This window comes from Caldisericum insulae (assembly GCF_047785965.1).
GTDB classification, from domain to species: Bacteria; Caldisericota; Caldisericia; order Caldisericales; family Caldisericaceae; genus Caldisericum; species Caldisericum exile_A.
Map to the genome: position 1 here is coordinate 1 of NZ_JBLOBF010000005.1, position 113,404 is coordinate 113,404.

At 35.1% G+C, this 113,404-nt stretch carries 107 protein-coding genes, 1 pseudogene, 1 CRISPR repeat array and 1 riboswitch; of the genes and pseudogenes, 81 read left to right on the forward strand and 27 right to left on the reverse strand.

The genetic code is table 11. The features are described 5' to 3' along the window. Window positions 1-1,220 precede the first annotated feature (1,220 nt). On the forward strand, window positions 1,221-2,762 hold the full coding sequence (locus ACMV0E_RS04380; protein WP_416085156.1) for an MBL fold metallo-hydrolase RNA specificity domain-containing protein: 1,542 nt from the start codon (window positions 1,221-1,223) through the stop codon (window positions 2,760-2,762). Here ACMV0E_RS04380 and ACMV0E_RS04385 read toward each other — a convergent pair. The 7 genes from ACMV0E_RS04385 to ACMV0E_RS04415 form a co-directional block, all read right to left on the reverse strand. After that, a complete protein-coding gene (locus ACMV0E_RS04385; protein WP_416085157.1) occupies window positions 2,759-3,658 on the reverse strand; it encodes a polysaccharide deacetylase family protein in 900 nt (299 codons plus the stop codon). The two genes, ACMV0E_RS04380 and ACMV0E_RS04385, sit on opposite strands and share 4 nt — an antisense overlap. Window position 3,659: 1 nt before the next feature. After that, window positions 3,660-5,978 (reverse strand): plasma-membrane proton-efflux P-type ATPase, encoded by a 2,319-nt coding sequence (locus tag ACMV0E_RS04390; RefSeq protein WP_416085158.1) that lies wholly within the window; start codon window positions 5,976-5,978, stop codon window positions 3,660-3,662. Beyond that, entirely contained in the window at window positions 5,941-7,242 is a 1,302-nt protein-coding gene (locus ACMV0E_RS04395) for a sensor histidine kinase (RefSeq protein ID WP_416085159.1), read from the reverse strand. The genes ACMV0E_RS04390 and ACMV0E_RS04395 overlap by 38 nt, the downstream gene beginning before the upstream one ends. Continuing rightward, window positions 7,229-7,897, reverse strand: a complete 669-nt coding sequence (locus ACMV0E_RS04400) for a response regulator transcription factor (protein ID WP_416085160.1) — start codon at window positions 7,895-7,897, stop codon at window positions 7,229-7,231. The genes ACMV0E_RS04395 and ACMV0E_RS04400 overlap by 14 nt, the downstream gene beginning before the upstream one ends. Window positions 7,898-7,905: 8 nt before the next feature. Then, complete coding sequence (locus ACMV0E_RS04405; RefSeq protein WP_416085161.1) at window positions 7,906-8,370, reverse strand: COG2426 family protein; 465 nt, start codon at window positions 8,368-8,370, stop codon at window positions 7,906-7,908. Next, complete coding sequence (locus ACMV0E_RS04410; protein WP_416085162.1) at window positions 8,357-8,923, reverse strand: undecaprenyl-diphosphatase; 567 nt, start codon at window positions 8,921-8,923, stop codon at window positions 8,357-8,359. The genes ACMV0E_RS04405 and ACMV0E_RS04410 overlap by 14 nt, the downstream gene beginning before the upstream one ends. Before the next feature lie 79 nt (window positions 8,924-9,002). Next, complete coding sequence (locus ACMV0E_RS04415; RefSeq protein ID WP_416085163.1) at window positions 9,003-9,575, reverse strand: PepSY domain-containing protein; 573 nt, start codon at window positions 9,573-9,575, stop codon at window positions 9,003-9,005. Between the two features lie 453 nt (window positions 9,576-10,028). Between ACMV0E_RS04415 and ACMV0E_RS04420 the strand changes: the two genes are divergently transcribed. From ACMV0E_RS04420 to ACMV0E_RS04465, 10 genes are all read left to right on the forward strand, one after another. Continuing rightward, window positions 10,029-11,255 carry a glycosyltransferase family 2 protein gene (locus ACMV0E_RS04420; RefSeq protein ID WP_416085164.1) on the forward strand — a complete coding sequence of 409 codons (1,227 nt, stop codon included), beginning with the start codon at window positions 10,029-10,031 and terminating at the stop codon, window positions 11,253-11,255. Window positions 11,256-11,282: 27 nt separating this feature from the next. Then, a riboswitch (TPP riboswitch) is annotated at window positions 11,283-11,389 on the forward strand. 37 nt (window positions 11,390-11,426) lie between these two features. Then, window positions 11,427-12,302, forward strand: a complete 876-nt coding sequence (locus ACMV0E_RS04425; RefSeq protein WP_416085165.1) for an ABC transporter permease — start codon at window positions 11,427-11,429, stop codon at window positions 12,300-12,302. Further along, the gene (locus tag ACMV0E_RS04430; RefSeq protein ID WP_416085166.1) at window positions 12,299-13,297 is read left to right on the forward strand and encodes an ABC transporter substrate-binding protein; all 999 of its coding nucleotides are present in this window, start codon (window positions 12,299-12,301) and stop codon (window positions 13,295-13,297) included. Before ACMV0E_RS04425 ends, ACMV0E_RS04430 begins: the two co-directional genes overlap by 4 nt. Then, window positions 13,285-14,010, forward strand: coding sequence for an ABC transporter ATP-binding protein (locus ACMV0E_RS04435; RefSeq protein WP_416085167.1), 726 nt, complete (start codon window positions 13,285-13,287; stop codon window positions 14,008-14,010). Before ACMV0E_RS04430 ends, ACMV0E_RS04435 begins: the two co-directional genes overlap by 13 nt. A 70-nt stretch (window positions 14,011-14,080) precedes the next feature. Continuing rightward, a complete protein-coding gene (locus ACMV0E_RS04440) occupies window positions 14,081-17,665 on the forward strand; it encodes a stalk domain-containing protein (protein WP_416085168.1) in 3,585 nt (1,194 codons plus the stop codon). Between the two features lie 203 nt (window positions 17,666-17,868). Beyond that, a complete protein-coding gene (locus ACMV0E_RS04445; RefSeq protein WP_416085169.1) occupies window positions 17,869-19,119 on the forward strand; it encodes a PIG-L deacetylase family protein in 1,251 nt (416 codons plus the stop codon). 26 nt (window positions 19,120-19,145) lie between these two features. Next, entirely contained in the window at window positions 19,146-19,457 is a 312-nt protein-coding gene (locus ACMV0E_RS04450; protein WP_416085170.1) for a large conductance mechanosensitive channel protein MscL, read from the forward strand. A gap of 100 nt (window positions 19,458-19,557) precedes the next feature. After that, the gene (locus ACMV0E_RS04455) at window positions 19,558-20,628 is read left to right on the forward strand and encodes a TlpA family protein disulfide reductase (RefSeq protein ID WP_416085171.1); all 1,071 of its coding nucleotides are present in this window, start codon (window positions 19,558-19,560) and stop codon (window positions 20,626-20,628) included. 9 nt (window positions 20,629-20,637) lie between these two features. Further along, window positions 20,638-22,662 carry a copper amine oxidase N-terminal domain-containing protein gene (locus ACMV0E_RS04460; RefSeq protein WP_416085172.1) on the forward strand — a complete coding sequence of 675 codons (2,025 nt, stop codon included), beginning with the start codon at window positions 20,638-20,640 and terminating at the stop codon, window positions 22,660-22,662. A gap of 13 nt (window positions 22,663-22,675) precedes the next feature. Further along, window positions 22,676-23,851, forward strand: a complete 1,176-nt coding sequence (locus ACMV0E_RS04465; protein ID WP_416085173.1) for a cytochrome c biogenesis CcdA family protein — start codon at window positions 22,676-22,678, stop codon at window positions 23,849-23,851. On the opposite strand, the gene ACMV0E_RS04470 is transcribed toward ACMV0E_RS04465, so the two are convergent. Then, window positions 23,848-24,630 carry a radical SAM protein gene (locus ACMV0E_RS04470; protein WP_416085174.1) on the reverse strand — a complete coding sequence of 261 codons (783 nt, stop codon included), beginning with the start codon at window positions 24,628-24,630 and terminating at the stop codon, window positions 23,848-23,850. The genes ACMV0E_RS04465 and ACMV0E_RS04470 overlap by 4 nt on opposite strands. A gap of 208 nt (window positions 24,631-24,838) precedes the next feature. Here ACMV0E_RS04470 and ACMV0E_RS04475 point away from each other — a divergent pair, with 208 nt between their 5' ends. The 3 genes from ACMV0E_RS04475 to ACMV0E_RS04485 are packed head-to-tail and all read left to right on the forward strand — an operon-like array spanning window position 24,839 to window position 27,232. Continuing rightward, window positions 24,839-26,173: an MFS transporter gene (locus tag ACMV0E_RS04475; protein WP_416085175.1), complete on the forward strand. Its 1,335-nt coding sequence runs from the start codon at window positions 24,839-24,841 to the stop codon at window positions 26,171-26,173. Continuing rightward, window positions 26,170-26,724 carry a chromate transporter gene (locus tag ACMV0E_RS04480; protein WP_416085176.1) on the forward strand — a complete coding sequence of 185 codons (555 nt, stop codon included), beginning with the start codon at window positions 26,170-26,172 and terminating at the stop codon, window positions 26,722-26,724. Before ACMV0E_RS04475 ends, ACMV0E_RS04480 begins: the two co-directional genes overlap by 4 nt. After that, window positions 26,708-27,232, forward strand: a complete 525-nt coding sequence (locus tag ACMV0E_RS04485; protein ID WP_416085177.1) for a chromate transporter — start codon at window positions 26,708-26,710, stop codon at window positions 27,230-27,232. The genes ACMV0E_RS04480 and ACMV0E_RS04485 overlap by 17 nt, the downstream gene beginning before the upstream one ends. Before the next feature lie 300 nt (window positions 27,233-27,532). On the opposite strand, the gene ACMV0E_RS04490 is transcribed toward ACMV0E_RS04485, so the two are convergent. Together ACMV0E_RS04490 and ACMV0E_RS04495 are read right to left on the reverse strand one after the other, a co-directional pair. Beyond that, complete coding sequence (locus ACMV0E_RS04490) at window positions 27,533-28,234, reverse strand: lipoate--protein ligase family protein (protein WP_416085178.1); 702 nt, start codon at window positions 28,232-28,234, stop codon at window positions 27,533-27,535. Further along, a complete protein-coding gene (locus tag ACMV0E_RS04495; RefSeq protein WP_416085179.1) occupies window positions 28,206-29,198 on the reverse strand; it encodes a diacylglycerol kinase family protein in 993 nt (330 codons plus the stop codon). Before ACMV0E_RS04495 ends, ACMV0E_RS04490 begins: the two co-directional genes overlap by 29 nt. A gap of 63 nt (window positions 29,199-29,261) precedes the next feature. On the opposite strand from ACMV0E_RS04495, the gene ACMV0E_RS04500 reads away from it, so the two are divergent. The 19 genes from ACMV0E_RS04500 to ACMV0E_RS04590 all read left to right on the forward strand — a co-directional run bounded on the left by ACMV0E_RS04500 (window position 29,262) and on the right by ACMV0E_RS04590 (window position 47,283). Further along, a complete protein-coding gene (locus tag ACMV0E_RS04500) occupies window positions 29,262-31,064 on the forward strand; it encodes a sigma 54-interacting transcriptional regulator (protein WP_416085180.1) in 1,803 nt (600 codons plus the stop codon). Between the two features lie 365 nt (window positions 31,065-31,429). Beyond that, entirely contained in the window at window positions 31,430-32,410 is a 981-nt protein-coding gene (locus ACMV0E_RS04505; RefSeq protein ID WP_416085181.1) for a thiamine pyrophosphate-dependent dehydrogenase E1 component subunit alpha, read from the forward strand. 12 nt (window positions 32,411-32,422) lie between these two features. Continuing rightward, the gene (locus tag ACMV0E_RS04510) at window positions 32,423-33,391 is read left to right on the forward strand and encodes an alpha-ketoacid dehydrogenase subunit beta (protein WP_416085182.1); all 969 of its coding nucleotides are present in this window, start codon (window positions 32,423-32,425) and stop codon (window positions 33,389-33,391) included. Continuing rightward, complete coding sequence (locus ACMV0E_RS04515) at window positions 33,391-34,548, forward strand: dihydrolipoamide acetyltransferase family protein (protein ID WP_416085183.1); 1,158 nt, start codon at window positions 33,391-33,393, stop codon at window positions 34,546-34,548. The genes ACMV0E_RS04510 and ACMV0E_RS04515 overlap by 1 nt, the downstream gene beginning before the upstream one ends. A gap of 15 nt (window positions 34,549-34,563) precedes the next feature. After that, window positions 34,564-36,027 (forward strand): DctP family TRAP transporter solute-binding subunit, encoded by a 1,464-nt coding sequence (locus ACMV0E_RS04520; protein WP_416085184.1) that lies wholly within the window; start codon window positions 34,564-34,566, stop codon window positions 36,025-36,027. A gap of 47 nt (window positions 36,028-36,074) precedes the next feature. Next, window positions 36,075-36,548: a TRAP transporter small permease gene (locus ACMV0E_RS04525; protein ID WP_416085185.1), complete on the forward strand. Its 474-nt coding sequence runs from the start codon at window positions 36,075-36,077 to the stop codon at window positions 36,546-36,548. After that, window positions 36,545-37,837: a TRAP transporter large permease gene (locus ACMV0E_RS04530; protein WP_416085186.1), complete on the forward strand. Its 1,293-nt coding sequence runs from the start codon at window positions 36,545-36,547 to the stop codon at window positions 37,835-37,837. Before ACMV0E_RS04525 ends, ACMV0E_RS04530 begins: the two co-directional genes overlap by 4 nt. 144 nt (window positions 37,838-37,981) lie before the next feature. Further along, a complete protein-coding gene (gene fabZ, locus ACMV0E_RS04535; protein WP_416085187.1) occupies window positions 37,982-38,440 on the forward strand; it encodes a 3-hydroxyacyl-ACP dehydratase FabZ in 459 nt (152 codons plus the stop codon). Next, entirely contained in the window at window positions 38,437-39,417 is a 981-nt protein-coding gene (locus ACMV0E_RS04540; protein WP_416085188.1) for a beta-ketoacyl-ACP synthase III, read from the forward strand. The genes fabZ and ACMV0E_RS04540 overlap by 4 nt, the downstream gene beginning before the upstream one ends. 3 nt (window positions 39,418-39,420) lie before the next feature. Continuing rightward, the gene (gene fabD / locus ACMV0E_RS04545) at window positions 39,421-40,320 is read left to right on the forward strand and encodes an ACP S-malonyltransferase (protein WP_416085189.1); all 900 of its coding nucleotides are present in this window, start codon (window positions 39,421-39,423) and stop codon (window positions 40,318-40,320) included. A gap of 1 nt (window position 40,321) precedes the next feature. Continuing rightward, window positions 40,322-41,068 (forward strand): 3-oxoacyl-[acyl-carrier-protein] reductase, encoded by a 747-nt coding sequence (fabG, locus tag ACMV0E_RS04550; RefSeq protein ID WP_416085261.1) that lies wholly within the window; start codon window positions 40,322-40,324, stop codon window positions 41,066-41,068. A 25-nt stretch (window positions 41,069-41,093) separates the two neighbouring features. Next, the gene (gene acpP, locus ACMV0E_RS04555; protein ID WP_416085190.1) at window positions 41,094-41,336 is read left to right on the forward strand and encodes an acyl carrier protein; all 243 of its coding nucleotides are present in this window, start codon (window positions 41,094-41,096) and stop codon (window positions 41,334-41,336) included. Between the two features lies 1 nt (window position 41,337). Then, window positions 41,338-42,582, forward strand: coding sequence for a beta-ketoacyl-ACP synthase II (fabF, locus tag ACMV0E_RS04560; protein WP_416085191.1), 1,245 nt, complete (start codon window positions 41,338-41,340; stop codon window positions 42,580-42,582). A gap of 102 nt (window positions 42,583-42,684) precedes the next feature. Next, window positions 42,685-42,813, forward strand: a complete 129-nt coding sequence (locus tag ACMV0E_RS04565) for a hypothetical protein (protein ID WP_416085192.1) — start codon at window positions 42,685-42,687, stop codon at window positions 42,811-42,813. A 35-nt stretch (window positions 42,814-42,848) separates the two neighbouring features. Beyond that, window positions 42,849-44,369: a 2-oxoacid:acceptor oxidoreductase family protein gene (locus ACMV0E_RS04570; protein WP_416085193.1), complete on the forward strand. Its 1,521-nt coding sequence runs from the start codon at window positions 42,849-42,851 to the stop codon at window positions 44,367-44,369. Next, a complete protein-coding gene (locus tag ACMV0E_RS04575; RefSeq protein ID WP_416085194.1) occupies window positions 44,366-45,214 on the forward strand; it encodes a thiamine pyrophosphate-dependent enzyme in 849 nt (282 codons plus the stop codon). Before ACMV0E_RS04570 ends, ACMV0E_RS04575 begins: the two co-directional genes overlap by 4 nt. Before the next feature lie 155 nt (window positions 45,215-45,369). Continuing rightward, the gene (locus ACMV0E_RS04580) at window positions 45,370-46,089 is read left to right on the forward strand and encodes a DUF2202 domain-containing protein (RefSeq protein WP_416085195.1); all 720 of its coding nucleotides are present in this window, start codon (window positions 45,370-45,372) and stop codon (window positions 46,087-46,089) included. Continuing rightward, entirely contained in the window at window positions 46,089-46,340 is a 252-nt protein-coding gene (locus tag ACMV0E_RS04585) for a DUF4405 domain-containing protein (protein ID WP_416085196.1), read from the forward strand. The genes ACMV0E_RS04580 and ACMV0E_RS04585 overlap by 1 nt, the downstream gene beginning before the upstream one ends. Window positions 46,341-46,554: 214 nt before the next feature. Continuing rightward, window positions 46,555-47,283, forward strand: coding sequence for an SIMPL domain-containing protein (locus ACMV0E_RS04590; RefSeq protein ID WP_416085197.1), 729 nt, complete (start codon window positions 46,555-46,557; stop codon window positions 47,281-47,283). A 29-nt stretch (window positions 47,284-47,312) separates the two neighbouring features. On the opposite strand, the gene ACMV0E_RS04595 is transcribed toward ACMV0E_RS04590, so the two are convergent. Together ACMV0E_RS04595 and nrdD are read right to left on the reverse strand one after the other, a co-directional pair. Continuing rightward, window positions 47,313-47,846, reverse strand: coding sequence for a DUF4388 domain-containing protein (locus ACMV0E_RS04595; protein ID WP_416085198.1), 534 nt, complete (start codon window positions 47,844-47,846; stop codon window positions 47,313-47,315). A 9-nt stretch (window positions 47,847-47,855) separates the two neighbouring features. Then, window positions 47,856-48,053, reverse strand: a complete 198-nt coding sequence (gene nrdD / locus ACMV0E_RS04600; RefSeq protein ID WP_416085199.1) for an anaerobic ribonucleoside-triphosphate reductase — start codon at window positions 48,051-48,053, stop codon at window positions 47,856-47,858. 135 nt (window positions 48,054-48,188) lie between these two features. On the opposite strand from nrdD, the gene ACMV0E_RS04605 reads away from it, so the two are divergent. Beyond that, window positions 48,189-50,273 (forward strand): 5'-nucleotidase C-terminal domain-containing protein, encoded by a 2,085-nt coding sequence (locus ACMV0E_RS04605; RefSeq protein ID WP_416085200.1) that lies wholly within the window; start codon window positions 48,189-48,191, stop codon window positions 50,271-50,273. 66 nt (window positions 50,274-50,339) lie between these two features. On the opposite strand, the gene thyX is transcribed toward ACMV0E_RS04605, so the two are convergent. After that, window positions 50,340-50,966, reverse strand: coding sequence for an FAD-dependent thymidylate synthase (gene thyX, locus ACMV0E_RS04610; RefSeq protein WP_416085201.1), 627 nt, complete (start codon window positions 50,964-50,966; stop codon window positions 50,340-50,342). A gap of 59 nt (window positions 50,967-51,025) precedes the next feature. Further along, on the reverse strand, window positions 51,026-53,089 hold the full coding sequence (locus ACMV0E_RS04615; RefSeq protein ID WP_416085202.1) for a ribonucleoside triphosphate reductase: 2,064 nt from the start codon (window positions 53,087-53,089) through the stop codon (window positions 51,026-51,028). A 304-nt stretch (window positions 53,090-53,393) separates the two neighbouring features. Between ACMV0E_RS04615 and ACMV0E_RS04620 the strand changes: the two genes are divergently transcribed. The 6 genes from ACMV0E_RS04620 to ACMV0E_RS04645 all read left to right on the forward strand — a co-directional run bounded on the left by ACMV0E_RS04620 (window position 53,394) and on the right by ACMV0E_RS04645 (window position 58,448). Beyond that, a complete protein-coding gene (locus ACMV0E_RS04620; protein ID WP_416085262.1) occupies window positions 53,394-53,669 on the forward strand; it encodes an HU family DNA-binding protein in 276 nt (91 codons plus the stop codon). 182 nt (window positions 53,670-53,851) lie between these two features. Beyond that, window positions 53,852-54,988, forward strand: coding sequence for an ABC transporter substrate-binding protein (locus ACMV0E_RS04625; RefSeq protein ID WP_416085203.1), 1,137 nt, complete (start codon window positions 53,852-53,854; stop codon window positions 54,986-54,988). A gap of 55 nt (window positions 54,989-55,043) precedes the next feature. Continuing rightward, complete coding sequence (locus tag ACMV0E_RS04630; RefSeq protein WP_416085204.1) at window positions 55,044-55,952, forward strand: branched-chain amino acid ABC transporter permease; 909 nt, start codon at window positions 55,044-55,046, stop codon at window positions 55,950-55,952. Between the two features lies 1 nt (window position 55,953). Then, window positions 55,954-56,994: a branched-chain amino acid ABC transporter permease gene (locus ACMV0E_RS04635; RefSeq protein ID WP_416085205.1), complete on the forward strand. Its 1,041-nt coding sequence runs from the start codon at window positions 55,954-55,956 to the stop codon at window positions 56,992-56,994. Then, window positions 56,975-57,757, forward strand: coding sequence for an ABC transporter ATP-binding protein (locus tag ACMV0E_RS04640; RefSeq protein ID WP_416085206.1), 783 nt, complete (start codon window positions 56,975-56,977; stop codon window positions 57,755-57,757). The genes ACMV0E_RS04635 and ACMV0E_RS04640 overlap by 20 nt, the downstream gene beginning before the upstream one ends. Then, entirely contained in the window at window positions 57,744-58,448 is a 705-nt protein-coding gene (locus ACMV0E_RS04645) for an ABC transporter ATP-binding protein (protein ID WP_416085207.1), read from the forward strand. The genes ACMV0E_RS04640 and ACMV0E_RS04645 overlap by 14 nt, the downstream gene beginning before the upstream one ends. Before the next feature lie 45 nt (window positions 58,449-58,493). On the opposite strand, the gene ACMV0E_RS04650 is transcribed toward ACMV0E_RS04645, so the two are convergent. Further along, the gene (locus ACMV0E_RS04650) at window positions 58,494-58,946 is read right to left on the reverse strand and encodes a GatB/YqeY domain-containing protein (protein ID WP_416085208.1); all 453 of its coding nucleotides are present in this window, start codon (window positions 58,944-58,946) and stop codon (window positions 58,494-58,496) included. Between the two features lie 210 nt (window positions 58,947-59,156). Here ACMV0E_RS04650 and buk (ACMV0E_RS04655) point away from each other — a divergent pair, with 210 nt between their 5' ends. The 23 genes from buk (ACMV0E_RS04655) to ACMV0E_RS04765 all read left to right on the forward strand — a co-directional run bounded on the left by buk (ACMV0E_RS04655) (window position 59,157) and on the right by ACMV0E_RS04765 (window position 83,483). Beyond that, window positions 59,157-60,227, forward strand: coding sequence for a butyrate kinase (gene buk / locus ACMV0E_RS04655; RefSeq protein ID WP_416085209.1), 1,071 nt, complete (start codon window positions 59,157-59,159; stop codon window positions 60,225-60,227). Continuing rightward, complete coding sequence (locus tag ACMV0E_RS04660; RefSeq protein WP_416085210.1) at window positions 60,214-60,900, forward strand: nucleotide-binding protein; 687 nt, start codon at window positions 60,214-60,216, stop codon at window positions 60,898-60,900. The genes buk (ACMV0E_RS04655) and ACMV0E_RS04660 overlap by 14 nt, the downstream gene beginning before the upstream one ends. Before the next feature lie 13 nt (window positions 60,901-60,913). Next, the gene (locus ACMV0E_RS04665; protein ID WP_416085211.1) at window positions 60,914-61,141 is read left to right on the forward strand and encodes an ATP-binding protein; all 228 of its coding nucleotides are present in this window, start codon (window positions 60,914-60,916) and stop codon (window positions 61,139-61,141) included. 11 nt (window positions 61,142-61,152) lie between these two features. Beyond that, the gene (locus ACMV0E_RS04670; RefSeq protein WP_416085212.1) at window positions 61,153-62,214 is read left to right on the forward strand and encodes a 3-methyl-2-oxobutanoate dehydrogenase subunit VorB; all 1,062 of its coding nucleotides are present in this window, start codon (window positions 61,153-61,155) and stop codon (window positions 62,212-62,214) included. Further along, the gene (locus tag ACMV0E_RS04675; protein WP_416085213.1) at window positions 62,214-62,960 is read left to right on the forward strand and encodes a thiamine pyrophosphate-dependent enzyme; all 747 of its coding nucleotides are present in this window, start codon (window positions 62,214-62,216) and stop codon (window positions 62,958-62,960) included. The genes ACMV0E_RS04670 and ACMV0E_RS04675 overlap by 1 nt, the downstream gene beginning before the upstream one ends. A gap of 1 nt (window position 62,961) precedes the next feature. After that, window positions 62,962-63,513, forward strand: coding sequence for a 2-oxoacid:ferredoxin oxidoreductase subunit gamma family protein (locus tag ACMV0E_RS04680; RefSeq protein ID WP_416085214.1), 552 nt, complete (start codon window positions 62,962-62,964; stop codon window positions 63,511-63,513). A gap of 1 nt (window position 63,514) precedes the next feature. Continuing rightward, window positions 63,515-63,865 carry a cupin domain-containing protein gene (locus ACMV0E_RS04685; protein ID WP_416085215.1) on the forward strand — a complete coding sequence of 117 codons (351 nt, stop codon included), beginning with the start codon at window positions 63,515-63,517 and terminating at the stop codon, window positions 63,863-63,865. A gap of 1 nt (window position 63,866) precedes the next feature. Beyond that, complete coding sequence (locus ACMV0E_RS04690; RefSeq protein WP_416085216.1) at window positions 63,867-64,601, forward strand: SDR family NAD(P)-dependent oxidoreductase; 735 nt, start codon at window positions 63,867-63,869, stop codon at window positions 64,599-64,601. After that, window positions 64,598-65,758 (forward strand): metallophosphoesterase family protein, encoded by a 1,161-nt coding sequence (locus ACMV0E_RS04695; protein ID WP_416085217.1) that lies wholly within the window; start codon window positions 64,598-64,600, stop codon window positions 65,756-65,758. The genes ACMV0E_RS04690 and ACMV0E_RS04695 overlap by 4 nt, the downstream gene beginning before the upstream one ends. After that, a complete protein-coding gene (locus ACMV0E_RS04700) occupies window positions 65,751-68,633 on the forward strand; it encodes a stalk domain-containing protein (protein WP_416085218.1) in 2,883 nt (960 codons plus the stop codon). Before ACMV0E_RS04695 ends, ACMV0E_RS04700 begins: the two co-directional genes overlap by 8 nt. Window positions 68,634-68,642: 9 nt before the next feature. Continuing rightward, entirely contained in the window at window positions 68,643-69,620 is a 978-nt protein-coding gene (locus ACMV0E_RS04705) for a DUF8806 domain-containing protein (RefSeq protein ID WP_416085219.1), read from the forward strand. 1,408 nt (window positions 69,621-71,028) lie between these two features. Continuing rightward, the gene (locus ACMV0E_RS04710; RefSeq protein WP_416085220.1) at window positions 71,029-72,291 is read left to right on the forward strand and encodes an FAD-dependent oxidoreductase; all 1,263 of its coding nucleotides are present in this window, start codon (window positions 71,029-71,031) and stop codon (window positions 72,289-72,291) included. Continuing rightward, entirely contained in the window at window positions 72,284-73,519 is a 1,236-nt protein-coding gene (gene preA, locus ACMV0E_RS04715; RefSeq protein ID WP_416085221.1) for an NAD-dependent dihydropyrimidine dehydrogenase subunit PreA, read from the forward strand. Before ACMV0E_RS04710 ends, preA begins: the two co-directional genes overlap by 8 nt. 4 nt (window positions 73,520-73,523) lie before the next feature. Beyond that, entirely contained in the window at window positions 73,524-73,997 is a 474-nt protein-coding gene (locus ACMV0E_RS04720) for a (2Fe-2S)-binding protein (RefSeq protein WP_416085222.1), read from the forward strand. Beyond that, window positions 73,990-74,595: a nucleotidyltransferase family protein gene (locus tag ACMV0E_RS04725; RefSeq protein WP_416085223.1), complete on the forward strand. Its 606-nt coding sequence runs from the start codon at window positions 73,990-73,992 to the stop codon at window positions 74,593-74,595. Before ACMV0E_RS04720 ends, ACMV0E_RS04725 begins: the two co-directional genes overlap by 8 nt. Next, on the forward strand, window positions 74,588-75,412 hold the full coding sequence (locus tag ACMV0E_RS04730) for an XdhC family protein (RefSeq protein ID WP_416085224.1): 825 nt from the start codon (window positions 74,588-74,590) through the stop codon (window positions 75,410-75,412). Before ACMV0E_RS04725 ends, ACMV0E_RS04730 begins: the two co-directional genes overlap by 8 nt. Then, entirely contained in the window at window positions 75,399-76,274 is an 876-nt protein-coding gene (locus ACMV0E_RS04735) for an FAD binding domain-containing protein (RefSeq protein WP_416085225.1), read from the forward strand. Before ACMV0E_RS04730 ends, ACMV0E_RS04735 begins: the two co-directional genes overlap by 14 nt. A gap of 3 nt (window positions 76,275-76,277) precedes the next feature. Next, the gene (locus tag ACMV0E_RS04740; protein ID WP_416085226.1) at window positions 76,278-78,566 is read left to right on the forward strand and encodes a xanthine dehydrogenase family protein molybdopterin-binding subunit; all 2,289 of its coding nucleotides are present in this window, start codon (window positions 76,278-76,280) and stop codon (window positions 78,564-78,566) included. Further along, window positions 78,550-79,914: an 8-oxoguanine deaminase gene (locus ACMV0E_RS04745; RefSeq protein ID WP_416085227.1), complete on the forward strand. Its 1,365-nt coding sequence runs from the start codon at window positions 78,550-78,552 to the stop codon at window positions 79,912-79,914. Before ACMV0E_RS04740 ends, ACMV0E_RS04745 begins: the two co-directional genes overlap by 17 nt. Window positions 79,915-80,670: 756 nt before the next feature. After that, complete coding sequence (locus ACMV0E_RS04750; RefSeq protein WP_416085228.1) at window positions 80,671-81,171, forward strand: hypothetical protein; 501 nt, start codon at window positions 80,671-80,673, stop codon at window positions 81,169-81,171. A 76-nt stretch (window positions 81,172-81,247) separates the two neighbouring features. Further along, entirely contained in the window at window positions 81,248-82,312 is a 1,065-nt protein-coding gene (gene buk, locus ACMV0E_RS04755) for a butyrate kinase (protein WP_416085229.1), read from the forward strand. A gap of 188 nt (window positions 82,313-82,500) precedes the next feature. Then, window positions 82,501-82,986 (forward strand): hypothetical protein, encoded by a 486-nt coding sequence (locus tag ACMV0E_RS04760; RefSeq protein ID WP_416085230.1) that lies wholly within the window; start codon window positions 82,501-82,503, stop codon window positions 82,984-82,986. 335 nt (window positions 82,987-83,321) lie between these two features. Further along, window positions 83,322-83,483 carry a hypothetical protein gene (locus ACMV0E_RS04765; RefSeq protein ID WP_416085231.1) on the forward strand — a complete coding sequence of 54 codons (162 nt, stop codon included), beginning with the start codon at window positions 83,322-83,324 and terminating at the stop codon, window positions 83,481-83,483. A 359-nt stretch (window positions 83,484-83,842) separates the two neighbouring features. On the opposite strand, the gene ACMV0E_RS04770 is transcribed toward ACMV0E_RS04765, so the two are convergent. The 8 genes from ACMV0E_RS04770 to ACMV0E_RS04805 all read right to left on the reverse strand — a co-directional run bounded on the left by ACMV0E_RS04770 (window position 83,843) and on the right by ACMV0E_RS04805 (window position 90,935). Next, entirely contained in the window at window positions 83,843-84,586 is a 744-nt protein-coding gene (locus tag ACMV0E_RS04770) for an ABC transporter permease (RefSeq protein WP_416085232.1), read from the reverse strand. Further along, complete coding sequence (locus ACMV0E_RS04775) at window positions 84,583-85,500, reverse strand: ABC transporter ATP-binding protein (RefSeq protein ID WP_416085233.1); 918 nt, start codon at window positions 85,498-85,500, stop codon at window positions 84,583-84,585. Before ACMV0E_RS04775 ends, ACMV0E_RS04770 begins: the two co-directional genes overlap by 4 nt. 68 nt (window positions 85,501-85,568) lie before the next feature. Further along, window positions 85,569-85,730, reverse strand: a complete 162-nt coding sequence (locus ACMV0E_RS04780; RefSeq protein ID WP_416085234.1) for a hypothetical protein — start codon at window positions 85,728-85,730, stop codon at window positions 85,569-85,571. A 32-nt stretch (window positions 85,731-85,762) separates the two neighbouring features. Beyond that, entirely contained in the window at window positions 85,763-85,999 is a 237-nt protein-coding gene (locus ACMV0E_RS04785) for a hypothetical protein (protein ID WP_416085235.1), read from the reverse strand. Next, window positions 85,974-87,065, reverse strand: a complete 1,092-nt coding sequence (locus ACMV0E_RS04790; RefSeq protein ID WP_416085236.1) for a hypothetical protein — start codon at window positions 87,063-87,065, stop codon at window positions 85,974-85,976. The genes ACMV0E_RS04785 and ACMV0E_RS04790 overlap by 26 nt, the downstream gene beginning before the upstream one ends. Before the next feature lie 346 nt (window positions 87,066-87,411). Beyond that, window positions 87,412-87,675: a hypothetical protein gene (locus ACMV0E_RS04795; RefSeq protein ID WP_416085237.1), complete on the reverse strand. Its 264-nt coding sequence runs from the start codon at window positions 87,673-87,675 to the stop codon at window positions 87,412-87,414. Next, window positions 87,657-89,849 carry a VPS10 domain-containing protein gene (locus ACMV0E_RS04800; RefSeq protein ID WP_416085238.1) on the reverse strand — a complete coding sequence of 731 codons (2,193 nt, stop codon included), beginning with the start codon at window positions 89,847-89,849 and terminating at the stop codon, window positions 87,657-87,659. The genes ACMV0E_RS04795 and ACMV0E_RS04800 overlap by 19 nt, the downstream gene beginning before the upstream one ends. A gap of 882 nt (window positions 89,850-90,731) precedes the next feature. After that, window positions 90,732-90,935: a hypothetical protein gene (locus tag ACMV0E_RS04805; protein WP_416085239.1), complete on the reverse strand. Its 204-nt coding sequence runs from the start codon at window positions 90,933-90,935 to the stop codon at window positions 90,732-90,734. A 634-nt stretch (window positions 90,936-91,569) separates the two neighbouring features. On the opposite strand from ACMV0E_RS04805, the gene ACMV0E_RS04810 reads away from it, so the two are divergent. The 16 genes and pseudogenes from ACMV0E_RS04810 (at window position 91,570) to cas1 (ACMV0E_RS04885) (ending at window position 105,876) form a co-directional block, all read left to right on the forward strand. Beyond that, window positions 91,570-91,701 (forward strand): hypothetical protein, encoded by a 132-nt coding sequence (locus ACMV0E_RS04810; protein WP_416085240.1) that lies wholly within the window; start codon window positions 91,570-91,572, stop codon window positions 91,699-91,701. 5 nt (window positions 91,702-91,706) lie between these two features. Further along, a pseudogene (locus tag ACMV0E_RS04815) lies at window positions 91,707-91,952 on the forward strand (alpha/beta fold hydrolase); the annotation flags it as partial. 482 nt (window positions 91,953-92,434) lie between these two features. Beyond that, entirely contained in the window at window positions 92,435-93,427 is a 993-nt protein-coding gene (locus ACMV0E_RS04820) for a hypothetical protein (protein ID WP_416085241.1), read from the forward strand. Between the two features lie 945 nt (window positions 93,428-94,372). Further along, on the forward strand, window positions 94,373-94,735 hold the full coding sequence (locus ACMV0E_RS04825; protein WP_416085242.1) for a lipocalin-like domain-containing protein: 363 nt from the start codon (window positions 94,373-94,375) through the stop codon (window positions 94,733-94,735). 20 nt (window positions 94,736-94,755) lie between these two features. Then, the gene (locus tag ACMV0E_RS04830; protein ID WP_416085243.1) at window positions 94,756-95,211 is read left to right on the forward strand and encodes a redoxin domain-containing protein; all 456 of its coding nucleotides are present in this window, start codon (window positions 94,756-94,758) and stop codon (window positions 95,209-95,211) included. Between the two features lie 4 nt (window positions 95,212-95,215). Continuing rightward, window positions 95,216-95,773, forward strand: a complete 558-nt coding sequence (locus tag ACMV0E_RS04835; RefSeq protein ID WP_416085244.1) for a nitroreductase family protein — start codon at window positions 95,216-95,218, stop codon at window positions 95,771-95,773. Next, window positions 95,770-96,339, forward strand: coding sequence for a cysteine hydrolase family protein (locus ACMV0E_RS04840; protein WP_416085245.1), 570 nt, complete (start codon window positions 95,770-95,772; stop codon window positions 96,337-96,339). The genes ACMV0E_RS04835 and ACMV0E_RS04840 overlap by 4 nt, the downstream gene beginning before the upstream one ends. Window positions 96,340-96,345: 6 nt before the next feature. Continuing rightward, window positions 96,346-97,260 carry a PP-loop family protein gene (locus ACMV0E_RS04845; protein WP_416085246.1) on the forward strand — a complete coding sequence of 305 codons (915 nt, stop codon included), beginning with the start codon at window positions 96,346-96,348 and terminating at the stop codon, window positions 97,258-97,260. Then, window positions 97,253-98,047 carry a tRNA (adenine-N1)-methyltransferase gene (locus ACMV0E_RS04850; protein ID WP_416085247.1) on the forward strand — a complete coding sequence of 265 codons (795 nt, stop codon included), beginning with the start codon at window positions 97,253-97,255 and terminating at the stop codon, window positions 98,045-98,047. Before ACMV0E_RS04845 ends, ACMV0E_RS04850 begins: the two co-directional genes overlap by 8 nt. A gap of 57 nt (window positions 98,048-98,104) precedes the next feature. Then, window positions 98,105-98,887: a CRISPR-associated endoribonuclease Cas6 gene (cas6, locus tag ACMV0E_RS04855; RefSeq protein ID WP_416085248.1), complete on the forward strand. Its 783-nt coding sequence runs from the start codon at window positions 98,105-98,107 to the stop codon at window positions 98,885-98,887. A 21-nt stretch (window positions 98,888-98,908) separates the two neighbouring features. Further along, window positions 98,909-100,693 (forward strand): TIGR02556 family CRISPR-associated protein, encoded by a 1,785-nt coding sequence (locus ACMV0E_RS04860; RefSeq protein ID WP_416085249.1) that lies wholly within the window; start codon window positions 98,909-98,911, stop codon window positions 100,691-100,693. Continuing rightward, the gene (gene cas7b, locus ACMV0E_RS04865; RefSeq protein ID WP_416085250.1) at window positions 100,680-101,645 is read left to right on the forward strand and encodes a type I-B CRISPR-associated protein Cas7/Csh2; all 966 of its coding nucleotides are present in this window, start codon (window positions 100,680-100,682) and stop codon (window positions 101,643-101,645) included. Before ACMV0E_RS04860 ends, cas7b begins: the two co-directional genes overlap by 14 nt. 8 nt (window positions 101,646-101,653) lie before the next feature. Next, window positions 101,654-102,367 carry a type I-B CRISPR-associated protein Cas5b gene (cas5b, locus tag ACMV0E_RS04870; RefSeq protein WP_416085251.1) on the forward strand — a complete coding sequence of 238 codons (714 nt, stop codon included), beginning with the start codon at window positions 101,654-101,656 and terminating at the stop codon, window positions 102,365-102,367. Further along, window positions 102,324-104,723, forward strand: a complete 2,400-nt coding sequence (gene cas3 / locus ACMV0E_RS04875) for a CRISPR-associated helicase Cas3' (protein WP_416085252.1) — start codon at window positions 102,324-102,326, stop codon at window positions 104,721-104,723. The genes cas5b and cas3 overlap by 44 nt, the downstream gene beginning before the upstream one ends. Continuing rightward, entirely contained in the window at window positions 104,717-105,220 is a 504-nt protein-coding gene (gene cas4 / locus ACMV0E_RS04880) for a CRISPR-associated protein Cas4 (protein ID WP_416085253.1), read from the forward strand. Before cas3 ends, cas4 begins: the two co-directional genes overlap by 7 nt. Further along, window positions 105,217-105,876 carry a CRISPR-associated endonuclease Cas1 gene (cas1, locus tag ACMV0E_RS04885; protein ID WP_416085254.1) on the forward strand — a complete coding sequence of 220 codons (660 nt, stop codon included), beginning with the start codon at window positions 105,217-105,219 and terminating at the stop codon, window positions 105,874-105,876. The genes cas4 and cas1 (ACMV0E_RS04885) overlap by 4 nt, the downstream gene beginning before the upstream one ends. Here the strand turns inward: cas1 (ACMV0E_RS04885) and ACMV0E_RS04890 are convergent. The 4 genes from ACMV0E_RS04890 to ACMV0E_RS04905 form a co-directional block, all read right to left on the reverse strand. Continuing rightward, window positions 105,852-107,345 carry a zinc ribbon domain-containing protein gene (locus ACMV0E_RS04890; protein WP_416085255.1) on the reverse strand — a complete coding sequence of 498 codons (1,494 nt, stop codon included), beginning with the start codon at window positions 107,343-107,345 and terminating at the stop codon, window positions 105,852-105,854. The genes cas1 (ACMV0E_RS04885) and ACMV0E_RS04890 overlap by 25 nt on opposite strands. A gap of 93 nt (window positions 107,346-107,438) precedes the next feature. Beyond that, on the reverse strand, window positions 107,439-110,222 hold the full coding sequence (locus tag ACMV0E_RS04895; RefSeq protein WP_416085256.1) for an HsdM family class I SAM-dependent methyltransferase: 2,784 nt from the start codon (window positions 110,220-110,222) through the stop codon (window positions 107,439-107,441). Between the two features lie 125 nt (window positions 110,223-110,347). Next, complete coding sequence (locus ACMV0E_RS04900; protein WP_416085257.1) at window positions 110,348-110,809, reverse strand: single-stranded DNA-binding protein; 462 nt, start codon at window positions 110,807-110,809, stop codon at window positions 110,348-110,350. Window positions 110,810-110,889: 80 nt separating this feature from the next. Beyond that, complete coding sequence (locus tag ACMV0E_RS04905) at window positions 110,890-111,033, reverse strand: hypothetical protein (protein ID WP_416085258.1); 144 nt, start codon at window positions 111,031-111,033, stop codon at window positions 110,890-110,892. A 98-nt stretch (window positions 111,034-111,131) separates the two neighbouring features. Between ACMV0E_RS04905 and cas1 (ACMV0E_RS04910) the strand changes: the two genes are divergently transcribed. Together cas1 (ACMV0E_RS04910) and cas2 are read left to right on the forward strand one after the other, a co-directional pair. After that, window positions 111,132-111,464: a CRISPR-associated endonuclease Cas1 gene (gene cas1 / locus ACMV0E_RS04910; RefSeq protein ID WP_416085259.1), complete on the forward strand. Its 333-nt coding sequence runs from the start codon at window positions 111,132-111,134 to the stop codon at window positions 111,462-111,464. Beyond that, window positions 111,465-111,728, forward strand: coding sequence for a CRISPR-associated endonuclease Cas2 (gene cas2 / locus ACMV0E_RS04915; RefSeq protein ID WP_416085260.1), 264 nt, complete (start codon window positions 111,465-111,467; stop codon window positions 111,726-111,728). It abuts the gene before it with no gap. Between the two features lie 203 nt (window positions 111,729-111,931). After that, a CRISPR array of direct repeats spans window positions 111,932-113,366; the repeat unit is 30 nt; unit sequence GTTTTTAGAGTACCTTACAGGGATTGAAAC. The last annotated feature ends 38 nt before the right edge of the window (window positions 113,367-113,404 follow it).

Genomic DNA, 113,404 nt, shown 5'->3' on the forward strand with positions numbered 1-113,404 from the left:
GAAAATGCTCAAATTTTCACAAGACTAAGAGAGTCATTTAATACAATATTTCCCATTAGCCTACACCCAAAAATACGGAAAACAATACAAAATTTGATAAGTTAGAAAAGTTTTTAAAAAGTACAAAAATTCCCTGAAAAAAGTGGAACTTTTTTGTGAGTTTGACAGTCTAATATATGAGAAGAAAAAAATTTATAAGAATCTGGAAAAATTTTTTAAAACCTCTTGACGGAAGAGTTTGATAAAATATAACAAGAATGAAAAAGTTATTAACTTTGAAAAAAGGAGAGAACTCAAGGAAAAATAGTTTTTAAGTATCTACTTGCTTAACAAGAGGAGCAAAATACCGCAACAGAGGGAATAAAAGGCTAGCCTCTAACTTCCCTAAAAGGAAGAGAATCCTTATTACTCGAAGGGGTAAAAGTCCCCCTTCAAACTTTCCCAAAAAGAGGAGATTTCTCCTCACTACGTTCGTCGAAATGACTGGTTATGTTTATTCTGAAGGTTATTTCTGTTTGTCATTCCGAAGCCAATTTTTCCTTGTCATTCCGAAAGCAATTTCTGTCATTCTGAAGCCAATTTTTATTTGTCGTTCCGAAGCGGAAGGCGAGGAATCTCCTCAGTTTTTGGGGGGTATTGAGGGGGGTTGTTGCCCCCTCAAAATGGTTGTCATTCCGAAGGCTTTAGCCTGAGGAATCTCCAATATTAGAAAGGGGGATACCCCCTTTCTAACTTACCCCCAAGGCAAAATTATTATTTGGGGGAGTGTTGAGGGGGGTTGTTGCCCCCTCAAAATATGGAGATTTCTCACTTCGTTCGAAATGACAATCGATGGAAGGGGGCACTTCGAACTTCCCCAGAAAGAGGAGATTTCTCAGTCGCTTTCGCTCCTTCGAAATGACAATCATTGGAAGCGGGACTTTGAAATGACAATTATTGGAAGCGGGACTTCGAAATGACAATTATTGGAAGCGGGACTTCGAAATGACAATTATTGGAAGCGGGCACATCCCCCTTCCAGATTTCCCCTAAAAACAATATTAATTGGGGAGTATTGAGTTGCATTAAAGTAGCTCACTTTTTCTAACCTGGCTTGAAAAAAAGATAGTATTTCTTAGAGACAGAGTTGAGATGTCTTTAAATGTAAAAATTTTTTGGTTATTTAATGATAGTTTTTTCCAAATACCGAAATCGTTACTTTTAGGGTATAATTAATTAAGATGAAAATAAAGATATTTGATGGGCACAATGTAATTGGAGGAAATAAGATATTCGTTGAAAGTAAAAGTGGACAGTCATTTATCCTCGATTTTGGCAAGAATTTTAAGCAGTTTTCACAGTACTTTGAAGAGTTTTTGACACCAAGAGCAGGTGCAGGATTACACGACTTTTGGAAGTTAAACCTCATTCCTCATCTTAAGGGACTTTATAGAGAAGGTTTACTTTACTATGTGAAAGATGAGGTTGATAAAGCATTAACTATTAATCCTGTTGCAGTATTTGTTTCCCACGGGCATATGGATCACTTTGGTTATATATCATTCCTAAGAGAAGATATCCCAATCATTGCAACTCCTATAACCCATCATATTATTAAAGCTTATCAAGATACGGGAAATCAAAGCTTTTTTGAAGAATTTTATATTGTTTCAAATGTAGCTTTTGTTAATGGTGTAAAAGAACAAAAGTTGAAAAAGGATCCAGACAATAAAATTGAAAGGAATTTTAGATATCCTAAAGTGTCTTCTAAAAGTGAAAATAAAGTTTCTTTTGAAAGCGAAGAATTAGGTGATTTTAAATACAGAGTTTTTGAAGTTGATCATTCTGTTTTAGGCGCATCTTCTATATATTTTGAGGTTGATGGAATAAAGGTTGCATATACTGGAGATATAAGATTTCATGGTAAAGGAGCCCACAAAACTGAGGAATTTTTCGAATTTTTGTCTCAAAATGGTGTTGATGTCCTTTTAATAGAGGGCACACGAATTAATGAAAATTCTTTACAAAAATTGGACGAACCCCAACTGAGGGAAGAGGATATTAAACAAAATGCAATTAAGGTTGTAAATAGCAATAAAGGAAAACTTGTTATTGCAGATTTTGGAGCAAGAAACATTGAGCGTCTTGAAATATTCTTTGAAATTGCAAAGGAAACTGGAAGGCGCCTTGCGATCACGATGAAGGATGCGTATTTACTTCATCTTTTAAAAAGCGATGGTGTTAACATAATTGATGAGGCGAATATTGTTATTATTGAAAGTAAAAGAGAACAAAATAGAGTGTGGATTAACGAAATTAAGAAAAATGATGCATATAAGGATAGGTTTGTGACAATTCCTGAAATTGGAAAAAGTCCTCAGGATTACATAGTTTGTTATAGTTTCTGGGACATGCCAAATCTTCTTGATATAGAAATTAATGGTGGCGCCTACATATATTCTACAAGTGAAGCATATACTGAAGAGCAAATGTTTGACACTCATAGGCTTTTAAATTGGATATCCACGTTTAATTTAACTCCATATGGTCTTGAAGTTGGAGATGATGCAATACCTACTTTTACAAGGGAGTACCATGTCTCAGGACACGCAAGTCCAAGGGATCTATTAAAGCATATTGAAATTGCAAAACCAAGATATATTATACCAATACATACTGAGAATCTTTTATCTTACAGTGATCTTTTAAGGTCAAAACTCGGGTATAATTTCCAAATTATAACAGAAACTGATCAATCAGGTATTTTAACTTTTGATCTTTAGGGTTTCAAGTTTACTTTATTGATGAAAGCTTGTAAATTTTCTCTTCCATCAATTCTTACTCGAGGAAGCAAAAGGGGATCGTTTTTTGGATTTGCCAATCCTGGGATTTCTGTGGCTGCCATTGTGTATCCGTATGCCTTAAGAATTTCTTTTGAATCTCTATCAAAGCCTCCGAAGGGATAACAAAAAGAAGTTGGAGTATAGTTAAGTAGTCTTTTTACATCGTTTGTGCATGCTTTTATCTCATAAATTTTTGTAAGGAGTGGACTTCTTTTTAAATTAACATGGTCTCTTGTATGTGTGCCGACTTCACAAAGACCACTATTAAGCATCTCTTTTACTTCATCTTTGCTCATGTAGAAGTTAGTGTGCATTCCTGTGTATTTAGTTATCAAAAAGATGACAAAGTGAAAATTATATTTCTTAAGTATAGGGTATGCGTATTTGTATACGCCTTTATCTCCATCATCAAATGTAAGAACAATTGGTTTTTTGGGATAAGGTAGGTTTCCTTTCCAAATTTCGTTAAGCTCTTTTAGAGTTATTGGCGTGAATCCATTTTTGTGCAAATAGTCCATCATACTTTCAAATAGTTTTGGATCGATTGTAAGTGATTTTGTTAATTCGCTTGCATTTTGAGGGACAGGGGAGACATTGTGAAACATAAGGATTGGAACATAAGAAACACCTTGTTCTAAATATTTCTTTGTTCTTGTAATCTTATGTGTGTTTTCTGCAGGCTCCCATACATCTTTTGAATGTATATAGGTTTCATACTTAACGGCACTTTCTGAAATTGCTTCTTTATTTTCTTCGGACACATAGTAAACAGAAAATATGAAAACAAGTACAAATACTAAAAATGTTATTAAAACAATCTCGATTTCTTTTTTCATTTTACAATTTAAACCACCTATATACGAATAATTTAATTATATCAGTAAATACAAGAGTTACAAGTAGCGCATAGAGAAGCGTTATCATAATGAGTCCAAAGTGTGCCTTAGCTACAAATATACCGAACGTGGAAATAAGAGTTGCTACGATCAAATCTCCTAAAATTGACATTATAACTGCCTTACTTGGGAGGGATGAAAAGAAAAACCTTTCTTCTCTGAAATTGAGTATGTTAAATAGTCCCGATACAAGTAAAAGATAAAACATAATTGTTTGGAGTTCTGAGAATGTAACCTTAAAGTATTTTTGGGCAAGATACATCGCGATGAAGAGTTCCGAAATTTTTAATACACCAAATATTAAAGACATTGAAAGAAGTTTTTTGACGTTCCATTTTTCTGGGCGATTTGAAGGTACAACATTATCTGTTGCAATCGACATTGTAACAAAATCGTAAAGGAAGAGCATCAAAATCATGGCAACGGGTGTAATTATTGGCTTTCCTATGATGAGGGTTGCAATAGATACAAAAAATACGATCTGGAACGTTTTTACAACCTTATTTAATATCCAAATGACAATTCTTTTATAAATTTCTCTTCCAACTTTTATAAGATTTACAATATTAGATAAACCCTCTTCTGTAAGAATTACTTTTGCAGATTGCTTTGCAATATCAAGAGAATCTTTTACCGCAATTCCAAGGTCTGCTTTCTTTAGAGCAGGTGCATCGTTTGCACCATCACCTGTCATACCAACTGTATGACCCTTCTTTTGATATAAATCAACAATTTTGAATTTATCTTCAGGTACAACTTCTGCAAATGCATCAAAGGAGTCGACATCCATTTCCTTATCTTTTTCTATTTCTTTAATTGAGATGACGCGTTCTCCAATAGAAACTTCCTTTGCAACTGATTGTGCAATTAGTTTATTATCTCCGGTAATCATTTTTGGCATTACGCCCATCTCTTTTATTTCTTCTATGAATTTTTTAGAATCCTTTCTTGGATAATCAAAAAATGTAAGAAGTCCAACAAAAGTAGTTTGATTTTCTTTCTTTATCGCAACTCCAAGACTTCTTTTCCCAAGGTTTGCAAATTTTTCTACAACTTCGTATATGCTTTTATCTTTGTTATCGGACATTTCGATTATAACTTGGGGTGCGCCTTTATAAATGTGGATTTTGTTGTTTTCTTTATCAAGCACTTCTGCTTCTGAATATTTTTTGTCAGGATCAAAGGGATAGAATTTGACAAGTTTATATAATCCTTTTACATTATCTTTTCCAAATTCTATGACTGCAGAGTCAATTGGGTCTTTTGTGTTTGGATCAGAACAAAGATATGCAAGCTCTACAACATCTTCTTGAGAAAAATCTTTACCTATAGGTACAACATCAACAATTCTTATCTTATTTTCGGTTATGGTGCCGGTTTTATCGAGGCATAGTATATCCATCATAGCGCTATTTTCAATACCATCGAGTTTTCGAACAAGTACTCCAACAGAAGCAAGTTTTAAAGATCCAAGCGCAAGTGCAAGGACAGTCATTGCTGGCAGTGCAACTGGAATTGATGCAATGAGAAGTGTAAGAACAAAAGGAAGTGCGTCAAAAATAGGGGTTTTATTGATAATAAATTTAATGACAACCAAAGCAACGAAAATAAAATCAAATATAAGAAGCCCTTTTGTAACGCTCATTGTTATCTCTTCAATTATTAGTTTTGGCTTCGCCTTTTCAATGAGTTCTGCAGTTTTTCCGAAATATGTATTTCTTCCCGTTTTTTCTACAATTGCAATTGCGCTTCCCCTTGTAACAAGACTTCCTGAATAAATTTCGTCATTTGCACCGCATTCCTTAGGAATTGATTCTCCTGTTAAAATTGACTGGTCTACAAGCAAATTTCCCTCAATAATTTTACAATCTGCAGGCACAATATCTCCCATAACGATTTTTATGACATCACCTGGGACAAGCTCTCTTGCAGGTATCTCTTTAAAAACTCCATCACGAAGCACGTGTGCGTTAACGGAAATTTTCTTTGAGAGTGCTTCTACTGCCTTTGATGCCCTGAACTCCTCTGAAAAGCCCAAAACTGCATTTAGTAGAAGCAAAAAAAACATGACAAGAGCATCTACGTATCTTTTCATTAAAAGGGATATTATCATTGCACCTTCTATAACAAAGGCAGTTAAACCAGTAAATCTCTTTAAAAAATCAAGGATAGGAGGAGTTTCCTTTTGCTTTATCTCATTGAATCCGAATCTCTTTTGCAGTTCAAGCGCCTCTTCTGTTGTAAGACCCTTGTAATTCATAAGTTACCTCTCGTATTGTTATTGTAAATTTTGAGCCAACATTAACTTTGCTTTCAACGCTTATTTTTGCACCGATGAGATTTGTAAGTTCTTTTGCAATCGAAAGCCCTAAACCAATTCCTCCAGTTTCTCTTGAGCGAGACTTTTCACCCCTATAGAATCTATCAAATATGTATGGTATATCTTCTTCTTTTATGCCAATTCCCGAATCTTCTACAGTAATGTTCACATCATTTCCCTCTTTTCTTGCATAAATTTTTACAAACCCATTTTCTTTATTGTATGCAATGCCGTTTTCTATCAAAATTGAAAGAATTTCTTCAAGTATATCTTTATCTGTCTTTATTCTAAGGTTATCCTCAGTTTCAAAACTTAAATTTACGTGCTTACTTTGTGCAAGTCCTTCAAATTGTGATTTAAGATTCATAAAGAGATCTTTAAGAAAAACGGATTCTACTTTTACAGGATATGTACCTGTGTCAAGTCGTGATATAAATAGCATGTCTTGTATGAGCTTTGACATTCTATTTGCTGAGTCTAAAATTGTTTCAAGTTTCTCTTTGTAATAATCAGGATTTCGCTCCTTCATCAAGGCAACTTCAATGTTTGCTTTAATTGTAGAAATTGGCGTTTTTAATTCGTGAGATGCATCCTGTGTAAATTGTTTAAGGATTCTCACTGATTCTTCAATTGGTCTAATTGCCGAGCTTGCAAATCTATAAGAGAGGATTATTGTTAAAAGTAGTATGAAAGGGACAACAAAAAGAAAAGAAAAAAGAACTTCATGCAAGGAAGCCTCAAGGTTGTCATAATTTCTTGCAACAACTAAATAGTAGTTTGTGCTGTTAAGTTTGGTTATATAGGCACGGATTGTCTTTTGTTCATCGCCTTCTTTTCCCTCAAGGGTATAAAATCCTTCCCTTATATTTTGGGGTAAGGTAAATTGGTCTTGCAAATTTTCGTATAGAATTTTGCCATTTAAATCCAATATTATTAAACTTTCATTTCCTAAATCGTAATTTTTTAGAATTCCTGAAATCGACTTTAGGTCTTCTATTGCAGATTCTTCCTTTCCTACAAGTGCTGTTCCAATCGCAATAGCGCGGTTTTGTAGTGTGGAATCAAAATCCTTGTAGGCAGAGTTGGAAAAGGTAAAATAAAATGCAACAATTAGTAGCATAACTATTATGAGTGTTGTTATTGTGTATTGGAGCGTGAGTTTTATCTTTGCGCGTTTTATGTCCTTGTCATCACTCAATTTCATAACCTACACCTGGTATAGTTTTTATAAGCTTTTTTTCAAAGCCTGAATCAACTTTCCTTCTTATATTTTTAATATGTGTTCTCAATGTGTCAGACCAAGGAGTTGAATTTTCATCCCAGAGGTGATTTTCAAGTTCTTTCTTTTCAACGATTCTCCCTCTATTCAAGCAAAGATAAACAAGAATTTGGTACTCTTTTCTTGTAAGGTCAATTTTTTTACCGCCTCTTGTAACTATCATTTTTTCCGTATCTATTTCGAGATCTTCAATTTTTATGTTGCCCGTTTTTATTTCTTTTGTCCTTCTTAAAAGTGCATGCACTCTTGCTAAAAGTTCTCTAAAATCAAAGGGTTTTGTGAGATAATCGTCTGCCCCAATTCCAAATGTTTTAACCTTTGTTTCAATTTCACCTCTTGCTGTGAGCATTAAAACTGGCATTTTGTATTTGTTTTCTCTTATCTTTTTGAGAAGATTAATGCCATCAAGTTTTGGAAGCATTATATCAAGAATTACAAGATCATAAGCTTCCTCTATCTCTATCTTTGATAAAGCACTTTCGCCATCATATGCAACATCGACCACAAAATTATTTTCTATTAGCCCCTCTTTAATTGCATTTGCAAGAGGTTTTTCATCTTCGACAAGAAGTATTCTCATAACATCCTCTAAAATAGTTTAAGTGCACCTGTTGTAATAAGCGTTACAATAATTCCTGCTTCAATTACACCAAGTGAAATTGAAATAAACGCCTTCAATTTATCCATTCCGAGGATCTCTGCTGCAAGTGCTCCAGAATATGCACCTGTGCCGGGAAGTGGTATTGCAACAAAGATCATAAGTCCCCAAAATCCATATTTATCCACATATGGCTTTGCCCTTTTTTGAAGGTTCAAGAGGTACTTTTTTAAGAGCCTATCAAGTGGTGGAATCTTTGAGAAAACAAAAATAATAAGATCCCACATTAAAAATACAATAGGTGTAACGAGAATATTCGCGATGATTACAATAATTGCACTGCTTAAGACTGGCAATTTGTATTTAAGGACTGCAAGAGGGATTGCCCCTCTAAGTTCGACTGCAGGAAATAAGGTCACTAAGAATATATAAATCCAAGTTTTAAAATCTCCCATGTAGCCTCTCCTTAAATTGTATCAACCCTAATTTATGTGCAAACTTTTCAATATAGGGAAAAATCAGAAAGAAATTAAAAATTGTAACAGTTGTCCCCAAAAGCATTCCTCCTAAAATGTCAAATGGAAAATGGACTCCGATGTAAATTCTTGAGATGCCAACCAAAAGTGCTACAAATAACGCAAAAATACCAGATATATGCCTTTTTTCAAAGAGAAGCGATGTAGCAAACGCAAACATGGCAGTTGTGTGATTACTTGGGAACGACGAAGTTGCGTCATCTTTTACAAGGTCAATTCCTAAACCAATTACAAAAGGACGTGGATGATAATAAACATTTTTTGTGATATATCCCATTGTGATTGCAATTAGAACTGATGTTCCAACAAAAAGAAACCCCTTTATGTCTTTCTTAATGAGAAGATATGTTAAGTAAATTGGTATTAAGATAATCAAATATTTTGCAACAAATATCATAAAAGCGTTTAAGTCAAAGTGCGTTTTTGCAAGCCCATTTATGGCATTAAAAAGCATAATATTTAAGTTATTCATAAGTTGCCTCCATATAGTTTAAATTATACCACAAAAATAGGGGGCATATGCCCCCCTAAGTGTGAGGATACTACTTGTATTAGTGTTCTCCTGCAACTTCCTCTTGTACTGTATCTGTGTCAGGTGCTTTGGATACCTCTTCTTGGGTTGCTTTCTCTTCTGCTCCATCGGATGCTTCAGTTGCAAGCACTGTTCCGTTTCCTGCATCAACCTTTACATCGAATACTTTGCCCTGTGCATCTTTTACTTCAACTGCATAGACAAGATAGCCATTTTCATTATCAAGAGTTGTCTTAACTACTGTACCTGGAACTTTTGCAAGAGCTGATGCCTCTGCTTCACTCTGCGAAATCTTTGCAAGTCCTTGAAGTGCTGAGGATTCGCTTGCTTCGTCTTTTGCGTTAGTGTCAGTTATCTTAATGCTTCCAACATAGTTTGGTTCCTGTGCGCCTGACTGAGTATCAGTTTCAATTGCTTCATCTTTTGTCTCAGTTCCTTCGGTAACTGCTTGGTTTGACTGAGTAACTGATGTACCTGAGGAAACCGCTTGAGTTGAAGGTGTGTTTCCTGCCATAACAAAGTGTCTTCCCACAAAAGCCATAGAGCTTAAAAGCCCTAACACAAACAACGCTACTAAAATCTTCTTTTTCATAGTGCACCTCCCCGTGCCTAAGTTTTTGGAAGTTTTTTCAAACTTCCTGAGACAATTATAAAAAGGGGTCCGTGAAGAATCTGTGAAGAAAAAAATTGTTTTTAAAAATCTCACAGAATGCATAATTTTTGAAGTTCTGTTAGGATTTTATTTTTTGCTTTCGTGTAATTTCTCATGTAAAAGTGTAAACTTCGTATTGTAAGAAGTCTTTAAAAAGTCTATGTGGAGAGTTCCTAATATGTTTATGTTTCTTTTAAAGTTTTTAAGAAAATATTGTTTAAATTTTTTTTAGAATAAAATTCCATTTTTACTATTCCATCGATAATAATATTTTTAGAAATGCCATTAAATATTCGAAGTGCAAATTTTTGGAATTCTAAAAGCAGGCTCAGCTGTTATGAAAATTTTTCCACAATACATTATAAAATAAATTTTTTATGCTAAAATTATACTGTGGAACATTTAGAAAATTGGCTGTTGTTACTTAGAACATATACGGAGGTACATTTTCGTCATCTTGAGGTCCCTCTGTATGTTTTTAATTATGAAGTTTCTTATCCTCCACTTGTGAGGTATTATATCTTTTTTTATATAATTAATGCTATTAATTTGCTTTCGACGATAACATTTGTGGGACTAATTTTGCTTGTAATTATTGGACTTCTTAAAAAGCGCCCCGTTCCAATTGAAAAATACACCCCAGAAAAGATTGTATCAATAGTTACTGCACATAACGAAGAAGAATCAATTGGTGTTGTTCTTGATTCTTTATTTGATGCTAACTTTGATGAGGTTTATCTTGTTGCGGATGCATGCACTGATAGAACCGTTGAAATCGCAAGAGAAAAGGGTGTAAATGTAATTGAGTTAGATAAACACTCTAAATCAAAGGCATTAAATGAAGCAATACCAATTATAGTTGATAAAGTTGGAGAAAAATCCTTTTATATGTTTTTCGATGCGGGAAATTATGTACCAAAGGATTTTCTTTTTAGGGCGATACCTTTTATAAAAAGCTATCCAATTATTCAATTCAGAACACGTAATGCTAATTTTAAAACCTGGGTTTCAAGAATGTTTGTCATTATGTCTGCCTTCTTCTTTAAAATCCAAGAAGCACTTAATAATATTGGCCTTTCAGCAATTTTAAGTGGTTTTGGATGGGGTGCATATGGGTTTGTGTTGAAGGAATATCCGTACAGTTGCAAAAGTATAACTGATGATTTCGAATACAGTCTAAAGGTAAGATATAACATTGCTTATGTAAGTTCTGTAAGTATTTACGACGAAAAACCAGAGGACTTTATAACCTCTTTTAAACAAAGATTGCGTTGGATTCGCGGCTACTTTTATGAGATGTTTTTCGACATCAGAAGTTTCAAGTATAAACCTTATTTTTTATTTCTTCCTCTCTCTTTTCTTCTTTGGGTTATAAGTATCGTTGTACTTTTAGCAAACTTCCATATTATTACAGTTGTTTCATCATTTGTAATTAATTCGATTTTGTTTTTCTTTACGCTCGATAACAATGATCTCAATATGGTTAAGTTTTATGATGTGTTGGTCTTCTTTTTCTTTAACCTTACAAATCTCTTAGTAATTTTTATTGCTTTGTTCACCTGCCGAAACACAAAGTGGTTCAGGACTCCTCACAAAGGAATTATTGCAACAAAAGTATAGTTTGATTATGAATTTTGTGGTATAATATTTTGACCTCGGGGGAGCCCTTGTGGCTGAGAGGGGTGCTTTGAGGCATCCGACCCCTGGAACCTGATCCGGGTAATGCCGGCGTAGGGAGATGGTGCAAGGCAAGAGCCTACACCCTCCCAAAATGCGGGAGGTTTTTTAAATTTGAAGAACAGTTTAAAGGTTGTTGAGATTGTACTTACGGTAGGGCTTTTCACATTTACCCTATCAAAATCTACAATTGTTTCTGTTGTTTCATTTTTTGCACTTGTAATTCTTTTGGTGAGATTGGTTAGGAATTCACAAATTCTAAAAGGTGTCTCTTTTATCCTATTTTTGTATCTTTGGCAGATTATTTCATCTCATAAACTTGTTCCCTCGTATATACTTCCCACACCTTCTAAAATTTTAGGAATCATAATTACTCAATCTAATGTCATTTTACCAAATCTTTTTGCAACTCTTGAAGTGACATTTATTGGATTTTTCCTTTCAATTCTTTTTGGCATTATTCTTGCACTCCTTATGCACATTACAAGACCCATAGAAGACCTTATTTATCCTATTGCGGTTATAACTCAATCAACTCCTACGATTGCAATTGCTCCCCTTATAATCCTTTGGCTTGGTTTTGGAATGCTTCCAAAGATTGTTGTTGTGATTTGGGCAACATTTTTCCCGATAACTGTTAACACACTTCTTGGGCTCCGCACCGTCGATACCGATATGATCGATGTATTAAAGGCAATTTCTGCTAAAAAACGCGACATTTTTAAATACATTATCTTCCCGCATACGCTTTCATACATTATAACTGGCATTGAAATTTCGTCTCCTTATGCCATCTTAGGGACGCTTACTGCAGAATGGATGGGAACAACAGTTGGCATGGGGCTATACATAAGAAGATCTTTTTCCTCTTTTAGACTGGATCAGGTTTTTGCAGGGACAATTATTATAATTCTTTTCAGTCTCCTTATGTGGGGCTCTGCAACAATCCTGAGGCAAAGATTTACACGCTACTTAGGAGGTGAAAAATGAGGAAAGTAATTTTGGCTTTGTTGAGTTTTTTACTTATCTTTTCTTCTTTTGGCTGTTCCCCGAAGGAGACGAAGCTTGCGAATCTTACAAAAGTTACGCTTATGCTCGATTGGACTCCGAATACAAATCACACAGGAATATATGTTGCGCTTGATAAGGGTTATTTTAAGGAAAGAAATCTTGATGTTACAGTTGTTCAACCATCTGAAGTATGGCCAGAGCAAGCTGTTTCAGGTGGAAAGGCAGACTTTGGAATTTCTTTTCAGGAATCACTTACCCAGTATGTTGTAAATGAAGGCGCACCACTTGTTGCTATATCTGCCATCCTTCAACATGATACGTCAGGCCTCATATGGCTTAAAGACTCGGGTATCACCTCTCCAAAAGATTTTGCAAACAAAACGTATGGCGGGTGGGGAAGCGCTTGGGAGAACGCAATAGTTGATTATGTTGCTAAGGAAAATGGAGTAGATCCTTCCACAATTAAGAAAGTTGAACTTGGTGTATTTGACCAAATTACAGGACTTCAAAAGAAGGTTTACGACTTTACATGGGTTTACTACGGATGGGAAGGAATCGATGCGGAATTGCGAGGTTTAAAGTTTGACTTCTACAGTTTAAGAGACCACATTAAAAATTTTGACCACTATACTCCTATATTTATCACAAGCAAAAGCATGATTGAAAATCACCCTGAAATAGTAAAGGCATTTGTTGAGGCAATATCTCAAGGCTATACTTATGCAGCAAAAAATCCAGATGAGGCTGCTAAAATTCTTTTGAAATACGCACCCGAGCTTGATAAGAACCTTGTTATGAAATCACAAGAATGGATTTCGCCGTATTACCTTGATGAATCTGGTTGTTTTGGTGTGATGAAAGAATCTATTTTTAGGAATTTTACCGATCTTATGTATAATCTTGGAATTATAAAAAGCAAGGTTAATGATGTTAATACGCTTTTTACAAATGAGTTTCTTCCATGCAAGAAGTAATAGTTAATGGTGTTAAGGTTTATTATGAAGGTTTCCTTGCGGTAAACAATGTGAGTTTTACATTGCATAAAGGAAGTTATCTTTCAATTATTGGTCCTTCAGGGTGTGGAAAAACCTCTCTTCTTAAGGCAATCGCTGGACTTTTACCTTACGAAGGTTATATCTTACGCCCTGAGGGGCCTTTAGGCTATATGCCACAAAAGGGTGTGCTCCTTCCGTGGTATACGCTTTTAAAAAATCTTGAAATTCCTCTTCTTATAAGAGGTATAAACGAAATTGAAGCAAGAAAAAGAGTTCTTGATTTACTCCCCAAATTTGGGCTTAAAGGTTTTGAAAACCATTTTCCTAATGCTCTTTCAGGTGGCATGTATCAAAGGGCAGCACTTCTTAGAACGCTTTTAACAGATTCTGAATTATTACTCTTGGATGAACCTTTTGGTGCAGTAGATGCCTTAAACAGACGAAAACTTTGGCTTTATCTTGAAAATATGAGACAAAAGTTTAACTTTTCAACAATAATGGTAACTCATGATGTTGAAGAGGCAGTATTTCTCTCTGATATCATTGTTATTATCCACAAATATCCAGGTGAGTTAAAAGAGATTGTTCAGATTGATTTACCACATCCTCGAACACTTCAAACAATCTCAACTGACGAGTTTTCTTCGAAAGTTGAGTATGTTCTTGAAAAAATAATCGAAGAAAATAATTAAATATTTACATTCACTTTTTTTTCTAAAAAATTTATAATATTCGTGAGAAAAAATATTTTGGAGGAGGCAAATGAAAAAGTTACTTCTATTTGTAATTTTATTTTCCCTATTTATCCCTAATGTTGTCTTTGGGAAAACTCTTTATTGGAAAACTCTCCTTACAAAGGATAAACTTGTTTCGAATCAAGACTATTTTACTCCTATAAAAGGAATTGTAGTTGATCCTAATAATCCTAATATTATCTATCTTGCATCATGGGGAAATGGAGTACTAAAGAGTGAAGATGGTGGTGCGCATTTTTACCCAATTAACGATGGTCTTAGCGAACTCTATACCTCTACTGTTAAAGTTGATCCTAATAATTCAAATATCCTATATGTAGGCACTGCAACAGGTGTATTCGTCTCATACAATAGCGGAGCAACTTTTAGCCTCCTTCAAGATTTGAGATTGGATATTACAAGCATTGAATTTGGAACGGGAGTTCTTTATGCAGGTGTTTTTAACAACGGAGTAAACGCAGGACTTTATAAATTTGTAGATAATAAGTGGGTCGAGGTGGGACTTTCAGATTTAGATATTATTTCAATTGCAAGATTAGATGCTTCTACTCTTCTTTTGGGGACTTCTGACGGGCTTTATTCTTTCGATGAAAAGACCTCAACTTTTAAATTTCTTGGATTTCAAGGGTCTGCGATTAATAGCGTTGCCGTATCAAGCAAAAAGATTGTTTTAGGGACAAGTAATGGAGTTTATGAGAGCGATAGTGCTCCACTTTATTTTGTCCCAATAAAACATGTAAAACTTTCGGAAGGAAATTTTCTTTCGGTAGCCATTTACAAAGATAATCCTTATAAGTTTATTACAGGACAAGATAACGGGTTTCTTTACAGATTTGATTTAAATACAGGTGCTTTCGAAATGTTAATAGTTAATGTAAAGTGCATCTATTCTTTGTTTATTACTAAAGATGATAAAATATTTGTTGGTACAGAAAATGCATGTTTGTGGTCAGACAATAATGGACAGTCCTTCAAGGGGTTTAGTGTTAAGGTGTCAGGAGGAGAACTTCAGGTTGATCCGTTGAATAAAAACATCATTTATGTGGGCTCTGATAAAGGTTTATTTAAAAGCGTTGATGGAGGCGTAAGATTTATTAATCTCGGATTACGAAACAATGTGGTTTTTTCTATTGCAATAAATCCCAATGATGATAAAGAGTTATTTGTAGGTACATCCCTTGGTTTGTTCCGTTCAAATGACTTTGGCGAAAACTTTACAGAAATAAAACAATTTTCAGGATACTCCGTTACATTTGTTGCTATTTCACCTTCAAATCAAAGGACTTTTGCAGGATCTGAATTGGGATTGTTTGTGTCATCTGATCACGGGGAAACATGGGAAAAGAGTTTGTCGATCAAAGACGGAGATTTTATACCATATATAGCAATAGATCCTACAAATTCGAATACTATTTATGCTGTAACTTTCATTGATGGTCTTTATAAAACAACTGATGGAGGAAAAACCTGGCAGTACCTTGGGTATAGTGACCTTAGTATTACTTCAATTTCTATTTGTAAGCGTAATCCAAATTTAGTCTATATATCAACTATTGGAAGTGTCTATGTAAGCGTTGATGGAGGAAAAAGTTTTATTAAGACCTTTAATATCTCAGCAGGGTTAGATGGAAGTTATGTGTTTAAGCAGGTTGTTGTTGATGAGGAGAATCCAAATATTGCATTTGCTGTTGGTGATCTTGTTATATATGGGCAAGACAGGGTCACTAAATTACTAAAAAAAATTTATGATGAACCATTTTTGTATATGACAAAAGATATGGGCAAAAACTGGGAAAGACTTGACCTCCCTAATACAATAGAGTATAATAATGCAATCTATTTTGATAAAGAAACTAACAGTGCCCTCCTTTTAACGGGCATTGGTATCCTTCATTATGATTTCAATAGTATGCGATATTACTACTTTACTCAAGGGTTTCCAGACGAGTATATAAGGGTTGTAAGATTCTTTAATGATTCCATTTTTGTGGGAACAGATTTAGGAAATATTGGTAAAAGTTCAGATGGTGGTGAAACCTTTAAATTCCATGCAAAATTTGATAATCCCATCCTTTCGCTATTCCAAAGTCCAACAAACCCAGACACTATTTATGCAGGGACTTCAATGGGCTTGCTTGTGTCAACCGATTTTGGCTCTTTATGGAGAAAAGCTATTGACCTTTCAGATGCGATATACAAAATAACAGGTTATTCTTCTAACGGACACGATATCATATTTTTGGGAACAGATACAGGTATCTTCGAAATAGATGGTTTCTTTGATTCCATTAGAAAAATTTACGATGGTATTTGCACGGCTCTTTATTATGATAATGGCAAACTTTATGCAGGAACTGATAATGGACTTATTGTAACGAATGATTTTAAAAACTTCGAAATTGTTAAAGACATACAAGAAAGAATTAATGTAATCACAACTTTTGATAACTCAGTTTTAGCAGGAACAATGAACGGGCTTTATGTTATTAGTGGAGATGGTGTTAAGGTGGTTCTTGAAAATACTGCTATATTTGATATATTGTCTCAGAATAATCTCATTTATCTTGCAACCGATAGCGGTGTGTTTATTTTAAATAAAGACTTATCTTATACTCCGATAAATAATGGGCTTACAAATTATTATGCAACATCTATTACCTCAAATAAAAATGGTGATATATTCTTAGGGACAGATGGTGGCGGTTTATTTAAGCTTGAAACTATTGCGATTTTGAAAGTATTGGAAACATCGGGTGGAAAAATTGAACCTTCAGGGGAATTTACAATGTTTAGTTCTTACGAAAAGGAATTTTTAATAACCCCCAATTTAGGATTCCGTCTCAAAGATGTGTTACTGAACGGGAATTCATATTTGAATAATGTAAAAGATCTTGGAAATGGTACATATGCACTTAAAATTTCAGGTATTCATGATGATTCAACTCTTCAAGCACTCTTTGCACCTATTACCTTCACCATTACTGCTTCTTATGGTGTTGGCGGCACCATCTCTCCTTCAGGCACAATCACAGTTAACTATGGTGACTCAAAAACATTCAATATTACTCCTAATCCAGGCTATAAAATTAAGGATGTATTGGCTGACGGTAAATCAGTTGGTGCAGTTTCCTCTTATACCTTCTCTAACATAACATCAAATCATACCATTGAGGTAACATTTGAAAAACAATCTACTCAAACAATCATCACTCTTCAAATAGGTAACACTTCCTTTACTGTAAACGGAGAACAAAGATACTTAGATTCTCCTCCTGTTATTAAAAACGGAAGAACTCTATTACCAATAAGAGCAATCATTGAAGCACTTGGTGGAACAGTAAAATGGATAGCTGATACCAAGACTGTCGTTATAGAGCTTGGAAACAATGGCATAATGCTTCAAATTGGCAATGCTAATGCACTCGTTAATGGAAACAACAAACTTATCGATCCTCAGAACTTAAAAGTTGTCCCTGAGATAATCAACAGCAGAACTATGCTTCCTCTCCGATTCGTTGCAGAGAACCTTGGCGCAGATGTCCAGTGGGATGGAACAACTCGGACAATTACGATAACATACCAGGGAGGATAATAAAAGTTTATAGTTTTGATTTTGTTAATCTTTCTAATTAGGGGAGCAAGTGCTCCCCGATTTTAGATTTTACATTAGTTACTTTTGTTTTAAATTTTACATGTTGCTATAATATCATTACGATGAGAAGAAAAATTGCTTTGTTTATCTTAATCATAATCCTTTTACAATTAATATTGGTGAGTAATGCGAGAGGAGAAATTATGATTGACAAAAATGATAGAATTTTAATTGTCGCACCTCATCCAGATGATGAAGTGCTATCAAGTGCTAAGGTAATTTTAGATAGCGTAAAAAAAGGTGCAGAGGTCTATGTGATCTTTATTACCTCAGGTGAGCATAATACTGATACAATGCTTAAGTTTGCCCCAATTCCAATATTTTCATCGTATCTTCTTGCTTACAAAAGATATAAAGAAGCACTTGCTGCAGCGAAAATCTTGGGTTTATCAAAGGATCATCTTATATTTTTAGGATATCCTGACTTTGGAATGATGAAGATTCTCACAAATCCTAATAAGGTTTATTTTGCAGGAGTTACTTTTAGAAAAAGGGTTTTTGAAAATTGGGCCTACGATAAAGGGAAGAATTTTGATTTTAACGATGTATACTCTGTTTTAAAAGCAGAATATAAAAAAATAAATCCTACAAAGGTTTTTTATCCATCACAATATGACTTAAATCCAGACCATAGAGCTGTTTCAGTTTTAACACAGGCAGTTTTGGGGGATATAAACAATAAGAATGTAGAGGCATTTTCATATTTTGTGCATGCAAAAGGTTGGCCATTCCCAATGGGATACTTCCCAACAAAGGCATTAACTATGCCACACTTTTTCATTGAGACTCCCAAGGGTAAGATCGAAGATTTTGCTCTTGAAAGAGGGGATATCGGTAAAAAACTTTCTGCAATTAAAGCTCATAAAAGTCAGTATCTTACGAAACCAAAGTTTATGGTAAGTTTTGTAAGAGCAAATGAATTGTTCTTTATTCAAACACCTATTAAATTGGGAGATACCCTTCCTTTGTGGAGTAAAGAAATTATGGAAAAACTCTCTATAACTCCATTTGTTGAGAGTGCCTCTATGATTGATAGTGGAGGTGATTATACTATAAATTTTAAATTATTTAGAGGTGCACCGAGACTTTCTAAGATTAATTTATTTTTATATCCGCTTAAATCAGGTAGTGCTTTTGAGACACTTCCCAAATATAGGCTTGAAATTGAAAGAGGGTTTACCTCAAATCTTGAAGTGAAATTATTTGATAATGGAAAAGAAATTTTTGAGACAAAAGGTACTGTTTCAGGAATTGTTAACGAACTTGACTTTGCTATAAGCATAAAGAAGTCTTATTTTGATGAATCTGATAAAACGTTTTTGATGATTTCGTTTGAGCAATTTGGCGTAAGGATTACTGAAACACCTTGGTGGACTATAGATTTAAATCCATAATTTTAAAATGAAGTGGGAGGTGAATTATGATTAAAGAATTTATGGAATTTTTAAAACAGTACAATGTGATTGGGCTTGCAGTTGCCGTGATTATTGGTGGAAAGCTCAATGAGCTTGTTTCAAGCCTTGTAAACGATCTTTTAACACCCCTAATTTTTAATCCGGTTTTAACTGCCTTGAAACTGAATAGTATCGCTGAATTATCTTGGCATGGAATTTTTTACGGGAAAGTTGTTTCAAATCTAATTAGTTTTCTTATTGTTGCCCTTATTGTATTTTTTATGATTAAATGGGCAAATAGCCTTGGAAAAGTAAAGGAAGTCATTAAGAAAAAGTAATTATTAACTTGAAATTTTTTAAATATTATGCTAAGAAATACCCTAGCACATAAACTGTGTAGATTTATGCAGTTTGGGTAACCGGTGCAATATGTTTAATATGAAGAATAAAAAACCAAAAAAGTCAAAAATAAAAGAAGAAAAGCATATTTTAAACAAAAGAGTGTTGCTTATTTTCAGTATTTTTGTTGCAATTGCAATTTTTATACTCCTCGGATTTTATCTTAAAAATCAACTTTCAATTCAAAAATATACAAAGGTAATTCCAAAGGAGGTTGTAAGATCTAAAATATTTGGATTTAAAGGAACATTGACTGCCCCGAGGGTTCTTACGGATCCAGCACAATTTTCTGACAGTTTTGCAGCCGAGGATATTTTGGATGATAATGGGAATACTGTAGGGACTGAAGTTACCATACTTATAGACAATCCATCTTACAATAAAGACAAAAAACGAATTCCACAAGATGTAGCGATGCTTTTAATCGTTGATAAGGAGCTTAAGATAAAAACCTTAACACCCTTTAATCCCACGTATTTTGATCTTGGAATTGACTTTGAAAAATACTTTAACGATTACAATGGAAAAGACGCAGAAACGATAATAAAACAAACTGATGGTATTTATACAGGTGTTAGTTCAGTTGCAACGATTATTAAAAACAAAGTAAGGGAGGCAATGAGTCTTCTTTACATAGAAAAATATGGAAAGGATAAATTTAATGCATTGGGTGTCTCAGGATACATATTTTCTGAAAGAGGGACAAGACTAACTCAGGTTACATTTAAGGATGTTAACGGTACGGAATATAACATTAACGATTTAAGGAATAATAAGATAGTTATTATTGGGGGTAACCCCGGATGTGGTTCTTGCGTCGAAAGTATAACGCAACTTGCAAATCTTTTCAAAACATATAATACAGAAAATATTAAGTTTATAGTATTTGCATTCACGCAGGAAAAAGATCAACTCTTGCGACTTACGGCACCTCTTGGAAATAATGTTATAGGGGTTTTAGATCCTGATAGGACTATTGCAACTCAATTGAAAGTAAATATTTCACCATATATCGAACTTGTTGATAAAGACCTAACAGTTTATTACAGAGGCCCAGGCGAACCCATTAGAGAAACAATCGAAAATATTAAGGCGTTCTTACAAAAATAGGAAGATATGATGAAAAAAATTTTTGTTTTTCTTACAACGTTTGTAACGCTTTTTTCGGTCTTTACATTTATTAAGGGAGCGGTAAATTCTATTGGAAATTTGACAGTTTCTGTAAATCCTTATGATCGAGGTGCTTACGGCGAGTATAAAATTACATTTGTGAGTCATTCAGACCTTAAGCAAGGATACGACAGAATTTACTTACAATTTCCGCAGGAATCAACGATTCCCTGTACATCATGTGCTTATGCGCACTGTTCAGACTGCTTCCTTATAAATGGGACTAGAGTTGGAGGTGCATGCCCAGTTTATGACTTGCCAAAGACAGTTTATTTTACAGTTCCGTCCCCTGGAATAAAGGCAAACGAAACTGTGGAAATTCTGATCAAGCAATCTGCAAGTTTCCAAAACCCAACAATACCTGGTGATTACACCTTAAAAGTTTGGACTGATCAAGAGCCAGAAAAAGCACAGGCACCATTCACGATAACTTCAACAACTATCCAAAACTTGGCTGCTTCAGCCGATCCAGAATTTACAAACGCAAATATTATGCTTTCGCTTGATTTTACAACAGGTAGACTCGGCGATGTTATGAATGGTAAGAATGTTTATGTGAGATTTCAGGATGAATTTATTTTACCTCAAAAGCCTGATACTAACTATGTTACGATAAATGGAGAAAACCCAGGGTCAGTTTCTCTTAAGGGGAATACTTTAGTTTTACAACTTGCTTCATCAATCGGGAAGAATGCAAATGTAAAAGTAAAATTTTATCCATCTTTTGGAATTGTCTCTCCAAATAAACAAGGAAGTTACTTGATAGAGGTTTTTACGGATTCTGAGCCAACGCCTGTTTCAGTAAAAATTGATTTCAAAGATAAGGATTTTGTGCGGACACTTTTAGAAACGACACCAAGTGAACCTAATAGTAAAAATGGATACTTCGTATCGAACGTAATTGTTAAGTTGATTGCCGAAACTAATACTTCAGAGACACCGACGACATATTACAAATTGGATGAAGGAGATTATAAGGTTTTTATAGACCCAATTGTTATTAACGATGGTATCCATACACTGAAGTACTACAGTAAAACGAAATCCCTTACAGAGGAAGAAAAATCCGTAACATTAAAGGTTGATACGAAACCACCTGATATAACATTGAACATAAAGGATCTAACTTATACTTATGAAAACACTTTATTAATAAAAGGTGAACTTTCAGAAAGCGGTGATGTATATATAAACGGGATCAAATTAGGTGTGCTTTCTCCCCTTTCCTTTGAGGGTATTTACGCTTTAAAAGACGGACAAAACTTCTTCCATCTTATTGCTATTGATGTTGCAGGCAACAGAAATGAAAAACTTTTAACAGTAGTGTTGGATACCACAACCCCTGTTCTTACGGTAGATTCTCCAAAGTCAAACTTCGAAAAATTTTCAAACTTTGTTCTCGTAAAAGGAAATGTTTATCCATCAAATTGTTTTGTCCTTGTAAACGGCAAGATGATTGAAGTTGACGCAAACGGAAACTTTGACTATAAACTCATTCCCAGCTCAAACAATAATATGCTTCCCGTAAATCTTAAAGCTATTTATCCTTTAACGGATAAATCTGTTGAACAAAAGTTCATTGTATTTTTTGAAAAAGATAATACAATCAAACTCCAAGTTGGAAGCAAGACTATTTCAGTCTTTGGAGAGACAAAAACTCTTGACGTAGAACCATTTATTGACAGAACAAGTGGAAGAACCCTTGTCCCTGTGAGGTTTATTTCCGAAGCACTTGGTTTTGAGGTCTCTTATAATGCAAAAACAAAAACGGTTCTATTGCAAAAGAATAACTTTAAAATTGAACTTATAGTAGGAAGCAAGTTTGCAATAGTAAATAGTGTAAGGAAGAATCTTGATGTTGCGCCAGTTATTAAAGATGCAAGGACCTTTGTGCCGTTAAGATTTATTTCGGAAGTGATGGGTTATAAAGTTGAGTGGAACGCCGAAACCAAGACTATAACTATTAGTCCATAAAGGTTAAGAATTTATGAAAAAGTTTATATTTGTATGCTTGGTTGTTACAGTTTTACTGCTCTTTTTTACGCCTTTTGTTAGGGCTGAGAAGTCCAAGATTACAATCCTTTTCTTTTCAACGCCTGGATGCTCTGAATGTGCGCTTACAAGATCTTATCTTGAGACACTTAAGGAAATTTATCCAAATATTGAGGTAAGTGAGTTTTCAGTATCTGAACCTAAAAACAAGGAACTTCTTGCAAATCTTGGAAAAATTTACAATCTTCCTCAAAACAAATTAAATGTGACACCTGCTGTATTTATTGGAAAAAGTGCATTTGTAAGAGAAGAGGCTTATAAGAATTTGGAAAATGCGATTAAAAACTTAAATTATGAGGATAATGCCTTCCTTGAAGAAACTCTATTAAAGGCAAAGGGTGAAAATTCTCAATTGGTGCAGCTTTTTCAAAAATTTGGCATCTTAACGGTAATCGGTGCAGGTCTCATTGATGGGTATAATCCTTGTGCTATAACAGTTTTGATATTCTTTATTTCTCTTCTTGCTCTTAGAAAAAAAGATAGGCGCGAAATTCTTCTTGTAGGTGTCTTTTTTACTTTAGGTATTGGTGTATCTTATCTTCTTTTAGGTATTGGACTTTTTGAGTTAATATCAAGGTGGAAATACTTTGACTATATCGCAAAATACGTGTATCTTGGAACTACAATTGTTACGTTGGTGCTTGTTGTATTAAACTTCTTTGATTATTTAAAGGCAAAAAGGGGAGACACGAAAGGTATGGTGCTACAACTTTCCACAACTGAGAAAAAGACAATTCACACATTGCTTAGAAATCCAAAAGTTCTAACTGAATTTATTTTTGCCTTTTTAGTTGCCTTTCCTGTTTCAATTGTTGAGTTTTCATGCACAGGGCAAACATATCTTCCAACGATTGTTTATATTTTCGGATTGGACTACCTCAAAGCAAAAGCACTTTTTTATCTTATTCTTTACAACTTTATGTTTGTTTTGCCCTTGATTGTTATTACATATGCTGCCTATAGAGGATCAAATTCTCAAAAAATTTCAAAATGGTTTACAGACAATTTAAGCACTATTAAACTTTTAACTGGCTTGTTGTTTCTTGTTCTATTTGGATATTTAATGCTTAAGACCTTGTCTCTTTTTAACTTAATAAGTGTGAGATTTTAGATATTGCTATTTAATGAGGAAGTTGAGATTTCAGTTTGGGGTGCAACTCTTGTTGTGCCCTTTTTGTAGATTATCTTCGAGCCATGATTAATGATGCGTGAAGCTTCGAGGAGTTCCGCAAAGCTCAACGGTTCAACCTTATAGGCAGGCGCACGGATAACAGTATTTATATGAATCTTGTCTGGTTTTATCATTGAAAGAGCATTGTAAAGATTTAAGTAATTTTGGATTGTATTATTAATACCTTTGACAAGAAGAATCTCAATCCAAAGTTCGTGAGTAAACATTTTTCTAAATTCAACGATGCCTGAAATGACATCTTGAACCTTTATATCTGGATGATTAAGGCTTATTTTTTCATAGGTTTCTTGGTCGGTTGCGTTTAAGGTGAATTTTACAATATCTGCATTTAATAGGTCCATTTTTACATCATCTCTTGTAATTAGAGATCCGTTTGAAAGCACTGCAATGGAAATATTAGTCATCTTTTTTATCTCTTTTATGATATACCCAAGTCTTATGTGAAGTGTAGGCTCTCCAAGACCAGAGAAAGTAATATGGTCAATTTTTGTTGTGTTTTTACTTAAGAAATCTTTTAATTCTTCAAGAATTGCTTCCGCAGGGATATACTCTTTTCGCTCAGTTGTAAGAAGTGTGGTTTTACCAACTTCGCAGTAAATACAGTTAAAACTGCATACCTTGTGAGGCACTGTGGTCACCCCAAGAGAGACCCCTAATCTCCTTGAAGTTATAGGTCCATAAATGTATCTGTATGCCAACTCTTCATTCCCCTCTAATTTATTCTCAAACGATATGAATTGTATATAATTTTTCGATCCTGTCAATAGATTTTTGGGGGAATTTTTCCATTTTTTGAAAAATTTATTAAAATAAGATTAATATTAGTTTTTATTTGATTTTTACGGTAAATGCTTTTAAATTTTGAATATAAATGCATTTGTAGTATAATAAAAACCTAGATTGAACATGATGAATATTGCGACTTTAAAAGATAAAAACATTTTTAGACGAATAAGAGATAGGTTTTTTATACATTTTCCTTCTTTTAAATATAGGAATTTCAGGTTGTTTTTCTTTGGGCAGGTTATTTCTGTCATTGGAACATGGATGCAATCGACTGCTCAAAGCTGGCTTGTTTTACAGATAACAAATTCTCCTTTTAAACTTGGCCTTCTTTCTGCGGTTCAATTTCTTCCTGCGCTATTCTTATCGCTTTATGCAGGAGTTATAATTGATAAATTTTCAAAGAAGAAAATTCTTATTCTTACTCAGAGCTCTTTAGCAATTCTTGCATTTGTATTAGGACTTCTTGTTACGTTAAAAGTTGTTCAATACTATCAAATTCTAATAATTGCTTTTTTGTCTGGACTTGTTAACACAATAGATATGCCAGCGAGACAATCTTTTTATATTGAGCTTGTGGATAAAGAACACCTTATGAACGCAATTTCTTTAAATTCGTCTGCCTTTAATCTTGCAAGAATAATAGGTCCGGGTATTGCGGGAATACTTATAGGAGCTGTAGGTTATTCTTTGAGTTTTTACCTTAATGCTATAAGTTTTGTCCCTGTTATCGTTGCGATTTTCTTCGTCGTTGAAAGAACTATAAGACCAGGAAGATTTAGCCTTAGAGATCTCGAGCATGTTAATAAAGATGCCATAGAAGGCTTAAAATATATTCTCAAAATCCCTATAATCCTTATTATTTTTGCGCTTTTTATAGTCGTTAATGTTTTTGGTCTTAACTTTAACGTACTTGTTCCAACACTTGTAAAGCAAGTTTTTAAGCTACAATCAACAGATTACGGGTTCCTTATGTCGATGATGGGTGTTGGCGCTTTGACAGGTTCTCTTTTTCTTGCAGTTATAAGTTATAAAGGAGTAAAGCATTTCTATCTTTTTGGTGGCGCATTAGTACTAGGACTAACGCTTCTTTTAACAGGACTTTTTCCGAATTATTACCTCACGATTGCCTTTACAACTCTCTCTGGGTTTTCGATGGTTTTGTTCCTGAATACAGCAAATACGCTTCTTCAGATGGAATCATCAGAGGAATTTAGAGGGCGGGTCATGAGTATTTATTCTCTTATTTTCCTGGGGTTTACGCCGTTTGGAGCACTTCTTACGGGAACCCTGAGTGAGAAAATTTCAGTGCAGTTTACATATTCACTTGTTGGCATGATAGTAACTATAACAACGTTAATTGTGTATTTTTTAGGTTATAGAAGAGTGTTTGGAAGAGAAGAATTACATGTAAGAAGGGTATCCGGTTCTTACGAAGGAAATTTTCCTAAGAAATGAAAAAGAATTTACGGCTTCTTTACGACTTTTTTATCATAGGGCTCTTTACGATAGGCGGAGGTTATGCAATGATACCGCTTATGAGACAAACTTTCGTGAACACAAGAAAGTATTTAACAGAAGAGGAGTTTTTGGAAATGCTTGCAATTTCTCAAATAACCCCTGGACCAATTGCAATTAACATGGCAACATTTATTGGATATCGAGAGGGAGGGCTTTTGGGCTCTTCTTTGGCAACTCTCGGAATTGTGCTTCCTTCCTTTATTATCATTCTTCTAATATCAATGTTTTTTACAAACTTAACACAAATCCCACAAGTACAAAAGTTTTTCATAGGCATATTAACAGGTGTTGTTGGTGAGATTACTTATATTACTTTCGACATTTTCAAGAAGGCGAACAAAGATATATTTTATATTGCACTTCTTTTGCTTTCGCTTGTAGAGCTTTTTATACTAAAATTAAATCCAATTTATGTGATTCTTATTGGTGGAGCTCTTGGTATAATATTTGGAAAGTTTTTCGAGGATAACAATGGCACTTCTTCTTAGGTTGTTTATCGAGTTTTTTAAAATAGGAATTGTTACCTTTGGTGGGGGACAGGCAATGCTTCCATTGCTTCAGCACTCCTTTGTAACGGAACTTCATTGGATTACTCAAGAGCGCTTCCTCTATTTTGTTTCTGTTGCAGAGGTTACGCCTGGACCTGTTGCGCTAAATATGGCAACATTTATTGGATATGAACTAAGTGGCGTTATTGGTTCTGCTTTTGCAACTCTCGGTGTTGTAATGCCATCATTTTTAGTAATTCTTTCTGTTGCGCATTTTGAGAAGAAGTTTAAGGAAAATGTAATTTATAAGAGGTTTATGCTTGGCGTAAAGCCAGTTATAATAGCTCTTCTTATAAATGCAATATATCTTATTGTCAGTCGTGGATTTGTTGGATTTATCCCGTATATTATGGCAATTGTAAGCCTTGCTGTGTTTATTCTCTATAAGAAGTCACCTGTTTTAATTCTCCTTATTGCAGGAGTTATTGGAGTATTTGTTTTAAGATAGAGTTTGTATAACCGCAATTTCAATTGTATGCGTTTTTTGAGTATTTTAGAAATCTTATAAATTTACCGTATAGGGTGTCCTATTCGCCCCAAATCCTTTAAAACCATTGATTTTATGAGGTTTTGATTTTTTGTATTCTCGAAAATTACCCCTCTAAAACCCGCATAGTTCCGTTAAGGGTGCATAAATATTGATTTAAAAGCATGCGTTTATTTAGATTTAGAGCGTCATCTTTACCCTAAAATGGGTTAAAGTACTTACGAATAAATTTTTGCTTCTTGTAGCGCACGTATTTAAGACCTAAAAACTGCTTGTAATTTGCTGGATTTTTAAATGTAAATTTTTAGCCAAGTGCTCTTTCACATGATTTTTAAAAGATTCAATGCTTATACTTGGGTTTAGCTCCTTTAAATTTGTTACTTCACTTTTAATGCTTTTTACAAAACGTTTTTCATTTGCTTCATAAGGACGCCCTTGAAGGATTTTGTTAAGAATATTAAGATCTGCGTTTACAAGAACCGAAATGTGATACAAAAAATTCTTTGATACAGCCACACTTGATCCTGCAACCTTCTTACCTTTTACAAATATCCCATTTCTCTCGTTTATAATCGTCGATTCATGAGTTTCCTTTTCAATTACTTCGCTAATTAGACTTGTAAGATATCGTGTCTCATCAATTATATAACTTGAGAATAGTTTTAGCTCCTTTTCTTTTACTATTGTTATGTTTAGGACACCTTCATCATGATAAACTGCACCGCCACCTGAAAGTCTTCTTAAAATTTGGATATTTAAACTTTTTGCAAGAGGAAGATTCACCTCGTACTCTTCTTTTTGAAACTTTCCGATTATAACAGAAGGAGCGTTGACCCAAAACCTTAAAATTATTTTTCCATTAAGGGAACTTTCGAAAAGTTCTTTTTCTTCTTTCAAGTTAATAAGGGGGTCTTTTGTATTACTTTCGATAATTTCAACTTTGTTTATTACTGAAAATCCCATTTTTAATGCCTTCAGCAATAGCTTTTCTAAAATTAAGTACCTTTGGTCCATTTAACAATAGACTTATCTCAACTTCAGTATCTTTAAAAAGCTCTATTTTCCTTTCCCCATCAAGTACTATCGTACCTCTTTCTACAAACATCTTTATTGGATTGTTTTCTTTAATTATACCTTTTTCTTTTATGGAAGTTTTTGCTAATTTTCCAGGCGCAATTGGAAAAATAACCTCTTCGCCCTCGCCTAAAATTACATAACCACCAAAAGGGTCATCTCTATGAATTGGATTTTTGAGAGCAACCAGTGATGAAAAACCAATGCTTGTTACCTCGGCTCTCGTAACAAAAATTGCTATAATTGATTTTTCATTCCATATTGCTTTTGAGCCAATAAATTGCTCTTTTGAAATTGCAAAGTCGATGAGTGCTATATCTGAATTGTTATTGAATTTTATGTTAAGTAGTTTTTCTCTTCTCAAATTTTTTCCTTTTTCTATACTTGTAAGATAGGAAATTATCGCAAGTGCAACTGTGGTGCCTTCAATCATCTCTGGAAAAACATTATTAGTACCGGTTGAAATTGGTGCAAGAGGGACGGGGTCTTCCATATTAAGCCCTTTAACCACGGCTCTGTTAGTTCCATCACCCCCAAGGACAAGAATAATATCAACAATATTTTGCATTATCTTTGAAGCATTTGTACTATCTACTTCATCAAAGGTATAATTCATTTCTATGGGAATTATCTTAAGATTTGATGCTTTAATTCTTGAAGCCGCCTTCTTTACGATGCCATAAGCATCTTCCATATAATAAATTTCTTCAATGTTAAAGAAGTTAAAGGCAGAAAGAATTCTTTCAATGATATTTACCTTCTCTTCATTGTCAAAAACAGAAGCTTTTGAAGTGAGTCTCCTTATATCCTTTCCTGATTGTGGATTTGCAATAATTCCAACTTTTCCTTTCATATGTAAAATTATAAAGAAAAATTAACAATTTGCAAAAAATTTTAAAAAACGTAAAATATTTTTATGGATGGCAAAATAAAGGAAAAAATTTTGACAGTTTCTTATTTTGATCTTGAAACAAGAAGAAAAGAATATAGTTTGTATATTTCTGTTTTAAAAGAGATATTTTCATCTTTCTCAAAAGATACTCCAATTACTATATCTTTTGTTGATAAAGAAGGTGTTGTGCTTTTTGTTGCAGGGAATGCCAAAGATTCGGAAATTTTTGAGGGATTGGTATTCAATGAAACTCTTGGAAAGACTGCGATTAGAAACGCATTAGAAGAAAAATTGCCAAGTGAAGTGAAAGGAAAGGAACATACTAACCCAAGATTTTATGAGTGGTCATGTAGCGCTGTGCCTATTTTTGAGAGTGAGAAACTTATTGGTGTAGTTGGTGTTTCTTCGCGTGTCGATATTTATCCAAAATTCGCTCTTGAAATTGCAAAACTTATTGCAAATAGTGTTACAAAGCAAGTTCTACTCAGTAAGGCCTTTAAAGAAATGAATATATCAAAAAAATTCATTCAGTTTTTTGCCGAAGGAAATAAAGATGGAGTATTAATTTTGGATAAGAATGCGGATGTTGTTTATATTAATTCGACTGGTGCTTCAATTTTACGCATAAATCAACAGGAAGCAATTGGAAAAAATGTTACAGACATTGTAGATTTTACACCTGTTATTTTAGAGGTTTTTAAAACTCATAAGGGTTATACTGACAGGGAATTTATAATAGAGAGTCCTTCAAGAGGAACACTTCATTTTGTAAAAACTGCAGTCGTACTTCAAGATGAAAATGGCGAATTTGCAGGTGTAGTTGATTTCTTTAGAGAGATAGAAAAGGTTAGAAAATTTGTAACCACATTCATTGGCGCAGAAGCGCGTTTTACCTTTGATGATATTAAAGGGAAAAGTCCAAAGCTTATTGAAGCAATTAGAATTGCAAATGTTGCTGCACATTCTAACGCCTCTGTTTTAATAACAGGTGAAACAGGCACCGGAAAAGAAATGTTTGCTCAGGCAATTCACTTTCAGAGTTTAAGAAGCAAAGGACCTTTTGTTGCTATAAATTGTTCTGCTATACCACAGGAGCTTGCTGAAAGCGAGTTTTTTGGTTATGAAGGAGGATCATTTACTGATGCAGATAGAAAAGGTCGTCCTGGCAAATTTGAACTTGCAAATGGTGGAACTCTGTTTTTAGACGAAGTTGGTGATCTTCCTCTATCTTTGCAACCTAAGATTTTGAGAGCACTTGAAGATAAAGTTATCACAAGAGTAGGTGGAACAAAATCCATCAAAATTGATGTACGTATAATCGCAGCCACTAACAAAAATCTTGAGGAACTTATTGATAGGGGCTTGTTTAGAAGAGATCTATATTACAGAATAAATGTAATAGAGATTGAAATCCCACCTCTTCGTGAAAGAAAGGAAGATATCGAAGTACTCGTTAATTATTTCATTGAAAGACTTTCAAAATCACTCAATAAGCCGATTAGAGGGTATGATATGAGTTTTATAGAACCCCTTTTAAAATACGATTTTCCAGGAAATGTAAGAGAATTGCAGAATATAATTGAGAGAGCTATTGTTACAGCAGACTCTGATATATTAACTGGTAAATATCTTCCAAAAGATATATTTAATCAGTCCACAAATATTTTAACTAATACATCATATTCATTTAATGAGGTTAAAAAGCAGTTTATTGAGAAAATTTTAATTGAAACAAACTACAATATAACAGAAACTGCAAAGCGTTTGGGTGTATCACGACCTACTCTTTATAAGCTTATAAAAATGTTTAACATAGTAGTTCCTTAATCTGTTAACTACATTTACAATAATCATATCTTTTTGTTAAAAAATTTTACATTTTAAATGCACTCCTGTTGTTTAAAGTTAAATTTTAATTAATTTCTCAATTTGGCACGATTTTTGCATTTAGTAAGTGAGAAAAGAAATAAGAATTTAGGAATGGTGAAAAAATGAGAAGATTGTGTATGGAGTATAATTTACCGCGGTGCCTGAGTAACTCTGAAAAAAGTATGTTTCCAGACATCTTTTTAACTTTGATGCTGTTACTTTTTTCGATTTTATCTTGTGGAGTTTTATTGCGGGAAAAAGAGTTCTTAAAGATTGTCTTTTCTTAATGGATTAATAAAAATATTAGTTTGAAAGGAGGAAAGATGGAGTTACCAAAAGAACTGTTGGTGAAATTTTATAAGGACATGGTGCGCATTCGGACATTTGAGCTAAAGGCTGAAGAACTGTTTTTACAAGGAAAACTTCCAGGTTTTATTCATCTCTACATTGGAGAAGAAGCTATTGCAGTTGGAGCAATGGCTAATCTGAGGGTTGAGGATTACATTACTTCTACTCATAGAGGTCACGGGCATATGATTGCAAAGGGTGCTTCTATGAGAAAAATGATGGCAGAGTTATACGGTAAAAAGCACGGTTATTGTAAAGGAAAAGGTGGGTCAATGCACATTGCTGATGTATCTATTGGTGTGCTTGGAGCAAACGGTGAAGTTGGTGGTGGTTTACCTATTGCAGTAGGTGCGGGAATGGCAATCAAATTACAAAAAAAGGATAATGTCGTAATTTCTTTCTTTGGGGATGGCGCCTCAAATAGGGGTGCCTTTCATGAGGCTCTTAATTGGGCGTCAGTTTTTAAACTTCCTGTAATTTTCTTAAATGAGAATAACCAATTTGCTTCAACGGAGCGAGTACAGGAGACCACCTCTGTTGAAAATATTTCTGATAGAGCAGTCGGTTACAATATGCCTGGAGTTTCAATTGATGGAAATGATGTAATAGCAGTTTACGAGACAGTTAAAGAGGCGGTTGAAAGAGCAAGAAATGGTGGTGGACCTACTTTGATAGAGGCGAAAACTTACCGTCTTAAGGGACACTTTGTTGGTGATCCACAGCTCTATAGAACGAAAGAGGAAGTAGACCAAAGATGGCCAAATGAGCCGATATCCAGATTTGAAAGAAAGCTTATTGAGGGTGGGTATCTTACAGAAAAAGAAAAAGAACAAATTTGGTATGATGCAAAGGCTGAAGTAGAAGACTCAGTCCAGTTTGCAGAACAAGATGAGTACCCAGCGCCCGAGGAAGCTCTTGAAGATCTTTTTGAAGATAGTACAAATTGTCTTTACTAATAGGAGGCTTGTATGAGAGAAATTACATTTTCAGAAGCTTTAGGTGAAGCAATCTTAGAGGAGATGTCAAGAGATCCTACTATATTCACCTATGGAGAGGATATTGCAAAACAGGGTGGTATTTTTGGAGCATATAAGCCTATTCTTGGTAAATATCAAGATAGAATTATTGATACCCCAATCTCAGAAGAGGTAATTTTTGGATCTGCGTTGGGTGCTTCACTTGCTGGCATGAGACCTGTTGCTGAGTTTCATTTTGCAGATTTCCTTTTTACAGGTATGGCTGCGATTGCAAACCAGATAATGAAATTTAAGTATATGACGGGCGGTCAAGGAAAAATACATCTTATACTAAGAGGTCCCGATGGAATTTCAAAATCTGCAGCAGCACAGCATTCTGAATCAATAGAGACAATTTTTATGCATATTCCTGGAATAAAGGTTATAATACCTTCAACTCCTTATGATATGAAAGGTCTTTTTAAAACTGCACTCAGAGTAGATGATCCCGTTATCTGCTTTGAACACAAGATGCTTTATAAAATGAAAGGACCTGTTCCTGAGGAAGAATACTATATTCCATTCGGTGTTGCTGACGTTAAAAAGGAAGGAAAAGATGTAACTGTTATCGCGACTTCAAGAATGGTTCATGAGTCGCTTGCTGCTTCAGAGGAACTGGAAAAGGAGGGGATAAGTGTCGAAGTTATTGATTTAAGGACACTTGTACCCTGGGATAAGGAAACAGTCTTTAAATCCGTCAAGAAGACTCATAAGGTTGTTATAGCTCATGAAACATGGCGAAGAGCAGGGTGGGGTGCTGAAATTGCTGCAACAATCCAAGAGGAACTTTTTGATTATCTCGATGCCCCCATTAGAAGAGTTGGTGCAAAGAACGTTCATATTCCTTTTTCACCTCCTTTACAAGACTTTGTGATTCCTGATAAAAATAGCGTAATTGAAGCAATAAGGAGTGTGCTTTGATGTTTGAGATAAGAATGCCCAAGTTTGGGCTCTCAATGGAAGAGGGTACAATAACAAAATGGTACAAACAAGTTGGTGATTATGTCAAGAAGGGCGAGCCTCTTGTAGAAGTTGAATCAGAAAAAATCATTAATACACTCGAATCTCCATTTGAGGGATTTCTAAAGGTCATAAAGGTTAAAGAGGGCGAAAGCGCAAAAGTTGGAGATGTTATTGCTATACTTGGCGAAGAGAAGGAAACTATCCAACCAGAAATTATACAAGAGACAAAATCTGGATCAAAAGAAGAGGTTATAGGTAAAGAAACTTATCATATACAAAAGGAAGCCAAGGAAGACTTAATATTAGCCTCTCCTGCGGCAAAAAGGCTTGCAAGAGAACATAATATAGACCTTACACAAATTAAAGGAACCGGTCCTTCTGGAAGAATTGTTGAAAGTGATGTGCTTGCTTTTATTGAAAGCATGAAAGAAATAAAACCAACTTCCAAAAAATTACCTATTGATCCTGTTAGGAAGAGGATTATAGACAACCTTGTTAAGTCTTATAAAGAATCAGTTCTTGTAACAAACATTACGAAAATTGATTTAACAAATCTATTAAGACTAAAGGAAAATTTCCCTGGTATAACACTTACTGTATTTTTTGTAAAGATAGTATCAGAGGTTTTGAAGGAATTTCCGAAGTTTAATTCCCATTTTGATGGGGTTGAGTTGGAGATTTTTGACGCAGTAAATATTGGTATTGCATTCGATACTGATAAAGGACTTGTAGTACCTGTAATTAAAGATGTGGGTAATAAATCACTAAGGGATATAGCCAATGAACTTGATAATCTCAAGAACAGAGTCAAGGAAGATGCGTTGAAAGTAGATGATTTAACAGGTTCTACTTTTACTATAACCAATCTTGGAATGATGAGAACAGACTTTTTTACACCTGTTTTAAATGGTAAAGAGGTTGCAATTCTCGGTATTGGAAGAGTTTTAAAAGAACCTGTTATCATCGAAAACCAGATAGTTGTAAGAGAATTTGCATACTTTAGTTTGTCTTATGATCACAGAATTGTGGATGGTGCAGACGCTGCAAGATTTTTAGGGAAACTTGCCGAGTATATTGAGCAAGAGAGTAATTTACAAAAATTAAATAAAATTTAAAAGAGGAGGTAAAGTATGAAGAAAGTAGTAGCAATCTTTTTAGTTGTAGCATTTATGTTTGGCTTTGTACGTTTTAGCCCTGCGATTGCTGCATCTCAAGTTGTAATCAAAATGACTATTGGTAATCCTAAGGCTTATGTTGATTCAAAAGTTGTAACTCTTGATTCTCCTCCAATCATTGAGAATGGAAGGACGCTTGTCCCATTTAGATTTATTGGAGAATCTATTGGTGCAAATATTGGTTGGGATGGAACAAAGAAAGAAGTGAGCTATGTGTTTGGGGATATAAACCTTAAACTTACCATTGGTTCTAATAAAGCTGTAGTGAATAATGTTATTAACATGCTTGACGTTCCCCCAAAGATTGTTTCTGGGAGGACACTTGTTCCTGTAAGATTTGTAACTGAGACGCTTGGAGCAAAGGTCGGTTGGGATGCAAATACAAGAACTGTAACTATTACTGCCTCAACAACACCGCCAAAAATTACTTTTAAGCCAAAAGCGGAGTATACGATGCAGGTAAATGTTGGTCCTGCTTTTGATTGGGGAAAGGGCGCTCAAAAATGGGCTGATCTTGTAAAAGAGAGGACAAATGGTCTTATAAATATCAAGCCTTATTTTGGAAGTTCTTTACTTCAGGGAAAACAAACTAACTGGTTCCAAGCAGTATCTGAGGGAAGCATTGATTTTGTAATGGATTCAACAATTAATGCTTCTGGTGTGGTGCAATCTCTCAACCTTTTCTCATTGCCATTCTTTATAAATACATATGAGAATGTGGATAAAATAGAAAATGGTACTGCAGGTAAAATAATTATTGATCAGATGGAAAAACTTGGGGTTGTTCATCTTGCCTGGGGAGAAAATGGTTTTAGGCAGCTTACTAATAGCAAACGACCAATAAAGACACCAGAGGATATGAGAGGACTCAAATTTAGGGTAGTTGGCTCTCCTATATTTGTTGATATCTTTAAAACACTTGGTGCAGATGCTGTTTCTATGAACTGGGGCGATGCAGTTACGGCATTCCAACAAGGTGCAGTTGATGGCCAAGAGAACCCATATGGTGTTTTGATTCCCGTTCAAATTTGGCAGTATCACAAATATCTTACAAACTGGAATTATGTAATTGATCCTCTTATTCTTGGCGTAAGCAAACAAACCTGGGATAAATTCCCTCCTTATGTACAGAAAGCAATTAAAGATTCTGCTCTTGAAGCTGCAGAATGGGAAAAGGCTATGGTAAGGCGTGGTCTTGATGGGTTTATTTCTATAAATATATTGAAGAACAAATTTGGTGACACCCCTAATATACTTGATATGGTGGGTTATGTAAGAAGTAAGGGCATGCAGATTATTGATTTAACACCAGAGGAAAGACAACAATTCATTAACGCAACCAAATCTGTTTACGATAAGTGGATTCCAATAATTGGAAAGGATATTTATAACGCTGCTTTAAAGGATATGGGTAAATAAACACAAGGGAGGTGTAATCCCTCCCTTTTTAAATTTAAGGAGGTAAGATGAAAGAGCTAAAGATAGAAGAGGTACTTGTCGTCATAATAATAAGCATAATGGCTATCTTGGCATTCATAAACGTTCTAAGTAGATTTATATTCCACATATCATTTGCTGCAACAGAAGAAATTGAAATAAATATGTTTGTTTGGATAACCGTTCTTGGTATTGCAATGGCTTTTGAGAAAGGTTCGCACCTTGGAATGAATCTTGTGTTTGATAAATTTCCAAAAACACTTAAGTTAATTGCTGTTATTATTTCATCTCTTCTTGCAATATGGCTATTTGCAACCGTAGATTATTATGCAATAAAGGATGTGATAAGAGATTTAACGCTTTATCATTCTCGTTCTGAAGCACTCAACATTCCTGTTTGGATATACACAATCGGCACCCCTATATTTTCGATCTTTGTATTTAAAAGCATAATTGTTTTCACGGTTAAAAATATAAGTGCGATTGTCGGAGGCGCAAAATGAGTCCAGCATTAATCTTATTTGGTTTATTTATACTTCTTATCGTTATAGGTGCGCCAATAGGTACTGCAGTTGGAGTTGCTGGTGTTTTTGGAATCCTAAGGTACGACCTTGGTGTAACTATGATCGCCAAAAATTTTATTGCAGGTATTGCTAAGTTTCCTCTTATTGCTATACCCTTCTTTGTTCTTGAAGGTGAGTTACTTGCAAAAGGGGGTCTTGCTAAAAAGATATCTGATTTTATTATAATTCTTGTTGGAAGAGCTCGTGGTGGACTTGCGATTGCTGCGGTTGCTACTGCTGCTTTCTGGGGATCTATCTCTGGGTCAGGACCTGCAACTGCTGCAGCCATTGGGTTAATTTTTATTCCTTCAATGATTGAGCAGGGATATCTTGATACATTTGCTGCATCAGTTGTTGCAGCATCAAGCGGACTTGCAATTATTATCCCACCAAGCATTGCCTTCATCGTATATGGAAACATAACAGGAGTCTCGATTGGCGCTCTCTTTTTGGGTGGAATTCTCCCTGGACTTGTTATGATGGGATTTTTTATGATAATAACATACATTATTTCCAGAAAAAGAAACTATCGTGGAATTAGAGAAAGAGGAAGCCTAAAAGAGATATGGAATGCCTTTAAAGAAGCTATATGGGCAATTCTTGCTCCAGTTATTATTCTTGGTTCAATTTATGCAGGAATTGCAACACCAACTGAGTCGGCTGTTATTTCAGTTTTTTATAGTTTGTTTGTGGGGCTTTTTGTTTATAAGAGCCTCGGTAGAAAAGAGATAATCGACTCTCTAATAGGAACGGCAGTTACCTCAGCTGTTGTTATGTTTGTTGTAACATTTGCTGGAATTTTTTCAGTAACCGAAGCTACACTTGGTATTATTGATGCGGCAGGAAATTTTGTCATTAGTGTTGCAAAAAGCCCGATTGCTTTTCTTTTATTAGTGGATTTGGTTCTATTTATTGCCGGGTTTTTCTTGGATGCTATTTCAATTCTTTATGTTATTATGCCAATTTTCTTGCCTGTTCTTCAGGCATTTAAAATTGACCCTCTCTTCTTTGGTGTAGTAGTAACTGTTGCTCTTGCCATTGGTCAGATTACACCACCTGTTGCAGTAAATCTTTATGTAGTGTCGAATCTAATTAAGAAACCTCTTGACGAAACCTCAAAAGAAATTTGGCCATTTGTTGCTTTTGCAATAATAGGGTTGCTTTTAATTACATTTGTACCGAAACTTTCTCTTTTAATCCCTATTGCTTCTAAACTCTATACTCCATAAGTATTTCGAATTTGGGTTTTTATGCCTCGAAGGTTGACTTCGGGGCAATTTTTATTTCGTATAGAGTTAAACTTCTTGTTTGAATTATTTGGAAATTTTGGAATTTTTGTGTAAAATAGCAAAAAGTTTAGTGGAAGGTGAAATATGATTAGAAATTTAGGATTAGATAAGATAAAGGAGATTTTACCGCATAGGGAACCGTTTCTCTTCGTGGATGAAATTTTGGAAGTTGAGCCTGGAGAGAAAGCGATTGGAAAAAGGACATTTACGCAAAAAGATTTCTTTTTTGAAGGACACTTTCCTGGTTTTCCAATTGTTCCTGGTGTTATTTTGGTTGAATTTTCTGCGCAGGTTTCTGCCTTTATGATTCTTCTTAAAGAGGAATACAAAGATCTTTTTGGATATCTTGTAGGTATTGATGATTTTAGATTTATTAATAAAGTTAAGGAAAACGACACTGTCATTGCAAGATGTGAAATGCTTGATTTTAGGCATAATATTGCAAGAAGCAAGGTCGAATTATTCGTGAGTGACAAACTTGTTGCAAAGGGCATTATCAAGGCATTCTTTACAAATAAAAATTCATTAGGAGGTGCGTTTTGAAGGTAGGGATACTTGGGCTTGGAAGTTATATTCCAGAGAAAGTTATAACAAATCACGACCTTGAAAAATTTCTTGACACATCTGATGAGTGGATTAGAACTCGCACTGGTATCGTTGAAAGACGTTTTGCAAACGAAAATGAGGCAACATCAGACCTTGCAACTGTTGCTGCAAAAAGAGCACTTGAAGATGCAAATTTAAAACCTCAGGATATTGACCTAATCATAGTTGGAACAAATTCACCAGATATGCTTTATCCTGCAACTGCTTGTCTTGTTCAGGACAAGATTGGTGCAGCAGGTAAGTGCGCTGCATTTGATCTTCAAGCTGGTTGCCCTGGGTTTGTATATGCAACAGTTGTTGGTGCGCAGTTTGTAAAGAGTGGAGCATACAAACACGTTCTTGTAATTGGTGCTGAAGTAATTACGCGTATGATGGACCCAACCGATAGGACTACCTATGTCCTTTTTGGTGATGGAGCAGGTGCTGTTGTCCTTGGTGAAGTTGAAGATGATAGAGGCATAATAGATTTTGAGTTGTATGCCGATGGTTCAATTGCAGAGCACCTCACCTTGCCTGCTGGTGGTTCAAGAAAACCGTTTTCAGAAGAAGTTCTCAAGGAAAGAAGTTATTTTACGAAAATGAACGGAGGCGAGGTGTTTAAATTTTCGGTAAGAGAAATCTCGAGGATCTCCAAAAAATTGCTTGATAAAACTGGTACAAAATTGGAAGATATAGACTGGTTTATTCCCCATCAGGCAAACTTGAGAATAATTCAGGCAGGTGCAGAAAAACTTGGTATTCCAATGGAAAAAGTTGTGGTTACGATTGATAAATTTGGAAACTCATCTGCTGCATCTATTCCTATATCACTTGACACAATAAGAAAAGAAGGTAAACTTAAGAGAGGTAACTTGGTGCTCATGGTGTCGTTTGGTGCAGGTATGACATCAGGGGCAATCTTAATGAGGTGGTGAGGCATGATTGCATTTGTTTTTCCGGGACAGGGTTCGCAGTATGTGGGGATGAGTGCAAAAATCCCTGAAAGCTCAATCAAAAAGGAATTATTTAGCAAAGCATCAGAGATTTTAGGTTTTGATCTTTTGGAAATTTGCGAAAAAGGACCCCAAGAACTATTGACCTCAACTGACATTACTCAACCTGCTCTTTATACGGTATCTGCAATTTATGATCTGCTTCTTAAGGAAAAAGGAATAAAACCACAGGTCGTTTCTGGGCATAGCCTTGGTGAGTATTCGGCTCTATTTTCAGCGGAAGTTTTTTCTTTTGAAACGGGGCTTAAACTTGTGAGAACTCGTGGGTTACTTATGAAAAGTGCATCTTACGAGGCACCTGGAAAAATGCTTGCAGTGATTGGCCTTGATAAGGAAAAAATACAAAAAGTTCTTGATGAAGCTTCTAAAGTTGGTGTAATTGTTAACGCAAACTATAATGCCTTTGACCAAGTTGTCCTTTCTGGATCAGTTGAAGCAATTGCCGAGGCACAAAAAATTGCAAAAGAGCTTGGTGCACGTCTTGTAAAGCCGCTTGAAGTTTCTGCTGCATTTCACTCGCCTTTAATGGAGCCAGTTGTTCCTCATATGTCAAAAGCAATTGATGAAGCAGAATTTAAGACACCTTCAATTCCAATAATTCAAAATGTTACAGCAGAACCTGAAAGAGATGTGAGCCGAATAAAAGAAAACTTAAAGAAGCAATTAACAGGCTCAGTAAACTGGGTTGATTCGGTTTTAAAGATGGATTCAATGGGAGTAAAAGATTACTACGAAGTTGGACCTAAAAATGTTTTAAAAGGTCTCATTGAGAGAATTATTAAGGGCACAACTGTGAAACTTTCCGAGGAGGTTTTTAATGCTTGAGATAAATCTCAAGAATACAGTTTCAGTTGTAACAGGTGGTGGAAGAGGGATAGGGCGTGCAATTTCAATTGCTCTTGCAAAGGCGGGAAGTAGTGTTTCAATTATTTATACTTCAAGAGTTGACGATGCATTAAAAACAAAAAGCGAAATTGAATCCTTTGGTGGAGTTGCAGAGATTTTCCAATGCAATGTTGTTGATGAGGCTTCTTCTGAAAATGCAATCAGACAAATCATAGATAAGTTTGGAAGAATTGACGTTCTTGTAAATAATGCTGGCATAACTCGTGATACACTTCTTCTAAGGATGAGTGTTGATGATTGGGATGCAGTTTTAGACACAAATCTTAAGGGTGCATTTCTTATGACAAAGCACGCACTTAAATACATGATTAAGAATAATTCTGGGCGAATTGTAAATATTGGTTCAATCGTTGGAATTACAGGAAATGTTGGACAGGCAAACTATGTATCCTCTAAAGCAGGGCTTATTGGTTTTACGAAGGCAGTTGCGCTTGAATACGGTTCAAGAGGAATTACTTCAAATCTTGTTGCACCTGGTTATATTGAGACCGAAATGACAGAAAGATTACCTCAAAATGTAAAAGAAACCTATTTAAATAAGATTGTTTTGAAGAGAGCAGGTAAGCCTGAAGATATTGCAAATGTTGTTGTTTTCCTTGCTTCTCCTCTTGCAAGTTATATTACAGGAAGTGTTATAATTGTTGATGGTGGTTTGTCATTAACATAAAATTTAAATTTTAAGGAGGTTAGAAATGGAAGAAAGAGAAATTAGAGAAAAAGTTTTAAAGGTTGTAAAAGAGAAGTTAGGCGTGGAAGATGACAAAATTGTTGATTCTGCTGAATATGTAAAGGATCTTGGTGCAGATTCCCTTGCACTTGTTGACATTGCAATGGCTCTTGAAGATGAATTTGGCGTAAAGATCCCAGACGAAGACATTAATAAAATAACAACTATTGGTGCAACAATTTCATACATTAAGGAGCACTTAGGGTAGTATGGAAAAAGAAAGGGTTGTTATTACAGGTTTAGGAGTGGTATCTTCCATTGGAATTGGAATTAATGCATTTTTGGAAGGATTGCTTTCTCAAAAGTCTGGTGTTTCAAAGATTTCTTCCTTTGATGCATCTCAGATCTCTGTTCAAATAGGTGGCGAGATAAAGGACTTCAATCCCGAAAACTACCTTGATAAGAAAGAAGTTCCTCGCCTTGACAGAGTTCAGCACTTTGCATTTGCTGCAGCAAAAGAGGCAATTGAAGATGCAGGTATAGATACAAATGCTATTGACCCCGAAAGAGTTGGTGTTTATATAACTTCTGGGGTTGGCGGCATTATATCCCTTGAGCAGCAGATTCTTGTAAATAAAGAAAAGGGACCATCTCGTGTAAGCCCCTTCCTTATAACTCAGATGATTATTGATGCAATACCAGCATATGTTGCTCTTAAATATGGCTTCAAAGGTGAGACAAATGCTTCGGTTGCAGCATGTGCCTCCTCTGCAAAAACAATAGGACAAGCAATGCTTGCAATAGAAAGAGGGGATCTTGATATTGTTGTGACAGGTGGTGCTGAAGCTCCATTTACTCCAACTGCTGTTGCTGCATTTGCATCGATGCGTGCACTTTCAAAAAGAAATGATGACCCAGAACATGCTTCTCGTCCATTTGATAAAGAACGAGATGGTTTTGTAATGGGAGAGGGTGCAGGAATTCTCATCCTGGAATCTTTGAGCCATGCCAAAAAACGTGGTGCTAAAATCTACGCAGAGCTTGCAGGTTATGGTACTACAAATGATGCATATCATGTAACAGCACCAGATCCTTCGGCAAAGGAAGTTATTAGGGCAATGGAACTTGCTATGAAAAAGGCAGGGGTAAATAAGGAAGATGTAAATTATATAAATGCGCATGGTACTTCTACGCCTCTTAACGATAAGAACGAAACCTTTGCGATTAAGCAGGTTTTCCAGGATCTTGCGTATAAAATCCCTGTAAGCTCTACAAAATCACAAACAGGGCATTTGTTGGGAGCTTCGGCAGCCCTTGAATCTGTTGCAACGGTTCTTTCAATCCAAAAGGGGGTTATTTTCCCAACCATTAACTATGAGGTACCTGACCCAGAATGTGACTTAGATTATGTTCCCAATAAACCAAGAGAAGCAAACATTAAGGTTGCTTTAAAGAATTCTTTTGGATTTGGTGGGCACAACGTAGTACTTGTCTTTAAGAAATTTGAAGGATAAAACACTTCGCCGCTGACCAATTTTTCAATAGGAGGATTAGGGAGGTTAAGCCTCCCTAAAATTATTTTAAATGTGTTATAATTAAGCAAGGAGGTGGTTATTTTGGATTCATCTAAAAAAGATATTTTTACAATCCTCGTTGGTGGATCAGCAGGTAACGGGGTGAAAAAGATTGGTGCGGTTTTAAGTTCTTTCTTTTCAAACATGGGAAGATATGCCTTTGAAATGTAAGACTATCAGAGTCTAATTAAAGGTGGGCACAATTTTTGCGTTGTTTCTACATCAACAGAACCTATTTTAGCCACTATGAGAAAAAGGATGTAATTGTTGCGTTAGATGAGAGAAGTTATAATAAGCACAAGGATGAGGCAATCAAAAATGGTGTTGTTGTGTATAATTCAGATCTTGTGGAAGAAGCCGAACAAAATCATATTGGCATTCCTCTTACAACTTTTGGAAGGAAGTATCCAAACCCAGAATTAAGGTTAGGTATCTCTGCATTATCAGTTCTTTTCGGTGTATTAGGTCTTTCAAAAGATGAACTTGCAAATCTCATAAAGGAAAATTTTAGAGATGTAGAAAATAATATTAGTTTTGCAAACGAAGTTTATGATTATTTTGTTTCGCAATTCAAGGGAGAACGTATTCAATTAGATAAAGGAAATAAGAGAATGCCTGTTGTATCTGGCAATGAAGCAATCCCTCTTGGTGCATATGCAGGTGGCCTTGATATGTTCTTTGCCTATCCTATGACTCCTGCTTCAACAATTTTGCATTTCCTTGCGGCACATACAAGGGATTTCGAGATTGGGGTAATGCATCCTGAAAATGAGATTGCGGTTATAAATATGGCAATAGGTGCTGCTTCTGTTGGTCTCAAAACAATGGTTGCTTCTTCTGGTGGAGGTTTTGCTCTTATGGAGGAAGCTTTATCTTTAGCAGGTATGACAGAAACTCCAATTTTGGCTGTTTTATCATCAAGACCGGGTCCTTCAACGGGAGTGCCGACTTATACAGAACAAGGTGACCTTTATTTTGCTTTGAACCAGGGGCATGGTGAATTTCCGAAAATTGTTTCATCACCAGGAACACATGAGGAGGCATTCTATCTTGCATCCGAACTTTTGTCTCTTGCATGGGAATTTCAAACCGTTTCCATTCTTTTAACAGAAAAACATCTTTCAGAGAGTAGAAAAACATTTGAAATTGACCTCGATAAAGCGAGTTTTGCGGATTATTTTAAGCATACAGATGGTGAATATCTTAGATATAAACTAACAGATTCTGGAGTATCGCCATTACTTTTTCCACCCTCCCAAAGTGTAATTAAGTTTTCAAGTTATGAGCATGATGAATACGGACTTTCAACAGAGGATCCAGAGATGATAACAAAGATGCACGATAAAAGATTTAGGAAGTATAACTCAATCATCGAGAAATTTAAAAGCCTGAAAACCGTTAATATTTATAATTCACATTTGGGTGATAATGCACCCATTATCTATACATATGGTTCAACAACTATGTCTGTTCTTGAAGCGCTCAAATTTGGAAAAATTGAAGCAAGAGTTGTTCAACCGATTTACCTTGAGCCATTTCCTTCTTGGGAATTTAAACAATTTAGTGGTGTGAAATCATGTGTTATAGAACAAAGCGTTATGGGATCCTTTGAAAAACTTCTTAAGGAGAAAACAGGCATTGAAGTTAATAGCCACATTAGGAAATATGACGGTAGGCCTTTTGAAGTTGAAAGCCTTGCAAAAGCAATAAAGGAGGCGTTATCATGAGCGTAAGAGATGAGCTTACAACATATGAAGAAAATACATGGTGTCCTGGTTGTGGTAATTTTGGAATATTTACTGCATTTAAAGGTGCAATAAAGGAATTGGAGAATAGAGGCGTTAAGAAATCCCATGTTTTAATTACTGCAGGTATTGGTTGCCATGGAAAAATCTTTGATTATTTGAATTTGAGTGGATTTTACTCCCTTCATGGACGGGCCGTTGCTACAGCGCAAGGAATGAAATTAGGAAATCCTGACTTATATGTTGTAGCCTTTGTTGGAGATGGCGATGCAATGGGTGAGGGGCTTGAACATGTCCTTTTTGCAGCAAAAAGGAACGCTGATATTACAATAATAATGCATAATAACGGTGTATATGGGCTTACAACGGGGCAATTTACCCCTGTTTCACCAAAAGGTTTCAAAGGACCTTCAACACCTTTTGGCTCGGTGGAAGAACCTCTCAATCCCATAAAATTGGTACTTGATTCTGGCGCTACATTTGTTGCAAGAGGATATTCTGCAAAAATAAAGGAATTGACGAATATTTTTGTTGAAGCAATACTTCACAAGGGATTTTCTTTTGTTGATGTGCTTCAACCATGCGTATCATTCAATGATACCTATGAACTTTACAATAAAAATACATTCTTTGTAGATAAGATTGCAACTACAAAAGAAGAGGCAATTGAGATCTCAAATGTTCAAGATAAAATTCCTCTTGGTATATTTTACAAGGAAGATAAGTCAGTTCATCATGAACTTCTTTTAGAGGGAAAAAATCTCTTTAAGGAAAGTTTAACAAAGGAAAAACGGCTTCAAAAGATTAGAGAATTCCTTAATATATAATAAAATCGTTCTATTGAAAAACTTTTAGGGCACAAAAGATTTGTGCCCTAATTTAAATTTCTACACAGCACAACAATTTTTTTTATAATTCCTTCATAATTGTAACTAAAATATAAAATAGAATTAATAAAAAATATTACCTTTAGGAGGTTAAAATGAAGAAAACATTCTTAGAAATTGGATCAATAATATTGGCTATTATGATTATATTTACAGGTTGTAGCAGTGCAAATTTGAATAGCGAAGGCTATGTAAATAATAACCTACCAATCAATTCAACTGAGGTTTCGGTTTCGCATACAACGACAACACAAACAACTACTGACCTTACCAATATAGAAAAGGATGGAATTCTATACATAGTTGAAGAGGAGAAACTTGCTCACGATGTATACTCATATCTATATGACTTATGGGGTTTAACAATATTCAAGAATATTCAAAGCTCTGAGCAAACTCACATGAACGAAGTTTTAGGACTTATTGAAAAGTATGGACTTGTTGTACCATCAACTCTTTATAAACAGGGAGTTTTTACAGACCCTCATCTTCAGCAGTTGTATAATGATTTAACCACACAAGGTTCTAAATCTATTGTTGATGCACTTAAGGTTGGTGCTCTTATAGAAGAAACCGATATTATTGACCTTAAATCTTATATTAATAATACAGACAAAAACGACATAAAAACTGTTTATACAAATCTTATGAATGGCTCAAAAAATCATCTTAGGGCTTTTGTTAGTCAACTGTCCTCAAATGGTATTAAATATGCCCCTGTTCTTCTTTCGGTTGAAGAGTATAACGCAATAGTTGGAACTTCAAATGGGAGTTCTAACGGTAAAGGAAATTTCGGTAAATCTGGAGGTCACTAATGGAAACAAGAAGGAGAATTCTTAATATAAACCTTCTTATAGTAAAAATTAAAGCAATACTTTCGACTCTTATTCTCCTTCTTTTTATACCTGTCACTTTTTCTGGGATTGGTCTTTACTTTGCACCTTCAGGTAGAATTGCAAAAATAACCAATTGGACTTTTTTAGGCTTTTCAAAGGAAAGTCTTGAGGCTATGCATAATGTTCCTGGAATGGTTTTGGAGCTCTTGTTGTTATACATCTTTTACTAAACTTTAAAATTTACAAAAATGAGATAATTTGTTTAATAAGGACAAAAACTTATATATAAGAAACTAAAAGATTTTTATTAGGCTCGATTTATAGAATCGAGCCCTGTTTTTATAAATAGGTTTTTTCTAATAATGCTCTTTAAAAAAGAAAAATTTTTTAACTTTATGGAACTTTTTTGAAATTGCCTGTATCTAATTAGTGGAGGTGAAGGAAATGAATAAAAAATTATTAGTATTATTTGTAGTAATTGCGATTTTGACAGTTGTTTTTATTGGTGGAAGAACCCTTCCGAAGGGTTTTGCAACTGCTGATTCTGATCCTATGAACCACACAATTTCTGTGACAGGGGAAGGTTATGTTGAAGTTGTGCCAGATGTTTCTTACCTTAATTTTGGAGTCTTCTTTGAAGATCCAGATCCAGCAAAAGCAATGGATGGACTTGCAATAAAGGCAAATGGAATTATGGATATCCTTTTGAAGCAAGGTATTGCAAAGGAGAAAATTAAAACAACAAATCTAAATCTCTCTCCTATTTATTCATACAATCCACAAACAGGCAAATCAACTCTTGAAGGCTATAGAGCATCTGAAAACTTTCTTGTTGAAACAAAGATAGAAGAAGTAGGTAGAATTCTAAGCGCCATTGTAAAAGCAGGTGTTAACGATATTGGTGGTATTTCTTTTGATGTCTCAAACAAAGAGGATCTTAAACTTAAAGCAATCGAGAATGCTATGCAAAATGCACGTGCAAAGGCTGACGCATCGTTAAAGAACACAAACTACAAAGTTACAGGTATTAAGTCTATTTCTATTGAATCTATAAATTATCCTCAGCCTATCTTTAAATCATTTATGGCAGGACAATCTGAAACTAATGTACCCGTCCAAGGCGGAACATTAAAGGTAAATGCTAATGTGCAGGTTGTATTTACGTTTGACTAAAATTTAGGAATTTTTTTAAAGCCGGATTTCTATCCGGCTTTTTTAATTTTTACGAGGTTAAGTTCTATAAATGTCTTTAATTTCTTTAAAAACGTTATATAATCGATGTTTTCCTCTTTAAGTATTAAAGCAACAGGCATTCCTTTTCCGAGCTTACTTAAAAACTTTAAGTCACTTCCCGATATTGAAATAGATTCAAGATTTGTTTCGTGAGATAACTCAAATTCAGTATCATCAAAGATCTTGCTATTTAAGTCTGAAAGTTCTTCTTTTATTTTTAGTCCTTCTGTAATTAGGTCAAAAAATGGTTTTGAGATTGTTATATATTTAGAGTTTAACATATCTTTGAATTCAAATGTGCCTTTTGCTTCGATGAAAGCTTCAAAAAGGGCATTTATTCCACGTTCATAGTGAGGAGAAAATGCATGGTATATGCTGTCTTTGTTAATATAAATTCCATACTGTCCGTGAGCGCCTTGAATATCAATTCTTCCAAATTTTTTCGATTGGTTTATAGCCTGCAGGAGTTCTTCAAGCGAAAAACTTTCGAGAGAACCTTTCATTAGACTCTTTTATGCCTCTTTTGAGTCCTCTATCTTGAAACGCCTTCTTTCTTTAAATTCTTCCCTTTTTCCGTTATTCCAATGCTGTACGGGTCTTAAATAACCAACAGGTCTTGACCAAATTTCACAACGAGTCCTTAACTCTTCTCTAATGATAGTGCCATCTTCAAGAACAAGGTCACCTTCTCTTAACACTTTCTCTTCCATCTCTTCCTCCTTCTTTTAAATTATATACAGAAATGTAAAAAAAGAAAAAATTTTTTAATCATTTAAAAAATTCTTATAAAAAGTATATAATACTAATGAAAATACAAAATTTATGAAAGGAAGGGGGTAGTGAAAATGAAGAAGTTTATTTCGGTTTTTGTAGTACTGTTTTTACTTGTCACGTTTATTCCAGCTCTTCCCAAACAACAGTTTGCAAATGCTACAACCTATGGTAATGTTGATTTAGATGTACTTGTAGAAAGGGGTGTTCTTCAGGGTTATCCTGATCAAAGTCTTCATCTTGAGCGCACTCTTACAAGAGCTGAATTTGCCAAAATGATAGTAAAGGCATTTCCTTACGACTTTATCCCATGGTTTAACCTTTCGAAGTATACCTTTAAGGACACACCAAAAGATTTCTGGGCATCTCCTTACATTGAAACACTTGCAAGGGCAAAGGTCTTTATGGGGTATCCAGATGGCACATTTAAACCAAACAGTCCTATTACACTTGATGAAGCGGTTTTGGTTCTTTCAAGGGCTCTTAAGATTACAAATCCACAAGCAGAAAATGTGATCTCAAATTTCAAAGATGCAAATATGCTTCTTCCTGAGGCAAAAGATTTTGTAAATTACTTTGTAAAAATGGGATTTTATAAACCTACAGGTGATACACTTGGTGCAGGAAAACCAATAACAAGAGAGGCGTTTGCGCATATGCTTGCATCTTCAAGATTCCCTGTTATAACAATACTACATACAAATGACTTCCATATGTATTTACTTGGTTCAACCGATAAAGACAAGAAACCTATTGGTGGAAGCGCAAGGATTTATACAGTTGTTAAAGAGGAAAGAGCATATAATCCGGATAGAACACTTCTTGTTGATGCAGGAGATGCAATTGGCGGTGGTCCTCCAATTGGAGCGTTCTTCTACGGGAAGGACGTAATTGAGGTTTACAATGCAATGGGTTATAACTATGCAACATTTGGGAACCATGAATTTGATTGGGGAAAAGATGTCCTTGCAGAAAGGGTATCAGAGGCAAAATACACATACATCTGCTCCAATGTCATTGATACAAAAACAAATTCTACTTTTATGAGCAAACCCTATGATATAAAGTCTTTTGGCTTTGTAAAGCTTGGTCTCTTTGGGCTTGAAAATCCACAACTTCCAATACTTGTTAATCCAAACGGGCTTCAAGGACTTGAGATTCTTGACCCAGTAAAGACTGCAACAAATGTTGTTTCAACATTAAAAGATAATTCAAACTTCATAGTGCTTCTTTCACATCTTGGGTATTCTGCAACAGACTATTACACTGGTGATATTGGTGACGTGCAACTTGCAAGCAAGGTCAACGGAATAAACCTTATCATTGGTGGGCATACTCACACGGTTCTTGATAAGCCAACGATTGTAAATGGGACATACATTGTTCAGACGGGTTCATATGGAAACAATCTTGGTGAAGTCAAACTCTATTTCGAGGCAAAAGCCGATTCGGTAAGGCTTGCAAAAATTGACTACAAATTAATTCCAATCAATGGCGATATTAAAGAGGATGAGGGAATTCTCTCAATTATTAAACCCTATAACGATGAAGTAAGTAAGAAGATGTCAGAGGTAATTGGTGAAGCACTTGTGGATCTTGACGGTTCAAGACCAAATATAAGAATTAAGGAAACAAACCTTGGCGATTTCATTGCGGATTGGATGAGAGAAATTTCAAGTGCGGATATTGCAATTACAAATGGCGGTGGCATTAGAGCCTCTATTCCTAAAGGACCCATAAGTGTTGGGACGATCTATACCGTGCTTCCTTTCGATAATCTTATAGTGATGCTTGATTTGAAAGGCTCCGATGTTCTTGCGGCACTTGAAAATGGGTATTCACAAGTTGAAGCACAAGCTGGAAGATTTGCACAAATTTCAGGGATACGAGTAAAAGTAGATCTTACAAAGAAGCCTGGAAGTAGAGTTGTTGAAGCAAAACTTTTAGACGGCACACCTATTGATCCAAACAAAGTTTACAAAGTGGCAACAAATGACTTTATGGCAGCAGGTGGAGATGGCTATACTGTGTTTAAGAATGCGCTTTCCATTAAAATTGTAACTGGAAATTATATGAGAGATGATCTTGTAAACTACATTAAAGCACATCCAAAGGTGTATAAAGAAGTTGACGGAAGAATAACATTTGTAACACCATAAGAAACTTTATATAAATATCAAAAGGGGGCTCATGAGCCCCCTTTTAAAGTTTTTATGAGTAGCTACTCACTCGAAATACTTTATATTTTCTTCATTAAAGATATTTGGTGCAATTGAGGAAACCTGCTTAAACATTTCCTCAGCCATTGCTCTTATCTCCCACTGAGCGTGTGGATCAAGGCGAAGTTTAAAAAAGTGCATTAATTCTCTTGCATTTGCAGTTGCAACCATTTTGGTTTCTGTTGCATTAGGCAGAACAAATCTTGCATCTTCCTCAGGAATTTTTAATAAGAGAAGTTTTTTGTATGATTCTTCTATTAACTCTAAAGTTTTTTTAAACACTTCAAGTGCATCAGAATTATTCTTGATTGATGGAGGAATTATAAATGTTGGGTTGTCGTATTTCACATATCTTTGAGATTGCTGTGTAAATGAAAAAAATCTATGCCTTACAAATTGATGTGAACAAGATCGTGAGATGCCCTCAATTACAAATGTGAAACTTATATGCTCAAACACAGAAAAATGCCCCAATTTCAGTGCAAGGTTTATGAGGTGCACGATGTCTTCGCTTTTGAGATTTAAATCTTTTACGGAACCCTGATAGCGAGACTGCCTCATTGCAGTCGCAACAGTTATTTCCGGATTAGGAGTATAGTTAATAAGAGTAACAGATACCCTGCCCTCAAGCACAGAACACCCCCAAATCTTCAGTTTTTAAAAATACTCTAAAAACTATTTGCATCTACTTTCTAAATGTCTATTTTCAAATCCACGTTAATCTTAGCAGGTTTTTTATTATTTTCAAGCTCTCCCCTTTTTGCCTTCTCTTTTAGCTCTTCATCGCATAGAGGACAAAATTCATGCTCTCCTGCTATATATCCATGCTTTGGGCAAATTGAGAATGAGGGAGTAATGGTAATATATGGGATTTCGAAGTTTTCTAATATCTTTTTCACAAATATCTTAGCGGAATTAGGATTGTAAAGTCTTTCTCCTAAGAAGAAGTGTACAACAGTCCCACCGGTATATAACCTTTGAACCGGCTCCTGAAGCTCAGCAAGTTCAAATGGGTCATCTGTATAGTCTACAGGGAGTTGTGTTGAGTTAGTATAGTAAGGGTTTTCTTCTGTCCCCGCAGTCACGATATCAGGATAAATTTTTTTGTCCTTCACTGCTAATGAATAAGATGTTGATTCTGATGGTGTTGCTTCGAGATTAAACAGGTGTCCTGTATCTTCTTGGAACTGCTTTAGTTTTTCTCTTATATGAAGCATTACATCAACTGCAAATTGAATACCTTTTTGCGTTCCCATATGAACTGATCTGTCAAAAAGCATTTGTAAGGCTTCGTTCATACCTATAATGCCAATTGTTGAAAAGTGATTATCCCAATAATGTCCTGTTGATTCTTTTATAGATTCAAGATAGATTCTTGAATATGGGTAAAGTCCCATTTCGGTAAATTTTTCAACTGCATTTCTTTTCTTTTCAAGTCCTTCTTTTGAGGCTTCAAGTATTTCATCAAGCATTGCATAGAATTCGTTAATATTGTGATTTGAAAGGTATGCAATACGAGGAAGATTAATTGTGATGACGCCCACAGATCCTGTGAGGGGATTTGCACCAAATAGCCCTCCGCCTTTGTTTTTTAGCTCTCTTGTCTCCAAACGAAGCCTGCAGCACATTGACCTTGCATCTTCCGGTCTTAAATCCGAACGGATGTAATTTGCAAAGTATGGGGTCCCATACTTTGCTGTTGCAGCCCAAACAGGTTCAAGCACTGGATTATTCCAATCAAAGTCCTTAGAGATATTAATTGTTGGTATTGGAAACGTAAAAGGTCTTCCATGCCCATCGCCTTCAATAAATACCTCAAAAAGTGCCTTGTTTATAATATCCATTTCTTTTTGAAACATGCCGTAGGTATATTCCTTGATTGATCTTCCTCCAATAACAACAGGTTTGTCTTTCAAAAGCGGATGCGGCGTTAAATCAACCGTTATATTGGAAAATGGAGATTGTCCTCCTGTTCTCATTGTTTGGTTCATGTTATATACAAATTCTTGAATTTGCTGTTTTACCTCTTTGTAGGATAAATTATCAAAGTATACGAAGGGAGCAAGAAGAGTATCAAAAGATGAAAATGCCACTGCACCTGCCGCTTCGTTTTGGAGTGTAAAAAGGAAATTCATCATTTGTCCTAAAATTGATGAAAAGTGTTTGGCAGGGGTAGAATAAGGTTTTCCCGGAACACCGCCAAAACCACGTTTAATAAGGTCTTCAAGGTCCCAGCCGACACAATAGGCAGTTAGTGAGGAGAGATTATGAATATGTACAAAGCCATCTCTATGGTAATCTGCAATCTTCTTGGGATAGACCTTTTCAAGCCAATAAATCTCTTCTGCTTTTCCTGTAATATATGCCTTTAATCCCTGTATTGAGTAGTCAATGTTCGCATTTTCATGCACTTCCCAGGTTTCTTCTCCTATGTATTGGTCAAAGAGTTCAGGTATGTTAAGATGTTTTCTTAATTCTCTAAGTTCTCTTCGCTTCTCTCTGTAGATGATAAATGCCTTTGCAGTTTGAAAGAATCCTTTTCGCATTAATACTTCTTCGATTTTGTTTTGAATGACTTCAATGTTTAATGGTTCTTCTTCGTCAATAAGTTCATTTACAACAATGTTTGTTAGGTAGTTAGCTGTTTCTACCCCAAATTCATGTGTTGCAATTCCTGCTTTTTCAATTGCTTTAGTTATCTTCTCTTTTTCAAAAGGCACAATTCTTCCATCTCTTTTTTGGACAAATTTTATCATTTCTATCACTCCTTTATATGCATAGGATAAGAGAAATTGGTCTAAAATCAAATACTCTATAAAAATAATCTTTAAAAACTTAAGTTTAACAAAGTTTCTTTTTAAAAAATTGTAAAGCTTCGGGGCGCTTTAAAACGTCAAATTTTTCGAAAAAAGTACCAAAAATATAAAATTACCCTAAAAACCTCTTGACATAAAGTAAAATTCGTATATATTAGAATTAAGCAAGTATTTATGCGGTGTTATTGAAAGATACTGCATAAATACTTGAAAATAGCGTTATTAAGAAAGGAGGTGAAAATTGATGAACAAGCCAGAACTCATTACAGCAATTGCTGAGAAGACCGGAATGAAGAAGAAAGACGTCGAAGCAATGCTCGATGCATTTATCGATGTCGTGAAGGAGACTCTCAAGAAAGGTGACAAAGTAGCACTTATTGGCTTTGGAACCTGGGCAACAAGAGAGAGAGCAAAGAGGAACGGTGTTAATCCCAGAACCGGAAAGAAGATCTCAATTCCAGCAAAGGTAGTTCCTTACTTCAAGGTCGGTAAAGAATTGAAGGACGCAGTTTCTAAGTAGTTTCCTAAGCCTTATCTTTCATTGTGGGGGGGGTGATGCCCCCCTTTTATATTTTAGAGCTTTTTAAAAATGAATCAATAAATTTCTCAAAGTAAAAAATTATCTCTTGACTTTAAAGTTTTTTTCATATAATTCTTTCAATAAATTTATAAGGGGTAAAAAAACTTAAGAGGAGGCGAAGGATGAGTAAAAAGGCATTAGTTGTGCTACTACTCATTGTAGCACTTGTAAGTACAACATTCACGGGGTGTAAAACGGCCCAAGGTCCAAGCGTCAAGATTGGAGGTATTGGTCCTGTAACAGGAGAAGCATCTACTTTTGGTGTATCAACAAGAAATGGCTATGAAATGATGATTGAGGAGTGGAACGCAAAAGGTGGAGTTCTTGGTAATAAAGTTGAACTTGTATTTGCAGATGACAAAGGAGACCCAACAGAAGGCGCAACAGCAGCACAGAAACTCATTAATGAGGACAAGGTTGTTGCAATTGCAGGTACAGTTATGATTAAGGTTTCTCTTGCAATTGCTCCTATTTGCCAAAACGCAGGAATTCCAATGGTTTCACCCACTTCAACTAACCCAAAGGTTACACAAGTTGGTGATTATATCTTCAGGGCCTGCTTCATTGATCCATTCCAGGGTACTGTTGGTGCAGTGTTTGCATACAATAACCTTAAAGCAAGAAAAGCAGGTGTTCTTTTTGACAACAGTAAAGACTATACAAAAGGACTTGCAGAATTCTTTAGGGATAAGTTTACTTCACTTGGTGGACAGATTGTTGCATTTGAAGGACATCCAGCAGGTACAACAGACTTTACTCCGTTCTTAACAAAAATTCTTGCAGGATCTCCTGATGTAATTTATTGCTCTGATTACTACAACGATGATGGTCTTATGGCAAAGCAAGCAAGACAACTTGGATACAAAGGACCATTCCTTGGTGGCGATGGTTGGGATTCACCAGACTTAGTTAAAATTGGTGGAGATGCAGTTAATAACTCTTATTTTACAAACCACTTCTCCAAGGATGATCAAAGACCTGAAGTTCAAGAGTTTGTCAAGAAATATACCGCAAAATATGGTGAAGCACCTGATGCGCTTGCAGCTCTTGGATATGATGCAATGGGACTTATCCTTCAGGCAATTCAGAATGCAGGTTCAACTGATGGTGCAAAAATAAGAGACGCTTTGAAAAACATCGAATATCATGGAGTTTCGGGTTTGATTAAGTTTGATGAAAACAGGAACCCTGTTAAGCCTGCAGTTATTATTAAGATAGAAAACGGTAAACAGGTATATGTAACAACAGTTAACCCATAGTTTATCTTGAGGCAGGGGAGTATCTTCCCCTGCCATTTTTGAAAGAAGGTGAAAAATGAGCGGGATATTTAATCTTCAACAGTTAATAAATGGTATTCAACTTGGAAGTGTCTATGCATTGATTGCTATTGGTTACACTCTTGTCTACGGTATTATCAAGTTGGTTAACTTTGCGCATGGCGATTACTATATGCTTGGTGCATATGCCGCATATTTTGCAATTAATTTTTTAATTGCTGAGCGTCTTGGACAAACATCTTTAATAGTAATTGCCCTTCTTGTAAGTATGACAATAGGAGCCTTAGCCGCATTTCTTGCAAATAGAATTGCATATAGAAAATTAAGATATAAACCAAGGCTTTCAGCACTTATCACAGCCATAGGTGTTTCGATGTTTATAGAGTATTTTACTTCAGCAATTCCTGCAATTGGACCTTCATATAGACCGTTTCCTCAATTTATTTCCATTAAAGATTTTAATATAGGAACAGTGCATTTTACGAATTATCAGATAATTAATGTTTCGATTGCAATTGTTTTGATGTTGATATTAACTTACATCATATTTTATACAAGGCTTGGTATGGCGATGAGGGCTTCTTCACAAGATAAAGATGCATTAAGGTTAATGGGAATTGATCTTGAAAAAATAATAGATCTTACCTTTATTATTGGTGGTGCTCTTGCAGGTGCTGCTGGTCTTCTTTCTGGACTTACTTATCCAAGGATTCTTCCATATATGGGCATTGTCCCTGGATTAAAGGCTTTTATTGCTGCAGTTTTAGGTGGTATAGGAAACATTGTCGGTGCTATGATTGGGGCGTTTATACTTGGTATTGCTGAGGTTTTAGGTTATGCGATTAACTCAATTATTGGGGAAGGGATTGCTTATGCAATCTTAATTGTTGTTCTCATATTCCTTCCTCAAGGACTATTTGGAAAGAAGACAGGAGAAAAGGTGTAATATGAAACTGCTAACTAAGAATAGATTACTTTTTATTTATAGTCTTATTATTTTTGTAGTAATTCAGGTTCTTTATTCTCTGGGTGTATTAAATAACTACTATATGCAAATAATAGATATTGCCCTTATTAATATTATTCTTGCAACAAGCCTAAACATCATTAATGGTTTTACGGGACAATTTTCTTTGGGGCATGGTGGATTTATGGCCGTTGGTGCATACACGGCAGGTGTTCTTACAACCTTGATATTTAAGGTATCACAGATGCAAACGCTTCCTAAGTTTGCATTATTCTTTGTTGCAATTATTCTTGGAGGCATCCTTGCTGCTGTTATTGGAATACTTCTTGGAATTCCAAGTTTGAGGCTTAGAGGCGATTATCTTGCTATTGTCACCCTTGCCTTTCAAGAAATTGTAAGAGTTAGTATAAACGCTATTGACTACGTGGGGGGACCAAGAGGTCTTTTGGGAATTCCGAGACTTTCAACATTTCCTGTGATCTTCTTTACTGCTTTAATATCAATTTTTGTTTTGAAAAATGTTGTCTATTCAACAATAGGAAGAGCAATGAAGTCAATTAGAGAGGATGAAGTTGCATCTGAACTTGTTGGTGTTAATACAACAAAATACAAGGTAATGGCGTTTTCAATTGGTGCGTTTTTTGCAGGTGTTGCAGGTGCGTTGCTTGTACATGTTTTACAACTTGCACACCCAACTATGTTTGGTTTTACAAGTCCTAGTATTGCAGGACCATTGAGCATTCTCGTTATGGTTTATATTGGAGGTGCAGGAAGTCTAAGTGGATCAATTATTGCGGCAGTTGTTCTTACTGTGCTTTCTGAATTGTTGAGACTTGGAATAGATGCATTGAATGGGCTTCATATTTTACCATTCACAGTCGGACCTGAATGGAGAATGGTCTTGTATGCCGTACTTCTTATTGTTGTAATGCTTTATAGAACTGAGGGTATTATGGGACAAAAAGAATTTGGAGTACTTGTACCAGAAGAGGAGGAAAAAAATGCAACGGGTGGTTCTTAAACTTGATTCTATAACTCACTATTTTGGTGGTCTTCGTGCTGTGCATAACTTTAATTTGGAGCTTCCTGAGGGTGCACTGTGGGGGTTAATTGGACCAAACGGAGCGGGTAAGACAACAATTTTTAACCTAATCACTGGTGTTTATATTCCTACAGAGGGAAAAATATATTTTTATGATAGAGATATTACCAAATACAAACCACACGAAATTGTAAGCATTGGTATAGCAAGAACATTCCAAAATTTAAGAATTTTTGGAAATCTTACAGTTCTTGATAATATCCGTATTGCAGGACACTATAGGTTAAGATATGGACTTGTAGATTCAATAATTCGTACACCTTCATATTACAGAGAGGAAAAGTCAATAACAGAGGAAAGCCTTGAACTTCTTGAACTCTTCAAGCTTAAGGATAAGGCATATTTGCAAGCAAAAGCACTTCCCTATGGTGAATTGAGAAGACTTGAGATTGCAAGAGCCCTTGCAACTCATCCTAAACTTCTTCTCCTTGATGAACCTGCTGCAGGAATGAACCCAAAAGAAGTTTCTGAACTTATGGAAATGATTCTATGGATTAGAAACAAATTTAAGGTTACTATATATCTTATTGAACACCACATGCAGGTTGTAATGGGTATTTGTGAGAGGATAAAAGTGATGGATTTTGGTGAAACAATTGCTGAAGGAACACCCACAGAGATTCAAAACAATCCTCGTGTAATTGAAGCATATCTTGGGAGGAGAGCAAATGTTAAAGGTTAATAATCTTGAAGTTTACTATGGTGCAATAAAGGCTCTTAAAGGTATTAGTTTTGAGGTTATGTCTGGGACAATTGTAACTCTAATTGGTGCAAATGGAGCAGGTAAAACCACAACCTTAAGAACGATCTCAGGACTTGTAAAGCCAAGATCTGGTACAATATTCTTTAAAGATATTGATATAACAAAAATGGAACCTCACGCAATTGTTCAACTTGGCATAGTGCATGTCCCTGAAGGACGAAGAGTCTTCCCTGATTTGACTGTAAGAGAAAATCTTGAACTCGCTGCATGGACTTTGAAGGATAAAAACAGATTTAAAGAAAAACTTGAAGATGTTTTTGAACTTTTCCCAAGGCTTAAAGAAAGAGAAAAACAACTTGCGGGAACTCTTTCAGGTGGGGAACAACAGATGTTAGCCTTTGGGCGTGCGCTTATGGTAGATGCAGATCTTGTTATGATGGATGAACCTTCAATGGGGCTTGCACCAGTTCTTGTTGAGGAAATTTTTAACACGATTGTAAAAATTAATAAAGAAGGTAAAACAATACTTCTTGTTGAGCAAAATGCAGAAATGGCACTCGAAATAGCTCACTATGCATATGTTCTCGAGGTTGGTAATATCACTTTTGAAGGTCCTGCAAAAGAGGTAAAAGAAGATCCAAAAGTAAAGGCTGCATATCTTGGCGCATAATAGTTTTTAAATTGAGATTATGGGCACAGATTTAGTGCCCATTTATTATTTTAAAATGCTTTCAACAATTTCTTTTATCTTTGCGCCGTCTACAATTCCTTTAAACTTTTCCATTGCAAATTTCATTACCTTTCCAAAATCCTTTTTGTCCTTTGCGCCAGTTTCATGAATGATTTTTTCAATTTCTGCTTTAATTTCCTCTTCGCTTGGAAGCTTTGGCAAATAACTCTTAAGGATTTCGAGTTCCTTTTCTTCTTTGGATAGTAAATCTTGTCTTCCAGCCTGTTTATACATTTCGATTGCTTCTTCTCTTTTCTTGATCTCCTTTCTTATAATCTCAATAAGATCGGACTCTTCTAATTCATTCTTTACGTTCTTTAATTCAATTTCCTTGTATTTGATTTGAGATCTTAACATATTTAATACACTTGCTTTGATTTCATCCTTTTCTTTCATTGATTGAATGTAATCCTTCTGAATTTTTTCTAATAATTCCATTTTTACCTCCTTACAATCTATTATATTTTATGAAATTCTATGCTATAATATACTCAGATATGGAAAGTTTTTTGTTTTCTATTTCTATATTTAGAAATATCATTTGTCTATTATACGCTCTTTCAATATTTATTATCGTTATAATAGGAAGCAAATACTTTACTATAGGGACTCTTAAAGGGTCCCTATATTTATTTTAAGGAGGGTTGAATGAAAGTTTTTGTTGTTAATCCTGGCTCAACTTCAACAAAGATTGCAGTATTTGAGAATGAGAATTCACTTTTTGAAAAGACAATAAGACACTCTTCAGAGGAACTTAAAGACTTTAAGAGCATCATTGATCAGTATGATTTTAGGGTTAATGTTATTGAAAAGGAATTAAAAGAAAACGGGTTTGATTTAAGAGATTTTGACGCATTTGTGGGGCGGGGCGGGCTTTTGCATCCAATTGAATCAGGGACATACAGAGTAAATGATGACATGCTTAAAGATCTTATGGAGTGTAGGTATGGTGAACATGCTTCAAACCTTGGTGCAATAATTGCCTATAACCTTGCGCAAAAAGTTCATAAGCCTGCATATATTGTTGACCCTGTTGTAGTTGATGAAATGGAGCCTCTTGCTCGATATTCTGGTCTTAAAGGGATAGAAAGAAAATCAATATGGCATGCCCTCAATCAAAAAGCAGTTGCAAGGAGAGCCGCAAAAGATCTTGGAAAGCGATATGAAGATGTGAATCTCGTTGTTGTTCATCTTGGAGGTGGAATTTCTGTTGCAGCGCACAAAAAAGGAAGGACTGTTGATGTAAATAATGCTCTTAATGGCGATGGTCCCTTTGCGCCTGAGAGGGCAGGTGGGCTTCCTACAATTAGTCTTGTTGATTTGTGTATGAGTGGGAAATATAGCTATGAGGAAATGAAAAAAATGCTTGCAGGAAATGGTGGTCTTGTTTCTCATCTTGGAACAAATAATGCCTTAGAAGTGGAAGAACGTATAGAAAAAGGCGATAGTTATGCGAAACTCGTATATGAAGCAATGGCATATCAAGTTGCTAAAACTGTTGGAGAGATGGCAACAGTACTTTACGGTGAAGTCGATGCGATTGTTTTAACTGGTGGGATTGCAAGGTCTCAAATGCTTACAGATTGGATAAAGGAAAGAGTTAGTTTTATAGCCCCAGTTTTGATTTATCCTGGTGAAGATGAGATGCGCGCACTTTTAGAAGGTGCATTGCGCGTTTTGAGAGGAGAGGAAAAAGAAAAAATCTATGAGAGAATTTGATGTAAGAAAACTTTTAAAAAAAAGGACACAAATAATCACAGGGCGCATTGGCTCTGGTAAAACCGAAATTGCAATAAACCTTGCAATAAGATTAAAAAATTTAGAAATTCCTGTTAAACTTTTTGATTTAGACATTGTAAAACCTTATGTTAGAATAAGAGATGTGGAAAGTAAATTAAAGGAATACAATCTTGATCTTGTTTTGCCTCCGCCTCTAACAAGAGCTCTTGATGTACCTGTTTTCCCAAGAGATATTGTATCGCAACTTATGGATAAGGGTTCTTATCATGTAATTGATGTTGGTGGAGATGCATATGGCGCAGGAAGCATTGCCCAATTTAGAAACTTCTTTGAAGATTCTTACAATATGCTTTTTGTGGTGAATACGAAAAGACCTTATACTGAAACAAAAGAGCAAATTCTTAAAGAATTAGAAACCATTCAAAATGCATCAAAGTTAAAGGTAACACATCTTATTTTAAATACAAATTTACGGTGGGAGACTACAAGAGAGATTATAAAAGAAGGATATGAGGTTCTTAAAAAAGTTTCTGAAGAGTTGTCGATTCCTATAATTTTTGCAGTTATTGATGAATCAAAAACAGATTTGGTTGATTCTCTTGATTTGGATGTATTTCCGATAAAGTTATTTATAAGTCCAATTCCAATATAAGGAGGTAAATTTAATGGAACCAAAGGTAATTATTGACGAAGAGAGGTGTAAAAGTTGCGGACTCTGTGTAAGTGTTTGTCCAAAACAGGTTTTAAGGATTTCTAACAAAATCAATCTTAAAGGTTATCACCCCGTTGAGCTTTTTGACAACGAGGGATGCATTTCTTGTGGCTTCTGTTATATTATCTGTCCCGACAAGGCAATTGTTGAAGTAAGAAGACCTGAAAAGGTCCAGGTTTAGTGGAGGTTATTATGGGAGAAAGGCTTTTAATGAAAGGTGCAGAGGCAATTGCCGAAGCAGCGATAAGAGCAGGCGCTCAGATTTTCTTTGGTTATCCAATTACTCCTCAAAATGAAACCCCTGAATATTTCTCAAGAAGGATGCCCGAATTGGGTAGAAAGTATGTTCAAGCTGAAAGTGAAGTTGCTTCTATCAATATGGTTTATGGTGCAGCTTCAACTGGCACAAGAGTTATTACTTCATCTTCAAGCCCTGGTATAAGTTTGATGCAGGAAGGTTTTAGCTATATTGGAAATTCCAATGTACCATGCGTGGTTGTCAATGTTATGCGTGGTGGTCCTGGCCTTGGAAATATTGCTCCAGCGCAAGCTGATTACTTCCAGGCAACAAAAGGTGGTGGACATGGCGATTACCATTCCATAGTGCTTGCCCCTCATACAGTACAAGAGCAGTGTGATCTTATGTATGATGCCTTTGAACTTGCAGAAAAATACAGAATTATGGTTGTTGTCCTTTCAGATGGATTATTGGGTCAGATGATGGAACCGGTTGAATTTAGAGATTGGGTTGATGTAAGTAAGTTTAAAACACCGGATTGGGCAATTGTAGGGAAGGGCGATAGACAAAGAAATCTCATATCTTCTTTTGATCTTGAACCTGAAGGTCTTGAAAAGATGAACCTTGCACTACAAGAGAAGTATAAAAAGATTGCCGAAAATGAGACAAGATATGAGCTCTTTATGATGGATGATGCAGAATATGCCCTTACTGGGTTTGGAACTGTTGCAAGAATAATGAAAACAACAGTCAAAATGTTGCGTGAGAAAGGTATAAAAGCTGGTTTAATAAGACCAATTACTGTTTGGCCTTTCCCATATAAAGTTTATGAAGAATTTGCAGATAAAGTAAAATTCTTCTTTGATGTTGAAATGAACGAGGGACAGATGCTTGAGGATGTAAAACTTGGAGTAAATGGCAAGAAACCTGTCCAATTTTATGGTAGATTTGGCGGAGTTGTGCCTACGGCAGAGGAAATTTACAAAGCATTTAGATTGCATTTAGGAGGTTGCTAATGAAGGTTATCTATAAAGCACCAGAGACATTCACGAAAAAGCCAACAACTTATTGTCCTGGTTGTACGCATGGGATTGCACACCGTATAATTGCAGAGTTGTTAGAAGAGATGGACTTGGTTAAAAAGGCAGTCATAATTTGGCCTGTAGGGTGCGCTGTCTTTGGATATGATTTTATTGACACTGATGCAGCAGTTGCCGCTCATGGAAGGGCTTGTGCAATGGCAACAGGTGTAAAAAGAGCCCATCCTGAAAGCTTTGTAATTACATATCAAGGAGATGGTGACCTTGCTTCAATTGGAATGGCAGAAACAGTCCATGCTGCAGCAAGAGGAGAATTAATCACGACAATTTTTATTAATAATGGAAACTTTGGTATGACCGGAGGTCAAATGGCTCCAACTACACTTATAGGACAGGTTACAACAACATCACCATATGGAAGAAAACCTGAAGTTTCAGGATTTCCAATTCATGTAGCGGAAATGCTTGCAACTCTTGATGGCCCTGCTTACATTGCAAGGGCATCTTTAGATTCTCCACAGCACATAAACCAGGCAAAGAATTTTATAAGGAAGGCTTTTAAAGCACAGTTGCTTGGGTTAGGTTATTCGCTTGTGGAACTTGTTTCAACATGTCCCACAAACTGGAAGATGACACCTGTTGAATCTCTTGAGAGAGTGAGAAGAGAGGTTCTTCCTGTATTTCCTATAGGTGAATTTAGAGTTGTAAAGGGGGTAGAATAACATGGAAAAAGGAGTAGTTATAGCAGGTTTTGGTGGTCAGGGTGTAATGCTTGCAGGTGAGATTCTTGCCGAGGCAGGAAAAGATGAGGGGAAATTTGTTACATTTCTTCCCTCCTACGGACCAGAGCAGCGGGGCGGTACTGCAAACTGTCATGTAATTGTATCTGATGAGGAAATTGCCTCTCCTGTAATTGATAGACCAGAAGCTGCAATTATTCTTAACCTACCATCTTTGGATAAATACGAGCCTTTGATGAAAGAAGATGGAATTATGATTCTCAATAAAACTCTTATCCCAAGAGAGGTAAAGAGGTCTGATGTAAGAGTACTCCAAATTGATGCGCACGATGTTGCACGTAAGCTTGGCTCAGAAAGGGTTGTCAATATGATACTTTTGGGCGCTTATGTTGAAATTGAAAGACCCGTTTCTATTGATTCCATTAAAGAAGCTCTTAAAAAGTATCTTACTGGAAGAAAGGCAGAACTTCTTGAGGTCAATATAAAGGCTGTTGAGGAGGGAAGTAAGATTGCAAAGGAATTTTTAGGGGGTTAAAATGAAGACAATAAAACCGGAAGAACTAAATCCAGAACCGGTAGAATTTAATGGGGCTTATATCCCTGGCGTGACAATTCGGTGGCTTATTAAAAAAGATGATGGGGCAGAGCGTTTTGCAATGCGATATTTTGAGTTAGAGCCTGGGGCAGTTATTCCTGAGCACCATCATGAATGGGAACATGAAATATTTATTCTTGATGGGAAATTGGTCATTACGGAAGGTAGCGAGGAAAAAATCGTTGAAAGTGGAACAGCAGTATTTATAAAACCCAATTTACCGCACTCTTACAAAAATATTGGAGATACTAAAACAAAAATGCTTTGCCTAATTCCTTACTTAAAAATCTAATATGGATTTTGTGGGGAAGTCCATATTGGTTGTGGGTGGCTCTTCTGGTATAGGAAGGGCCACTTCCTTAATTCTAAATAGTCTTGGTGCAAAGGTCCTTGCAACCGGAAGGACAAAGGAGCACATTGATGAAACCTTGCAATCAGGCCCTCGTATAACTTTTGGTAAGTTTAATCTCCCCAAGGATTCCGATAAAGTTGTGAATTGGGTTAAAGAGAATTCAGATATTCTACATGGTGTTGTTTTTTCACAGGGAGTTATTTTTACCGAGCCCTTCGAAACTTTTAGAACTCATGAACTTGAAGAGATGTTTAAGGTAAATGTTGAATCCTCCTTTATAATTTTAAGGGATTTGATTCCATTGTTTAAAGAAGGTGGAAGTGTTGTTTTTATATCCTCAGTTGATGCATTTTTTGGAGAAAGCATCCCTTCTTCTGGATATGCCTTAACTAAATCTGCTATAATAGGTTTAACACATGCTCTTGCATATGAGCTTGGAAAGTATAACATTAGAGTTAATAGTATAATGCCGGGGCTTATAAGGACAAATATGACAGAGGATTTTTTTAAAAACGAATTTGATAATGAAAGAAATGAATTTATAAAACAGATTCCTCTTAGGCGCGCAGGGACTCCTGAGGAGGTTGCAAAACTCATAGTATTTTTGCTCTCTGACGATGCCTCATATATTACAGGTGATAGTATTTTTATTGACGGAGGGTATCATACGGCGTGAGATTCTTTCATCTTGCAGATCTCCATATAGGGTTTCCTTTAAAAAATGGTGAAAATAATTTTAATTTTCAAAATACGCTTGACTTCATTGTTGAAAAGGCAAAAGAATATAAAGTTGATTTGGTTATAATTGCAGGTGATGTGTTCCACAAAAGAGATCCCGAAGTAAAAGATGAGAAACTCTTTGCAAGGTTTGTAAGCTCACTTGCGGGCTTGGGCATTGAAATTTTGATAGTAACAGGTAATCATGAAGGAGCACCATTTAGAGATCGATCAATACACCTTGATCTATATAATGAGCTTCCTCTTGAATTCATTCATATAAGTAAGATGCCCAAAGTTTTTAACATCAAAGGTTTTAATTTTTTGACACTTCCATATCCCTTTAAAACAAACATTCTTGCAAAAGAGGAGTTTAGAGATTTAAGTGAAGATGAAGTATTGGCAAAGTTAAACGTGAAGTTGCTTAAAATTATTGACGAACTTTTAGGAAATATTAATGACAGAAATAATATCCTTGTTGCACATATTCCTGTAGCGGAGGGAACTGTTGGATTTGAACAATACATAAATTTCTCTAAAGACCTTCCTCTTTCGATTGATGAACTTGACAGGGAAAACATAATTTATTTTGCTTTAGGACACCTACACAAGAACCAGATTTTAAAAAGCAGAAAATGGGAACATACGTTTGCTTATCCTGGTTCTTTAGATAGGCTTGATTTTGGTGAAGAAAACGATCGGAAGGGATTCTTTTTGGTAGAAGTTTCTGATTCTTTAAAGGACATTGAATTTATAGAGAATCCATTTTCTCGCAAGTTTTATACAGTTGAAATAATAGACGATAACTCATTTGAAAGTGTTGATTTTGAAAGGGCAAAGGAATCAATTGTGCGTGTAGTTGTAAAAGGGAATCTTGAAGATGAGGGAAGATTAAAGATACTCATCAATAAACTCAAGGAGATTTCGTATGTATTTACGCAGGTATTCGATGAGAGGTCCGAAAATACAACAGTTTTGCCCTCAATTTATGAGTTAAAAGACCCAATAAAAGTGATTGAAGAGTATCTTGACAAAACTTCAGATCCACGATACAAAAAAGTGAGAGACCAGATTCTTGAAGAAGCACGTAATATTATGGAGCGTATAGATGAATAAAAGAAAAGGTCTTGCAAGTTTAGGCGTTGTTGCCTTGATTGCCGTTATGATTCTTGATACGCTTGTGTTATTATCGATTCCTCCAAACCCATCTGATAGCATTCTTCGTGCAAAATTTATTGAAGTTGCAAAGAAATATAATATTCCATCTGTGATATTAATGGGAATAGCCTATACAGAATCTGGATGGAAACAGTTTGACGCAAGTGGTAATCCCATAATTCACACTAATACCGACGGCTCAATTGACATTGGCATTATGCAAATAAACTCAAAGGGTAGATCTGACATTGACAGGTTAAAGACGGATGTTTTCTACAATATCGAAGTTGGTGCAAAGATTCTTGACGGAAAATGGAAAATTACTCCTGCAATTGGTGATTCTGATAGAAATATCCTCGAAAATTGGTATTACGCAATCTGGGCTTATAACGGATTTTCATATATAAACCATCCTGCAAATCCAAATGGGAGATATTATCAGGATAAAGTTATTGATAACATTGCAAGGCTCATAATAGGAGACGATGGTCAACCTCTTTGGACACCAGTTAGCATTACAAAGCCAGATCCATCTAAAATTACAAATCCACCGACATACATTGATACGCCCACCCCATACCACTTTGGAGATCTCTATGAGAATCCGACTGACAATGCTCGTGTTGTTCAAGCAAATACTGACCTTATAATGCCTACAAATTCAGATGTGCATCTTCAATTCATCATCCAAAATGTTGGCACATCTACGTGGAGTCCAACGATATTTAATAATCCATATTCTGTAAAACTTACCCTTGTAGGAGGGAATACAAAGATTGAAAAATCTATTCCTATCTCAAATAGAGTTCAACCAGGAGAAACTTACCTTTGTGATTTTGTGGTGTCTGTGGGCACTCCCAATAATTATGAAATAACAGTCGAATTCTTTAACGGCAAGAATCCATTTGGGCAAAAAGTTAAATCAAGTATTACTTTTGCAAACTTTTCAGTTTTAGACCAAAATAATTCTAACCAAACTGTCTCAAACTACACGATAAATCTTAATTACAAAACTGATCTAAATGTGAATTTTATACCCTATCTATTTGTAAAATATGTAAGTAATACGCAAATCTTATCAACTGATTTAGTTCAAGGCATCAATACAAACGGACAAATTTCGTTCTCAATTCTACCTAACTTTAAAGTCCCTTCAAGTGTAACTCTTGAGACATATCTTGCGTTTTCTACTTCAAGTAATTTGACTAATACATTCTCATATTTCTATAAGGGGAGTTATACAATTTCTTTTAACCCTACCGATGGAATAATCTTAGATTCTTATCCAGCTGCCTTAATAACTGTAGATGGGAACTCTACAAACTTAACTACACGTGCATTTGTGCCACTTACATTGGGAAATCATACCATTTCGCTTACAAAAGATGGTTATAATACATATACCTTAAACTATAACTATTCAAGTTTTGATTATGTTTTTGTAAATCTTGCCCAAAGCACAAATAATAAACCACAGGCAAGCCTAACTAATGTTGATTTTCAAATGCTTAATCAAAATGAATCAAAATTTGTAAATGTCCTTATAAGCGCACCTGATACGAATACCATAATGTTTTTAATGTCAACTTCAAAGATGTTTTCATTTTATCCTGCATCGATAAAAGGAAAAGGCGTTATAACAGTTATCGCTGATGCAAGATGGGGAAACGTGGGTACAAATACTGGAAGCATTACATTCTCTTACAATGGCGTGAAAAATGCAATTAATTTGACAGCATCAGTTCAGGTTATTGGTGCAAGTCTTAAAGCAAACCCAGCAAGTCTTACAGTGAGAGTGCCTGATTTAATTTCTTTTGATGTTATTTTAAATACAGATACGCCACTAAAAAATATATCTTTCAAAGTTGATTATCCACAGAATAACCTTGAATTTGTAAGTTTTAATTCCTCTTATCTTGTAAAATCTAACGACTCACTTACCTTTACAGGTGATGTATCGAATGTTCAAAGTGGCTCTTCAATTTTAACGCTTACTTTTAAGGCAATCTCTGAAAGTGCGGATAAAGTCCTTATAAACTTTGCAAATCTCACTGCGACAAACGAAACAAAGGTCAATGTATATGCAACGCCTTTTGAACTTAAAATTTTACCACCTTTTGTAAAACCTTCAAAGGTTACAGGTATCACACTGATAAATAATGTATCAAAGGTTGAATTTTCGTTTAGTGAAAGTATAGCTGGGTCGTATAGAATAAAAGATTACGAAATCTACCGAAGCAAAACAAATGATCTATTAACTGCAATGTATGTTGGGGAAACGACTAATACACGTTTTACAGACTTAGGGCCATTTGAACAAAATAATACTTACTACTATTGGGTTATAGCAGTTGACGAAAAGGGAAATTCATCAGATCCATCGGATACATTTATTGTTAAACCAATTGTTTTTTCGGATACAAAAGTAAATGCAGTGAAACTTGAGTTTTATATTGGTTCTCCTTATTATTACATAAACGGCATTCAAATGAAGATGGATACCTCGCCTATTATTCTTGGAGGAAGAACATTTGTCCCTGTAAGATTTATTGCAGAGCCGCTCTACGCTCAGGTTATTTGGAGGGGAGAGACAAAAACTGTCATTGTTGCACTTAAAGATAAAATAATTGAACTATATATAGGGAATCCACTTGCCTCAATTAACGGTGTTCAAACAGCAATTGATAAGGATAACCCTCAGGTTGCGCCGTTCATAAAGGATGGAAGAACGATGCTTCCATTAAGATTTATTGCAGAAAATTTTGGCGCAGAAGTGCTTTGGGATAGTGTTAATAAAAAGGTTACAATTCTTTACAATTCAGCAACACATTGAGGTGATATTATGAAAAAGGTTGAAGTTCATGAAGCTATAAATAAGCCTCTTGCAACTGATGTTACAATGATTGAAGACTTCAAGAAGAGCGTTCTTTTTAAAAGAGGTCATATTATTTCTGAAAGTGATATTCCAAAACTTCTTTCAATTGGAAGACACTATGTATGGATCGAAGATGAAGATAGTAGTCTTGTCCATGAAGATGATGCGGGAATCTTTTTAATGGAATCAATTAAAGGGGATAATCTTGGCTTTACTTTGCCTCAAGAGTCAAAGGTAAAGCTTATTGCTGAAACTGACGGCGTTTTAGTTGTGAATACTCAAGGACTTTTCAAGATAAACGAAATTGAAGATGTTGTTGTTGCAACTAAGCGTCCTTTTACTTTTGTTAAAAGTAGGACACCTGTTGCAATTGGAAAAATTATGCCTAAGGAAATCTCGAAAGAAATCCTTTTAGAAGTTGAAAATATTGCAAATATGTATAAGCCTATTGTTGATTTAAAACCGATTACTCCTCACAAAATTGCACTTTTTCCTGTTGGCAACGAATTTATTGAAGGTTTAAGAGAAGAGGTTTTGAGTTTTAAAATTAAAGAATATCTTGAAAGTCTTGGGCAGGAAATTGTTTTAAGAGAGATTCTTCCAGATAATGATGAAAAAATTAAAGGCGCTGGATTAAAGGCATTTGAGAAAGGTGCAGATATTGTGATTTATATGGGAGGAATGGCAGTTGACCCCGACGATAGAACTGTTCCAGGAATTAAACTTATGGGAGTTGAAGTTGTAAAATATGGTGTCCCAATTTTTCCTGGATTTACCTTTCTTTTAGGTTATTTAAAGGATAAGGTTGTACTTGGTATTCCTTCCTCTTCAGGCATTACAAAAGAAGGCACAAGTTTCCACTTCATTATGCCAATAATTTTGTCCAATTATCGAATAACAAAAAACGATCTTATCAAGTTTTCTCTTGGTGGATACCTAACTTAGAGAGATGTATAAGGCTATTTTTATGTTTTTCCTTATTTAGAAAAGAGGCACACCTCTTTCTAACTTACTCCTATGGCTTCTCTTGGACTTCCCTAAAAGGAGGATAATCCTCATCGCTTCGTTCCTCGGATTGACAATTCTTTGATGTATTTTGGGGGAGTTTTGAGGGGGCGGTTTGTTGTCCCCTCAAAATGGTTGTCATATCGAGCGAAGCGAGATATCTCCTCTGTTTATATTGAAGGGATAAAAGTCCCTCCTTCGAACTACCCCAAAAGGAGGAGATTTCTCACTTACTCGAAGGGATAAAAGTCCCCCTTCGAACTACCCCCAAAGGAGGAGGTTTCTTATTACTAGAAGGGGTAAAAGACCCCCTTCGAACTACCCCAAAAGGAGGAGATTTCTCCTCACTACGTTCGTCGAAATGACTGGTTGTGTCATTCAGAAGTCAATTTTTCCTTGTCATTCCGAAAGCAATTTCTGTCATTCTGAAGCCAATTTTTATTTGTCGTTCCGAAGCCGAAGGCGAGGAATCTCCTCAGTTTTGGGGGAGTTTTGAGGGGGCGGTTTGTTGTCCCCTCAAAACGGTTGTCATTCCGAGGTGGCATAGCCACGAGGAATCTCCTATTTTAATGGGAAAAATATACCTCCCTCTCCTATTTCCCCAAAAGAGGAGTCTCCTTACTACGTATGGAATGACTAATTGGTGTAGTCTGCAGGATGTTATTCCTTCTATTTCTAATGATGTTGGTTTTTCAAAAAGAAACTTCATAGCGCAACGAAAATGGAAAATACCTTGCAAATTTTTCAGTTTTTTATCCTACTTTAAATTTAAAAATTTCTCGAAAGAGGCTAAACAAGCGCAAAACCAGTTATTGCAAATCTACCTTGAGGAATTTGATGTTTAATAATTTTCTTTTTAATTGGAGCTTTTAAAGAATTAATAACATCAACAACACAGTTAATTTAATAAGAAGCGAAATTGCAGTAATAACTTATGTAAAATTTTTAAAATGGTAAACCTTTTTAATGGTTAAGCCTATAAATACTAATTGCAACAGTGAAAAAAAATAGTAATAAACCACCACTGAAGATGATAAAATATTATTTGAAAAGCCCTTAATATGGATTGAATTGAATTATTTGCTAATGGTTGAGATTTAACTTCAAGATCTGAGAGGATTGCAAGCTTTCTTAAACAAAGGGTTTTGTTTCGGTGTTAAAAGGATAAGTAAATGAGAAAGAAATTTATAAGTGATGATTTTTTAATTCAGTCCAAAAATCTCCCTTCTTTTACATTATCCTCAATTACTTTTAACAAAGTGAGATGAGTTTTATTAACTCTCTTTAACAAAATAGCAGAGAATTATTATAATATATTTATGAGAACAAAAATCAAAGGAGGTAAAAAGTGGAAAAGAAACTCGATCAAACACAGGCTTTGATTGAAGCAGAAAGATGTCTCTATTGCTATGATGCACCATGTGAAAAGGCATGTCCTGCACATGTACCCGTGCCTGAGTTTATCCAATCAATCAGAAGTGGAAATATTAAAGGTGCAAGAGAGCTTGTGAGCCTTGCAAATCCATCAATTGAGGTTTGTGGAGAGGTGTGCCCTGAGGAGCAATTTTGCCAATCTGTTTGCACAAGAGCAAAGATTGATTCCCCAATCAAAATTAGAGAACTTCACAAATTTGTAACTGACAATGTAAAACTAAAAGATCTTGAACTTGATTTGCCGCCATTGAATGGAAAGAAGGTTGCAATTATTGGCGGTGGTCCTGCAGGACTTGCCTGTGCAAGAGAACTACGTAGATATGGTATTAAATCTGTCATCTTTGAGAAGAAAGAACTTGGTGGAATCCCAGTGCAAGAAATTTCCAAAGAGCGACTTTCCGATGAAATTTCAAGAGGCGAAGCGAAACAGATCCTTGAGTTGTTTGATGCGGAAGTAAGGGACAAGAAGATTACAAGTCTAAATGAGCTTGGAAATGAATTTGACGCTGTATTTATAGGAACAGGCTTGACCGAGGAACTTGAACTTGATGTAAAGGGTGTAAATATTCAAAGTGTTTATACAGCAAGGAAGCTTCTAAAAACTATAAAATCTGGTATGAAAACAAACTTAGGAAAAAGGATTGGTGTAATAGGTGGCGGAAACGTTGCAGTGGAAGTGGCTGCCGCATTAAAGAGAGAAGATCCATCAAGAGATGTTGAAGTTGTTTATCGTAGAGGCTTAAAGGAATTAAGAGCTTTTAAAGATGAAATTGAGGAAGCCCTTGAACTGGGAGTTGCATTCCAATTCCTCGCAATACCGATTGAAATTAAGGGCACTGAAAAAGTTGAAGGACTTGTCTTAAGGAGAGCTCGTCTTGGTGAACCAGATGCAAGTGGTAGGCGTACATTTGAAGAAGTGCCAAATTCTGATTTCTTCATTCCTTTTGATAGTATCGTAATAGCAATAGGACAGAAACCATCTGATGTATTCTCTGAACTTGAAAAAACAAATAATGGGCTAATTAAAGTTAATGAAAATCTTGAAACCTCTAAACATGGAGTATTTGCAGGTGGTGATATTGTAAGAGGTGCTTCGACGATTGTAGAAGCTGTTTCGGATGGTAAGAAGGCAGCACAGTCAATTTTAAAATACATTGAAGGAGGGAAAAATGTTTAAGAAAGTCGATATATCAATTGACTTTTTAGGCATTCATCTTGATTCGCCATTCATTCTTTCTGCTGCGCCTCCAACTGATGAACTTGAAATGGCAGAAAGAGGGCTTGAAGCAGGTTGGGCTGGGGTTATTCTTAAAACAACATCCGTTGAAGGAAACCCCGTCGAGCTTAAAAATCCGATGATGTCATCTTTTGGACCAATGAGCAAGAAGGTCGTTGGGCTTGGAAACATTGACCTTATTTCACATCATCATATTGATGTAGTTGAAGAAAGAGTTCGATACCTTAAAAAGAAATTTCCGAATAAAATGATTGCCGCATCTATTATGGGAGCATCAAAGGAAGATTGGCAAACACTTGTATGGAGATTAAAGAAGGCAGGTGCAGATCTCATTGAATGTTCCTTTAGTTGCCCTCAAGGAAGTATGGGCGAAGAGCCTGGAAAGATGCTTGCGCAGAGCGTTGAAGCAACTGAAAAAGTTACGCGTTGGGTGAAGGAAGCAGCTGATACAACACCAGTTCTAATTAAAATAACTCCACAAGTGACCGATATTGTGGAGGTTGCAAAGGCAGTTAAAAGAGGTGGCGCAGATGGTATTACAGCTTCAAATACAATTCCATCTCTTACAGGTGTAGATATCTATACATTTGAACCATATCCAACACTTTTTGGTGAGGGTGCATATTCTGGTTTGTCTGGTCCTGCAATTAAGCCTATAACTTTAAGGACAATTGCAGAAATCGCAAAGAATGTGGATATTGTAATTTCCGGTAATGGTGGTGCTTTTAATTGGCGCGATGCCGTTGAATTTATGGCAGTTGGTGCATCAAATGTCCAATTCTGCACGCTTCCAATGCACTATGGCTTTAGAACAATAAGAGACCTTAGAAGTGGTCTTGAACACTATCTTAAGGAAATGGGATTCACAAGTCCAATGGAGATTGTTGGCAAGGCATTGAAGAACATAAAGAACCAGGAAGATCTTGTTAAACCAGAAACAAAATCAGAGATTAACTACGATAAATGCATTGGCTGTGGTCTTTGCTTTGCAGCCTGTAACGATGGTGGACATATGGCAATTTCTTGGGATTCAGAATTGCGTAAGCCGACAGTGAATGAGGACAAATGTACTGGTTGTGCAATGTGTATGCAGGTTTGCCCTGTTGATGCAATAAGGATGAGAGAAAAATTTGATTCAAAGGTTCATTACTTTGCAGAAAGAAGGTGAAAACTTGAAAGAGGTAAGTATTAATTTTAAATTAAATGGCAAGGAGTATAACCTTACGGTACCGACTAACCTTACACTTCTTCAGATAATTCGTGAAAAACTTGATTTAACTGGTACTAAAAGAGGATGTGGAAAAGGAGAATGTGGAGCTTGCACTGTAATTTTCAATGGAAGAACTGTCAACTCTTGCCTTGTTCTTGCCCCAAAGGTTGATGGCGCAGAGGTTATAACAGTTGAGGGAATTGGAACTTTTGAAAACCCCCATCCTATACAGGAGGCGTTTGTCGAGGAAGGCGCCGTTCAGTGTGGTTTTTGCACACCCGGTTTTGTTGTATCTGCCTACGATCTTCTTTCTAAAAATCCTCATCCAACAGAAGATGATATCCGAGAAGGGCTTTCTGGCAATCTCTGTAGATGCACTGGATACATAAAGATCATTAATGCAGTTAAAAAGGCTTCAGAAAAATTAAATGGATAAATACATTTCAGGAGTTCTATTATCTGCTGGAAAATCGGAAAGAATGGGGGAGATGAAAGCGCTTCTCTCCCTCAATAATAAACTTGTTATCGAAAAACTCATTGAAGAGTACTTGGATACTCCTATTGATGAACTTATTGTGGTTGTTGGCTTTAATGGTCAAAAACTTGAATCAATTATAAAAAGTTTGTTTCAAACGGATAAATTAAAGGTCGTTTATAACGAAAAATATGAAGAAGGAATGTTTTCTTCGGTTGTAAAAGGCGTTGAATCTGCTACATTTGATAATGTTCTTCTTGGGCTTGTTGATAATCCTCTTATAAATAGTGATATTATTAAAAGATTGCTTAATGAATTTGATTTTGAGCATATTGTTATTCCCTCTTATAACAAGAAAGGTGGACATCCGGTTTTGTTTCCAAAGTTTGTAAAAGATGCAATACTTTCAGGTAAGTATGAAACTTTAAAGGAAGTTTTTGATTCATTCAAAGAAAAAGTTGATTATGTTGATGCGCCAATTGAAGTTACCATTGATATGGATACAAAAGAGGATTATGAAAAAATTCTCCGATTTTTAGAGGGAGGCTCATATGATTAATGTATACGAAAAGATGGCAGAACTTATAAAGAAGGGTACGGAATTTGTTTTTGTTGTGGTTGTGAATGCAGAAGAATCAACCGCAGGGAAAAAGGGCTTCAAGATGATTGTCCTTAAAGACGGCTCATTCTATGGGACAGTTGGTGGTGGCACACTTGAAAAAGATGCAATCGAAATTGCGAAAGAACTTTTTAAAACTAAAGGTACTTACTACAAAAAATATGTCCTTAAAGAAGGCGATCCCCTTTCTTTGGGAATGGTCTGTGGTGGGGAGGTTGAATTGTACTTTGAATATGTTGGCACAAAAAGACAAATGGTGATCTTTGGAGCAGGACATCTTGGAAAGGCACTTTACGAAGTTGCTAAGGTCTCAAAAGAGTATGATTTTGTGGTTATTGATGAGCGTCCTGACTTTGCAAATGAAGAAAATTTCCCTAATACAACAATCTTCAATGGTGAAGGAATTTATAAAAGAGTTTCTGAACTTCCCATTCGTGATGGTGCAGAGGTTGTTATCTTAACTCCAGGTGGCGAAAATGACCCTTATATTCTAAAAGGTCTTTATGACAAGAATGTGTCATATACTTATATAGGGATGATAGGAAGCCTCAATCGAAGAAATAAATGCTTTGAAAAGGCTACGGAATTAGGAGTGTCAAAAGAATTTTTAGATAAGATCTTTGCACCTGTTGGTCTTGCTATTGGTTCTGAGACTCCGTTTGAGATTGCGATTGCAATTTTGGGCGAAATTATTGCCCTTAAAAAGGGCTATATAGATAAAGTTTTAACAGAAAGGAGTGCACATGAAAGAACTTGATTATTTTTTTCCAAAAACATTAGAAGAAGCACTTCAAATTAAAAATGAATTAAAAGGCAGTATTAGAGTTATTGCAGGCGGGACAGACCTTGTTGTTCGTCTGAAGCAGGATCAGGTAAACGAAGATATGTTGCTTGATGTTTCAAGGTTAGAAGAGTTAAAAGGGATAGAGGATAAAGGCGACATGATTTATATTGGCGCAGGAACAACCCACACAGAAATTCTTGAGAATTCTTTGATTAAAGATAAGGCTCCAATTCTGTATGATGCAGTTAAATCCATTGGCTCGCCTCAAATAAGGAATATTGGAACAATTGGGGGAAATGTTGCGAATGCTTCTCCTGCGGGAGATTCAATCCCAGCGCTTTTTGTCCTTCTTGCAAAACTTCATCTAAAAAGTGTTGATGGTGTTAGATCTGTGCCAATTGAAGACTTTTTCCTTGGCCCAGGAAAAACCGCAATTAAAGATAATGAGATCATTATCGGTATTGAATTAGATAAGATGCAGGAAAAAGACATCGGCTTCTTTAGAAAGGTAGGTCAAAGAAAGGGTACCGCAATTTCTGTTGTAAATGCTGCAGTAAGGCTTACTAAGGATAGCGTACCAAATAAATTCTCAAAGGCATTTGTTGCCTTAGGTGCTGTTGCTCCAACGGTTGTTAGAGCAAAGATTGTTGAAAATGCCATTTTAAGCGAGACTCTCGATTCTCTTGACAAGATTATGTACATTTCAAGATTAGTTTATAGAGAGGTTTCTCCTATAACTGATGTAAGGGGTTCTCTTGAATATAGGCGTGATGTCTCTATAAACATTGTATATGAAGGGCTTGCAGACCTCTTTTTAAATGGGTTTAGGAGGTAAGAAATGGAAGAAATGAGATATATAGGAAAGCCAATACCTCGTATTGATGCACTTGAAAAGGCAACAGGAAAAATTAAATATATGTCTGATCTTAAACTCCCAAATATGGTGTTTGGAAAGATCTTGAGAGCTAAGTACCCACATGCAAAGATTTTAAAAATAGATACATCAAAGGCTGAAGCACTTCCAGGGGTTGTTACTGTAATTACACATAAGGATGTACCTGGCGTAAATGGTTTTGGTATTGTTGTTCCTGATATGCCTGTGCTCTGTAAGGACAAGGTGCGTTATATTGGTGATGCAGTTGCAGCTGTTGCAGCAGAAACTGAGGATATTGCAGAAAAGGCAATAAAACTCATTGAAGTGGAGTACGAACCTCTACCTATTGTAGATGATCCAGAAGAGGCAATGAAAGAGGATGCACCAAAAATTCACGAAGAGGGAAACATACATTTACATACCGAGATAACCCGAGGAGATGTAGAGACTGCCTTTAAAGAGGCTGATTTAGTAATTGAAGAAACATTCTTTACAGGAAGGCAAGATCATACACCTCTTGAAACCGAAGGCGGCGTAGCCTATGTAGATGAAGATGGCATTTTACACGTTTATGTAGGCTCTCAATATCCCCAAAGAGACCAACTCCAGCTTGCAAGATGCCTCAACTGGAATCCAAAGAAAATCCATGTTGTTTCCTATCCTGTTGGTGGAGCCTTTGGTCGTAAGGACGAACTTTCAATACAACCTATTCTTGCTCTTCTTGCGATAAAGGCAAAACGCCCTGTGAAAATTACTCTTTCAAGAGAAGAATCAATTATTGCATACTGGAAAAGACATCCCTTCAAGATGCGTTATAAAGTAGCATTCAAGAAAGATGGAACACTTCTTGGTGTTGATGCATATCTTGTTGAGGATAAAGGTGCATATTCCTCATTAGGTGGTCCTGTATTAAATTTGGCAGTGGAGCATGCCTGTGGTCCATATCGAGTTGATAATGTCCATGTAGATGGCTATGCAGTATTTACAAATAACGGTATTGCAGGTGCGTTCCGTGGATTTGGTGCACCTCAAACTGCATTTGCAATTGAAACAATAATGGATATTGCCTCTCGAAAATTAGGCATTGACCCAATTGAACTTAGAAAAAAGAATGCGCTAAGAAAAGGTGATAGAACCTCTATTGGTAATGTTCTTACAACATCAGTTGGAACTGAACTTGTCCTTGATGCATTAAAAGAATCCTATATCTGGAAAAATAGAGATACTTTAATAAAAGTACAGCCGAAACCATGGCTTAAGCGTGGTGTTGGGATGGCGCTAACATATCAAGGGACTGGGCTTGGTGTTGGTATTCCTGACTATGGTGGTGCAATACTCAACATGAACGAGGATGGTGGATTTACTGTAAGGATAGGAACAGTTGATTATGGACAGGGTATCGGTACTTCCTATGCACAGATTGTTGCAGAATCAATGCGTGTCCCGATTGAAAAAGTAAAGGTTGTATTGGGTGATAGTTTCCTTGCAGCAGATTCAGGACCAACAAGCGCCTCACGTGGAGTTTATACAGGCGGTAAGGCAGCCGTTATTGCGGCAGATAAAATGAAGGAAATTCTGAAGGAAAAAGCAGCCGAATTACTAAAAGTAGACCCAGAAAGACTTGATTTTGATTTTGGATATGTTGTAGACAAAGAAACTGGAAACAAAATATCCTATGAAGAACTTGCTCATACTTTTAAAGAGAGCGGAAATCTTCCTGAAACTGAGGGGTATTTCCTTGTCCCAACTTCGGATATGAAGCTCGAAAGTGCCTTCGGGCTTCCACACCATATATTTGCATTTTCAGCACATGCAGCCTATGTTGAAGTTAACACACTTACAGGAGAAGTAACCGTAATCGAAGGTGCAGAGGCGGTTGATGGTGGTGTTATCATAAATAGACAAGGTTATGAAGCGCAGGTTGAAGGTGGTTTTGTGATGGGTATGGGTTATGGTCTTATGGAACACACTATTATTGAAAATGGTATTGTAAAGAATCCTAACTTCTCAACATATATTATTCCAACGATTAAGGATGTTCCCAAACGAATTGAGGCAATTCCGGTTATAAACCCAGAGGACACTGGTCCATTTAGATCCAAAGGTATTGCTGAAACTGTAATGGTTGCAACAGCACCCGCAATAACTAATGCGATTTATGATGCAACAGGTGCAAGAATCTTTAGAATTCCTGCAACTCCAGAAGTTGTCTACTTTGCAATTAAGGAGAGCCAAAATGAGGACATTGATTAAGAATATCGATGCACTTGCAACCTTTGATAATAACGGAAGAGAATTAAAGAATGCGTGGATCGAGATTGAAGATAACATCATAAAGGCAATTGGGGTTAACGAACCTCCTCAGGATGCATTTGATAAAGTAATTGATGCAAAAGGGATGGTTATGCTTCCTGGGTTTGTAAATACGCACCACCACTTTTATCAATCTCTTTTTAGGGCGGTTCCTGCTGTGCAAGATGCAAAACTCTTTGATTGGCTTGTTTATCTCTATGAGCGTTGGAAGTATATTGACGAGGAAGCGGTATATGTATCATCAATTGTTGCAATTCTTGAGATGATGAAATCAGGTGTTACGACAACAACCGATCATCTATATTTATTTCCAAAAGGACATCCAAATCTCTATGATGCAGAAGTTGAGGGTGCAAAATTAACAGGCGTAAGATTTTATGGAACAAGGGGAAGCATGTCTCTATCTAAAAAGGATGGAGGTCTTCCTCCTGATTCTGTTGTGCAAACAGAAGAAGAAATTTTAAAGGACTATGAAAGGGTTATAAAACTCTATCATGACCCAAAACCATTTTCCATGAGTAGAGTTGCTCTTGCACCATGTTCTCCTTTTTCTGTTACAAAAGAGCTAATGATTCTTACAAGAGAGTTTGCAGAAAAACACGACCTGCTTCTCCACACCCATCTTGCAGAAACAAAAGATGAAGATGAATTTTGCCTTGAAAAATTTGGGAAACGCCCTGTTGACTATATGGAAGAGTTAGGATGGCTTTCAGATAGAGTATGGTTTGCCCATCTTGTGCATTTAACAGATGCTGACATTAAGAAACTTTCCGATGCCCGTGTTGGAATGGCACACTGTCCCACATCAAATATGCGTCTTGGCTCTGGCATTTCGCCTGTTTTTAAGATGAAAAATACAAATATGCGTATTGGGCTTGCAGTTGATGGAAGTTCCTCAAATGATACTGGAAATTTCCTACTTGAAATAAGAAATGCAATGCTTCTTCAGAGAGTTGCCTTTGGTGAAAGTGCATTAACTGCAAGAGAGGCTCTCAAATTGGCAACCTTAGGTGGTGCATCTGTGTTCAGAATGGAAAAAGAAATTGGTTCAATTGAAGTAGGTAAGGCTGCCGACATCATAGGGTTTAAACTTGATGACCGCCTTGAATTTGCAGGTGGGTTATCTGATCCTTTTGGTGCGCTTGTCTTTTGTGATGCAAAAGGTGTTGATTTTTCAATGATAAATGGAAATGTAGTTATTGAAGATGGGCATTTTGTTCACATTGATGAGGAAACATACATACAAAAACAAAACGAGATTTCAAAAAAGTTATTGTCAATGGAATAAAAGAAAGAATATTTAAATTTGGGGGCATTAAGCCCCCTTTTTAATTTGTTTCGATATTATACAAATTTCTTATGACAAAACTTGATATTTTATTAACAAATTCGAGCGTTAAATATCTTGTATCTTGAAGGATTAATAAGATTGATAAAGCGATTGTTGTTGAGCATTTAACAAGAGTGTTTAAAAAGGTGAAGGGAAGTTTTTTGCACTTCACGGCATCTTATTTTGAGGTAAATTACGGCGAAATTTTCGGTTTTTTAGATCCAAACGGTGCATCTTTTGATGTTTTCTCAATTCTAAGGCATTCCGACGGATGAAGTAAATAAGAAGATTGAGCAACTACCTTAAACTTGTAGATATGTGGGACTCGAAAGATTCACTTTTAAACATATTTTAAACTGGTATGATGCAAAAGATAAACCTTGTTTGGGGACTTATAACAGAACCAAAGACTTTGTTTTTAGATGTGTGAACCATTGGGCTCGATGTTGAAGCGGCACGTACCATAAGAAAGATCGTCTCAGAATGGGTAAGATAAAAGCCAAATAGTACCGTCCTCCTTACAACTCGTTACATGGCGGAATCAGAAGACTTTTTGACAGGATTGAAATAATAAATAAAGGTAAGATTGTTGCACTTGACCCACCATTTATAATAAAACGGCATCCTTTATTTTCATTTTTCACCTCTGAAACATAATAATCTTTGGGAACATTTCCCGATTTTAAGATATCTAATAAGTTGGAGGTGATGGGTGTGAGGGAGAAAATCATATTAACCTTGATTCTTTCAGTCTTTGTGGTGGCTTTGGGATGCACTAAACCAAAAGGAAACTATACTGAAAAATTGAAGGAGGGTTGTGTTGAGGCAACTATTACAGGCATAAAACTTGATATCGGGAGACTTGAAAATTATCTTGTGCTACCAGATCTTCAAAATAAGGCTCAAGTAGAAGCCCACCTTTCGAAACTTTACGAAGATTTAAAGAAGTATCAAAATATGAGAATAGAAGAATATGCACTTCCTCAACCTCTTCACATTAGAGGTTATATTAATGAACCTTATGTAGTTAATACAATTATCTATCTTGAAAAGCAGTCAATGTCAGGACCTTTTTATCATGCAGTAAAGGTGATGGGCGATAGAGGAGCGGAAATTAAACCTAAGGAAATTTATGAATTTACCATATATCCACTTTATCGAAGGTATTATCCATTTGAAGATTGGTATGTTTTAATTGAAAGTTTTGAAAAGTAGAATTTTGAATTTTTTCCTTGTTTTTTTGAAGCTTTTTTGTAAAATTATTTAAAAGCATAAGATAAGGAGGATTTTTGTGAAAATTTTAGTTATAAATCCTGGCTCAACTTCTACAAAAATAGCAGTTTATGATATGGATAAAGAGTTGTTTTCAAAATCAATTGAACACTCGAAAGAAGAACTTGCACCATTTAAAAAGATTTCAGATCAGCTTGAATTTAGAAAAGAAACAATCCTTAAAGCTCTTAAAGAGGCAGGATTTGACCTAAGTGAATTTGCCTGTATCTCCGCAAGAGGTGGGAATATTCACCCAGTTCCCTCTGGCACTTACATAGTAAATGAAAAAATGGTCCAGGATATGCTTTCTCTTAAGTATGGAGCACATCCATCAAATCTTGGAGCACCGATTGCATATGAACTTGCGAGGCAATACAATATCCCTGCCTTTATTGTTGACCCGGTTGTAGTGGATGAGATGGAGATGGTAAATAAAATTACAGGGCTTAAGGGGATTTTTAGACAGGCGAAAGATCATCCTTTGAATCAAAAGGCAGTTTCAAGAGAAGTTGCAAAATCCTTAGGTAAGAAGTATGAGGAGTGTAATTTTGTGGTTGCGCATCTTGGTGGCGGGATTTCCGTTGCAGCACACAGAAAAGGGCGGATCATTGATGTTAATAACGCCTTAAATGGAGATGGTCCGTTTTCTCCAGAGCGCGCAGGTGATTTGCCAAATGTTTCTGTTGTTGAGATGTGCTTTTCAGGAAATTACACTAAAGAAGAAATTCTTAAGATGCTTGCAGGAAACGGTGGATTTGTGTCACACCTCGGCACAAATTCCTTAAAAGAAGTTTTATCGAGAATTGAGCAAGGTGATGAATACGCAAAACTTGTATATGATGCAATGGTGCTACAGATTTCAAAGTGGATTGGTATAATGGCAGTTGTTCTTAAGGGTGAAGTTGACGGGGTAATTCTTACAGGTGGTATGGCAAAGTCAGAAAAACTTGTAAACGACATAAAAGAGTATGTAAAGTTTATTGCGCCAGTTTATACCGTCGCTGGTGAGTTTGAGATGAAAGCCCTTATGGAAGGTGCCCTTCGGGTTTTAAGGGGTGAAGAAGAAGCAAAAACTTATGAATAAACGAAGGGAACTTTTTCGACACATTTTGTATCTAATATGTTCATATTTCACCTAAAAACGGTGGGGTATTAAGCGATAATGATTTAAAAGCGTATCCCGAGATTCTTAAGGTAAATGATTTTGAATCGCTTTTAACCATTACAAGTAGGTATATTATCCCTATCTGGATTGATAAAGATGCAATAGATATGCTTCCAGAAGGTTGGATTAATGAATTTCCACAAAAATTTTATCCAGTTATATTTGTAGGATATGGAAATCCCCTTTATGCAATGCGCGACAAACTTGAACTACCTATTTTTGGACCCTATGTGGATTGGAGCAAACAAGATTTAGAACAGGGATTTTGTACCTGGATGATCACGGTAACTGCAGAAGGTGGTATATCTTCGACTCTTAAAGGATATAAAGGGGATGTAAATATTTCTAAGATTCTTGAAATGAGTAACAGCCTATTTAAGGAATGCTTCAGAATTCTTAAATACACAAATAATGAGTATGGTTTTAATTTTTACTTGCCTTTGACGTGGAACGGCTATAAGGTAATAGAGGATAAATGGACTGGTTACAAATTTGGTGCAAGTGGTGATGAGATTGCTGAAACTGGTCCTATCTTGATAATAAGAGACTCAGAGTGGACTGAAGAAGAGACAACTCAGGTTATTCCTACCTAAATTGAGCGATTTTTTATCACTCTATGAAATTTTAGTACTTTTTGAAAAAAATCGTAACATTGATAAATTGCCCCACAGAAAAACCTATTCTAAAAAATTCAAATCATTTAATAAAAATCTTCTAACTTATTTCCGCTTTTTACTCAAATTTTTCGCAAAAAATCTTTTTGTCGCATTTACTCTTTTCTAATCACACTCTTTTTCAGTGATTTTACCTTACTTCCCCGCAAGAATCTTTCGCCCCTTGTGCATATTTATATATGAGTGGTGGAGTTAGCGTCATAATCTGAGATCCGTCTCTCCGATCAAAAAATCTAACACTTGGAGGTGCATAGATGACTGTAGTTGAAAATCCAGGAAGTCTGGAAATTGTGTTCACTCTTCCAGACTCATCTTTGTCGTCTTTATTGATGGTGCCGAGAGAATGGAGACTCTCAAAACCACGAAAAACAATTTGCCTATATTTAAGTATGCTTCCAAATTGGGAAAGTAGCTGATAACAAAAAGATAGAAAGCAAATACAAAGACAGCAAAACTTACAGCGATGCAAAACGACGAAAAACGAAAATAGTCTATTCAGAGAAAATAAAAGAAGCTTTGGGTACTGGGAGATAATTCTTCCGTTTCTCTATATACAAACTTTGGAAGGGCGATCTGTCTTTGATGCAAGCTAATGAGGACTTCTCATTGCTTTAATCTATACACACGATCTATCCTTCACTCTTACTCATACTCTCTTAATATTATCTCCATATATTGTACGAAAATCGACACGAAAAATTTGGAGACAAGCCTCAAATGTATTGTAACTTGTTCAAGACTTCGCATTCCCATAGCAAACCTCCCCTATTTACTACTATTCCCACTTAAATGTTAAAGCTGATATAAAGAATGACACAATAAGGATAATAAAAAGCACTATAATATCTCTTGTACAGTTAGATAAATTGCTTCCAAGCCAGGTATTTTTAAGCAAATCCACCACATAGGTAAGAGGTACAATTTTTGAGATTGAGATCATAATCTTTGGCATAACCTCAAAGGGGATCGTCGCGCCACTAAGGAAAAGCATTGGAAAGTATACCAAGTTTGCAATGGCAGTTGCAGCCAGTGCATTTGGAGCGATACTTGCTATGAGAAAACCAAAAGAAAAGATGCTGAATATGGAAAGAAGAAACGCTAAAATGAATGAAGGTCCTGTAGCCAAATAATGAAGGTTAAAAACAAGTTTGCCTGTAATGACAAGTAGCAAAAGTCCTATGAGCGTGGTAACAAAATTTACCATAACTTGAGAGACAATTATATAATAAGGCTTCAGAGGTGTAGCCATAAACCTTTTCAGGATTTTTCTATCTCTGTATTCCGCAATTGTTAAAGGTAGATTCATTAACCCTGTTACTGCTATGATCATTCCAACATATGACGGCACCATTACATCGACAGTGCCGTGACCTCCGTAGAACGGAGTAGGCTTATTCCCATATATACCACCAAACATGAGAAGCATAAACACAGGAAACGCAAAAGAAAAGAAAGCCACGACAAAATTCCTCAAAGTAAGTTTGAATTGGACTTTTGTCAATTCAAATAGCGCTTTCATGCTTTATCCCCCTCATACTTACGGCCTGTCAATTTCAGAAAAACATCCTCAAGGTTTGGAGTTTTTGTTTGCAAATTCTTATAATTCGTTCCTTTAGCCTGCAGATAGCTTACTACGTTTTGCAAGAAGTCTCTACCTTTCCCATAAACAATAATTTCACTTTGGTTTCTTAGAACATCTAGAACACCTTTAATGCTCTTTAATTCTTCAATATTAGATACATCTCCCTCAAAGATAATTCTTTCCTCAATTCCACTGGATTCTATAAGATTACGGGGAGTATCAAGCGCTACAATCTTACCGTGATCCATAATTGCAACTCTATCACAAAGATATTCTGCTTCCTCCATATAGTGAGTCGTTAAAAATACCGTTCTTCCTTCGTCTCTCAACCCTTTAATTAATTCCCACATTGAGTGCCTTGCCTGCGGGTCAAGCCCTGTGGTAAGCTCATCAAGGAACACAATTTTCGGGTTCGAAACGAGCGCAAGGATAATTGAAAGCTTTTGCTTCTGTCCACCGGAGAGTCTTGAAACATAAGAGTTTCTCTTTTCTGTAAGTTCAAATTTGTCCAGAAGCTCTGAGTAAGGAAGAGGGTTACTATAGAACGAAGAGAAGAGATTGCAGATTTCCCATACTTTAATCTTTGGGTCGTAAGAAGTTTCTTGAAGTTGAACACCAATAAGCTCATAGAGTTTTTCTCGCTCTTTGTAAGGCTCAAGCCCGAGTACGCTTATCGTTCCTCCGTCTGGTTTCCTTAAGCCTTCAATACACTCAATTGTCGTTGTCTTACCTGCACCGTTTGGTCCAACCATTCCAAAGATTTCTCCTTCGTTAATATCAAAACTAATTCCGTCAACGGCACGTAGAGTCCCGTAATCCTTAGTGAGATTTTGCACAGCAATGGCTTCCATAAATTGCCTCCTTAAAAACACTTATTTATTATTTCCCGAATTGAGCAATTTTTCATCGCCCTATCACTCTAAGAGATGTTAACGCTTTTTTGAAAAAAATGCAAGTTTACCTTTATAAGTTTTTCACCAGGGTTTTTACCTGTCCAAAAAGCTTCTTCTGGGGTTCCTTTCTTTTCAAAGACATTAAGAGAGACAAATGCATCACTTCCGATAAGTGCTATATCATTCACAATAACATACTTCCCATCAAAATTAGTTGGAATTACAGTTTCAAGTTTATGAGTCTTTTATTTATTGCAAAGCACTCGGCAGGTACACCTACGGGGTTTTCAACTGCTTTAAAAAGAATCCAATTATCATTCATTTCAATTTTATCAATATTTATCCAGTCTTTTTTAATTTCGATTGTATAGTCTATTTTACCTGTACTAATGTTGTAAAGAGATATGTATTTAATTGTGCCTGATGGGTTGTTAATAGCATTTTTTTTGAGTTCCACAGGAAAACGCAATTTCATCTTCATAGACTGCAACTGCCCTAATTGCAGGAAATTCATTTTTGATTTCTTTATACTTTAAGGAAGAAAGACTTATTACTTCTGATGCAAGTTTCTTCTGCAAATCTTTTTTAATACTCTCTGAAAGTTCATTGCTATATTCAAACATCTTTGTTTTGTCGTTCCACACATACGCATCAACTTCAATATTAGTAACTTTTCCTGCGTCATCTTTATCAATTACTGACTGATATACCACAAGGTTTGAAGAAGAATCGGCTTTAAACTGAAGTCTTGCTTCATGCTTTATTGAGGCACCGTCACAAAAAAACAATGGAGCAATTTTTCCATCTTTGTCTTTAAAATTTACAAGCTCGAGGTGTCCGTTCAAAGATTTGCATAACGTATAATACTCCGTATACGCACCACCTGTGCCCATATCAACAATTGCAACAGGTTCAGGAGAAGTCCCTCCCGTAAGATACATAACCCTTTGGACATAAGGCTCATTTCTAACACCGATATCACTGAACGCATCGTTAAGAGTATTAAGAAGAGTCTTTCCATCATAAAAGGCAAATTCATTAGAATAAGCATTGTCTATTTTGAACTTCTGAGTTGAAGGATCTTTCTTCACAATAAGAACCACAGGTACTTTTTCTGAAACTTCAAGGGTACCGTTTCCACCACTTGTAACCCACACAACATAGCCTTTTACTTTCACAGTGAACTTATCTAACTTGTTCATCGAAGTAATTTCTATTCTATCAGGCCACGGGCTTGAGCAAACTCTTCCCAGTGCTTTAGAGGGCTCGAAAGTCCATTTTGAAAGCAAATTGTTTGTTAAAAATGGAGAATAAAGTTCCTTTATGTTTTGGGACACAATGTCTGAAAGTGCAACCATATCAACCTTTGAAAGCGTTTTCCCAAACCCTTCAACAAGATTTGTAATTTCAGCCTTTTCAACACTTGTAACATGGCTAAACGTTTTAGGCACTAATAAAACCAAACCTATAATCAAAGCAACCAGGATTACAACAACCCCTGCAATTAAAATCTTTTTACTCATAAATACCTCCTCCTAATATAACTTTTTCCTAAATTGATCGATTTTTTATCACTCTAAAAAATGTTAATACTTTTTTGAAAAAATTGCAAGTTTTTTAACTATATATGAAAAATTTGGAGAATCGCTCAGGTTAGTTTAAAAACTATTTCGGTTGTAATAATGTAGATAATTTTCCCGTTTAGCGCTTCCACAATTGAGTTTATACTAAAAGGATTTGAAAAGGATTACACGGGTCGGCTAATTCTGGATTCATTTTTGCAATTTTTTCCACTTTGCGCCGAGATTTTCTGATTTATAAATTTCGCTGTCTTTGAGTGCAACATAAATCCTTTGAGGGCTCTTGCAACTAAAACATCTTGCAACTAAAACAGAATGTTGTAATAAGTCCTCCAAAAATATTCAGTTTGATTGGCTTGTAAGTGACAATTCCTTTCTCAGGTTGTGTTGAATATTCAACTTGTGTCTCAACATTTGGTGAGATAACCTTAACGGTCAGCTTTCCACTACCTGTTGTTTCATTCTTGCAGCCAAAGGTGCTTAGCAAAATAAGAGAAGTGAAATTAGGATTAAAAACTTTTTTATCTCTACCTCCTATGGTAGCATATCGCATTGTTTATAAAACTCAATGTATTTATCGCTTACTTTCACTGTATAAAGGTCTCTTTTTATTGAGGTTACATCGATATATAATTCATCGTTATCGACTTTAAAATTGACAAATCCTTTAAGGAAAGTATCAGGGTCGAGAAGTTTGAAGGCGTTCTCTTTGATCAGCTTAAAAAGAAAGCCATCATTAAGAACATATAGAGTACCCTTAGAGTCAAAGGCAACGCTTGTGACACTTCCAACAGGAAAATCAACTTTTGCAAAAGTTTTTCCGGAATCAGTTGACTTGTATAATCCGTCTCTAAATGATGTAACAAAAATTGTATAGTCATTCCCGTTTGGATAAACTGCTACACTTTGACTACCATCGATGTCAAAATTGTGAAGGAATTGCCAGGTTTTACCTTCATCATAAGAAACAATAAGTCCCTGATCATTGCCTGCAAAGATGACTTTAGGGTTGTCAGGATTTGCAAAAACTATGCTCTTGAAGGTGTTGTCGTAATTTTCCTTAACAATTTTAAACGTTCTGCCGCCATCAGCCGACCTTACGATACCTTTTTCAGTTCCTAACAAAATTAGATTTGGGTTACTCTCACTAATAGCAATAGTTTTAACAAAACCGAAATCGTTTGTAAGAAGTTTAAAGCTCTTTCCAAAATCATTAGATACAAAGACACCCTTCCATGTTGCAAGATAAACACGGCGAGGATTCTTTGGGTCAATTGCTATTTGCTCAACAAAATTATTCGTTAGGTCAATATTTACGTTCGATATATTTTCAAAGTGCGCTCCAAAATCCTTTGACATAAGAATGTATTGTGGCTTTTTCCTACTCCATCCCAAAATGATAGCAGGATTCTCTGGATGTATTGCGATTGTATCAAGTGTCTCGCTCATTTTTTCAAAGTGATTTCCATAATTCGTTGAAACGAAATTACCGGTGTAAATGACAGATGGATTTTTATATGAAGGAGCGATGAAATATCCAATGCTTTCCAAGGACCTATTACTTGAGCATAGTTCGTTAAGTGTAATTCCAATTGAGTCGTATGGCATAAACACTTGATTACCGTCATAAATTATCCTAACATTGTCTTTGAATGTTGGCAGCATTGAAGATTGAATGGTAACATTTGCTCCCTTTGTAGTTGCCTCAAGGAGCTTTCCATCCCTTGAATACTTGGCATAGTCATATCCCCAAACGAGTAGGTCCCCATAAATTCTTAACTGCGCTTCTTGTCCATTCACATAAATTTTATAACAGTAAGGACACCCCGTTCTTACAACCTTTGGTTTGAAGTTTATGTTGCCATTTTTATTGGTTTTCAATCCATAAACTCCAAGAAAAGTATTTAGAATTGGCGTGCCTTTTGCATCAGTGATAAGTACCTTTGCCTCTACCTCACCATTAACAGGCACTGCAATTGCATTTTTGTATGCATTCTTGAAAATATCGTCTAATTTCGGTGTAGGTGAAACGATTGTGGGCTTATAGTCAACTTCAAAGGTGTATATTTCTTTTCCATTTGAAACAATTCTATACACACCCAATTCGTTAAATTCAACAATCTTAGAAAATTCTTTAATTCTACCTGATAATTTACTGGGATCTAAATTTCCATAAATGTCAGGAGGAAAAATCCTGGCATAGTCTCCTTTCGTTGTCTCGAAATGTATTTTCTTTTTGGATGGAAATACTATGTCGAACGAATCCAAAATTGTTATCCCACTTACTGTATAAGTGCCTCCATAGAATATGTTGGAATAGGAAATTACACCTGCTGAACAACAGGCAAAATGTGGAACTGTATTAAATAGTATTGGACCTGTCGCCGCAAATAATAAACCTTCTTCTTTGCTTAGGGGTTTTTCAAGGACAACAGAGACGGTGTCAGTGTTATCTTTCACTTCTGCATCCTTCATCTCAACATCAAGATAACCAGCTTTTCTAAACTTAATATAGTGCGTTCCAATAGTAAGTTCAACATCGACAGGCGTTGTAATTGGCTCCATGTTATCAATATACACAGTTGCACCTTCTGGCTCTGAATCAATATGGACAAGTTTAGTTTGAGGGTTGCTTAAATTTGTGCCACTATTTCGATTTTGTGAAACACCGCACCCTGTAAAGAACACAAGTGCAACAATTATTACAACTAAAATCTTTTTACTCATAAATACCTCCTCCTAATATAACTTTTTCCTAAATTGATCGATTTTTTATCACTCTAAAAAATGCTAATACTTTTTTGAAAAATTTGCAAGTTTTTTGACTATATTATTTTCTGTCTTTTATTTCTTTGTATTCATAGCTCTTTTCATTCGAATACATTTTGTTCTATTTAAAGTAGTGTGAATGTGCGCAATATCATGAATAATCTGGATAGTTTTACTGTATTTTATAAATTCTAAGCATAGTTACCCTATCCTTTTATCTAAGGAAGAGAATTAGAGAAATTGATTAACCTGTCTCTATGCAATAACAGGTGGATTATTACGTCTTTCCCAAAGTAACGGAATGTTCAGCCCCTCACAAATATACTGAGAGACTTTGAGAATGATTCTTCTTCCTGTATGGATAAGTTTCCCTGACAAGATCGATGAGCTTTCTCCTCACTGTTGTAGGATAACTCTTTCTATCAATGATACCCTTTGCTATATCTCTTTTACATGACTCATAGAGAAAGTTTGACTTGACTATTGAATAGGAACCTGCTCATAAAGATTGCAGGTTACAGAAGAATAAGAATGTTGCATTGGGAAGAAATCTTTTGAAAGGCATCTCTTCTGTCCCAAACTCTTTCAATGCCCTGTTAATAAGTTCATCATTACCTCTATCATGGTATGATTCAATGATTGTTTTCCCATAAAGTATTCTTCCTTTCCTAACTTTAATGAAGATATCATTGAGTTCTTCGTCAATACCAAGATTTGTATAGATTATCCTGTCTTCCTCCGATGCGTTGGGAAGTACTGTTTCTCCTTCATCGTTTACGAAGGACTTGAGGTATATAGCATACCTTCCTTTATCTCAACTTTTTCTTTTGTCAATGAAGTCTACAAACTCCCATATATTTTCTTTTTCAATATAGTTATTGAATTTCTCACTGTATCAGAATGGTTTATGGATTTTCCTCCCCTAAAAACAGCATCAATGAGATATCCATTCCAATAGACCTGTAGCGGCTGAAACCCTTTTACTCCTTTGTACGTCGGTGAAACACCTTCTCGTATCTTTGCATCATTATTATCCATCACCATAGTGCATCGCCTTGGATAACAATATCAGGTTTCTCCATATTTAATCTCCATATGAACAGGTCTTGAAGAAGTTTTCTAGACTTCCATAATCTTGCAGGAGAAAATGACTTGAAGAACCTCTTTGCACTGTGGAAACTCAACATCCCCATAACACTGTTTTCTATTGTTTCTACATATCCTCTATCCTTCGCCATGTCGTCAAAATGTGTTAAATGGAATGATGCCATCTCACGAGGGAACAGAAAAGCTGCTTGAATGTGTTTTCAATTGGTATTCCTTTCCTTCTTTTTCTCATACTCCCAAAGTATTTGTTTGTGAGAGAGTATATCCCTATCTTCGAAAGGTACCTTGCAAACAGCACAGGACCTGATCTGTCGGATAGTGTAACTGATGTTTTCTCAATACTATCTATCTGTATCTCATACGCGTTCTTCCTGTTTGGATTTTTTATTTTTGTTTATCATATTGTCACCTTGTAATATTGTGCTTCACCTACTGGGTGAAGCACCTTTTACTTTTATACATGCCACAATTATATATTACATCAGCATTTCTTGCAAGAAAGATGTGAGAACAATTTGGAGAATCGTTCAGTTAGGTTAAATAAATTTATAAGTTAGATGTGGAGGGAAGAATGATAGATCCAGATTCAAAATTTGTTAATATGCTCAACATAAACATTCATTATAAAGATTTTGGTTTTGTAAATACACATTCTTACTTGTCCATGGATTTGGTGCTCACGCTTTTTCATTCGATTCTGTAACGGAAGGTTTGTCAAAATTAGGAAAAGTTATTGCACTTGATTTATCAGGCTTTGTGCTTTCCGAAAGGTCTCTAAATGATGTAGATGGAATTAATCCTTACAGCAGAAAAGGAAAAGCCGAGGTCTTAAAGGCATTTATTGAGAAATTTGACTTTAACAATGTTGTTCTTGTTGGTAATTCAATGAGTGGAAGTATTGAATTTAACTATACTTCAAGGTACCCCAATGGATTAAATGTGCTTGTTTTTTGAAGCACCTATTGTTGGATATTATTTTTTATTTCCTGTATGTGTGAAGCAAATAACGCAGCACTCGACACTGTGATTTGTAAAGCTTACTATGACAAATCAAAGCTGATTGTACTACCTTATAACTGCTTCTAAAGATATTGATTTTTAAAGACTTTAATCTGAAAATACTTGAAATGATTGGCTTAAATGATTAAATTGTGTCGAAAATAATTTATTAAATTTTGCTTCGTTATCGAATGGTGCAAAACTTGTTTAAATATATCAATGTATTCATATGCCTCACAAATGGAAACTCAAAGAATTTCTATATAGTTTAGAAAATTTTTGGAAAAAAATAATTTATAAGCTTAATTTCTACTTCTTTAAAAATTAAACATCTCAATCGTGATTTTAAGAATCTTTTTAAAAAATTTTTGTGTTCTTTCAAGAAATATGAAACTTTTTCCAAACATTTTGTATCTAATATTATAGGAGGTGGAAAAATGAGAAAGATATTGGGGAGCAAAAGAATTAAATTATTAGTGTTTGTTTTAGTTTTTATTATGGTTTTTTTGTTAGGTTGTAAGGTAAAAACTATCAATAACCCCAAGCTAACCCAAAACATAAACAATATTATTGTTCCTGAAAATAACGGGATTGTTGCAGTTTATATTTCACCTAAAAACGGTGGGGTATTAAGCGATAATGATTTAAAAGCGTATCCCGAGATTCTTAAGGTAAATGATTTTGAATCGCTTTTAACCATTACAAGTAGGTATATTATCCCTATCTGGATTGATAAAGATGCAATAGATATGCTTCCAGAAGGTTGGATTAATGAATTTCCACAAAAATTTTATCCAGTTATATTTGTAGGATATGGAAATCCCCTTTATGCAATGCGCGACAAACTTGAACTACCTATTTTTGGACCCTATGTGGATTGGAGCAAACAAGATTTAGAACAGGGATTTTGTACCTGGATGATCACGGTAACTGCAGAAGGTGGTATATCTTCGACTCTTAAAGGATATAAAGGGGATGTAAATATTTCTAAGATTCTTGAAATGAGTAACAGCCTATTTAAGGAATGCTTCAGAATTCTTAAATACACAAATAATGAGTATGGTTTTAATTTTTACTTGCCTTTGACGTGGAACGGCTATAAGGTAATAGAGGATAAATGGACTGGTTACAAATTTGGTGCAAGTGGTGATGAGATTGCTGAAACTGGTCCTATCTTGATAATAAGAGACTCAGAGTGGACTGAAGAAGAGCCAACTCAGGTTATTCCTATTATGATTTTCACTATTTCACAGTGGAACGACCTTAAAAAAGAAAAGTTTCACATAGGTGCAGCACCAATCGGACCAACAGAGCTTGGCAGGAACTCAAAATATGTTTTTGCGCTACCTGCTCGTTATAATTATGCCTTTCCTAAAGGATTTGAAGTAGTCGATGAAATAATGCAAAGTAATCCCCTTGAGGCGTTTTGAATTTTTGTTTAAAAAGTCATATCGAGCAAAGTAAGATATCTACTCTGTTTATATTGGAGAGATTTACAAGTCTTCCCCTCAACTTCCCTAAAAGAGGAGATTTCTCCTCACTTCGTTCGTCGAAATGACGTCGCAATGTCATTCCGAAGCCAATTTTCATTTGTCATTCCGAAGGCTTTAGCCTGAGGAATCTCCAATATTAGAAAGGGGGCATCCCCCTTTCTAACTTACCCCCTAAGGCTTCCCTCCAACTTCCTTAAAAGGAGGAGAATCCTCGTCACTTCGTTCCTCGGATTGACAATTCTTTTGTGTATTTTTTTGGAGAGTATTGGGGGGGGCGATTTGTTGCCCCCTCAAAATATTGAGATTTCTCACATTCGTTCGAAGCGACGATACCTTCACGTTTCTGAATTCATTAAGCCAAGAAGGTAGTGAAAACTTCGCATATCTTCCAAAATTCCTCATTTGCAAGAAAAAATGTAATTATTGAGACAAAAGACACAGGATCTGCAATTATAGGCAAAGGATGGTTTTATAGGTGTTGGTTCAGGCGTTTTAAAATTTGACAATGGTTTTAACCTCAAATGGGCAAAAAGAAACAATAAAATATCACTTAGCTATGTCGATGTAAGGGATCAATATGTTGTTGCAATCGGAAACTTAAGCTTCCTAAAAGAGAAAGTCAACAATAACGAAATTTTTGCAATTAAATTTCCCGAAGATAATCTTAAAGGTTTCGGTTTTACAGATTTTAGTGTAAAAGAAGAATCTGAAACTCCCGATATTAATGAAACGCTGAATTTAAAAACTCAAAATATAAATGTGAGTTCTAAGCCTTTTCAATTTGAATTCTCAAATTAAAACAGTGTGAAAGTACATTTTAATAGGTAAAATTGGCTATTAAGTGCTATAATGTAGAGGAAAAATTTTTTGGAGGTAAGAAAAATGAGAAAATTGATTTTAGCAATTGTTATTTTATCTTTTGCAGTTTTATCAATTTCTTGTGCGAGAAACTCTTTAACCACAACACCTGTTTCGATTGTTGGCAAATGGCAAGTTACTTCTCAATGGGTGCCAGATAATGGTTGGTCTACAGTGGATAACCCCACTTATTTTGAGTTTAAAAGTAATGGTACTTTAATTAAAACAGAAGGTAATGATACAATAACAGGAACTTATGAATTAAAGGGAAATGAGCTAACAATAACTTTGAATAATTCTACTTCTACATTCAACGTGGTGCTTAAGAATGATACCCTTGAAATAAGCAATCAAGATTTAGGTTATAAGATGCAAAAGACTCAATAGATTATAAAAAGGAGGAGAATGTGATAGAAATTGGAACAAGTGTTGAGGACTTTGAGTTAAAGGATCAAAACGAGCAATCGTTTAAGTTGTCAGATTTTAGAGGAAAGAAAGTTTTGCTTTCATTTCATCCGCTTGCTTGGACTGCTGTTTGTGAAAAACAGATGCAATCACTTGAAGCAAATCAAGAAGTCTTTGAATCCCTAAATACTGTTGCAGTGGGCATAAGTGTTGATTCTGTTCCTTGTAAAAAGGCGTGGGCAGAGCATATAGGTGTTAAGAAAACCCGTCTTCTTTGTGATTTTTGGCCACACGGTCATGTTGCAGAGCTTCTAAAGGTTTTCAGGCACTTTAACGGTTTTTCTGAAAGGGCAAACATCATTCTCGATGAGGAGGGGAAAGTTATTTTTGTGAAAGTTTATCCAATAAAAGAACTTCCCGACATAAACGAGATTATAGAATTTTTGAAGGGGAGTTAATTTTATGGATGTAACAAAGGCAATTGAGTCTCGTAGGGCATACCGCTCGCTTGAACCGTTTGAGGTTACAGAAGATCTCATAAGAGACCTTGCATATCATGCATCTCTTGCTCCCAGTTGCAACAATACTCAACCCTTCCGATATGTTTTTGTCTTTGAAAAAGATGCGCTTGAGAAACTATTTGTCTCTCTTCCAAAGGGAAACCAGTGGGTAAGAAATGCAGGTTTGTTGATTGTTGTCTTTACTTCAAAGGATTTTGCCTGCAATATGCGAAATGGAATTTATGCATATTATGACACGGGATTATCAAATGCGTTTCTAATATTAAGGGCAACAGAGCTTGGACTTGTTGCTCATCCTATCGCAGGTTTTGACGAAGCAATTGTTAAAAAGGCAGTTAATCTCTCAGAAAATTATGAAGTAGTTACTTTGATAGTTGTAGCAAAACATGCAAAAGAAATTTCACCATTACTTTCTGAAAAGCAAATAAAATCTGAACATATGCGTCCAGAGAGAAAAAGGTTTGAAGAGTTTTGCTATCTTAACAAGGTAGGAGAATGAATATAGCGCTTCTTATAATTGATATGCAGGAGGACTTCTTAAACGAGTCCTCCCCTCTTTTTGTAAAGGGTGGAAAAGATATTATTCCAAATATAGAAAGGCTTCTATCGTTTTTTAGGAAGCATAACTATCCCCGCATTTTTGTGAAAAGAGAGCATCGAAGCGAAGTTGATATTGATAAACCTCGAATTCCATATGGAGGCTCTGTGCTTTTGCCGAATTCAAAAGGCGCTTCCATAGTTAAACCTCTTCTACCAACAGAATCAGAAATTGTTGTCATAAAGAAGCGATTCTCTGCATTTTTTCATACAGAGTTAGATCTCATTTTAAGGCGTCTTCATATTGATACACTTGTTATTACAGGCGTTCAAACGCCTAATTGTATAAGGGCAACAGCTGTTGACGGTCTTTCTTATGATTATGACATCATAATTGCAAGTGATGGTACTGCGTCAAGCTCATACGAAATACAAAAGGTAAATCTTCTCGACCTTAAAAATATGGGGGCAAAAGTTCTTGAAACGCATGAGATTATTGAATTAATAAAGCGCATATATAATGTATAATTGAGTATGGCAAAGTGCGTGCGTTGTGGAAAACCTGCAACAATCTATCTTGAGGGATTGCGTTTTTGTGAAGATTGCTTTAAAATTCATGTAGAGCGTGAATTTGAAGAAGCTATAGAAGGTCATGCAATAGAAAGTAGGCTCATCAACGCAAACGATCGTATTATGGTTGCAGTTTCAGGCGGAAAAGATTCTATGGTTCTTTGGTATCTTTTGCATAAATTTAACTTCAATATAGTGCCAGTCCATTTAAACTTACATTACGGTGTCTTTTCAGAAAAAAGTGTTGAAGTTGTTAAAAAATTCTCCGAAAAAATTAGCAAGAAGGTTCTTATTTATAGTGTAATTGAAGATTTTGGCATTAACATGGAAGATGTATTTAGAAAAGCTAAGAATCGCCCACGTTGTGCTGTTTGTGGTGTTATAAAGAGGTATCTTATAAATAAAATCGCCTTAGATTTAAAAGTGGATTCAGTTGCAACTGGTCACAACCTTGATGACGGAGCTGCAACAACCCTTAAGGCAATTTTAAATTGGGATTTTAATACTCTTTCAAGAAATTATCCTCTAACTCCACCCTATAAAGATAAACTTGTAAAAAGGATAAAACCACTTTACAGATTAGCAGATACTGAGCTAAAAGCATACGCAGATCTTTTAGGTATAGATTACACAACTGAAATTTGTCTTTACAAAATAGGTCGTGTTACGCTTTCAAAGACAAAGGACATTTTAAATGAAATAAATACTCAATTTAAAGGAGTCAAAAGAACTTTTTATTACGGATATCTTCGCAATAACACTTTATTCAAAAAGGATGAAGTTGAATTAAAGGAGTGCAAAATCTGTGGTATGCCAACCTCAAACGAAGATGGAATTTGTGAGTTTTGCAAATTAACTAAGGATATGGAAAATGGCTAAAATCCTAAAAGATGGTGATTTGGTTGAGATAATCGATTCAAAAGATAGGATATTCCTTCTTAAACTCAAGAAGGGTGAAAAATCCCATTTTCATTTTGGAATTCTTGAGCATGATTCAATCATAGGTAAAAAGGAAGGTACTTTTGTTAAATCGCTTAAAGGAGATGAGGTTTTAGTTTTTAAGGTTAGAACACCCTTTTATGTAGTCCATATGAGAAGGGTCTCACAGATCATTTATCCAAAGGATATCGGTGCAATTTTAATTCATGGAGATATCTATCCTGGACTAAGAATATTTACCGTTGGTGCAGGTGCTGGTGCACTTCCTATATATTTACTTCAAATCCTTAACGGTAAGGGTAAGCTCATCGTATATGAAGTGCGTAGCGACTTTGTTGATGTATTTCTTGCAAATGTCTATGATTTTTTCAAAACTATCCCTAAAAATCTTATCATAAGAAGAAAAGACATATACAACGAACCTATCGAAAAAGAAGATGCACCGTTTGATAGGGTTATTTTAGATGTGCCAGAACCGTGGCGCGCATTACAAAATGTAAAGGATTCTCTCAAAGTTGGTGGTATTTTGATAAGTTATAGTCCTACAACTCAACAAATCACAGAGACAAAGCATGCACTTGATTCCCTTAAGGAATTTTACCACCTTGGAACTTTTGAGATTTTAGAGAGGCGTTGGAAAGTTGAAGCCCTTTCTACCCGACCCGTTGATAGAATGGTTGCCCATACTGGTTTCATACTTGTTGCAATAAAATTAAAAAAGAAGTAAAATTTTTTGCAATCGAATATTAATTCGTATATAATGAATTATGAAAAGGAGGTTTTAATGCGAATTAAATTAACTTTTGAGGACTTGAAGGGGCGCGATATTGTCCTTCCTATACACTATGGGTATCTTCTTCACTATCTTGTCTATAATATATTCTCAGAAGGAATGGCTCAAAAACTATATCTTGAAGGCTTTCCAATTGACGGTAAAAAATTTAAACTCTTCACCTTCTCAAACATTATCGAAAAAGGGACAAAGGTGAATAACGCTTTGAATTTTGGCAAATATATCACCTTCTATTTCTCCTCACCACTTTATGAAATCGTTGAAGATCTTGGCTCAAACGCCTTTAGAAAAACAGGTATTACTCTAAACGATTTTAACTTATTTCTTGTTGCAGTTGAGGTGATAAAAGCTCCTCGTTTAACCGACAATGTCCTTATACGCACACTTTCTCCCATTACAGTCTACAGCACTTTTTTCAATAACGGGAAGCGCACCACTCACTACTATCGCCCTACTGAAAGTGAATTCAATAGACTTATAGAACAGAACGCACAGAATAAATATCTGATTATAAAGAAGGCACAGGGCTTGCCTATAAAAGAAGATGAAATAAATAACCTACACATTTCCATTGAACCTTATAAATTTTCTCTTGAAAAGAATAAAAAGATTGTTTATTTCAAAAATACTGTAATCGAGTGTTTTTCAGGTATTTTCAATCTTACAGGCTCTTTGGAACTCATTTATGCAACCTACGATGCTGGGCTTGGTGTAAAATCTTCCGAAGGCTTCGGCATGTGGGATGTGTGGAATGAAAGAAGCAATTTAAAATAAGGAAGTAAAGGAGGAAAAAAAATGGTTGAATCAATTGCAAAAATTGGCAAATTAGTAAGAGGTGGCGGATCGCAAGCTGGTAAAGGTTTCACCGAAAAACTTGAAGAACTGATTATGAATATCTATGGAAAGGACAATAAAAACAAACAGTACCTTCTCAAAATTGTCTTAAAGAAGGATAATGATAACTCTTATAAGTTTGTCGGAGTGGATATTGAAGATTTAAAAGAAGATTCTTGTCTAAAATCTCTTTATAGAAGTGCTGGTGGCAATGCTATAAATCCTTCTCCAACAGCTCAAAAAACAGATAAAGATACCTTTGGAAACAAAATCCTTAAGTTTTTTGAAAGAGCCTCAAGTGAGGAAAATGATTCAAAAGATCTTTTCAAAAGTATTTACGATGCCCTTAACAAAGAAGAATCAAATATACGGAGTCAAATAGAAGAAAAGGCTAAAGAAAAGGCTACTTATCTTATTACAATTACTCTCATTGAAAATGAAAAAGAACTATATCTTTTAGATAAAGATGAGTTTGTAAATTACTTTTTAAATCAAGTTGAGGCAAAAGAATCTCGTTTTTCTGGTTATGGGATATGTAGTATTTGTGGTAAAAAGGGAGAGGTTTACGGAGGAGTCTTCCCATACGCCTTCTTTAATTTGGATAAGGAAGGATTTTTAAATAAATTTGATAAAAAATATTCTTACAAAAACTTTCCTATATGTAAAGATTGCATAAGAGATCTTGAAGAGGGCAAAAAGTTTATAGAAAATAAGTTGCAATACACCTTTGTTAAAGGTTTACGGTATAGGATCATCCCCCAAAATATTACTCAAGACGAAGAGTCTTTTGGAGAATTAATAGATATATTGAAAAGACAAGATAAAGCAATTAGCGTCAAAAATTTAATGAGGATAACAGACGATGAAGATGAGATTTTATACAACCTGGCAGAGAAAGACGACACATTTACTTTAAATTTTCTCTTCATTGAAAAGAGTAACAAGGCAGAAAAAATTCTTGCTTTAATCCAGGATGTATTACCATCTCGCTTGAGAAAAATATTTGATGCCAAAAAGAAAGTTGATGATACTTTTAAGGAGGTGCTTGAATATGAGCACAATTTTAGTTTCGGAACAATAAGGCAGTTTTTCCTTAAAAGCGATTCTAATAAGAAAGAAACGGATCTTGATAAATATTTTTTGGATTTGACTGATAAGATTTTCAAAGGAAGAAGAATTGAAAAAGATTTTTTGTTTTATTATCTTATGAAAGGAATAAGAGAAGAATTTGTAAAGTTAGGAACAAAGGAGCGAGAAATATTTAAATTTAAAAGTATTGATGCACTAACTGTTTATTACTTTTTAAGTGTTTTAAGATTAATCGATATAAAGGAGGTAAGTATGGAAGAGCGTAAGTTTGATGTTTTCTTCAGTAAATTTGGAAATGCTCTTGAAGATCCCCTTAAAAAAGGGCTCATTCTCTTAGGTGCTGCAACACAAACTTTATTAGAGGTACAGCAGGACAAAAGAGGAAGCAAACCATTTTTAAAGTACCTTAAAAGCCTGAAGATGGATGAAAAAGATTTTAAAGAATTACTTCCAAAGGTTCAAGCAAAACTTGAGGAGTACGAATCCCTTCCTTATGCGAAAGACTTTTTGGAAGAAGCTTCTTATTACCTTTTACAAGCAGGCGATAAGTTTAAGATGAATGTATCTGAAATGAACTTTTATTTTACTGTTGGAATGAATTTAAAGTGGGAAATTTTAAAATCATTGAATAAGGAGGTAAAAAATGAACGAAATTAAGAGAAGAGAAATCCTTTTTCTCTACGATGTAACATTTGCAAATCCAAATGGCGATCCAAACGACGAAAACAAGCCAAGGATTGATGAAGAGACAATGATTAACTATGTAACTGACGTAAGGTTAAAACGTACCATAAGAGACTATCTGAAGGATTATAAAAACAAAGAGATTTTTATTTTTGAAGAATCTGGTGAAAAGGGCGAAAGAATATCAAAAAAGGAAAGGATAAAGAAATACGGAAATGACCCAAGAAAGGCGCTCGAAGAGTGTATAGATTTACGTCTTTTTGGTTCAACTTTTGCAATAGAAAACAAAGATAAAGGAAAAAATAAGGAAGAAACCTCAGAAACAACAGAATCTCAAGAAAACAACCTTTCTATAACTGGTCCTGTTCAGTTTAAGTTTGGAAAATCTCTTCACAGGGTAAAATTGGAGTTTGTAAAAGGAACAACTGTAATGCCTGGTAAAGAAGGAAAACAAGCAGGAACATTCACTGAAAAGTATGTTCTTCCATATTCTTTGATTTGTTTCTCTGGACTTGTTAATGGAAAGGTTGCAGAGATTGAAGGTATAAACTTAACTCTTGATGATATTAACCTAATGTATGAGGGAATGTGGGAAGGGACAAAGACTTTATTTACAACCTCGAAGGCACAGCAACCTCGACTCCTTCTTGAAGTGGTCTATAAAGATGAAACCTTTCACATAGGAGACCTTGAAAAAGGTCTGAAATTAATTACCAAGGTTGAAGAAGAAGCTTTACGTAGCCCAGAGGATTATTCTGTTGATATCACAAATCTTGTAAGCCTACTTGAAAAATACAAAGATCATATCGATTTCATAAGGGTAAAAGAAGGAGATCTAATTAAGTTTAATTACAACGGAGAGCAGACTTCTCTATCAAAGGTGCTTATAGATAAAGGTTTTGAAATTAAAGAGTTTGGATTTTGATTAGGATTATGGAAACAGTAATCTTTGAAGTGTTTGGGGATCTTGCTCTTTTTCGAAAATTTTACACAAATACCTCTATCTTAACTTACCCTTTTCCACCACCTACTGCGACCCTTGGTATAATAGGCGCAATAGTTGGTATAGAAAAGGAAAAACTCTTTGACACATTATCTAATGTTGAGGTTGCAATCTCCATTGTTGAGCCCATACGTAAAATACGGTTTAGCCTGAATTACATAAACACCAAAGACAGGACATTTACATTAAAGCGTGGTAGAACTCAAATTCCAACAGAATTTATAAAGTCTCCTCACTATAGGATCTATGTAAGAAATTTAGATAGAGAACTTAATAGTAAGTTTGCTTTCCTACTTCAAAATCATAAAAGCATTTTTATTCCCTACCTTGGAATAAGTGAGCTGTTTTGCAATTTTAGTTTTGTGGGAAAAGAAGAATCAGAGGATCTTATCGCAAAAGAAGAAGTTGAAGTTTCAAGCGTTGTTCCGCTTGACGAAGTAACCGTTTTTCCAAAAAAAGAAGGTCAGAAGCTTTTGAAAGAAAGAGTTCCTCATGCTATGAACAGCGAAAGACTCGTAATTAAATACTCTGATGTTGTGCTCGATGAAGAAGCCAATAAGATTTTGATAAAAGGTAGCTACTCAAAGGTAGGTGAAGAAAATGTCGTCTTCTTTAAACCAATCAGGGCTTTTCTCACATCCTGATAGAGCTCTTGAAGACCACCTTTTAAATGTAGCAGAACTGACTTATCAGATTGTTGGGGACTCAATCTCTTCAGAGTCCCCATATACTCCTTACGAAAAGAGCATTATAAGTGATGTAAGCTATATTTTAGGTTTGCTTCACGACTTTGGAAAGGCAACAGACTATTTTCAGAATTACCTTAAAGGAGAAAGAGTTGATAAATCAAAAACAAGACATTCTTTTCTTTCTTCTATTGTCTCTTTTGGTGTTGTAAACGCATACTTAAATAGCACTAATAAAGATATCAACCCGACACTTAAAAATTTTCTTAAAATTCTCTCTTACATAGTTGTTGCAAACCATCACTCAGATCTTGATGATTTTTTGAATGAACTTTCAGTTAATCCAATTGACTCAGAATTTGAAGACCTCTTGCAATCCATTAATGAAGTGAAACTTGCAATCTTAGTATCAAATTTGAAAAATGGTTCAATTAACTCTTTCAAAGAATTTTTATCAAAAATAAGTTTTTCAAAAGAAGAAATTTTAAACTTTTATAAATCTTTTAAAAAAGTTCGCCATGGACTCAAGTCTGAGTTCAGGAAAATCACAAATAGCACTGATATAAATATAAGCTACTATTTTCTTGCCAATCTTATGTTTTCTGCACTTATTGGGAGCGATAAAGAAGATGCAGTCCTCCGTAGGCAATTCAATCTACCTTATACAACATTTTCAGATAGTATTATCAAAAGCTATAAAGAGAAACTGCCAAGAAGTAATTTAAGCATGTTAAGGGAGAGTGCTTTTGAAGAGGTTGAGAAAAACTTTTTGGAGTTATTGAAAGGCAACAATTTATCCCATTTATTTTATATTACCCTTCCAACTGGGCTTGGAAAAACTCTTATTGGATTTAATATAGCAAATATTTTAAGGAATCATCTTAATAAAAACCAATCAAAAACTTTTAGAATTATCTATTCACTACCTTTCATAAACATCATTGAGCAAAACGCCATGGTGTTTGAATCGGTTTTAAAAGGAGAGCTTAACAATAATATTACAACTGATATTTTGCTTAAGCACCACCATTTAAGCGAATTATCTTATACAACGGAAGAAGATAAATACGACGTAGATGCATCGGAAATCCTAATAGAGAATTGGGAAAGCAATATTATTATCACAACATTCGTCCAGTTGTTTCACACTCTTATATCCAATAGAAATTCAATGCTTAAAAAGTTTCATAAATTAGCTCACAGTATCATTATTATTGATGAAGTTCAAGCAGTTCCTTTAAAGTATTGGAAGTTAATTGATGAATTGCTTTTAAAATTTTTAGAGGAATTTAACTCCTATGCAATTGTGATGACTGCAACAAAGCCTATATTATTCTCTTCTGGATACGACTTAGTTCGAAATGTTTATCCTCTTAATAGGTACAAAATTGATGCCAAAACTTATTACTCTTATGATTCAATGGAAGATTTTATAAACACATTCAAAATCGAAGATGATAAATCGTATATGTTTGTTTTAAACACAATAAGTGAGGCAAAACAGTTCTACGAAATCTTAAAAGAAAAGGTGGGCGAAACAGAAATTACTTTTCTTTCATCGCACATAACTCCAAAAGAAAGGTTAGAAAGGATTGAAAAAATAAAAAGCAATAAATTTAGGTTTCTTGTATCAACACAGATTGTGGAGGCTGGTGTTGATATAGATTTCGATGTAGTTGTAAGGGATATTGCTCCACTTGATTCAATAATACAATCCTCTGGTCGTTCGAATAGGTCAGGTGGAAGAGATATCGGTGAGGTTTATGTTGTAAAGTTCAAGGACAAAAGCAACAGTGCAAACAGACTTTATGCTTCTTATATATATGACAGAGTGCTTTTGGATATAACAGAGAACTTATTAAAGGATAGAATTTTAAAAGAAGAAGATGTTTACAAAGTATTTGATAATTACATGGAAGAGGTTGTAAAGAAGAAGGACACAGAAGGTACATCAAATGAATTAAGGAAAGCCCTGTTAGAATTAAAATACGATGGTGAAAATGCAATATCCTCTTTTGGAATTGTAGAAACAAAATACCCTACTATTGATGTTTTTATAGAGTTAGATGAAGATGCAGAGAAAATTTTTAAAGAGTATCAAAGCATTCTCGATATTCAAAACCATTTCGAAAGAATAAAACGTTTTAAAGAAATTAAAAATAGTTTCTATTCTTATGTTGTTTCTATACCTAAAAATGTTCAAAACATACCTCCAGTTATTGGAAATTTTTATTATGTTAGCAGAAATTCTTTAGATGAATACTACGACAAAAATACTGGATTTAAAACAGAAGGAGGAAGTGTAATTTGGTAGACGATTTTAAAATAACAGGAACAGTTATTCAAAGTTATCTTATATGTAAAAGACAAGCCTGGTTTCATATTCATAAAATTATACCTTTTCAAGACCATCCACTTCTTGAGATTGGCAGATTAATAGATGAGTATTCTTATGAGAGGGATCTAAAGCGGATAATTCTTGACAATGTCCAGATTGATTTTGTAAGAGGTAAAAACGGAGATTTGCTTGTAGGTGAAGTTAAAAAGTCGTCAAAGGCAAAAGAGATTGCAAAAATGCAGTTGCTATTTTATTTGTGGGTATTAGAAGAGAAAGGTATTAAAGCTAAAGGGGTTTTAAGCTTTCCAACAGAACGAAGAAGGGAATTCTTGGAATTAAAAGAAACCGAAAGAAGAAAGATTTTTGATATCATAGAAGGAATTAATGACATTGCCATAATGGAGAATGCACCGTCTTTTAAAAAGATTCCTTTTTGTAAAAACTGTGCGTATAAGGAGTTTTGCTTTGCATGAATGAAGTAATCTATATATTCAAAAGTGGAAGAATTGCAAGAAAAGACAACACGCTCTTTTTTGAAAGTGACGCGGAAAAGAGATACATTCCAGTTGAAAACACAAAAATTATTCATGTTTTTGGAGAAATTACAATAAACAAAGATGCTCTTGAATTTCTTTCGCAAAAAGAAATAATTCTTCACTTTTATAATTATTATGAGTACTATATAGGAAGCTTTTATCCAAGGGAACACTATAATTCTGGTTATATGATTGTAAACCAGGTCAAAAATTATCTTGATAGTAATCTTAGACTTAAACTTGCAAAAAAGTTTGTCTTAGGAAGCATCTCTAATATGGAAAGAGTTCTTTCATATTATTCAAGAAGAGGCTTCTCTCTTTCTGATATAGTAAACTCCTTAAGAAATATCAAAGATTCAATGGACGAAGTAAGTGATGTGAAGGAACTTCTGGCATTAGAAGGTAAAAGTAGGGAAATATATTACAATGGATTTTCGGAAATATTGAAAGATACCCAATTTATCATGAGAGAAAGATCAAGGCGCCCTCCTAAAGACAGAATAAACGCACTAATAAGCTTTGGTAATTCACTACTTTATCCAGAAATTCTTTCTCAAATATACAAAACTCACCTTGATCCAAGGATAGGATAGTTCCCCCATTTGTAGACATTTATCCACACTCCGGGGTTTAGGAAGTCCTTGAAGTAAGGATTGTTTTTAAGGACTTCCAAGGGAGCACTATTACACCCTTTTAGTCTCTCAAGATACCTTTTTGTCAGTATCTTAAGGACTTGCTTTTTTGGAGTGTAGAGTTTTATCTCCTCAGTAGAACGTCTACTGAGAAGGTTCCTTGCAGAATTTACTTGTGCATTTATCTTTTTACCACAAGCCTTGCATTTAAACTCTTGAGTGCTTTTTCTATTTCTCTTATCTATATATCCACAACTGCTACACTCTTGAGAGCTATAAGCAGGATTTACTTGTTCTATCTCTATACCATAAAGATCTTGCAAGCTTTTTAGCTTTTCATTCACAATTCTCTTTCCAAATCTACTTAATAGTCTGTTCATTCTCTTTGAAAGTTCTTGCCCTCTAAAGTCCAATCTTTCTATCACTATACTTGCAGGTCTGTATGTCTCTATTAACCTGTTTAAATATCTGTTTATCTCATTCTTCAAAAACTCTCTTAACTTCCTAACTAACTCTCTGTATTTTTTATCCTGACTTGGTCTTATCCCTGCTTTTTGTAAGTGTGCCATTCTTCTGGTTATTTTCTCATCTAAATTTATTAAAAACTCTAAAAAACTTCTGCCAATCAAGTCTCCTCTATCTGTTGCAAATAAAGGATTTAACCCCAAGTCTATAGCTATCTCAGGCACTATAGGTCTATATTCTTTTCTTCTTATCTCTTTGATAAGTCTTACTGAAAGCTTTCCATCTTCTACTTGCACTTGGTAAAAATTTAAAAACTTTCCTTCAACTCCTTCTGCATAAGTGTTATTCTTAAGAGGAATTAATATAGGCTTTCCTTTCTCAAGCGTTGATATTTTCAGCCACTTATCATAGTTTCTACTTTTTTGGTTCTCTTCCACTATTGCTACCTTGCTATCTAAATGCATTGAGATATTTTTAAAACTTGGTTTTCTTCGCTTATTCAATATGTGTTTGAAAATCGTTCTTGCTAAAAGCAGCTCCTCTTTAGAAACTTTATACTCTATCCTGTTTCCCTTCTCAAACCAATAGATAGTTTCTAATGTTTTACTAAACCAAGCCTTCCTACTATTTATGGCAATAAGTACTCTCTTTGTCTTTTGAGTAAGATTAGTGTTGTAGATTATTTCCTCAAATTCTTCTTGAACACAAGATAAGTATCCCTCCAATATACCAACTACCTGCCACTGACAGCTTTGCTTGTATCTTTCTGATAGAGAACTCTCTAATTCTTTTAGTTTTAGATACTTGTTAAACTTGCCTGTTTTAAAAAACTCAGCCCACTGAATTTTTGATATTGCCTGTGCGGTTTTTCTGTATTCTTTTAATACCTGCTCTACCTTGTTTATTTTTTCTTTATTAGGAAAGCAAGGATATATATAAGTTCTGACGATTTTCTCTTCAGTCATTTTTGTTTCCCTGTGTTATCTCCATTATTATCTTCTCTTTTTTTTCTCTTTGCTCTTAGCATAATGTAAACGTTCATGTTTGTCACGATACAACTATAAAATCAAGTTATTAGTATCCAATCTAATTTCTGATTTCTTGTCATTTAACTGACCTTTAAATATATCACTATAAATCTTATCGTAAATTTCGATTAGTTCCACTATTTTTAGCTCTGGGATATTCACTTTGACAAATTTAAAGCCTAAAATGGCTTGTTTATTCTTGATTTTAGGATATCCGCTTTTTCCAGTAGAAGACATGCTCTCTAACAGTTTGATGTTTTTTTCGTGAACCAAAGATAGAAACAAAGAAAAAGATTCTTTAATATCTGGTTCTTTTCTTCTTAAAACAATAAAATCATTAGAGAATAAAAATCCTGTTGCTGATTTTGTAACTACGGCAATTTTCTTTTGATAAATTCTAACAGGAGCAATAATTACATCGCCTTCTTCTAAAACCCCGAATTTGCCTGCATTTATTTTTCTTTTTATTCTTTCTTTGTTAATAGTAGTTGTGCAGCTTAAATTTTTGGGAGTAATGATTCCTGTACCCCCTGCAACTATATCTCCTGTTTCGCAAATTAACAAATTCTCCATATCTATGGTAGCAGGTTTTTGTATATCAACTATCTCCCAATCCTGCTCCAGTGTGAATTTTTTAATTGAATCCGCACTATCTTCCATTAAAAACTTAGGTGTTAAGATTAATTTAGGATCTTCGTTGTAGATCTCTTCAATAGTTTTTACAACTATCTTATCATCTTTTTCAATAGATCCTTCAAAACCTTTAGAAATAATATCAGCTATTTCATCAGTTAAATCATTTTCTTCCGTAACTATTGTGTTAACTGTTTTCCTCTTTTTAGTTCTAACATATCCAATATTCTTTGCATCATAAAAAATGATTTTTTCAGATTTCAATTCATCTTTAAAATCTTCCATGCTGTGAAGTTTATTAAACAATTTATTACTCTCTTCCAAACTTCTTTTCTCGGCAAACACTAACACTGTTTTCTGTTGAGCATGAGGAGCAAATGCATACTCCGGCAAAGCAACAACAGCAATAATTCTAAAATAGGTTAAAAACAACAATCTAACTTTTAAGTATTCGTCGCTGTCAAAAATAGAGAATGGTAAAACAACTCCTAACTTTCCTTTTTGGTTTAACAGCTGATACCATCTTTCTACAAACAGACATTCTGATGCAGTTGTAATACCCTTTTTAAATTCTAAGAATTCCTTCATTTTGAAATGATTGTATTCGTTACTTCTTATCTCTAAACTAAATGGAGGATTAGACACAATAAAATCTACTCCATATCCTTCTTTCAAGCTCTCTAAAGTGCAACCTTCCCCTCTCCAAATGTTCTGATCTTTTACAAACGGCAATGGTAAGTTGGATAGAGGTGAAAGAGCATCTCTTGTGTATATATTGGCTGAACCGTCACCATGAATAACCATATTTACTTTACATAGGGTTGTAGCTCTTGTTTCGTTATCTATGCCAAAAAGAATTTTTAAAGCGTTTTCCCTTACCTCCTCAACTGAGCGGTCTTTAAAAATTAACCTCAAAGCTTCTATTAAAAACGTTCCCGAACCGCAGGATGGATCAAGGATATATTTGTAATTTCCATTTTTTAACTCTTCTCCAACCTGTTGAATATTCAAAGCTTTGCAGGTAAACCTACAAATATTTGGATGAGTGAAAAACAAACCTCTGCTTTGTCTAAATATTGAGTGCATGAAATCTAAAAATACATCTCCTAATGAGTCTTCTCCTAAAAATCTCACACTTCTGAGTTTTACTCTTTGAAGATACGGAACTATATCTAATAAAATTTCTTCTTTCTTTTCATGATTTATAATTTCTGTCTTAGTAGCTTCTTTTGGATCTTCTCCTATAAATTCAATCAGTGCATTTTCCAATAAATGTTTAATCCTGTTATAAAAGGCAGTCTTATTCAAATAGTCTTCTGGTTTTACTTGAAAATCAGGTTCTTTGTTCTCTTTTTTAAAGACTTGAATTTCATCGTAAGTTTTAGCAAGAAGGAGGTTAATGATAACATTGAAGGCTTTTTCTTCTACAACGCCAAAATTTCTCAATCTTTGATGTAACTTTTCTTTTAACAGATTTTTAAATTCACTTGGATTTTCTATATCTATTAAATCATCTTTGGTCAAAGGTTTTTTACGAAAATAAATTTTATCTCCCAAGATCGTAGGAAAAGAATTATAAACAAACGGAGAATTCCTTGTAATTATTTTATCTATCGAAATTCCCGATTCTGTTGATATTTCTATTTCAGGGTAAGAGACCCATCTATAAAAGGTTTCAATCTCTCCCTTGTGAAACCCTATTTCATAAGCAATCAAAACTAAAGGATAAGATTGTTCTTTGTCTTTTGCATAAGAGTGAGCGATATTATAGAGTTGTCTTTTGAAATAATTGGTGAATTCTGAATCGCTAATTCTATGAATAGATGTTTTACACTCTACTAAAGCGATACATTTTCTTCCGTTGTAACTTTCGTCAATATCAATTTGTATATCTATTCTTTTTGATGGAGAACCGACAAAAGAAACCTTTTCTCTTCTGATTTTCTCGGAGGGAATTTTGAACTCGAAAATCATGTTTAAAATAGCTAATGCTCTGCCAAGCTCCCCTAAAACATTCTGATTAACTAAAGAAATATCAAAGGTTATACTTTCACTACCACCTAAAGAATAAATCAATTGATTATCTGCTATTTTTACCTTGTCGCTATTAAAATGTTGAATCTTTTCCTTTAATAAATCAACTGCTTCTTTTAGACCAAAAGACTTCTCTTCGTTGAACATTAAATTTTCCTCCAAAGTTTTTGATTTCTTGCTCTACGAGTTTTTCAATCCGTTCAAGACTATCAGCTATCCTTTCGAGTTTATTTTCTAACATAGCCATCACCGTTAACAGATTAATATATTACTCAACCTAATAGGTAATCTAATGAATTGTCGTATGATTCTACATCTACCTCATCAACTGTATCTAATAATTCATCTGACGCTTTTTCATCAATATGCTCAGGTTCTGGTGTTGCGTGTTCTTGAGTATTTTCCTTCTTCTTTGTGATAAGTGAGATATTGTCTGTATAAATGCTAATTGACTTCTTTCGGACATTATCCTTTCCTACATAATCATCCACAACAAGGCGTCCTCTTACTTCAATCTTATCACCTTGGTTGTATTTTCCCTGTATCTCTTTTGCGTTTTCAAATGCAACAATATTGGGTAAAGTAGCTACATCTCCCTTATGTGTTCGCCTGTTCGATGCAAAACGAATAACAACAAACTCACGACCCTTAGAAGTTTGTATTAACTCCGGATCTTTAACTAATCGCCCAATTGCATGAACTTCAATTACATCTTCATTGTTTTGTTTTACCACGTCTCACCTCTGAGTATTTTAAATTATTTATTCTTTTTCTTGACTCTCTTCGAATTCAAGAACTGCTCTCTTTAAGTCAACTATCGTTGTTTAAAACTTAGACAAAATTTTTTCTTTGAATTAATACTACTTTTACTTAGTGTATCTTCAAGCTTTAAAACATCTAAAGACAAATTTGCCATAACTTCATCTAACTGTTTTAAAGCTTCTTTATCTTTAGCCATTTTGAACCTCCATATATATATTATAAGAAAAAAATCATAAGAAATTAATAGTTTTTTGAATATTTTCTACAAAGACTTTAAGATAGAGGCTGTTATACTTGCATGAGAGTAATTTTCGCAGTTTTTCTTTAAATCTTGATGTTTCAGAAATTTTTAAGCCAATAATAGTAGATAGAACAATCTTTACTTTGATTAACAAAAATATGGTTGATGAATCATCATTTGAAAAACGCCTAAACGGAATTTACCTAAATGAAAGAGGAGCAAGAGACTTTGTTAAAGTTCTTGATGAAAGATTAAATGCTACAATAAACCACAAAGGGCTTGGAAGGAATGTTTCTTACAGAACTTTAATTCGTCTTGAGTTGTATAAGATCGAAAAACATATAATGGGGGAAAAAGAATATTCACCTTTCGTGTCGGAGTGGTAAATGTATTTGATTGTGGTTTACGATGTGGAAGAAGATAGGGTTGCCAAGGTGTTAAAGTGTGGAAGGAAATATCTAAATTGGGTGCAAAATTCGGTTTTAGAAGGAGAAATTACAGAAGCCAAATTTGAGAAATTTAAAAGGGAGCTTAATGATATTATTGAGAAAGATAAAGATTCAATTATATTTTATATTTTAAGGGAACAATACTACGCAAAGAAGGAGATATTGGGTGTTGTTAAGAATGATCTTGATAATATTCTATAAGACGAAGAGACATTTTTATGTCGACCTGTAATAGCGCAAAAACTATGCTCCATCGACATAATGATATTTAGAAAATTATACTTTAACTTAAACTTTTTATTTCTGTATTTTTTAACTTTAATAATTCTTTAAGATCAGTCATTTGAATAAAAAAACTTGAAAATTGCAAAAATTAAATATAATATAATTGATACTTTTTTGCTGTTTTTAGAGTACCTTACAGGGATTGAAACACAACGGAAAAATTGTTTTGAAAGGCGGTGTAGACTCTTGTTTTTAGAGTACCTTACAGGGATTGAAACTTGTAATACCAGAAGGCTTCTGGCCCTCCTGAAGATTGTAGGTTTTTAGAGTACCTTACAGGGATTGAAACTCCCGCAGGACGGGCACTTATACTGTTTGATGAAATGTTTTTAGAGTACCTTACAGGGATTGAAACAAGATCGTATTTTGGGCGCGATTACGGGGAACCATGAAAGTTTTTAGAGTACCTTACAGGGATTGAAACAAAAACTTATCTACGTCTTCTTTTGGGAAAGTTATCGTTTTTAGAGTACCTTACAGGGATTGAAACGTGATGAATGGAATCGGATCTTAAAAAAGGATGCTAGTTTTTAGAGTACCTTACAGGGATTGAAACTGTTCTTCCTCCTCTCTTTCTAATGTATCAATTAATGAGTTTTTAGAGTACCTTACAGGGATTGAAACCGCATTCGCATGGACGGAAACAAAAAAGATTTACATGGTTTTTAGAGTACCTTACAGGGATTGAAACATTTAACTTTTCAAAATTATGATTGTCAAAATCATAGTTTTTAGAGTACCTTACAGGGATTGAAACATTAATATTAATAAAATCATATTTATTTGAAATTTAAGTGTTTTTAGAGTACCTTACAGGGATTGAAACAGTCTTCTATAGCGATAGTTCGTGTTTTGCCGTCTTGTTTTTAGAGTACCTTACAGGGATTGAAACTTAAATTTTCTTAATAATTCTGACTTTTTTTATTTTGTTTTTAGAGTACCTTACAGGGATTGAAACCAATACTCTTCTAAAATTTCCGATCCTATAAATTTTCGTTTTTAGAGTACCTTACAGGGATTGAAACTTCACAATAGATTTTAACTATATTCTTTTAAGTTTGGTTTTTAGAGTACCTTACAGGGATTGAAACTTGGTACTATCATAATTATAAGAAACTACATACTCGTTTTTAGAGTACCTTACAGGGATTGAAACTTGAAGACAATTTAAGAAGTAAAAGTAAAATACTATGTTTTTAGAGTACCTTACAGGGATTGAAACACATTCAGACCATTAAACGATTATCATCACTACCACGTTTTTAGAGTACCTTACAGGGATTGAAACAAGAAAAATTCAAAGTAATATAGATAAGTATTTAATGTTTTTAGAGTACCTTACAGGGATTGAAACACCTCTCGGCAAGCGTCTTTTCTTGTAAAGCTTCGGCCATTTTTAGAGTACCTTACAGGGATTGAAACTCCACTCCTTATTATTATAATCAAAAACACTATAAAGTTTTTAGAGTACCTTACAGGGATTGAAACTAAAGCTGTATTAAGAACTTCATCTCAGACAATCATGTTTTTAGAGTACCTTACAGGGATTGAAACTTACATTTTGAAAGTAGTATAAAAATAGTATAATATAT

Coding starts and splice junctions, on each gene's coding strand:
- ACMV0E_RS04580 (WP_416085195.1), top strand. CDS start 45,370: ATGAAGAAAACATTCTTAGAAATTGGATCAATAATATTGGCTATTATG.
- ACMV0E_RS04835 (WP_416085244.1), top strand. CDS start 95,216: ATGGATGTAACAAAGGCAATTGAGTCTCGTAGGGCATACCGCTCGCTT.
- ACMV0E_RS04810 (WP_416085240.1), top strand. CDS start 91,570: ATGATAGATCCAGATTCAAAATTTGTTAATATGCTCAACATAAACATT.
- preA (WP_416085221.1), top strand. CDS start 72,284: ATGTTTAAGAAAGTCGATATATCAATTGACTTTTTAGGCATTCATCTT.
- ACMV0E_RS04740 (WP_416085226.1), top strand. CDS start 76,278: ATGGAAGAAATGAGATATATAGGAAAGCCAATACCTCGTATTGATGCA.
- ACMV0E_RS04490 (WP_416085178.1), bottom strand. CDS start 28,234: ATGGGATTTTCAGTAATAAACAAAGTTGAAATTATCGAAAGTAATACA.
- ACMV0E_RS04705 (WP_416085219.1), top strand. CDS start 68,643: ATGAAAAAGGTTGAAGTTCATGAAGCTATAAATAAGCCTCTTGCAACT.
- ACMV0E_RS04440 (WP_416085168.1), top strand. CDS start 14,081: ATGAAAAAGTTACTTCTATTTGTAATTTTATTTTCCCTATTTATCCCT.
- ACMV0E_RS04845 (WP_416085246.1), top strand. CDS start 96,346: ATGGCAAAGTGCGTGCGTTGTGGAAAACCTGCAACAATCTATCTTGAG.
- ACMV0E_RS04850 (WP_416085247.1), top strand. CDS start 97,253: ATGGCTAAAATCCTAAAAGATGGTGATTTGGTTGAGATAATCGATTCA.
- fabF (WP_416085191.1), top strand. CDS start 41,338: ATGGAAAAAGAAAGGGTTGTTATTACAGGTTTAGGAGTGGTATCTTCC.
- fabZ (WP_416085187.1), top strand. CDS start 37,982: ATGATTAGAAATTTAGGATTAGATAAGATAAAGGAGATTTTACCGCAT.
- ACMV0E_RS04625 (WP_416085203.1), top strand. CDS start 53,852: ATGAGTAAAAAGGCATTAGTTGTGCTACTACTCATTGTAGCACTTGTA.
- ACMV0E_RS04660 (WP_416085210.1), top strand. CDS start 60,214: ATGAGAGAATTTGATGTAAGAAAACTTTTAAAAAAAAGGACACAAATA.
- ACMV0E_RS04620 (WP_416085262.1), top strand. CDS start 53,394: ATGAACAAGCCAGAACTCATTACAGCAATTGCTGAGAAGACCGGAATG.
- ACMV0E_RS04465 (WP_416085173.1), top strand. CDS start 22,676: ATGAAAAAGTTTATATTTGTATGCTTGGTTGTTACAGTTTTACTGCTC.
- ACMV0E_RS04795 (WP_416085237.1), bottom strand. CDS start 87,675: ATGCGATATGCTACCATAGGAGGTAGAGATAAAAAAGTTTTTAATCCT.
- ACMV0E_RS04905 (WP_416085258.1), bottom strand. CDS start 111,033: ATGGCTAAAGATAAAGAAGCTTTAAAACAGTTAGATGAAGTTATGGCA.
- ACMV0E_RS04395 (WP_416085159.1), bottom strand. CDS start 7,242: ATGAAATTGAGTGATGACAAGGACATAAAACGCGCAAAGATAAAACTC.
- ACMV0E_RS04525 (WP_416085185.1), top strand. CDS start 36,075: ATGAAAGAGCTAAAGATAGAAGAGGTACTTGTCGTCATAATAATAAGC.
- ACMV0E_RS04820 (WP_416085241.1), top strand. CDS start 92,435: ATGAGAAAGATATTGGGGAGCAAAAGAATTAAATTATTAGTGTTTGTT.
- ACMV0E_RS04650 (WP_416085208.1), bottom strand. CDS start 58,946: ATGGAATTATTAGAAAAAATTCAGAAGGATTACATTCAATCAATGAAA.
- ACMV0E_RS04460 (WP_416085172.1), top strand. CDS start 20,638: ATGAAAAAAATTTTTGTTTTTCTTACAACGTTTGTAACGCTTTTTTCG.
- ACMV0E_RS04530 (WP_416085186.1), top strand. CDS start 36,545: ATGAGTCCAGCATTAATCTTATTTGGTTTATTTATACTTCTTATCGTT.
- ACMV0E_RS04800 (WP_416085238.1), bottom strand. CDS start 89,849: ATGAGTAAAAAGATTTTAGTTGTAATAATTGTTGCACTTGTGTTCTTT.
- ACMV0E_RS04505 (WP_416085181.1), top strand. CDS start 31,430: ATGGAGTTACCAAAAGAACTGTTGGTGAAATTTTATAAGGACATGGTG.
- ACMV0E_RS04860 (WP_416085249.1), top strand. CDS start 98,909: ATGGTTGAATCAATTGCAAAAATTGGCAAATTAGTAAGAGGTGGCGGA.
- ACMV0E_RS04635 (WP_416085205.1), top strand. CDS start 55,954: ATGAAACTGCTAACTAAGAATAGATTACTTTTTATTTATAGTCTTATT.
- cas3 (WP_416085252.1), top strand. CDS start 102,324: ATGTCGTCTTCTTTAAACCAATCAGGGCTTTTCTCACATCCTGATAGA.
- ACMV0E_RS04840 (WP_416085245.1), top strand. CDS start 95,770: ATGAATATAGCGCTTCTTATAATTGATATGCAGGAGGACTTCTTAAAC.
- cas1 (WP_416085254.1), top strand. CDS start 105,217: ATGAATGAAGTAATCTATATATTCAAAAGTGGAAGAATTGCAAGAAAA.
- cas5b (WP_416085251.1), top strand. CDS start 101,654: ATGGAAACAGTAATCTTTGAAGTGTTTGGGGATCTTGCTCTTTTTCGA.
- ACMV0E_RS04485 (WP_416085177.1), top strand. CDS start 26,708: ATGGCACTTCTTCTTAGGTTGTTTATCGAGTTTTTTAAAATAGGAATT.
- ACMV0E_RS04745 (WP_416085227.1), top strand. CDS start 78,550: ATGAGGACATTGATTAAGAATATCGATGCACTTGCAACCTTTGATAAT.
- ACMV0E_RS04500 (WP_416085180.1), top strand. CDS start 29,262: ATGGATGGCAAAATAAAGGAAAAAATTTTGACAGTTTCTTATTTTGAT.
- ACMV0E_RS04380 (WP_416085156.1), top strand. CDS start 1,221: ATGAAAATAAAGATATTTGATGGGCACAATGTAATTGGAGGAAATAAG.
- ACMV0E_RS04495 (WP_416085179.1), bottom strand. CDS start 29,198: ATGAAAGGAAAAGTTGGAATTATTGCAAATCCACAATCAGGAAAGGAT.
- ACMV0E_RS04480 (WP_416085176.1), top strand. CDS start 26,170: ATGAAAAAGAATTTACGGCTTCTTTACGACTTTTTTATCATAGGGCTC.
- cas7b (WP_416085250.1), top strand. CDS start 100,680: ATGAACGAAATTAAGAGAAGAGAAATCCTTTTTCTCTACGATGTAACA.
- ACMV0E_RS04700 (WP_416085218.1), top strand. CDS start 65,751: ATGAATAAAAGAAAAGGTCTTGCAAGTTTAGGCGTTGTTGCCTTGATT.
- cas6 (WP_416085248.1), top strand. CDS start 98,105: ATGCGAATTAAATTAACTTTTGAGGACTTGAAGGGGCGCGATATTGTC.
- ACMV0E_RS04730 (WP_416085224.1), top strand. CDS start 74,588: ATGATTAATGTATACGAAAAGATGGCAGAACTTATAAAGAAGGGTACG.
- ACMV0E_RS04825 (WP_416085242.1), top strand. CDS start 94,373: ATGAGAAAATTGATTTTAGCAATTGTTATTTTATCTTTTGCAGTTTTA.
- ACMV0E_RS04605 (WP_416085200.1), top strand. CDS start 48,189: ATGAAGAAGTTTATTTCGGTTTTTGTAGTACTGTTTTTACTTGTCACG.
- ACMV0E_RS04390 (WP_416085158.1), bottom strand. CDS start 5,978: ATGAATTACAAGGGTCTTACAACAGAAGAGGCGCTTGAACTGCAAAAG.
- ACMV0E_RS04385 (WP_416085157.1), bottom strand. CDS start 3,658: ATGAAAAAAGAAATCGAGATTGTTTTAATAACATTTTTAGTATTTGTA.
- ACMV0E_RS04455 (WP_416085171.1), top strand. CDS start 19,558: ATGAAGAATAAAAAACCAAAAAAGTCAAAAATAAAAGAAGAAAAGCAT.
- cas2 (WP_416085260.1), top strand. CDS start 111,465: ATGTATTTGATTGTGGTTTACGATGTGGAAGAAGATAGGGTTGCCAAG.
- ACMV0E_RS04775 (WP_416085233.1), bottom strand. CDS start 85,500: ATGGAAGCCATTGCTGTGCAAAATCTCACTAAGGATTACGGGACTCTA.
- ACMV0E_RS04735 (WP_416085225.1), top strand. CDS start 75,399: ATGAAAGAACTTGATTATTTTTTTCCAAAAACATTAGAAGAAGCACTT.
- ACMV0E_RS04410 (WP_416085162.1), bottom strand. CDS start 8,923: ATGAATAACTTAAATATTATGCTTTTTAATGCCATAAATGGGCTTGCA.
- ACMV0E_RS04445 (WP_416085169.1), top strand. CDS start 17,869: ATGATTGACAAAAATGATAGAATTTTAATTGTCGCACCTCATCCAGAT.
- fabD (WP_416085189.1), top strand. CDS start 39,421: ATGATTGCATTTGTTTTTCCGGGACAGGGTTCGCAGTATGTGGGGATG.
- ACMV0E_RS04685 (WP_416085215.1), top strand. CDS start 63,515: ATGAAGACAATAAAACCGGAAGAACTAAATCCAGAACCGGTAGAATTT.
- ACMV0E_RS04515 (WP_416085183.1), top strand. CDS start 33,391: ATGTTTGAGATAAGAATGCCCAAGTTTGGGCTCTCAATGGAAGAGGGT.
- ACMV0E_RS04630 (WP_416085204.1), top strand. CDS start 55,044: ATGAGCGGGATATTTAATCTTCAACAGTTAATAAATGGTATTCAACTT.
- ACMV0E_RS04805 (WP_416085239.1), bottom strand. CDS start 90,935: ATGGTGATGGATAATAATGATGCAAAGATACGAGAAGGTGTTTCACCG.
- ACMV0E_RS04725 (WP_416085223.1), top strand. CDS start 73,990: ATGGATAAATACATTTCAGGAGTTCTATTATCTGCTGGAAAATCGGAA.
- acpP (WP_416085190.1), top strand. CDS start 41,094: ATGGAAGAAAGAGAAATTAGAGAAAAAGTTTTAAAGGTTGTAAAAGAG.
- nrdD (WP_416085199.1), bottom strand. CDS start 48,053: ATGGAAGAGAAAGTGTTAAGAGAAGGTGACCTTGTTCTTGAAGATGGC.
- ACMV0E_RS04415 (WP_416085163.1), bottom strand. CDS start 9,575: ATGAAAAAGAAGATTTTAGTAGCGTTGTTTGTGTTAGGGCTTTTAAGC.
- ACMV0E_RS04405 (WP_416085161.1), bottom strand. CDS start 8,370: ATGGGAGATTTTAAAACTTGGATTTATATATTCTTAGTGACCTTATTT.
- ACMV0E_RS04575 (WP_416085194.1), top strand. CDS start 44,366: ATGAGCGTAAGAGATGAGCTTACAACATATGAAGAAAATACATGGTGT.
- ACMV0E_RS04675 (WP_416085213.1), top strand. CDS start 62,214: ATGAAGGTTATCTATAAAGCACCAGAGACATTCACGAAAAAGCCAACA.
- ACMV0E_RS04770 (WP_416085232.1), bottom strand. CDS start 84,586: ATGAAAGCGCTATTTGAATTGACAAAAGTCCAATTCAAACTTACTTTG.
- ACMV0E_RS04615 (WP_416085202.1), bottom strand. CDS start 53,089: ATGATAAAATTTGTCCAAAAAAGAGATGGAAGAATTGTGCCTTTTGAA.
- ACMV0E_RS04765 (WP_416085231.1), top strand. CDS start 83,322: ATGACTGTAGTTGAAAATCCAGGAAGTCTGGAAATTGTGTTCACTCTT.
- ACMV0E_RS04640 (WP_416085206.1), top strand. CDS start 56,975: ATGCAACGGGTGGTTCTTAAACTTGATTCTATAACTCACTATTTTGGT.
- ACMV0E_RS04475 (WP_416085175.1), top strand. CDS start 24,839: ATGATGAATATTGCGACTTTAAAAGATAAAAACATTTTTAGACGAATA.
- ACMV0E_RS04435 (WP_416085167.1), top strand. CDS start 13,285: ATGCAAGAAGTAATAGTTAATGGTGTTAAGGTTTATTATGAAGGTTTC.
- ACMV0E_RS04680 (WP_416085214.1), top strand. CDS start 62,962: ATGGAAAAAGGAGTAGTTATAGCAGGTTTTGGTGGTCAGGGTGTAATG.
- ACMV0E_RS04595 (WP_416085198.1), bottom strand. CDS start 47,846: ATGAAAGGTTCTCTCGAAAGTTTTTCGCTTGAAGAACTCCTGCAGGCT.
- ACMV0E_RS04670 (WP_416085212.1), top strand. CDS start 61,153: ATGGGAGAAAGGCTTTTAATGAAAGGTGCAGAGGCAATTGCCGAAGCA.
- ACMV0E_RS04400 (WP_416085160.1), bottom strand. CDS start 7,897: ATGAGAATACTTCTTGTCGAAGATGAAAAACCTCTTGCAAATGCAATT.
- ACMV0E_RS04790 (WP_416085236.1), bottom strand. CDS start 87,065: ATGAGTAAAAAGATTTTAATTGCAGGGGTTGTTGTAATCCTGGTTGCT.
- ACMV0E_RS04430 (WP_416085166.1), top strand. CDS start 12,299: ATGAGGAAAGTAATTTTGGCTTTGTTGAGTTTTTTACTTATCTTTTCT.
- ACMV0E_RS04520 (WP_416085184.1), top strand. CDS start 34,564: ATGAAGAAAGTAGTAGCAATCTTTTTAGTTGTAGCATTTATGTTTGGC.
- ACMV0E_RS04895 (WP_416085256.1), bottom strand. CDS start 110,222: ATGTTCAACGAAGAGAAGTCTTTTGGTCTAAAAGAAGCAGTTGATTTA.
- ACMV0E_RS04760 (WP_416085230.1), top strand. CDS start 82,501: ATGCTTCCAGAAGGTTGGATTAATGAATTTCCACAAAAATTTTATCCA.
- ACMV0E_RS04645 (WP_416085207.1), top strand. CDS start 57,744: ATGTTAAAGGTTAATAATCTTGAAGTTTACTATGGTGCAATAAAGGCT.
- ACMV0E_RS04890 (WP_416085255.1), bottom strand. CDS start 107,345: ATGACTGAAGAGAAAATCGTCAGAACTTATATATATCCTTGCTTTCCT.
- ACMV0E_RS04450 (WP_416085170.1), top strand. CDS start 19,146: ATGATTAAAGAATTTATGGAATTTTTAAAACAGTACAATGTGATTGGG.
- ACMV0E_RS04665 (WP_416085211.1), top strand. CDS start 60,914: ATGGAACCAAAGGTAATTATTGACGAAGAGAGGTGTAAAAGTTGCGGA.
- buk (WP_416085209.1), top strand. CDS start 59,157: ATGAAAGTTTTTGTTGTTAATCCTGGCTCAACTTCAACAAAGATTGCA.
- ACMV0E_RS04690 (WP_416085216.1), top strand. CDS start 63,867: ATGGATTTTGTGGGGAAGTCCATATTGGTTGTGGGTGGCTCTTCTGGT.
- ACMV0E_RS04590 (WP_416085197.1), top strand. CDS start 46,555: ATGAATAAAAAATTATTAGTATTATTTGTAGTAATTGCGATTTTGACA.
- ACMV0E_RS04585 (WP_416085196.1), top strand. CDS start 46,089: ATGGAAACAAGAAGGAGAATTCTTAATATAAACCTTCTTATAGTAAAA.
- ACMV0E_RS04510 (WP_416085182.1), top strand. CDS start 32,423: ATGAGAGAAATTACATTTTCAGAAGCTTTAGGTGAAGCAATCTTAGAG.